95 protein-coding genes and 12 pseudogenes (2 of these 107 cut by a window edge) are annotated in these 115,343 nt (G+C 52.4%); 75 read left to right on the top strand and 32 right to left on the bottom strand.

Features of this window, described 5'->3' with window-relative positions; genetic code table 11:
- Both FOV68_RS09170 and ldcA read right to left on the bottom strand, forming a co-directional pair.
- Nucleotides 1–612, bottom strand: the 5' portion of a protein-coding gene (locus FOV68_RS09170) for an MBL fold metallo-hydrolase (RefSeq protein ID WP_010246210.1). The gene continues 51 nt to the left of window position 1, outside the view; 612 of the gene's 663 nt are visible here — the first part of the coding sequence; the start codon lies at nucleotides 610–612; its stop codon lies beyond the left edge, outside the window.
- A 22-nt stretch (nucleotides 613–634) separates the two neighbouring features.
- On the bottom strand, nucleotides 635–1,558 hold the full coding sequence (gene ldcA, locus FOV68_RS09175; protein WP_010669878.1) for a muramoyltetrapeptide carboxypeptidase: 924 nt from the start codon (nucleotides 1,556–1,558) through the stop codon (nucleotides 635–637).
- A 164-nt stretch (nucleotides 1,559–1,722) separates the two neighbouring features.
- Between ldcA and emtA the strand changes: the two genes are divergently transcribed.
- Nucleotides 1,723–2,352, top strand: coding sequence for a membrane-bound lytic murein transglycosylase EmtA (emtA, locus tag FOV68_RS09180; protein ID WP_010246204.1), 630 nt, complete (start codon nucleotides 1,723–1,725; stop codon nucleotides 2,350–2,352).
- A gap of 10 nt (nucleotides 2,353–2,362) precedes the next feature.
- Here the strand turns inward: emtA and FOV68_RS09185 are convergent, their stop codons facing one another.
- Complete coding sequence (locus FOV68_RS09185; protein WP_031594568.1) at nucleotides 2,363–3,319, bottom strand: sugar-binding transcriptional regulator; 957 nt, start codon at nucleotides 3,317–3,319, stop codon at nucleotides 2,363–2,365.
- A 182-nt stretch (nucleotides 3,320–3,501) separates the two neighbouring features.
- Between FOV68_RS09185 and FOV68_RS09190 the strand changes: the two genes are divergently transcribed.
- The 8 genes from FOV68_RS09190 to FOV68_RS09225 all read left to right on the top strand — a co-directional run bounded on the left by FOV68_RS09190 (nucleotide 3,502) and on the right by FOV68_RS09225 (nucleotide 12,563).
- On the top strand, nucleotides 3,502–4,443 hold the full coding sequence (locus tag FOV68_RS09190; protein WP_143990646.1) for a D-ribose ABC transporter substrate-binding protein: 942 nt from the start codon (nucleotides 3,502–3,504) through the stop codon (nucleotides 4,441–4,443).
- A 2-nt stretch (nucleotides 4,444–4,445) separates the two neighbouring features.
- The gene (locus tag FOV68_RS09195; protein WP_143990647.1) at nucleotides 4,446–5,045 is read left to right on the top strand and encodes a DUF2291 family protein; all 600 of its coding nucleotides are present in this window, start codon (nucleotides 4,446–4,448) and stop codon (nucleotides 5,043–5,045) included.
- Nucleotides 5,045–6,559, top strand: a complete 1,515-nt coding sequence (locus tag FOV68_RS09200) for a sugar ABC transporter ATP-binding protein (RefSeq protein ID WP_069026090.1) — start codon at nucleotides 5,045–5,047, stop codon at nucleotides 6,557–6,559. The genes FOV68_RS09195 and FOV68_RS09200 overlap by 1 nt, the downstream gene beginning before the upstream one ends.
- A gap of 2 nt (nucleotides 6,560–6,561) precedes the next feature.
- The gene (locus FOV68_RS09205; RefSeq protein ID WP_010246189.1) at nucleotides 6,562–7,668 is read left to right on the top strand and encodes an ABC transporter permease; all 1,107 of its coding nucleotides are present in this window, start codon (nucleotides 6,562–6,564) and stop codon (nucleotides 7,666–7,668) included.
- A gap of 198 nt (nucleotides 7,669–7,866) precedes the next feature.
- Nucleotides 7,867–8,697, top strand: a complete 831-nt coding sequence (locus FOV68_RS09210; RefSeq protein WP_033771478.1) for a transketolase — start codon at nucleotides 7,867–7,869, stop codon at nucleotides 8,695–8,697.
- Nucleotides 8,690–9,634 carry a transketolase family protein gene (locus tag FOV68_RS09215; protein ID WP_010669881.1) on the top strand — a complete coding sequence of 315 codons (945 nt, stop codon included), beginning with the start codon at nucleotides 8,690–8,692 and terminating at the stop codon, nucleotides 9,632–9,634. Before FOV68_RS09210 ends, FOV68_RS09215 begins: the two co-directional genes overlap by 8 nt.
- Nucleotides 9,635–9,636: 2 nt before the next feature.
- A complete protein-coding gene (locus FOV68_RS09220; RefSeq protein ID WP_143990648.1) occupies nucleotides 9,637–11,124 on the top strand; it encodes an FGGY family carbohydrate kinase in 1,488 nt (495 codons plus the stop codon).
- A 20-nt stretch (nucleotides 11,125–11,144) separates the two neighbouring features.
- Nucleotides 11,145–12,563 carry an L-fucose/L-arabinose isomerase family protein gene (locus FOV68_RS09225; RefSeq protein WP_132498442.1) on the top strand — a complete coding sequence of 473 codons (1,419 nt, stop codon included), beginning with the start codon at nucleotides 11,145–11,147 and terminating at the stop codon, nucleotides 12,561–12,563.
- 111 nt (nucleotides 12,564–12,674) lie between these two features.
- Here the strand turns inward: FOV68_RS09225 and FOV68_RS09230 are convergent, their stop codons facing one another.
- Nucleotides 12,675–13,805 carry a mechanosensitive ion channel family protein gene (locus FOV68_RS09230; protein ID WP_033771482.1) on the bottom strand — a complete coding sequence of 377 codons (1,131 nt, stop codon included), beginning with the start codon at nucleotides 13,803–13,805 and terminating at the stop codon, nucleotides 12,675–12,677.
- A 96-nt stretch (nucleotides 13,806–13,901) separates the two neighbouring features.
- Nucleotides 13,902–14,636: a flagellar brake protein gene (locus FOV68_RS09235; RefSeq protein WP_031592913.1), complete on the bottom strand. Its 735-nt coding sequence runs from the start codon at nucleotides 14,634–14,636 to the stop codon at nucleotides 13,902–13,904.
- 210 nt (nucleotides 14,637–14,846) lie between these two features.
- Between FOV68_RS09235 and FOV68_RS09240 the strand changes: the two genes are divergently transcribed.
- Entirely contained in the window at nucleotides 14,847–15,095 is a 249-nt protein-coding gene (locus FOV68_RS09240; protein ID WP_010246168.1) for a GlsB/YeaQ/YmgE family stress response membrane protein, read from the top strand.
- Between the two features lie 67 nt (nucleotides 15,096–15,162).
- On the opposite strand, the gene FOV68_RS09245 is transcribed toward FOV68_RS09240, so the two are convergent.
- Together FOV68_RS09245 and treA are read right to left on the bottom strand one after the other, a co-directional pair.
- Complete coding sequence (locus FOV68_RS09245) at nucleotides 15,163–17,262, bottom strand: TonB-dependent siderophore receptor (protein ID WP_069026093.1); 2,100 nt, start codon at nucleotides 17,260–17,262, stop codon at nucleotides 15,163–15,165.
- Nucleotides 17,263–17,453: 191 nt separating this feature from the next.
- Nucleotides 17,454–19,139, bottom strand: coding sequence for an alpha,alpha-trehalase TreA (gene treA, locus FOV68_RS09250; RefSeq protein WP_143990649.1), 1,686 nt, complete (start codon nucleotides 19,137–19,139; stop codon nucleotides 17,454–17,456).
- 209 nt (nucleotides 19,140–19,348) lie between these two features.
- On the opposite strand from treA, the gene ghrA reads away from it, so the two are divergent.
- The 3 genes from ghrA to FOV68_RS09265 all read left to right on the top strand — a co-directional run bounded on the left by ghrA (nucleotide 19,349) and on the right by FOV68_RS09265 (nucleotide 22,336).
- Complete coding sequence (gene ghrA, locus FOV68_RS09255; RefSeq protein ID WP_143990650.1) at nucleotides 19,349–20,290, top strand: glyoxylate/hydroxypyruvate reductase GhrA; 942 nt, start codon at nucleotides 19,349–19,351, stop codon at nucleotides 20,288–20,290.
- Nucleotides 20,291–20,329: 39 nt separating this feature from the next.
- Entirely contained in the window at nucleotides 20,330–21,067 is a 738-nt protein-coding gene (locus FOV68_RS09260) for a phosphatase (protein ID WP_039391669.1), read from the top strand.
- Between the two features lie 519 nt (nucleotides 21,068–21,586).
- On the top strand, nucleotides 21,587–22,336 hold the full coding sequence (locus FOV68_RS09265; protein WP_143990651.1) for an HNH endonuclease: 750 nt from the start codon (nucleotides 21,587–21,589) through the stop codon (nucleotides 22,334–22,336).
- An 89-nt stretch (nucleotides 22,337–22,425) separates the two neighbouring features.
- On the opposite strand, the gene FOV68_RS09270 is transcribed toward FOV68_RS09265, so the two are convergent.
- The 7 genes from FOV68_RS09270 to FOV68_RS09300 form a co-directional block, all read right to left on the bottom strand.
- On the bottom strand, nucleotides 22,426–23,181 hold the full coding sequence (locus FOV68_RS09270; RefSeq protein WP_143990652.1) for a hypothetical protein: 756 nt from the start codon (nucleotides 23,179–23,181) through the stop codon (nucleotides 22,426–22,428).
- 306 nt (nucleotides 23,182–23,487) lie between these two features.
- A complete protein-coding gene (locus tag FOV68_RS09275) occupies nucleotides 23,488–24,306 on the bottom strand; it encodes a chaperonin (protein WP_143990653.1) in 819 nt (272 codons plus the stop codon).
- Nucleotides 24,287–24,739 carry a hypothetical protein gene (locus FOV68_RS09280; RefSeq protein WP_186289726.1) on the bottom strand — a complete coding sequence of 151 codons (453 nt, stop codon included), beginning with the start codon at nucleotides 24,737–24,739 and terminating at the stop codon, nucleotides 24,287–24,289. Before FOV68_RS09280 ends, FOV68_RS09275 begins: the two co-directional genes overlap by 20 nt.
- Complete coding sequence (locus FOV68_RS09285; protein ID WP_143990655.1) at nucleotides 24,720–25,019, bottom strand: hypothetical protein; 300 nt, start codon at nucleotides 25,017–25,019, stop codon at nucleotides 24,720–24,722. The genes FOV68_RS09280 and FOV68_RS09285 overlap by 20 nt, the downstream gene beginning before the upstream one ends.
- 172 nt (nucleotides 25,020–25,191) lie before the next feature.
- On the bottom strand, nucleotides 25,192–25,782 hold the full coding sequence (locus FOV68_RS09290) for a DUF4326 domain-containing protein (protein ID WP_143990656.1): 591 nt from the start codon (nucleotides 25,780–25,782) through the stop codon (nucleotides 25,192–25,194).
- On the bottom strand, nucleotides 25,779–26,219 hold the full coding sequence (locus FOV68_RS09295; RefSeq protein WP_143990657.1) for a DUF488 family protein: 441 nt from the start codon (nucleotides 26,217–26,219) through the stop codon (nucleotides 25,779–25,781). Before FOV68_RS09295 ends, FOV68_RS09290 begins: the two co-directional genes overlap by 4 nt.
- Nucleotides 26,220–26,234: 15 nt before the next feature.
- Nucleotides 26,235–26,909 (bottom strand): hypothetical protein, encoded by a 675-nt coding sequence (locus FOV68_RS09300; protein ID WP_143990658.1) that lies wholly within the window; start codon nucleotides 26,907–26,909, stop codon nucleotides 26,235–26,237.
- A 207-nt stretch (nucleotides 26,910–27,116) separates the two neighbouring features.
- Between FOV68_RS09300 and FOV68_RS09305 the strand changes: the two genes are divergently transcribed.
- Nucleotides 27,117–27,308, top strand: coding sequence for a hypothetical protein (locus FOV68_RS09305; RefSeq protein ID WP_143990659.1), 192 nt, complete (start codon nucleotides 27,117–27,119; stop codon nucleotides 27,306–27,308).
- Nucleotides 27,309–27,352: 44 nt separating this feature from the next.
- Nucleotides 27,353–28,499 (top strand): annotated as a pseudogene (locus FOV68_RS09310) (IS3 family transposase).
- Nucleotides 28,500–28,828: 329 nt separating this feature from the next.
- Here FOV68_RS09310 and FOV68_RS09315 read toward each other — a convergent pair.
- Nucleotides 28,829–30,115, bottom strand: coding sequence for a P-loop NTPase fold protein (locus FOV68_RS09315; protein ID WP_143990660.1), 1,287 nt, complete (start codon nucleotides 30,113–30,115; stop codon nucleotides 28,829–28,831).
- A gap of 56 nt (nucleotides 30,116–30,171) precedes the next feature.
- Here FOV68_RS09315 and FOV68_RS09320 point away from each other — a divergent pair, with 56 nt between their 5' ends.
- Entirely contained in the window at nucleotides 30,172–30,747 is a 576-nt protein-coding gene (locus FOV68_RS09320) for a methyltransferase (protein ID WP_255473650.1), read from the top strand.
- A 165-nt stretch (nucleotides 30,748–30,912) separates the two neighbouring features.
- On the opposite strand, the gene FOV68_RS09325 is transcribed toward FOV68_RS09320, so the two are convergent.
- Nucleotides 30,913–31,119 (bottom strand): hypothetical protein, encoded by a 207-nt coding sequence (locus tag FOV68_RS09325; RefSeq protein WP_143990661.1) that lies wholly within the window; start codon nucleotides 31,117–31,119, stop codon nucleotides 30,913–30,915.
- 77 nt (nucleotides 31,120–31,196) lie between these two features.
- Here FOV68_RS09325 and FOV68_RS09330 point away from each other — a divergent pair.
- Nucleotides 31,197–31,547 (top strand): annotated as a pseudogene (locus FOV68_RS09330) (phosphatase); the annotation flags it as partial.
- A gap of 27 nt (nucleotides 31,548–31,574) precedes the next feature.
- Nucleotides 31,575–32,141 (top strand): molecular chaperone, encoded by a 567-nt coding sequence (locus FOV68_RS09335; protein WP_010246159.1) that lies wholly within the window; start codon nucleotides 31,575–31,577, stop codon nucleotides 32,139–32,141.
- Nucleotides 32,142–32,262: 121 nt separating this feature from the next.
- On the opposite strand, the gene FOV68_RS09340 is transcribed toward FOV68_RS09335, so the two are convergent.
- From FOV68_RS09340 to FOV68_RS09350, 3 genes are all read right to left on the bottom strand, one after another.
- Complete coding sequence (locus tag FOV68_RS09340; RefSeq protein ID WP_010246157.1) at nucleotides 32,263–32,628, bottom strand: helix-turn-helix domain-containing protein; 366 nt, start codon at nucleotides 32,626–32,628, stop codon at nucleotides 32,263–32,265.
- A 292-nt stretch (nucleotides 32,629–32,920) separates the two neighbouring features.
- Nucleotides 32,921–34,300, bottom strand: coding sequence for a CoA transferase (locus FOV68_RS09345; RefSeq protein ID WP_143990662.1), 1,380 nt, complete (start codon nucleotides 34,298–34,300; stop codon nucleotides 32,921–32,923).
- A gap of 46 nt (nucleotides 34,301–34,346) precedes the next feature.
- Entirely contained in the window at nucleotides 34,347–35,231 is an 885-nt protein-coding gene (locus FOV68_RS09350; protein WP_031592943.1) for a DMT family transporter, read from the bottom strand.
- 173 nt (nucleotides 35,232–35,404) lie between these two features.
- Here FOV68_RS09350 and FOV68_RS09355 point away from each other — a divergent pair, with 173 nt between their 5' ends.
- On the top strand, nucleotides 35,405–36,130 hold the full coding sequence (locus FOV68_RS09355; RefSeq protein WP_143990663.1) for a glutamine amidotransferase: 726 nt from the start codon (nucleotides 35,405–35,407) through the stop codon (nucleotides 36,128–36,130).
- Here FOV68_RS09355 and FOV68_RS09360 read toward each other — a convergent pair.
- On the bottom strand, nucleotides 36,118–36,681 hold the full coding sequence (locus FOV68_RS09360) for a class I SAM-dependent methyltransferase (protein WP_031592946.1): 564 nt from the start codon (nucleotides 36,679–36,681) through the stop codon (nucleotides 36,118–36,120). The two genes, FOV68_RS09355 and FOV68_RS09360, sit on opposite strands and share 13 nt — an antisense overlap.
- A 233-nt stretch (nucleotides 36,682–36,914) precedes the next feature.
- Between FOV68_RS09360 and FOV68_RS09365 the strand changes: the two genes are divergently transcribed.
- The 48 genes and pseudogenes from FOV68_RS09365 to FOV68_RS09600 all read left to right on the top strand — a co-directional run bounded on the left by FOV68_RS09365 (nucleotide 36,915) and on the right by FOV68_RS09600 (nucleotide 96,162).
- Nucleotides 36,915–38,435 (top strand): aldehyde dehydrogenase family protein, encoded by a 1,521-nt coding sequence (locus FOV68_RS09365; protein ID WP_031592949.1) that lies wholly within the window; start codon nucleotides 36,915–36,917, stop codon nucleotides 38,433–38,435.
- Between the two features lie 1,070 nt (nucleotides 38,436–39,505).
- The gene (locus FOV68_RS09370) at nucleotides 39,506–40,102 is read left to right on the top strand and encodes a hypothetical protein (protein ID WP_069026096.1); all 597 of its coding nucleotides are present in this window, start codon (nucleotides 39,506–39,508) and stop codon (nucleotides 40,100–40,102) included.
- Nucleotides 40,103–40,125: 23 nt separating this feature from the next.
- A complete protein-coding gene (gene tssJ / locus FOV68_RS09375) occupies nucleotides 40,126–40,620 on the top strand; it encodes a type VI secretion system lipoprotein TssJ (RefSeq protein WP_143990664.1) in 495 nt (164 codons plus the stop codon).
- Nucleotides 40,621–40,625: 5 nt separating this feature from the next.
- The gene (gene tssK / locus FOV68_RS09380) at nucleotides 40,626–41,969 is read left to right on the top strand and encodes a type VI secretion system baseplate subunit TssK (protein WP_115765159.1); all 1,344 of its coding nucleotides are present in this window, start codon (nucleotides 40,626–40,628) and stop codon (nucleotides 41,967–41,969) included.
- 14 nt (nucleotides 41,970–41,983) lie between these two features.
- Entirely contained in the window at nucleotides 41,984–43,222 is a 1,239-nt protein-coding gene (locus tag FOV68_RS09385) for a DotU family type VI secretion system protein (protein WP_010246128.1), read from the top strand.
- Nucleotides 43,223–43,225: 3 nt separating this feature from the next.
- Complete coding sequence (tssM, locus tag FOV68_RS09390) at nucleotides 43,226–46,855, top strand: type VI secretion system membrane subunit TssM (RefSeq protein WP_143990665.1); 3,630 nt, start codon at nucleotides 43,226–43,228, stop codon at nucleotides 46,853–46,855.
- A gap of 14 nt (nucleotides 46,856–46,869) precedes the next feature.
- A complete protein-coding gene (tagF, locus tag FOV68_RS09395) occupies nucleotides 46,870–47,586 on the top strand; it encodes a type VI secretion system-associated protein TagF (protein WP_010246121.1) in 717 nt (238 codons plus the stop codon).
- A 16-nt stretch (nucleotides 47,587–47,602) separates the two neighbouring features.
- Nucleotides 47,603–48,616, top strand: a complete 1,014-nt coding sequence (tssA, locus tag FOV68_RS09400; RefSeq protein ID WP_186289736.1) for a type VI secretion system protein TssA — start codon at nucleotides 47,603–47,605, stop codon at nucleotides 48,614–48,616.
- An 81-nt stretch (nucleotides 48,617–48,697) separates the two neighbouring features.
- A complete protein-coding gene (gene tssB / locus FOV68_RS09405; protein ID WP_010246114.1) occupies nucleotides 48,698–49,231 on the top strand; it encodes a type VI secretion system contractile sheath small subunit in 534 nt (177 codons plus the stop codon).
- A complete protein-coding gene (gene tssC / locus FOV68_RS09410) occupies nucleotides 49,228–50,727 on the top strand; it encodes a type VI secretion system contractile sheath large subunit (protein WP_010246111.1) in 1,500 nt (499 codons plus the stop codon). Before tssB ends, tssC begins: the two co-directional genes overlap by 4 nt.
- Nucleotides 50,728–50,865: 138 nt before the next feature.
- On the top strand, nucleotides 50,866–51,078 hold the full coding sequence (locus FOV68_RS09415; protein WP_143990667.1) for a hypothetical protein: 213 nt from the start codon (nucleotides 50,866–50,868) through the stop codon (nucleotides 51,076–51,078).
- Between the two features lie 239 nt (nucleotides 51,079–51,317).
- Nucleotides 51,318–51,800: a type VI secretion system tube protein Hcp gene (locus tag FOV68_RS09420; protein ID WP_143990668.1), complete on the top strand. Its 483-nt coding sequence runs from the start codon at nucleotides 51,318–51,320 to the stop codon at nucleotides 51,798–51,800.
- Nucleotides 51,801–51,881: 81 nt separating this feature from the next.
- Entirely contained in the window at nucleotides 51,882–52,727 is an 846-nt protein-coding gene (locus tag FOV68_RS09425) for an N-acetylmuramidase domain-containing protein (RefSeq protein ID WP_143990669.1), read from the top strand.
- Between the two features lie 8 nt (nucleotides 52,728–52,735).
- The gene (locus FOV68_RS09430) at nucleotides 52,736–53,290 is read left to right on the top strand and encodes a hypothetical protein (RefSeq protein ID WP_143990670.1); all 555 of its coding nucleotides are present in this window, start codon (nucleotides 52,736–52,738) and stop codon (nucleotides 53,288–53,290) included.
- 347 nt (nucleotides 53,291–53,637) lie between these two features.
- Nucleotides 53,638–53,761, top strand: a pseudogene (locus tag FOV68_RS24330) (hypothetical protein); the annotation flags it as partial.
- Nucleotides 53,758–54,117, top strand: a complete 360-nt coding sequence (locus FOV68_RS09435; protein ID WP_143990671.1) for a T6SS amidase immunity protein Tai4 family protein — start codon at nucleotides 53,758–53,760, stop codon at nucleotides 54,115–54,117. The pseudogene FOV68_RS24330 and the gene FOV68_RS09435, both read left to right, overlap by 4 nt.
- A gap of 149 nt (nucleotides 54,118–54,266) precedes the next feature.
- A complete protein-coding gene (locus tag FOV68_RS09440; RefSeq protein WP_143990672.1) occupies nucleotides 54,267–54,641 on the top strand; it encodes a hypothetical protein in 375 nt (124 codons plus the stop codon).
- Between the two features lie 79 nt (nucleotides 54,642–54,720).
- A complete protein-coding gene (locus FOV68_RS09445; RefSeq protein WP_143990673.1) occupies nucleotides 54,721–55,116 on the top strand; it encodes a lysozyme inhibitor LprI family protein in 396 nt (131 codons plus the stop codon).
- A gap of 396 nt (nucleotides 55,117–55,512) precedes the next feature.
- Nucleotides 55,513–57,384, top strand: coding sequence for a type VI secretion system-associated FHA domain protein TagH (tagH, locus tag FOV68_RS09450; RefSeq protein ID WP_137228657.1), 1,872 nt, complete (start codon nucleotides 55,513–55,515; stop codon nucleotides 57,382–57,384).
- Nucleotides 57,381–58,172 (top strand): PP2C family serine/threonine-protein phosphatase, encoded by a 792-nt coding sequence (locus FOV68_RS09455; RefSeq protein WP_143990674.1) that lies wholly within the window; start codon nucleotides 57,381–57,383, stop codon nucleotides 58,170–58,172. Before tagH ends, FOV68_RS09455 begins: the two co-directional genes overlap by 4 nt.
- 10 nt (nucleotides 58,173–58,182) lie before the next feature.
- Nucleotides 58,183–59,157 carry a hypothetical protein gene (locus tag FOV68_RS09460; RefSeq protein ID WP_022625811.1) on the top strand — a complete coding sequence of 325 codons (975 nt, stop codon included), beginning with the start codon at nucleotides 58,183–58,185 and terminating at the stop codon, nucleotides 59,155–59,157.
- 16 nt (nucleotides 59,158–59,173) lie between these two features.
- On the top strand, nucleotides 59,174–60,001 hold the full coding sequence (locus FOV68_RS09465; RefSeq protein WP_137228660.1) for a type VI secretion system accessory protein TagJ: 828 nt from the start codon (nucleotides 59,174–59,176) through the stop codon (nucleotides 59,999–60,001).
- The gene (gene tssE, locus FOV68_RS09470; RefSeq protein ID WP_010246069.1) at nucleotides 59,991–60,566 is read left to right on the top strand and encodes a type VI secretion system baseplate subunit TssE; all 576 of its coding nucleotides are present in this window, start codon (nucleotides 59,991–59,993) and stop codon (nucleotides 60,564–60,566) included. The genes FOV68_RS09465 and tssE overlap by 11 nt, the downstream gene beginning before the upstream one ends.
- Nucleotides 60,567–60,568: 2 nt before the next feature.
- Complete coding sequence (gene tssF / locus FOV68_RS09475) at nucleotides 60,569–62,440, top strand: type VI secretion system baseplate subunit TssF (protein WP_143990675.1); 1,872 nt, start codon at nucleotides 60,569–60,571, stop codon at nucleotides 62,438–62,440.
- Nucleotides 62,437–63,483 carry a type VI secretion system baseplate subunit TssG gene (gene tssG / locus FOV68_RS09480; RefSeq protein ID WP_033779360.1) on the top strand — a complete coding sequence of 349 codons (1,047 nt, stop codon included), beginning with the start codon at nucleotides 62,437–62,439 and terminating at the stop codon, nucleotides 63,481–63,483. The genes tssF and tssG overlap by 4 nt, the downstream gene beginning before the upstream one ends.
- A gap of 54 nt (nucleotides 63,484–63,537) precedes the next feature.
- Nucleotides 63,538–66,147: a type VI secretion system ATPase TssH gene (gene tssH / locus FOV68_RS09485; RefSeq protein ID WP_143990676.1), complete on the top strand. Its 2,610-nt coding sequence runs from the start codon at nucleotides 63,538–63,540 to the stop codon at nucleotides 66,145–66,147.
- Between the two features lie 27 nt (nucleotides 66,148–66,174).
- Nucleotides 66,175–67,680, top strand: a complete 1,506-nt coding sequence (locus FOV68_RS09490; RefSeq protein WP_143990677.1) for a serine/threonine-protein kinase — start codon at nucleotides 66,175–66,177, stop codon at nucleotides 67,678–67,680.
- Nucleotides 67,681–67,696: 16 nt separating this feature from the next.
- Nucleotides 67,697–69,227, top strand: a pseudogene (locus FOV68_RS09495) (type VI secretion system Vgr family protein); the annotation flags it as partial.
- A 463-nt stretch (nucleotides 69,228–69,690) separates the two neighbouring features.
- Nucleotides 69,691–70,758, top strand: coding sequence for a PAAR domain-containing protein (locus tag FOV68_RS09500; RefSeq protein WP_143990679.1), 1,068 nt, complete (start codon nucleotides 69,691–69,693; stop codon nucleotides 70,756–70,758).
- Between the two features lie 23 nt (nucleotides 70,759–70,781).
- Nucleotides 70,782–71,216: a hypothetical protein gene (locus FOV68_RS09505; RefSeq protein WP_137241530.1), complete on the top strand. Its 435-nt coding sequence runs from the start codon at nucleotides 70,782–70,784 to the stop codon at nucleotides 71,214–71,216.
- A gap of 22 nt (nucleotides 71,217–71,238) precedes the next feature.
- Nucleotides 71,239–72,306, top strand: a complete 1,068-nt coding sequence (locus tag FOV68_RS09510) for a hypothetical protein (RefSeq protein ID WP_137241529.1) — start codon at nucleotides 71,239–71,241, stop codon at nucleotides 72,304–72,306.
- A gap of 174 nt (nucleotides 72,307–72,480) precedes the next feature.
- The gene (locus FOV68_RS09515; protein WP_143990680.1) at nucleotides 72,481–75,066 is read left to right on the top strand and encodes a type VI secretion system Vgr family protein; all 2,586 of its coding nucleotides are present in this window, start codon (nucleotides 72,481–72,483) and stop codon (nucleotides 75,064–75,066) included.
- Between the two features lies 1 nt (nucleotide 75,067).
- On the top strand, nucleotides 75,068–75,847 hold the full coding sequence (locus FOV68_RS09520) for a hypothetical protein (RefSeq protein ID WP_083068291.1): 780 nt from the start codon (nucleotides 75,068–75,070) through the stop codon (nucleotides 75,845–75,847).
- A 427-nt stretch (nucleotides 75,848–76,274) separates the two neighbouring features.
- Complete coding sequence (locus FOV68_RS24335) at nucleotides 76,275–76,991, top strand: hypothetical protein (RefSeq protein WP_255473651.1); 717 nt, start codon at nucleotides 76,275–76,277, stop codon at nucleotides 76,989–76,991.
- A gap of 222 nt (nucleotides 76,992–77,213) precedes the next feature.
- A complete protein-coding gene (locus FOV68_RS09535) occupies nucleotides 77,214–78,059 on the top strand; it encodes a hypothetical protein (protein WP_255473652.1) in 846 nt (281 codons plus the stop codon).
- Between the two features lie 17 nt (nucleotides 78,060–78,076).
- Nucleotides 78,077–78,517 (top strand): DcrB-related protein, encoded by a 441-nt coding sequence (locus FOV68_RS09540; protein WP_143990682.1) that lies wholly within the window; start codon nucleotides 78,077–78,079, stop codon nucleotides 78,515–78,517.
- A gap of 3 nt (nucleotides 78,518–78,520) precedes the next feature.
- A complete protein-coding gene (locus FOV68_RS09545; RefSeq protein WP_255473653.1) occupies nucleotides 78,521–82,888 on the top strand; it encodes an RHS repeat-associated core domain-containing protein in 4,368 nt (1,455 codons plus the stop codon).
- Nucleotides 82,885–83,280, top strand: coding sequence for a hypothetical protein (locus tag FOV68_RS09550; protein WP_255473654.1), 396 nt, complete (start codon nucleotides 82,885–82,887; stop codon nucleotides 83,278–83,280). The genes FOV68_RS09545 and FOV68_RS09550 overlap by 4 nt, the downstream gene beginning before the upstream one ends.
- Before the next feature lie 362 nt (nucleotides 83,281–83,642).
- The gene (dgcN, locus tag FOV68_RS09555; RefSeq protein WP_143990683.1) at nucleotides 83,643–84,650 is read left to right on the top strand and encodes an N-acetyltransferase DgcN; all 1,008 of its coding nucleotides are present in this window, start codon (nucleotides 83,643–83,645) and stop codon (nucleotides 84,648–84,650) included.
- Between the two features lies 1 nt (nucleotide 84,651).
- Entirely contained in the window at nucleotides 84,652–85,617 is a 966-nt protein-coding gene (gene dgcA, locus FOV68_RS09560) for an N-acetyl-D-Glu racemase DgcA (protein WP_143990684.1), read from the top strand.
- Between the two features lie 15 nt (nucleotides 85,618–85,632).
- Nucleotides 85,633–87,498: an ABC transporter ATP-binding protein gene (locus tag FOV68_RS09565; RefSeq protein WP_143990685.1), complete on the top strand. Its 1,866-nt coding sequence runs from the start codon at nucleotides 85,633–85,635 to the stop codon at nucleotides 87,496–87,498.
- A gap of 22 nt (nucleotides 87,499–87,520) precedes the next feature.
- Nucleotides 87,521–89,061, top strand: a pseudogene (locus FOV68_RS09570) (glutathione ABC transporter substrate-binding protein).
- Nucleotides 89,062–89,144: 83 nt separating this feature from the next.
- Nucleotides 89,145–90,077, top strand: coding sequence for an ABC transporter permease (locus tag FOV68_RS09575; protein WP_060680040.1), 933 nt, complete (start codon nucleotides 89,145–89,147; stop codon nucleotides 90,075–90,077).
- Nucleotides 90,074–90,958, top strand: coding sequence for an ABC transporter permease subunit (locus FOV68_RS09580; RefSeq protein ID WP_010669958.1), 885 nt, complete (start codon nucleotides 90,074–90,076; stop codon nucleotides 90,956–90,958). The genes FOV68_RS09575 and FOV68_RS09580 overlap by 4 nt, the downstream gene beginning before the upstream one ends.
- 2 nt (nucleotides 90,959–90,960) lie before the next feature.
- Nucleotides 90,961–92,004, top strand: a complete 1,044-nt coding sequence (locus tag FOV68_RS09585; protein ID WP_143990686.1) for a P1 family peptidase — start codon at nucleotides 90,961–90,963, stop codon at nucleotides 92,002–92,004.
- Nucleotides 92,001–92,822 (top strand): M55 family metallopeptidase, encoded by an 822-nt coding sequence (locus FOV68_RS09590; protein WP_031593999.1) that lies wholly within the window; start codon nucleotides 92,001–92,003, stop codon nucleotides 92,820–92,822. The genes FOV68_RS09585 and FOV68_RS09590 overlap by 4 nt, the downstream gene beginning before the upstream one ends.
- A 400-nt stretch (nucleotides 92,823–93,222) precedes the next feature.
- Nucleotides 93,223–94,131: a LysR family transcriptional regulator gene (locus FOV68_RS09595; protein WP_143990687.1), complete on the top strand. Its 909-nt coding sequence runs from the start codon at nucleotides 93,223–93,225 to the stop codon at nucleotides 94,129–94,131.
- 1,053 nt (nucleotides 94,132–95,184) lie between these two features.
- Nucleotides 95,185–96,162 carry a hypothetical protein gene (locus FOV68_RS09600; RefSeq protein ID WP_143990688.1) on the top strand — a complete coding sequence of 326 codons (978 nt, stop codon included), beginning with the start codon at nucleotides 95,185–95,187 and terminating at the stop codon, nucleotides 96,160–96,162.
- A 275-nt stretch (nucleotides 96,163–96,437) separates the two neighbouring features.
- Here the strand turns inward: FOV68_RS09600 and FOV68_RS09605 are convergent, their stop codons facing one another.
- Nucleotides 96,438–96,857 carry a hypothetical protein gene (locus FOV68_RS09605; RefSeq protein ID WP_186289727.1) on the bottom strand — a complete coding sequence of 140 codons (420 nt, stop codon included), beginning with the start codon at nucleotides 96,855–96,857 and terminating at the stop codon, nucleotides 96,438–96,440.
- 21 nt (nucleotides 96,858–96,878) lie between these two features.
- Here FOV68_RS09605 and FOV68_RS09610 point away from each other — a divergent pair.
- A pseudogene (locus FOV68_RS09610) lies at nucleotides 96,879–98,001 on the top strand (IS3 family transposase).
- Nucleotides 98,002–98,241: 240 nt separating this feature from the next.
- Here FOV68_RS09610 and kwaB read toward each other — a convergent pair.
- The 3 genes and pseudogenes from kwaB to FOV68_RS09625 form a co-directional block, all read right to left on the bottom strand.
- On the bottom strand, nucleotides 98,242–99,204 hold the full coding sequence (kwaB, locus tag FOV68_RS09615; protein WP_143990690.1) for an anti-phage protein KwaB: 963 nt from the start codon (nucleotides 99,202–99,204) through the stop codon (nucleotides 98,242–98,244).
- On the bottom strand, nucleotides 99,201–99,791 hold the full coding sequence (gene kwaA / locus FOV68_RS24035) for an anti-phage protein KwaA (RefSeq protein ID WP_186289728.1): 591 nt from the start codon (nucleotides 99,789–99,791) through the stop codon (nucleotides 99,201–99,203). The genes kwaB and kwaA overlap by 4 nt, the downstream gene beginning before the upstream one ends.
- 198 nt (nucleotides 99,792–99,989) lie before the next feature.
- Nucleotides 99,990–101,194 (bottom strand): annotated as a pseudogene (locus tag FOV68_RS09625) (tyrosine-type recombinase/integrase).
- A 315-nt stretch (nucleotides 101,195–101,509) separates the two neighbouring features.
- Here FOV68_RS09625 and FOV68_RS09630 point away from each other — a divergent pair.
- The 3 genes and pseudogenes from FOV68_RS09630 (at nucleotide 101,510) to FOV68_RS09640 (ending at nucleotide 106,002) form a co-directional block, all read left to right on the top strand.
- A pseudogene (locus tag FOV68_RS09630) lies at nucleotides 101,510–102,690 on the top strand (tyrosine-type recombinase/integrase).
- The gene (locus tag FOV68_RS09635; RefSeq protein ID WP_143990691.1) at nucleotides 102,680–104,383 is read left to right on the top strand and encodes an ATP-dependent endonuclease; all 1,704 of its coding nucleotides are present in this window, start codon (nucleotides 102,680–102,682) and stop codon (nucleotides 104,381–104,383) included. The pseudogene FOV68_RS09630 and the gene FOV68_RS09635 overlap by 11 nt, the downstream one beginning before the upstream one ends.
- Entirely contained in the window at nucleotides 104,380–106,002 is a 1,623-nt protein-coding gene (locus FOV68_RS09640) for a UvrD-helicase domain-containing protein (RefSeq protein ID WP_143990692.1), read from the top strand. The genes FOV68_RS09635 and FOV68_RS09640 overlap by 4 nt, the downstream gene beginning before the upstream one ends.
- 268 nt (nucleotides 106,003–106,270) lie before the next feature.
- On the opposite strand, the pseudogene FOV68_RS09645 reads toward FOV68_RS09640, so the two are convergent.
- Nucleotides 106,271–106,396, bottom strand: a pseudogene (locus tag FOV68_RS09645) (transcriptional regulator); the annotation flags it as partial.
- Nucleotides 106,397–106,413: 17 nt separating this feature from the next.
- Nucleotides 106,414–106,551: pseudogene (locus tag FOV68_RS09650) on the bottom strand (integrase core domain-containing protein); the annotation flags it as partial.
- 3 nt (nucleotides 106,552–106,554) lie between these two features.
- Between FOV68_RS09650 and FOV68_RS09655 the strand changes: the two are divergent.
- A pseudogene (locus tag FOV68_RS09655) lies at nucleotides 106,555–107,123 on the top strand (IS3 family transposase); the annotation flags it as partial.
- A gap of 55 nt (nucleotides 107,124–107,178) precedes the next feature.
- Here the strand turns inward: FOV68_RS09655 and FOV68_RS09660 are convergent.
- The 3 genes and pseudogenes from FOV68_RS09660 to FOV68_RS24545 all read right to left on the bottom strand — a co-directional run bounded on the left by FOV68_RS09660 (nucleotide 107,179) and on the right by FOV68_RS24545 (nucleotide 108,450).
- Complete coding sequence (locus FOV68_RS09660) at nucleotides 107,179–107,514, bottom strand: hypothetical protein (RefSeq protein ID WP_143990693.1); 336 nt, start codon at nucleotides 107,512–107,514, stop codon at nucleotides 107,179–107,181.
- A 34-nt stretch (nucleotides 107,515–107,548) separates the two neighbouring features.
- Nucleotides 107,549–107,908 carry an acyl-CoA dehydrogenase gene (locus FOV68_RS09665; RefSeq protein WP_143990727.1) on the bottom strand — a complete coding sequence of 120 codons (360 nt, stop codon included), beginning with the start codon at nucleotides 107,906–107,908 and terminating at the stop codon, nucleotides 107,549–107,551.
- Nucleotides 107,909–107,922: 14 nt separating this feature from the next.
- Nucleotides 107,923–108,450, bottom strand: a pseudogene (locus FOV68_RS24545) (hypothetical protein).
- Between the two features lie 180 nt (nucleotides 108,451–108,630).
- Between FOV68_RS24545 and FOV68_RS09675 the strand changes: the two are divergent.
- The 3 genes from FOV68_RS09675 to FOV68_RS24345 all read left to right on the top strand — a co-directional run bounded on the left by FOV68_RS09675 (nucleotide 108,631) and on the right by FOV68_RS24345 (nucleotide 110,236).
- Complete coding sequence (locus FOV68_RS09675) at nucleotides 108,631–109,005, top strand: helix-turn-helix domain-containing protein (protein WP_143990728.1); 375 nt, start codon at nucleotides 108,631–108,633, stop codon at nucleotides 109,003–109,005.
- A 369-nt stretch (nucleotides 109,006–109,374) separates the two neighbouring features.
- Nucleotides 109,375–109,548 (top strand): DUF2787 family protein, encoded by a 174-nt coding sequence (locus FOV68_RS24550; protein ID WP_143990729.1) that lies wholly within the window; start codon nucleotides 109,375–109,377, stop codon nucleotides 109,546–109,548.
- Between the two features lie 634 nt (nucleotides 109,549–110,182).
- Entirely contained in the window at nucleotides 110,183–110,236 is a 54-nt protein-coding gene (locus FOV68_RS24345; RefSeq protein ID WP_255473658.1) for a hypothetical protein, read from the top strand.
- Nucleotides 110,237–110,313: 77 nt separating this feature from the next.
- Here FOV68_RS24345 and FOV68_RS09690 read toward each other — a convergent pair whose 3' ends face one another.
- The 3 genes in view from FOV68_RS09690 to FOV68_RS09700 are tightly spaced (at most 57 nt apart) and all read right to left on the bottom strand, a layout consistent with a single transcriptional unit that may run on beyond the window.
- Complete coding sequence (locus FOV68_RS09690; RefSeq protein WP_143990694.1) at nucleotides 110,314–111,561, bottom strand: MFS transporter; 1,248 nt, start codon at nucleotides 111,559–111,561, stop codon at nucleotides 110,314–110,316.
- Nucleotides 111,562–111,618: 57 nt separating this feature from the next.
- Entirely contained in the window at nucleotides 111,619–112,980 is a 1,362-nt protein-coding gene (locus FOV68_RS09695; protein ID WP_143990695.1) for a polyketide synthase, read from the bottom strand.
- On the bottom strand, nucleotides 112,977–115,343 hold the 3' portion of the coding sequence (locus FOV68_RS09700) for an AMP-binding protein (protein ID WP_143990696.1). 780 nt of this gene lie beyond the right edge of the window; only the last 2,367 of its 3,147 coding nucleotides appear in the window; the start codon falls outside the window, past its right edge; it ends in the stop codon at nucleotides 112,977–112,979. The genes FOV68_RS09695 and FOV68_RS09700 overlap by 4 nt, the downstream gene beginning before the upstream one ends.

Here is a 115,343-nt window from a genome sequence, read left to right on the forward strand (position 1 = left end):
AATGGCGGCCAGCCAGCTCTGCAGCGTGACTTTTTTCCAGGAGAGATGCCCGCGCGTGGTACTCATGAGCACCACGTCGGGACGCAGGGAGCGGTAAAACTCCAGCGTCTGACTCAGCTCAGCCGGATTACTGTCCGGCACCAGCACCGTGATCCAGCGGTCATGCGAACGCGTCACGGTATCGCCAACAAACAGATAGGTCAGCCCCAGCGGCGAGGTGTAGAGATAGCTGCAACTGCCCGGTGTGTGTCCTGGCGTTGGCAGCAGATGGAAATCCCCGAAGTGCGTTTCCTGCTGCGAAAAGGTGTCATCAGGCTCAGCAAAACGGCTGATGGGGCCCAGCGATCGGCTATGGCAGTAAAGTGCGCTGCTGAAGCGCTGCTGGATCAGCGCCGCACCGGGCGCGGATTCATGCCAGTGGGTAAGATAGTGGCGGATCACGCCGCCGGTATCGGCCATGACTTCATGATCGAGCGGATTTTCTACGCGGCCAATCAACAGATTGCCGCGCGGGTGACGCAGCATAAAGCCATGCATCATCAGGTCATTAACGGCATCTTCCACCGGAAATTCCGGGGTTGAGATCCACAAATCGTCATACAACGGCTTCAATGTCGATCTCCTGAAACAAACGCTATTCCCGCAGGACGGGATGCCCGGTCGCCTGCAAACGGGCGTGGCCCTGGCTGACCGCTAATCGTGCGCTGGCACCCAAAGGCAGTGTTACGGTGTCAGCGGCATGACCAAAATCTAATCCACAAATCAGCGGCAGACCGGTGGTGTCACGCAGTCGCTGCCAGACGGTGCTGAAGTCAAACCCGTTGTCATATTCTGTCAGGGCTGTACTGGTGAAGCTGCCGGTGACGATCGCCCGCTGTCGCGCCAGAATGCCGCTCTGCTGCAGCTGAATCAGCATGCGTTCAATGCGGAACGGATGCTCATTCACATCCTCAATCACCAGAATGCCGTTCTCAAACTGCGGCATCCACGGCGTACCAATCAGTGAGCAGATCATCGCCAGATTCCCGCCCCATAGCGTACCCTGCCATTCGCCCTCATCAGGCGTTTCGCTTTGCCATGTCACCTCTACTGTAGGTGAAGTCAGTGCCTGCCAGAAGTGGTGAAGGGTAAATTCAGATAAGGTCGCGGCGCCGAAGTTACCGGCCAGCATCGGTGCGCTGAAGGTAATCAGGCCGACCTGCGCCAGCAGCGCCAGCTGAATCGCGGTGAAGTCGCTGTGGCCGCACAGCGCCAGCGGCTGATTCAGCAGCCGGCGTTGCAGGCCGATGTAGTCGATGGACTCCAGTAACCGGCTGGCGCCATAACCGCCACGCACCGCCAGCACCACATCGGGCAGCGTGCTGAGGCTGGCAAGCTGGTTAATATCCGCCAGGCGCTCCGCGTCCGTACCGGCGAAGCGCTGAAAACGGCGGGTGATCACCTGCTCGTTCTCTACCTGATGGCCGGCCGCACGCAGTCGTGCAATGCCCTGCAGCGCCGCAGGCTGATTGTGACAGTAACCGGAGGGGGAGATAAGACGAACTGAACGTGAAATCATCATACTTTCCTGCTGTTAGCGCCTGACTGACGGCGATGATGGCGAAAAGCGCCGCTGAAGTCACGGTACGCGCCGCATTTTCATGCATTTAGGATAAACGGTAATTTTGCTCTCAGGCTGCCTGGGTATGATAGCATTCGCCACAACAGCTACGAGATGAAAAATTGCTGAAAATCCGACACCTTATACTCTCAGCGTTACTCCTGACCGGCTGTGCCAGCGAGCCACCGCACCATGCCGTTAAGCAGCGCAACACGCCGTTAACTCAGGCACCGCCGTCCAGCGTCAATGGCACCTGGGCGATGTTTACCGAAGATGCCGCCAGTCATTATGGCGTTGATGAGAAGTTGATCAGCGCCATTATCAGTGTCGAGTCGGGTGGAAATCCGGGCGTGGTGAGCCGTTCAAATGCGGTGGGGCTGATGCAGATTAAAGCTTCGACCGCCGGGCGCGAAGTCTATCGCACGCTGGGCCGTCGTGGTCAGCCATCGAATGCCGAGTTGCGCGATCCGGCCAAAAATATTGATATCGGCACCGCCTATATCCGCATTCTGCAGAACTCCGCGCTGTCGGGCATCCGCGATCCGCTGACCCTGCGCTATGCCACCATCGTCTCTTATGCCAACGGCGCAGGGGCGTTACTGCGGACCTTCTCCAGCGATCGCGATCGGGCCATTGCGATGATCAATGCCATGTCACCGGATGAGTTCTATCAGCATGTGCAGAACAAGCATCCGGCGGCGCAGGCCCCGCGCTATCTGTGGAAAGTCACCACGGCTTACCGCACTATCTGACCGATTGTGATTAGTCCTGCGGCGTGAGCAGTAGCCGCGCCGTGGGATAGTCGATGATCAGCACCTTGATATAGCCGCCCAGCAGCGCACCGCGAATCGCCTGCGCTTTCTCTCTTCCGCCTGCCAGCCCGACCACCTGTGGACACTGTTTTACCTGTGCCAGCTCCATACCAATCACCGGATCTTCTTCTGCTTTCAGTACCGGCTGTCCGCAGGCGTCGAAATAGTGCAGACAGATATCGCCTACCGCACCGCGCGCTGCCAGCGTTTGCAGCATCCTGCCATCGTAGTAGTTGCCCGAATTACGTAACAGTGCCGACGGCTCCAGATCGCCAATGCCGACAATCGCCAGATCGACCTGCTCAAATTTACTCAGTACCTCGGCGACCTCCGCGTTGGCAGAGAGCCGCTGGCGATCGCTGACCGAATGCTCAATCGACTGGGACGGCAGCAGCCAGGCGGGGCAGTTCAGCAGCGCCGCCAGATTTTGCGTCAGAATCGTGGCCTGCACATTGCCGTTAGCCCCGACGCCACCCAGCAGCTGGATCACCCCTTTGCAGGCGCTGTTGAGCGGATGCAGCGCATCCACCATCGCCCGGATTGTGCCGCTCCACGACGAAATACCAATCAGCTCATCGTTTCGCAGTCGGGTCTCCAGATAGTGAGCGGCCGCCGATCCAATCGCCTGCTTAATCTGCAGCGGCGACGCCTGATCCGGCACATCCACCACAATCGCCTGCGGCAGGTTATAGGTCTGCTCAATGGCCTTTTCCAGCTCAGGGTAGACGTTGGCTGGTGGCACCACGCTGATCTTGACCACACCTTCTTTCACGCTGCGATTAAGAATGCGTGAGACAAACGACTGCGATAGGGTCAGCGACTGCGCAATCTCTGACTGCTTCAACCCTTCGACATAGTAAAGGGTGGCAATCTTTACCATCAGTCGCTGTTCATCCTGTTTTGCCATCGGTTTTTCCCTCTCTGATTCTGCCCGGTATTGTTAACCAGGATGATCAAAATCACAACGCAGGCTAATTTGTGATCGTTTTCGCTTTTTGACGATCGCGCATTGGACGGCACGTCAGCGCGGGCGCATAGTCATTATGCATATAAAATCGCATGTGAATATATATTCAAGCGGAGAAAATAATGACTCGTCCTCTGATCAAACTGACCCTGCTCGCATCGATGCTCGCCTTTTCAGCGACCGCGCTGGCGGCAGAGCAAGGCCTGCTGGCGATTATCACCCCATCCCATGACAACCCGTTCTTTAAAGCCGAGGCGGAAGGGGCCTTAGCGAAAGCCAAAGAGCTGGGTTACGCCACGCTGGTGGCGTCGCACGATGATGACGTAAACAAGCAAAATCAGCTGATTGAGACCGCGATTGCGCGCAAAGCGAAAGCGATCATTCTTGATAACGCCGGGGCCGATGCCACCGTCGGGCCGGTGCAGAAAGCCAAAGATGCCGGGATCCCGACCTTCCTGATTGACCGGGAGATCAACAAAACCGGCATCGCGGTGGCGCAGATCGTCTCTAACAACTATCAGGGGGCGCAGCTGGGCGCGGAGAAATTTGCGAAATTGCTGGGCGGTAAAGGGGACTATGTTGAACTGCTCGGCAAAGAGTCTGACACCAACGCGGGCGTGCGGTCGCAGGGCTATCACGATGTGCTGGATGACTACAGCGACATGAAAATGGTGGCTCAGCAGAGCGCCAACTGGAGCCAGACCGAAGCCTTCAGCCGCATGGAAACCCTGCTGCAGAAACATCCCAACATCGTGGGCGTCATCTCCGGTAACGACACCATGGCGCTGGGTGCCGAAGCCGCGCTGAAAGCCGCCGGGAAAACATCGGTAATCGTGGTGGGCTTTGATGGCAGCGACTACACCCGCGATTCGATCCTCAACAAAGGCAATATTAAAGCGACAGTGCTGCAGCCGGGCTGGGATCAGGCGCAGATGGCGGTCACGCAGGCGGATTACTATCTGAAGAACGGCAAAGCGCAGAAACAGGAGAAGCAGCTGATGGACTGCGTGCTGATTGACGACAGCAACGCCGCTAAGCTGAAAAACTTCAACCTGGCGCAATAACCATGAAACGGATGCTGGCGGTATTGACCGGTATGGCGCTGCTCAGCGCCTGCACCGTGGTGGATCTGGATGCGGACGGTAAGCCGATCCTGCCGAAGGATCCACACGCGAAACCCAGCTATACCACCCAGACACCGCAGCAGATTGCGGAAGAGACCTGGCAGCCGCGCGTGATGACCACCGCGAACAGCCATGCGCTGAGCTGGGCCGACATGGAGGCGAAAAGTCAGACGGTCAAACCCGGCGGGCGCGAAAGCGTCTTCGTGCGAGCCGGGGGTACAGCCAGCGCCTTTGATGAGAGTAACCCGCGTGAACGCACGCTGACACTGATGATTAACGGCAAGCCGGTGGCGGTCAGTATCGGGCCGGTGCTGCGCAGTAACGCTATACGGGATGCCGCCGGATTCCGTTTCGAAGAGTTTACCAATCAGGTGCAGTACGCCCAGCTGACCCGGGCGCTGAACCGTCACGCGGTGAAGCAACTGCCACCGCTGGATGCCAGCTGGGTCAACCAGCCGGTGCAGGCGCTGCTGGCCGTAACCATCGGGCAGAACAGCGTTGATGATGTGGTAGCGGTTGAGCTGAAGCGGGGGACGCCCTGATGGACGATGAGATCATTCTGCGGACCGAACAGATATCGATGCTGTTTCCCGGCACGCTGGCGCTGGATCGCGTCGACTATCGGGTCTGGCGCGGCAAAGTTAACGTGATCATCGGTGAGAATGGGGCGGGCAAATCGACCCTGATGAAAATTCTGGCCGGGGTACAGCAGCCCACGGCCGGTTCGCTGTTCCTGAATGGCGAGCCGCTGACGCTGAGCAGCACCCGCGACGCCGCCCGGCACGGCATCGGCATGGTGCACCAGGAGCTGAATCTGTTTGAGAACCTGACGGTGGCTGAAAACCTGTTTCTGGGCCGGGAGATCCAGCGCGGCCTGGCCCCGATCAACGAGGCGGAGCAGGCTCGCCGCACCGCCGCGCTGATGGCGCGCCTCGATCAGCCGATTTCACCCCATGAGCGGGTCGGTAATCTCAAAGTGGGTCAGCAGCAGCTGGTCGAGATTGCCAAAGCGCTGGCGGAAGATGCGGACATCCTGATCCTTGACGAGCCGACCTCGGCGCTGAGCAAAACCGAAGTGGAGATCCTGTTCCGGGTGATCCGCGACCTGACGCAGCAGGGCGTTACCGTGATTTATATCTCCCACCGGCTGGAGGAGCTGATGGCGATTGGCGACGTGATCACCATTCTGCGCGACGGGCGCTTCCAGGCAGAAGCGCCGGTCAGCAGCATCGATGTGCCGTGGATCGTGCGTGAGATGCTGGGCAGTGAACCGGTTACCACCTTCCTGCCGGAAGCGCGTGAGTTTGGCGCGCCGGTGCTGGAGGCGCAGCACATCACCTGCGTCAGCCCTAATGGCAATACCCTGGTGGATGACGTCAGCTTTCAGGTGCGGGCCGGGGAAATTGTCGGGATTTACGGGCTGATGGGTGCGGGTCGCACCGAGCTGTTTGAGTGTCTGCTTGGCAGTCAGCGCCACTATCTGGGCAAGCTGTGGCTCGACAGCAAACCGCTGCCGACCCGTCTGCCCACCGCCGACCGTATCCGCATGGGTATGAGTCTGGTGCCGGAAGATCGCAAACGCGCCGGGATTTTCCCGGTGTCATCGGTCGCCAGTAATCTCACCATCGCCAGCCTGTGGCGGCGTCTGTCGCATCGCTTTGCCATTGCCCATCAGGCGGAGCAGCAGGCGGTAAGCCAGACGGTGGGTAACCTGGCGATCAAAATCTCCTCGCCGGACGTGGCCATTAGCGCACTGAGTGGTGGCAATCAGCAGAAAGTGGTGATTGGCCGCGCGCTGCTGACCAATCCGCGTCTGCTGCTGCTGGATGAGCCGAGTCGCGGCATTGATGTCGGCGCAAAAGCAGAGGTGTTTCGCATGATGGTGGCGCTGTCACAGCAGGGCATTGCGGTTCTGTTCTCCACTTCGGACCTGAAAGAGATTATGGCGGTAGCCGATCGCATCCTGGTGATGTCGGGCGGCAAACTTACGGCTGATCTTCCCCGCGACCAGGCGGAAGAGGCAGCGCTGGTGAAAGCAAGTGCGCAGGGGTTCTGAGCATGAAAAGCAATGACAGCGTCGCGCTGACCACACTTCCGGCTAAGGCGTTCAGTTCACGTGAAAGCATTCTGCTGCTGCTTCTGAAGCTGCGCACTTTTATTGCGCTGATTCTGATCGTCGGCTTCTTCGCCATCACCGTGCCGGACTTTCTCGCCACCGGCAGCCTGGTGATCATGGTGAAACACATCGCCATCAACGCCTTTCTGGCGCTGGGCATTACCTTTGTCATTATCACCGCGGGAATTGACCTGTCGATTGGGGCGACGCTGGGACTGTGCGGCATGATCGCTGGCTGGCTGATTACCAAAGGCATTGTGCTGCCGATGTTTGGCATCGCTATTTTTCCCAGCGTCTGGGTAATTGTGCCGGTGGTGCTGCTGATCGGCGCGCTGATTGGCGCGGGCAACGGCTGGATCATTACCCGCTACAACGTGGCACCCTTTATCTGCACCCTCGGTACCATGTACATCCTGCGCGGCGCGGCGATGCTCACCTCCGGCGGCGAGACCTTTCCTGGTCTGCAGGGGAACCCGCTGCTGGGCAACACCGGTTTCGATCGGATCGGTGCCGGAACCTTTCTCGGGCTGCCCTACGCCATCTGGATGATGGTGGTGCTGGCGCTGGTGATCGCCTATATCGCCCGTCGCCTGCCGTTTGGCCGTCAGGTCTATGCCATCGGGGACAATGAACGTGCCGCTGAACTGTCAGGTGTGAAAACCCGGCAGGTAAAAATTCTGGTCTACACCCTGTCGGGATTCTGCGCGGCGATTGCTGGCATCGTGGTCTCATCGCAACTGGTCGCCAGCCATCCGGCTAACGGCACCGCGTTTGAGATGAATGCCATTGCCGCCGTGGTGCTGGGTGGCACGTCGCTGGCGGGCGGACGCGGCACCATCCTCGGTACGCTGATTGGTGCGTTCGTCATCGGCTTTCTGGCGGATGGCCTGATTATGATGGGTGTCAGTGAATTCTGGCAGATGGTGATCAAAGGCATCGTGATTATCATCGCGGTAATTATCGATCAGACCCAGAGCCGGATGCAGCAGAAGGCGGCCGTGGTGGCTCAGAAAGCGTTAATCGAGGAGGGGACACCGGCAAAACCCTGACGGGGAAGTGCGTGGAACCAGACAGGGGGAGCCGCTGTGTGATTCCTGGCAGCGGACGGCCCGGACGGCCTGCCCGGTTTAGCGGGCAGAGTAGCGAACAAAGGGCGGTTCAGTTTATTAGCCCCTTTTTTCAGGCACAAAATTTTTTAACCAACGTGAATATATATTCATAATCGATTTAAAATTCAGAGGTAGTGTATGAATCCTTTCAATCTTCCGGTCGATGACCTTGAGCGCCGGGCGCGGGCAATCCGCCGCCGCATCATCCAGCTTAACGCGGGCAGCCCGGCAGGCGGTCATACCGGCGCTGACCTGTCACAGGTAGAGATCCTTACTGCGCTCTACTTCCGCATTCTGAACTGCGCCCCGGATCGCACAGACGACGATCAGCGTGACATCTATATCCAGTCCAAAGGGCACGCGGTGGGGGGCTATTACTGCGTACTGGCGGAAGCGGGCTACTTCCCGACCGACTGGCTGGCAACCTATCAGCATGCCGACTCGCATCTGCCTGGCCATCCGGTACGGCAGAAAACGCCGGGCGTTGAGCTGAACACCGGCGCGCTGGGTCACGGCCTGCCGGTGGCGGTGGGCATCGCTATCGCGGCGAAAAAAGATAACAGCCCGCGCCGCATCTTTGTGGTGACCGGCGATGGTGAGCTGGCTGAAGGCAGCAACTGGGAGGCGGCGCTGGTGGCGGCGCATTACGGCCTCGACAACCTGATCATCATCAATGACAAAAACAAGCTGCAACTGGCGGGCGCGACCCGCGACATCATGAACACCGATCCGCTGCCGGAAAAATGGCGCGCCTTCGGGCTGGAGGTCACCGAATGCAACGGCAATGAGATGGCGGCGGTGGTCGACACCATTGAAAACCTGCCGAAGAACGGCAAACCGCAGGTGATTGTGGCGCATACCGAGAAGGGATTTGGCGTCTCCTTTATCCAGAGCAAGGCGGAATGGCATCACCGGGTGCCGAAAGGCGAAGAGATCGCACTGGCACTGGAGGAACTGAAAGATGAGTAATGCACAACATTTAGCAAGCGTCATGGTCACGGCCTTTATCGACGCGGTGAATCGCGGTGTGGATCTGGTGCCGGTGGTAGCCGACTCCACGTCGACGGCCAAAATCGCCCCCTTTATCAAGGCCTTTCCCGACCGGCTGATTAACGTCGGCATCGCTGAGCAGACGCTGGTGGGCACGGCGGCCGGCCTGGCGCTGGGCGGCAAAGTCGCAGTGACCTGTAACGCTGCGCCGTTTCTGGTGTCACGCGCCAATGAGCAGGTAAAAGTCGACGTCTGCTACAACAACACCAACGTCAAACTGTTCGGGCTGAATGCCGGGACCAGCTATGGCCCGTTAGCCAGTACCCATCACAGCATTGATGACATCGCGGTGATGCGCGGTTTCGGCAACATCGAGATCTATGCGCCGTCCTGCCCGCTGGAGTGCCGTCAGATCATCGATTACGCCCTTGAGCATGTCGGGCCGGTCTATATCCGTCTGGATGGCAAAGATCTGCCGCAGCTGCACGAAGAAAGCTACCAGTTCAGGCCGGGCGCGATCGACCTGTTGCGTGAAGGCAGCGACATCGCACTGGTGGCGATGGGCTCAACGGTTCACGAGGTGGTTCACGCCGCTGAGCAACTGGCTGAGCAGGGCATTTCAGCCGGTGTGATCGCGGTTCCATCGATTCGACCTTGTGATACCCAACAGCTGCGCAACCTGTTAAATCACTACCCAGCGGTGATTACCGTAGAGGAGCATAACGTTAATGGCGGTGTCGGCAGCCTGGTGGCCGAAGTGCTGGCGGAAGGCGGCTGCGGCATCCCGCTGTTGCGGCTCGGCATTGCAGATGGGGAATATGCGATTGCCGGCGATCGCGCCTCTACCCGCGCCCATCATGGCATTGATGCCAGTAGCGTGGTGAATAGTGCAGCGCGCATCTGCGCAGGAGCATAAATATGGTGGGACCCCTGATTCTGGCGATCGACGAAGGCACTACCAATGCTAAAGCGATTGCGGTTGATCGCGATGGCCGCGTGGTGGCACGCGGCAGCCAGAGCTTAACCCTGCAACACCCGCAACCAGGACTGGCTGAGCAGGACCCTGTGGCGATCTGGCAGGCGGTAAAAGAGGCCATTACCCATTGCCTGGCAGCCTGTGGTGGCGCGCCTGTCGCGGCAGTTGCGATCAGTAATCAGCGCGAGTCGGTGCTGATCTGGCAGCGGCGTGACGGCAAGCCGCTGACGCCGCTGGTGAGCTGGCAGGATCGACGATCCGAGTCACTCTGTCGCGACCTGCGTCAGGCGGGCAAAGCGCCTCGCATCACCGGTTTGACCGGACTGGCCGTTGACCCGATGTTTCCGGCCGCCAAGCTGACCGGGATGCTGGCCGCCATTCCCGACGGCGCGGCGCGGGCGGCGGCGGGTGAGCTCTGTATCGGCACGGTCGACAGCTGGCTCAGCTGGCAGCTCAGCGCAGGCGAGGTATTTATTACCGATCATGCTAACGCCTCACGTACTCAACTCTACAGCCTGCATCTTAATGACTGGGACGACGAGCTGCTGACGCTGTTTCAGCTGCCGCGCGCCGCGCTGCCGCGCATCACCGCCTCAGCCAGTGAACAGGGCGTGGTCGCGGTGAGTGATATTCCCGGCTTAGCGCCAGGCACGCCGATTCTGGCGCGCATCGGCGACTCTCATGCTGCGCTGCAGGCGCAGCGGCGCGGCGAGTCTGAAGTGGTGAAAGCCACCTACGGCACCGGGTCTTCACTGATGATGTCCATGGCGACGCCGCTGCTGACGGAAAATGGCCTCAGCACCACCGTGGCCTGGCACGACGGCACGCTGCGTTATGCCTTTGAAGGCAACATCACCCACACCGGTTCCGGTGCCGCCTGGCTGGGCAGAATGCTTGGCGTGCAGGAGCCGCGCGAGCTCACCGCGATGGCGCAGCGCTGCGGCGATAATCAGGGTATCTATTTTGTCCCGGCGCTCTCTGGCCTGGGCGCGCCCTGGTGGGATCTGCAGGCGCGCGGCATGGTGTGCGGACTGACGGATGCCGCCACACCCGCTGTGCTGGCGCGGGTGGCGCTGGAATCCATCGTCTGGCAAATCGCCGACGTCTTTTTTGCCATGGAGCAGGCCAGCGGCCAGCAGCTTCCGGCGCTCTGTGTGGATGGCAGCGCCACTGAAAATAGCTGGCTGATGCAGTTACAGGCGGATGTGTTACAGCGGCCGTTGCAGCGGGTGCCTACCGCCGAGGTCTCCGCGCTGGGCGCGGCACTGCTGGCAGGCAAAGTACTGGGATGGTGGCAGCAGGGCAGTGATATGCAGGCGCTGCAGGGCGGCAGCGTCATCATGCCGCGTGAAGAGAACGCGCAGCATATGCAGGAAAACTATAAAGGCTGGATTGACGCCGTTGCACGCTGTCGTTATCAGCCACATTAATCCTTATCCGGAGCAGAGCCATGTCAACACTTCCTCAGCAGTTAACCTTCGGCGTCATTATTGGCAACCGGGGTTTTTTTCCCAGCTATCTGGTGGGCGAGGCGCGCCAGCAGGCGGTCGCGCTGTTTGAAAAGATGAACATTAATACGGTGATGCTGGATGAGACCCAGACCAATCTGGGCGGCGTCGAGACGCGTCAGGAGGCCAAAACCTGCGCCGCGCTGTTTCGCCAGCATCGCGAAGCGATTCACGGCATTGTGGTGCTGCTGCCTAACTTTGGTGATGAAAAAGCTATCGCGGAAGCGCTGCGTCTCGCCGGGCTGAACGTGCCGGTACTGGTGCAGGCCGAAGAGGACAATCTGGATAAAATGGGACTGGCGACCCGCCGCGACAGCTTCTGCGGCAAAATTTCACTCTGCAACAACCTGCGGCAATATGGCATCCCGTTTACGCTGACCCGCCAGCACGTCTGCGCCCTGAGCGGCGACGTGTTTATGCAGGATCTGCAGCGGTTCAGCCAGCTCTGTCGGGTGGTGAATGCTATGCGGCGGGTACGCGTCGGGGCGATTGGTGCCCGGCCCGCCGGATTCAACACCGTGCGCTACAGCGAAAAGCTGCTGGAGAAGATGGGTATCGCGGTGGAGACCCTGGATTTATCGGAGATCTTTACCCGCACCAACCGGCTGCGCGATGACGATATCCGTGTGGCAGAGAAGCGTGAAATCCTGGAGGCCAACGCCGATGCGCGGGGGATTCCGGGTGACAAACTGGTGACCATGGCCAAACTCTTTGTGGTGATCAGCGAGTGGATCAGCGACAACGATATCGATACCACCGCCATCCAGTGCTGGACGTCGTTGCAGGAGAACCTGGGCATTAACGTCTGCTCAATCATGAGCGTGATGTCGGGCCAGCTGATGCCCAGCGCCTGCGAAGTGGATGTGATGGGGGCGCTGTCGATGTACGCGCTCGCCAGCTGTTCGCTCAACCCCGCCTCGCTGGCAGACTGGAACAACAACTTTGGCGACGAGCGGGACAAATGTGTGCTGTTTCACTGCGGTAATTTCGCCAGCGCCAGCCTGGAGTCACCGACAATGGGCACGGCGGATATTATCGGCACCACCGTGGGCAAAGAGAACACCTGTGGCGCAGTGCATGGCCGGATGAAGCAGGGCGATCTGACCTATTTCCGCCTCTCTACCGACGACTTCAGCGGCGAAATCAAAGCCTATGTGGGAGAGGGAATGTCGGTCACCGATCCGCTGGACACGGTAGGTTGCCGTGCGGTGATCCAGGTGCCGCAGCTGGAGACACTACTGGCGTGGATCTGCCGTAACGGCTTTGAGCATCATGTGGCGATGAATCACTCTGCCACGGCTGGTGTGCTGCAGGAAGCGTTCAGTGAGTATCTCGGCGTGAGCTGCTACCGGCATCAGTAAGCGGTAAGGTGGAACTGCTGAATGCAAGGGGTGAAGCAGCCGATGCGGTCACGATTCCGCCCGCACCGGCCTGTATGCGCGCCACGCCTGAAAAGGAAGGCGGGCTCTGACTTAGCGCGCCATTCTGCGCACCTCGTCATCGTCATTCTGCACCGCAACCAGATCCACCGGCGGCAGATTGCCGCCGCTGAACTCCACCTGACGAATCGGGAAGGCGAAGCGGATATTCCGCTCTTCCAGTGCCGCCATCAGCTGCAGGTTAATCTCCTGCTGAATATCCATGTACTTGTTGTAATCCGCATCCAGCACAAAATAGACCACTTCAAAGGTCAGTTTTGAGTCCTCAAAGGCCAGGAAGTGGGCGCGGTCAAAACGGGTGGTCTCAACGCCCTGGATAATCTCTTTCACCAGCGGGCTGATCTCCCGGACCTGCTCTGACGGCGTGGCATAGCTGATACCAAACTTAAAGACGATGCGGCGCTGCTGCATGCGCTTATAGTTGTGGATCGTCTGCTGCAACAGAATGGTATTTGAGCAGACAATCTGCTCGCCACTCAGGCTGCGCAGTCGGGTGGTTTTCAGGCCGATATGCTCAATGGAACCGGCAATGTCACCAAAGACAATAAAATCGCCATGCTCAAACGGTTTATCAAAGCCTATCGCCAGTGAAGCAAATACATCGCTCAGTACGGTCTGAATCGCCAGCGCAATCGCGATGCCCCCGACCCCGAGACTGGCGACCAATGCGGTAATGTTGATGCCCATGTTCGACAGAATGGCCAGGAACATCATAATCCAGACCACTACCCGCAGCAGAATCCCGAGGATCACCGTAGTGACCGGGTTGCGCACGTGCAGCGGGTCACGCAGCAGGCTTTTCAGCCATAGCCGGATGCCACAGTCGAGCCACAGTGCGAGCTGCACAATCAGCGCCAGGAACCAGCCGTGCGCGATGGTTACACTCCACGACGCGGGCAGATCGACAAACTTCAGGGCAATCAGCAGCGAAAAGATCAGCAGCAGGGTCTGGCTGGTACTGCGCAATATCTCCACCAGAATCGCGGTGGCGCGAACATGCCGATGTTCGCTGTAAAGGGCAATCCGGTTGGAGATAAAGCGAATCAGGGTACGTAATACCCAGTAAATCACCAGCGTGGACACCACCACGATGGCGCTGTTTAGCCAGAGTTCCTGATTAAAAAAGAGGGAGTGAAAACGACGTGAAGAGAGCCAGTTTTCCATTGGGGAGGGTCTCCTTGCTGGGTTCCGGTTTAAAAGAAAACAAGCAAGAAGCATAGCCTGGATGTGGCCCACATGTGTGGCGCATCCGTAAAGCGGTTACTGGAATCGGGTCGATTTATCGCGAGCCAGGCGCTCAAGGGCAAAAATAATCTGCTGAAGCTGCCGCTCCTGCGCCGGGTTCAGCGTGGCAAAACGAAAGCTCAGTCGCGGTGTGATGCGGGTTTCATTTTTGCCGGTTACCACGCTACGCTCGCCAATGCTCAGCAGCTTTACCGGCACGTCAAAATGGCCATACTCGCCCAGCTCGACCCGGAACGGGTTGAAGCTGTCACCATCCTGCAACCCGTCCGGCAGCGCTTCATCGACCAGCACGCCGATACCGCCCAGCGACAGATCCTGCAGACGCAGGCGCGTTTTCCTGCCATCGGGCCACACGGTATGACACCAGAACTGCGGCTCCAGCGGGGCGCAGACCCGGAAAAACTCACGTCGCTGGATCTGCCACAGCAGGTCTGGCAGCGGCGCACTGAAAGCGGGTAACCCTTCAAACTCCACGATTTCCAGCGCGGCGAGGCTGAACTCCACCTTAGCGCCGTAGGTCTCCGCAGTGATACTGAGATCGTCGCTGGTCAGGGCATAATCGTTATCCAGATTATTACTGCCGAGGTCAAACAGCAGGCGATCTTCATCGGCAGCCAGCATCCGGCTGATAAACTGCCCACGCGGAAAGCGCACCAGTAATGGCGTCTGCAATCGCAGCAGATCTTTCATAACGCCAAGAACCGCCAGCGTGCCACGTTTTAGATATTGTTCCTGGTCGGCTTCTTTCACGTCCTGCTCCACAAGGGGGGTTACTTTATTGATGCTGTTTTTTTGCCTCGTCTCGGTTATCGGCGCGGCAAAAAAAAGCTTTAGCATGCTATTCATCAATAATAACTGTGAGCAGGCAGGCATTTTTTGAAAAGCTGGTTATACTTATCGCGGTAAACCGCTTGATTAATCAGGCGTTCACGATTTAATCAAAAAAGGAAGGAGCAACAGATGGGTATTATTTCCTGGGTCGTCTTTGGCTTAATCGCGGGTATTCTGGCGAAGTGGATTATGCCGGGTAAAGACGGTGGCGGTTTCATTCTGACTATCGTTCTGGGTATTATCGGTGCAGTAGTGGGTGGCTGGATCAGTACGCTGTTTGGCTTCGGCCGCGTCGATGGGTTTAACTTCGGAAGTTTCGTGGTCGCTGTTATCGGTGCCATCGTGGTGCTGTTCATCTACCGCAAAGTACGCAGTTGACCGTAAAGGTTTAAACGAAAAAGGGGACGAAGCGATTCGTCCCCTTTTTTTATCTCTTATTTTGCTATCAGAAGTCGTAACCGACTGTCGCCATTACGCTGCGCTCTGCGCCCCAGTAGCAGTAGCCGGTGCCATAACAGCCCGCCACATAGGTACGGTCGGTCAGGTTATTGGCGTTGACCTGCACCCATGCACCTTTCAGGCTGCTGTTCCAGACGCCGAGATCGGCCCGCACTGACGCATCAAACAGCGTCACAGACGGCACACGCGTAGTGTTTTCATTGTCCGCCCACTGTTTGCCGATGTAACGCACGCCCGCACCCGCGCTCAGACCGTAATCAAACTGATAGTGACCCCAGAGTGCAGCCATGCTGTTAGGTGTGACATATGGCGTATGTCCGTCGTTGCCATCCACCGACTCTTTAAAGCGCAGATGATTCAGCGTATAGCTCGCCACGGTGCTCAGACGCGGGGTTAACTGATTATGCGCTTCCAGCTCAATGCCCTGTGAATGCACTTTGCCCGATGGCGTATAGGTTCCATCCTTAACATTGCGGTTTGCCACATCTTTCTGCGTCAGGTCATAGACCGCCACGCTATAGAGATCGCGGGTGCCGACCGGCTGATATTTCACCCCGGCTTCATACTGCTCGGCGGTAGTCGGCTTCAGCAGGTTGTCGTTGGGATCGGTGAGCGCGGTCGGGGTAATCGCCTGGCTCCAGCTGACGTAAGGCGAGATACCGTTGTCGAAGGCATAGAGCAGTGCTGCGCGGCCGCTGATGTGATCATCCTGACGGCGGTCGCTGCCGCTGTTACTGGCGACAATGCGGTCATAACGACCGGAGAGATCCAGATGCCAGCGATCCAGCTTCATCTCATCCTGCAGATAGAGGCCGGTCTGATAGTAGCGACGGGTTTTATCGGCCCAGGTGTAATCAGGCATGTCGCCAACCTGTTCACCAGTCCGTGCATTAAGCTGGTTGGCCGAACCGGAAGCCTCACTGATCTCATTTTTATAACGATGATACTCAGCACCCAGGGTGACGCGGTGCTCCAGTTCTCCGGTGCCGAACTCTGCCTGTAAGCGGTTATCGGTGGACCAGGCCGAGAGCGAAGAGCGCTCGCCAGAGTAATATCGGTTCAGCAGATCGGGATTCACGCTGTCCCAGCCAATCTGATAGACCTGATCGAGATCGACATTCGAGTGGCTGTAGCTGCCGGTCGAGGAGAATGACCAGACGTCGTTAAAGCGATGGGCGAAATCGAAGCTGTAGATCTGCTCGCGACGCTTGAACTGATCGAGATCGCTGTTGCCCTCATAAAAGCCGTTGCTCAGCTTGTAGCCATTGTGTTCGGTGAGGCTGCCGTCACCCGGTACCGAACCGTGATAGCCGCCCGACGGATCCTTCTGCAGATAGGCTTTCAGGATCAGATGCGTATCTTCATCCGGCTGCCACATCAGCTGCGGCATCAGCGCATATTTCTCTTCGCGGGTGTGATCGTACTGGGTATCGCTGTTGCGGGTCACGCCGGTCAGGCGAAACGCCCACTGATCGTTGATGGCATTGGTGTAATCGAACATCGTGCCGGTGGTGGCGTTGCTGCCCGCCTGCAACTGGATGTGACCCTCTTCGCTGAACTGAGGACGCTTGGTGACCATGTTCACCAGTCCGCCCGGCACCGTCTGACCATAGAGCGCAGAAGAGGGGCCTTTGATCACGTCGATGCGCTCAAGGAAGGCGTTATCCACCTGCAGGCCGTTGAAACTGCCGCCGTCGCTCATCAGCCGCATGCCGTCGAGGAAGGTGTTATCGACATCGCCGCCATGGAAGCCACGCAGCGCAATGGTGTCGTAACGGGTAGCGGCGCCGCCGAAATTGGTGAAGACGCCGGAACTATAGCCCAGCGCCTGATTCAGGGTCAGCGCGCCCTGATCCTGCATCTGCTGGCGGGTAACTACGGAAATCGATTGCGGCGTGGTGATCAGAGGACGATCGCTTTTGGTTGCGCCCTGGCTGGTCGTCGCCAGATAACCCTGGGTCGGCGAGGTCGAATCTTCCTGCGGTTGCGCAGTCACCACCATATCGGCAGCAAAACTCAGAGCAGGCGCGGTCAGCGCCAGGGTGCAGAGGCGAACATAACCTTTCAGCGACAATGACAGTTTCATCAAAATTCCTTTCTTGGCAAAGGTTCAGGCAGGTGAATAAAAGCTTTGATAGGCAATCTCATTATCATAATGAGAATTATTACCTTTTGTAAATTGGCTGCAATTTTGCCTGTTGATGAAAGAAGGTCAAGTAAAATTCGCGGAAATGAAGTGGGGATACCCCCGGCAAGGCCAGAGGTATCCAGAAAGGATTAAGGTTGTGAGGCAGACGCCTGCAGAATATCGTGGGCGCTGTTACAGGTTTTATCTTTCGGGCAGTACTTATCCAGCAGTTTCAGCGTGACGCCGTTAGTCCAGCCGAAGCCATCCTGCAGCGGATATTCACCGCCACCACCGCCGCCGAGATTTTTGCCATCAACGACATATTTCTCCACCAGCTTATGCTCACGGTCATAGGTGTTCTGAACGTTTTGCAGGAAGCGTAATCCCACTTCTTTCGCCAGTTTTGGCTGGTTGTAGTGCTCCAGACCTTCCACAGCGACCCACTGCAGCGGTGCCCAGCCATTGGGTGCATCCCACTGCTGACCGTTGTTTACGGTGGTGGTCACCAGACCGCCAGGTTTCAGCAGCTGTTTTTCAACCGCGCTGGCGGTGCTTTCAGCCTGCTTATCGCTGGCGACCTGCAGATAGAGCGGGAACAGCGCGGCAGCAGTCAGCTGAGGATGGACCTGTTTTTTCTGCCAGTCATAATCGGCGTACCAGTTCTGCTTGCTGTCCCACAGATAGCGGTTGATCGCCGCCTGGCGTTTCTCCGCGCGATCGGCAAACTGCTTCGCCAGATCGCTCTGCTTGTTCATCTGATAGCCTTTCGACAGGGTCTGCTCCAGATGGAACAGCAGGCTGTTGAGGTCAACCGGGGCCAGCTGCGTGGTACGAATTGTCGACAGGTTATGCGCATCGGTAAACCAGCGCGAACTGAAATCCCAGCCCGAAGCCGCACCGGAACGCAGCTCACGGTAGAGTTCAGCTTTATTGCGCTGCGGCGCTTTCTGCGCGGTGGTAATGTCATCCATCCAGGATTCAGTGCGAGGCACGTCGCGCGCATCCCAGTAGCGGTTGAGCAGGCTACCGTCCGCCAGCTTAATCACGCGCTTGCTGGCTGCGCCCGCCGCGACTTTATCGCTGTCTGCCATCCAGTAGTCATACTCTTTCTGCAGCTGCGGGAGATAACGAGTATAGGCTTTGCCGTTATCGTGCGTGGCCAGCAGATCGACCATCAGGCTGAAGAACGGTGGCTGTGACCGGCTCAGGTAGTAGCTGCGGTTGCCGTTGGGAATATGGCCATAACGGTCGAGCAGGGAGGCGAAGTTATCCACCATATCCTGCACTTTATCCCAGTGCCCGCTCTCGGCCAGCCCCAGCATGGTGAAGTAGCTGTCCCAGTAATAGACTTCGCGGAAGCGCCCGCCGGGCACCACATAGGGTTTGGGCAACGGCAGCAGCGAGTCATACTGACCGGCGCTGCTGGTGGTGCGCGTCAGAACCGGCCACAGGCCATCAATGTGGTCACGCAGGTTTTGTCCGGCTGGCTGCACATATTTGTCACCGGCCGCGGGCAGGGTAAAGTTGGCATCCACAAAACGCTTAAGATCGAAATTGCGCTGTTTCTTCTGCATCTGCCAGTCGGCAAGAATTGAGGCGGGATCGAATTTCGGCACCGCATCAGCAAAGGTCTTTTGATCGGGATAGAACTTCGCCTGTTGCACGGCATTAAACAGCGGTCCTAAACGAACGTCAGGCGGCTGCGGCTGATTATTCAGCATGCGACTGTTGTCGTCGGCCTGGGCAGTGAAGGCGGGTACGCTCAGCAGCAACGTGAGCAGAAAGGGCGCATAACGCTGACGCCGTGGAGCGGCGTTTACCTCAATTTTTGTCATCGGTTTTTCTCCTTGTCCGAAATGCGGCCGCGCGTAACGCATTGACCACAGGACCAACTTTAGACCTTATCTGAACACTTCACCCTGAAGCGAGCCGGAAATGTGAAGCCACGGGAATTATTTTTATGGAAAAAACCGCTTTATTACGCTGGTTTTTTCTTGCTCTCACCTCGCTTTTCCCTGACGCTGAAAGAAAAAAGGAGAGCAGGATGGAGATCATCTGGTATCACCCGTCGCAGTCTGCAGCGGCCTGGATTAACGGTTTACAACAGCGTCTGCCTCAGGCGCGGGTGCGTGCCTGGCAGCCAGGCGATAACGGTCCGGCTGATTACGCGCTGGTCCGTTCGCCGCCTGCAGAGATGCTGCAAGGACGCGCCACCCTGCGCGGCGTCTTTGCGCTGGGGGCCGGCGTGGACGAGATTCTGAAACAGCTGCAGCAGAACCCTGAGATGCTGCCCGACAGCGTGCCACTGTACCGGCTGGAAGATACCGGCATGGCGCGGCAGATGCAGGAGTATGCGGTTCATAGCGTACTGAGCTGGTTCCGTCGTTTTGACGATTACCGTCTCCAGCAGCAGCAACAGTGCTGGCAGCCGCTCCCCGCTTACACGCGTGAAAAATTTACTATCGGCATCCTGGGGGCGGGCGTGCTGGGGCAGAGCGTGGCGGAAAGTCTTAAACCCTGGGGATTCCCTCTGCGCGTCTGGAGCCGTTCGCCCAAAGAAATTGATGGCGTGACCAGCTTTGCCGGTCGCGATGCATTGCCTGCCTTTCTGCAGGAGACGCGGGTAGTGATCAACCTGCTGCCGAGCACGCAAGAAACCATTAATCTTATCGACCACCACTTTTTACAGCAGCTGCCGCACGGCGCTTTCTTCCTCAACATCGCGCGCGGCGCGCAGGTGGTGGAAGAAGATCTGCTGGCCGCGCTCAATAGCGGACAACTGAAAGCGGCGGCGCTGGATGTCTTTCAGGTTGAACCGCTGCCCGAAGCGCATCCGCTCTGGTCACATCCGCGCGTCACAATCACGCCCCATAATGCGGCGGTAACCTTGATCGACGAAGCTATCGACTACATCGCCCGCGCCATCACCCAGGACCAGGCAGGCGAGCCGCCGCAGGGCAGGGTGGATCGTCAGCGCGGCTATTAATGAACCGGCCCCGTCAGGGGCAATCAGCAGGAGAAGAGGATGTATCCGGTAGATCTGCATATGCACACCATCGCCAGCACCCATGCTTACAGCACGCTGCACGACTACGTGACTCAGGCGAAGCAAACCGGCATGAAACTGTTTGCCATTACCGATCACGGCCCCGACATGGCCGACGCGCCGCACTACTGGCACTTCATTAATATGCGCGTCTGGCCGCGCGTGATCGATGGCGTGGGTATTCTGCGCGGTATCGAAGCCAATATTAAAAATCAGCAGGGCGAAATCGACTGTTCCGGCCCGATGCTCGATGCGCTGGATTTGATCGTCGCCGGTTTTCACGAGCCGGTTTATGCGCCGCGCGACCGGAAGCATCACACGGATGCGATGATCGCCGCGATGGCGGGCGGGCTGGTCCATATCATCAGTCATCCGGGCAACCCGAAATTCCCGGTCGATATCACGGCTATCGCCGAGGCAGCCGCGCACTATGATGTGGCGCTGGAGCTGAACAACTCCTCCTTTACCCATTCGCGTCCGGGCAGTGAACCGAACTGCCGGGCTATCGCCGCCGCCGTGCGCGATGCCGGTGGACGGCTGGCATTTGGCTCCGATTCTCACACGGCGTTTACGCTCGGAAATTTTGAACATTGCCTGCGCATCGCCCGCGAGGTGGATTTTCCTGAGGATCGGGTGTTAAATGTCACGCCGCGTCGCCTGCTCGACTTTCTGGAGCGGCGCAGCGGCAAACATATTGCTGAACTGGCTGACTTTTAATTTATTACGACGGGGACTTACATGCTGCCAGACTTCCTGCAACGGAACGGGTGTAAGCGGTGGGTCTGAATTATCTTTTTGGCGGCTGAGTTCCCGAGTTGAACCGACTGTTTTAGCTGTACAGACGATAGTGGTGATCGGTACATCAGAAAATCGCTTCTTAATGGAGATGTCCTCAGGGGGCTGAAAACATGATTAACACCGGGATGTTACTAATCCACGGGAAGCAGGTTCGTTTACTGTCCATCTACTACTAATCAGTACTTACTTTGCAAGTGATTTGGCCTGACGTCTCCGTGAGTAACTACGCGGCGTTGCCTTGTTTGTTCGTGTTGAACTCACAGAAACAGTACTTAACAACTATCAAGTACTTCAAAGAGATTGGGCAAGTATCGCCGCGTAGTAGAGCCGACGAAGTGAACACCCGCCTCATAAACATTTAAGTGTCATAACACCCGAAAAAACTGGATCGGTTAGGCCCTTTGTAGGTACAAAGAAATACTTCAAAGGGAGATGGGTATGAACAGAAAGCAATTTATCCAGTCAGAGGGGGCTACTTGTAGCAACTGGACTTGGAGTTGGTCATTTGTTAATCACGACAAAAAGATGGTGATCTTTGGTTCTTGGGATGTTGAGAGTGAACAGGAAAGGGCTGTAATCCTTCGAGAGAAGTGGGAGTTCAACTCAAATAACAAAAAACAACTCGGATATGCTCAGGCACTTGAACACATTCAACTGGTGCATGAAGGCTATGAACTGTACACATTTAAAATGGTGTTTTCAGAGCACCCGGATAATCCCGAAGTTGCGGTAATTAAAGATTTCGAAAGGAAGCTTGAAAAACGATTTCTGAGAAAAGAAGGTACGGTCTGGTATGCTGATTTCCTTCCAAATCCATTCCCCGATGAAATCCCCGCACCTGAGAACTACGCAGAAGGTGCAAAGAAGCAGGTAACTGTTAACGCTTACGAGCGTGATCCACGTGCTCGACAAGCTTGTATTGATCATCACGGTACTACCTGTAAATGTTGTAGCTTCGACTTCGAAAAAATCTTTGGCGAACACGGTAAAGGTTTCATCCACGTACACCACATCAAACCATTACACACCGTAGGAGAGGGCTATGTGGTAGATCCTATCGTTGACATGATCCCCTTATGTCCAAATTGCCATGCAATGATACATAGAGGGAGTGAAGTACTGTTAGTTGAAAACCTGAAAAGTATTATGTCTGACCAGAAAAGAAGCGAGAGATCCCATAAAATTTAAATATCTTTGCTAGCAACGATAAGAAAATGTGCATCGTGTTTCTAGGATGCACTAAATTACTCCAGTCAACTTCAATACGTGTGGTTGAGTTAGGTTAGCTCTAAAGCTTGAATGATTTTAGATACGTGTCTATCTCCGAGAGTCTTCCACGAATCAATGAACTCTTCAAATGAACCATTGTAGGGAACAGGCCAACGGTTTAAGTAAATACAAGCTTTCCAAGATGGCGGGCTTTTATAAAAGATGTTTTCACACAGATATATACTTACTACTCTATTAACATCTCTGAGCCACTTACGCTGCAGGCTGTTTGCCTCGAGATTAGCGAGATTAATATCGATGTGTTTGTTTATTTGTGTTCCTGAGAGACCTGTAGCAGTATTGTATTGTGAAAATAAAATTTCGATGTATTCTTTTATATAACTTTGATGACACCAAGTAGGAAGGCCATCTTTTACTTTTAGAAGATTCCAGTTTTTAGAAATGTTGTATAAGTTACTAAAGGATGCAGCGTCACAAATAACTTCTTCGAACCATTTTTGTCTGTGTTTTTGTGCATCGTTAAAGTTGCAATATGCGTGACAGATTTCATGTGAAAATTGAAAAATAATTTTGCACCAATCAAAGCCATCAGGGATGGTTAGATCAATTTTGTAAGGTTCTTTATTATTGGTGAAATGGTCTATTTGGGGTGTTGGGTATTTGTTGTTAGTTACAACGATGTCTTTTTTTAGATCTTTTCCAACCATCAAAGAAAAAGCGTTGTAAGTTACATTAAGTAAGTGAAGCAATTGTTTATCATCAATGCCTGCCCATTCATTAACATTAAAAAGTTCTATTTTCATTTGAGATCTCAAAGTTGAAAAATACAAAAGAATAAATTTATGATGATGAGTTAACAGTTACATGAGCTTGACTTGCATTCTTCAAGACTTTGGTAAATTATCATAAAATAACATGTTGTTACAATACTGAATGGCTGTTTAGGATCATGCTTTCTCCAAAGCAAAGGCTATTCTAAAAGGGCGGCTAGTATGGACATAACTGTATAGTTAAACTGAAAGTTCCTTTATGTAGGGCGGCGAATCTGACTGCTGGTGAACTTGCTTAATCGTTTTCTTAGTTGCGACACGTCAGTGAAAGAATCCTTTTTAGGAAGCTGGCGAAGGGTAGCTAACACAAGTATAGCCAGAATTAAAAAGTACCATGGTGTCGCCTTTCAACGGCACAAATGGGAATGAAACATAATCAGAGTTTCCCATTGAAACATCAAAATAGAGATTTCTATCTTTAAGTTCTAATCTCTTTGCTTGGGCAGGAAACGTACCTTCACCTTTAAATGTCACTATGAAGGATATTGGAAAGAAATGAATAGCACTGCATATGCAATTATGACCCTTATTATGAAATAGTACATGTCGAGCGGTAATCTGTGCTCTTTTAGGGTAGAACCAATAGTAAAGATCATGAGTACCTTCAAAAGTCTCTATTTCACCTAAAACGTACTTACGAAGAGGAGTGAAGAATGGCGTATCAACTAAGGGTTCTTTGCACTCGTCAACAGATGATGCCGCAATCAAATGTCCAAGCATTGCCTTAGTGAACTCAACTGAATTAAAGGGTACTGATAGATGGTTTGAAATAGAATTTGCATGAGCGATATACATATTCAGTCTATCAGTCAAGTTTTTAGTAACATCTGAGATGTACTGATCTTTTGAACCTAGAACGTGATTGTTGCAATGCTTACATATAGTTTTAAAGACTGTACCAGATACTGCATCAATTGGTTTGACAGAGTTATTACCCCACCATTCAGCAATGGTTTTTTGAAGCATGGGTGTTAGTGTTATAGCACTTTTTGGAGGAACATGATCCTTGCTTAGTTTGCCAAATTTACCGCATAGCAAACAATAACCCTCTTCAATTCTAACATGTCTTATTCTTTCGCTAATCGATGAAGAAGTCATTATTATCCTTTTTATTGCGAGTTGAATTGAAATAAGAATTGTAGGGGTTGCTATCCTCAAATGTAGTATGGAATTTTATGATGCTATTATTCGCTTTTTTAAATTCATTAACCAATTCAATATAATCAGTAGGTACGAATGGTGGCAGTGAGTTTTTAATAATCCCCCTCTTATCCTGATATTCATAATTTATCATGGGAGTTTTATTCAACCAGTGCTGAATTGTATTTAAGCTTGATAAAGCTTCTACTTCAATTTTATGATTGATTAAATGCCAATTTAATCTTTCAAGCTTCCTAAGATCACTTGTAACGTTTCTATGATTAATAAATAATTTATTTAGTTCGACTTTAATGAGTGCAATTGACTCATCTGAATTTTCCGGGAAAATTGAATAATACAATATTGATAGTTCATTTAGAGCAAGTTCCAAAATCTCTAAACTTGATTTTGCTAAAGGTATTTTTTTCTTCGATCAAAGGACTTGCTATCGAAAAAGCGGTTTCATCATATTTCTGCTGTAACCACTTGGGAGCTGATTTATACGCCATGTAAGCTACAACTAATGTTAAAAAAGTACTTATACTACTTATCCAATCAGATAGATTACCAATATCCTTTTTATAGGCTCCACCAATAACCAACCACAAGGAAAGTACTAACAGTACTCCAATCGCTATTTCCTTAACAACCTTCCAAGCTTTGCTAAACATGGTCTATTCCCTCAACCCAAAACATGATAAATACAATGAAATTCAAATGGTTAACACTATGAGAATCGATAAATTCACTATAGGCCGTGGAAGTACTCAGACCAATCATGAGTTCTTGAAAGCGGTGAACAGTACTATACACATTGCTGGTAGGGCTTAAAATGATGGTGAGTTATTCACCATCATCGAGTTCATTAAGATACTGTGCCAGTACATCGCCGTGACAAGCATAAGGTTTGCAATGACATCCTAAAGTATGGCCTCTTAATGCCTTAAGCTTTTCTTTAAACTCGATGCCACCTTTAAGATAATCGCGGTCAAAGTCATACTTGAACTTTCTTATTACTTCATCACGATCACCATCAGCACCTATAGCGTAGGGATTACCCCAGAGAGTACCTCTACCGCAGTATGTGTCGAAATGCTCACCTCTATCTTTGTTAGAAACGTAAGTGATTTTATCTTTGATATATCGAACTGGTATTTTTTCAGATAGAACTTCGCGAGGAACAATTAATTCAGGTTTTGATGCAGAATCAAAGATGACAGCATGAGTTAAGTCAACAGAGAAAGGGTCAGCTAATACTTCAAGAGCAAGTTTGTTCAACACATCAGCAGCAAAAAACTGACTGATCAGATTATGATGGTCTTCAAAATAAAATACTTGATAGTCATTCGACTTAGAAAAAATGCGAGAAACTTTACGTTCAAACTTTCCCCTTGATGCAAAGTCAGGATGATACATTATCAGTACTTTCATCATATCAAGTGCTTAACCTCAAAATCAGTATCCCATTGGCTGTTCAAGTACTCTATCACAAGACGGCGATGACAGTGATGGGGTTTGTGTTCGCTACATAGCAAGCAGCTATCTTCGATGACTGATTTTTCAATACGCTCAATGTTTCTTTTTGCCATCAAGTTCAGAAAGTTACCTTCATAAACTTCCCATAAAACATTGCCCTTTTTATAGGGGTCTAACATCTCCTTAGTTGGGGCAAGATCAGGTAAATGAACATAATCCACATTGCACAGTTCCTTTAAGAAGTACTTCAGGTCATTCTTCTTAGCGAAGCCAGCAAGCTGAGAGACATTATTAAGACGCACATCAACTAAAGTTTTCAGGTCAGGCTGAGCTTTTATGAGGTTAAAGAACTTTTCAGCAGGTTTTTCAGTGAAGCCAATTGAAAATACTTTCATATAATTACCCTTGGTTTACTTAATGATTGCTGTCAAAAATTTGTAGCAATAACCGTCCGTATGAGGTGCTGTACTCAAAGTAACATAACACCCGCCAACATCATAGGTACCTTCTTTCAACTGACCATATTCACTGTAAACGTTTGGGTCAGTAATAATAAAAGCGTAATCAACATTATTGTAAGAGAAAAATCCTCTAAATCTCTTTAAATCACTACCGAAGTCGATGCCTTCTTTCTTAACCCGTATTTGTAAGTTTGAAGTATATACAAAATACAATGACTGGATAGGGGAGGTGACTGATGAAACATGAAAGCGATCATTCACTCCATGATATGAAAAATAACCATTTCTCCATAGTGTCTGTGGATAATCTAAAAGATCATTGATTTTTTTCTTGTCGAAAACACCCACTTTCGCCCAATAAAAAGACGGATCAATTGAGTAATTTTCACGTTGTATCGGATGTGGTTCGCTCTTTAAAAAACTGAATGAAGTAATATGAAGCAGTTCAGGTTGTTTTTTTGAAGAGTACTCGATGTTGTTATAAGTCAGTGCATCACTGTCAATTAATGGGTTTATTGGTCGGACCCATTCTCCAATACTTCCCTTAAGGTAGATTTTACCTGCAACGCAGAACTTTTTATGTTTAACGGACTTAGCAAGAACGACAAAGACTTTAATTGGCATTATTAAGTTCCCTTTAAGTAAATGAGAGTAATCTTATAAGCCTGGGAATATAAAATGTCAATACAACCATAATGTTATGTTATAACGTTAGGTTCTTGTCCATGATTTGAAAATCGGGAGTTTTCGCAGTGAATTATTTTTTTTATATATGAGATTTAGGATCAGTCCCGACACATTTTGATAAATACCGAATAAAAGGAGAAGACAATGAAACTTACAATGAATCAACTTGCGAAAGAGTACGGATACGATGAATCCACAGTACGACAATCCTGGACCCAACGCGGTTTAGATATGTCACTACCAGAAGATGAGATTAGAGCATGGGTAGTACTGAATATTTTAAAACCATTACGAGAAACAGACCTACGCGATCAAATTGAATCGCCACGGGTTTAACAGACACCTCAGAGTCATTTAATATGGCTTAAAGAGAGGTGCCCATGAGCGGTAAGCGTTATCCCGAAGAGTTAAAAATTGAAGCAGTCAAACAGGTTGTTGATCGTGGTTATTCTGTTTCCAGCGTTGCAACACGTCTCGATATCACCACCCACAGCCTTTACGCTTGGATAAAGAAATACGATCCGGATTCTTCCAATAATAAAGAATAGTCAGATGCTCAGGCCGAGATTCGCCGTCTCCAGAAAGAGCTGAAGCGGGTTACCGACGAGCGGGACATATTAAAAAAAGCCGCGGCGTACTTCGCAAAGCTGTCCGACTGACGTACGCCTTTATCCGTGACAACACCTGTTGCTGGCCTGTTCGCCTGCTCTGTCGGTTGCTGGATGTTCATCCCAGTGGCTTTTACGCCTGGCTTCAGCAGCCGCATTCACAACGCCATCAGACAGACCTGAGACTGACAGGACAGCTTAAACAGTTCTGGCTGGAGTCGGGATGCGTCTATGGTTATCGCAAGAGCCATCTGGATCTGCGGGATACCGGGCAACAGTGCGGAGTCAACAGAGTCTGGCGACTGATGAAACGTGCCGGGATAAAAGCTCAGGTCGGATACCGGAGCCCGCGAGCACGTAAAGGCGAGGCCAGTATCGTGTCGCCCAACAGGCTCCAGCGACAGTTCAATCCGGATGCTCCGGATGAGCGTTGGGTAACGGACATCACCTACATCAGGACCCACGAAGGCTGGCTGTATCTTGCCGTGGTTGTTGATCTGTTCTCACGCAAAATTATCGGCTGGTCAATGCAATCCCGGATGACAAAGGACATTGTCCTAACGCATTGCTGATGGCTGTATGGCGGCGTAATCCCCAAAAACAGGTGCTGGTTCATTCGGATCAGGGTAGTCAGTACACAAGCCATGAGTGGCAGTCGTTCCTGAAATCACACGGCCTTGAGGGCAGCATGAGTCGTCGCGGTAACTGCCACGATAATGCGGTTGCAGAAAGCTTTTTCCAGTTGTTGAAACGCGAACGGATAAAGAAAAAGATCTACGGAACGCGGGAAGAAGCCCGCAGCGATATTTTTGATTACATCGAGATGTTTTATAACAGTAAGCGTCGGCATGGTTCTAGCGATCGGATGTCACCGACAGAATATGAAAACCAGTATTATCAACGGCTCGGAAGTGTCTAGATTATCAGTGGCGATTCAGAAGCAGCAAACGAAACCAATCGAGAAGAGATTAAAGCGGGTAAAGGTTGGCGTAGTTTTTTGGGTTATGTATGTGCTTTCATCATTGCCTATAACTACATTATAGTACCGATACTTGATTACTTTGGTTTGGTACTTTTTTCATTCCCACTATCGGATATTATTAGAATTATTATTCTATTAATTAGCGGTAATTATATGTTATATTTTTGTTCAATACATACTGTGCTCTCAAATCAGATGTTTTATATATTAGCTCTAATTAAATCTGCATCCCAAGTTTAAAATTGAGATGCAGGTTTATGAACATTTTAAACTATAACTGATTCAAAATATGGTAAAACCACACTCATGCCCTTGATTGGCTCTTGCCAGTCATCTCTAAGAACTCTTTCTTGATTTTCTTGGGCTTTAATTAAAGCCTCATCATCTAGCAAATCTGTTAATATTATAGCTTTTGAAAAGCTACCAGTCGTTTCATTTAATTTAGATATATTAATTGCATCAAATAATTGTTCAGGCTTAAGCTCGTTATTAACATAGGCTTTAAAGATTTGTGGTTTTTTAACTTTGATAAAAGCTAAAATTGCAATTGAGTACTGATATACTTGCTTTCTAGGAACCTCGCTTGCGATAATAAGCCTTATTAATGAATGGCACCTTTCACAGTCTCGTAAAGACGCATTGCTATGTTTTAGCAGTTGACTAATTATTGTTATTGTATCTCTGAACTCATTATCTATTTTTATGCTATTTGATAGGTGATTCATGAAAGCAGGTATTGTAGCTAATTCGTTAGTATATGGTTCTTTTATTTGAGGTAAAGAAAACCAGAAATGAACAAACTTGCTCAAGTAGGTTTCCGAATCTATGTTTCCATATCTTTTATTGATAATGTGTAGGAATTGATCTTTATTTACAGCCAGTACGAAAAATAGGTTTTTAGTGTTAAATACATGCTTCATCTTTTCGAGCAAGTCTAAAGAAAAGTCTGGTCTTGCACGATCTAATTCATCAATGATAAAAACAATTTTTTTATCTTTTGCAGATTCAGTAATGGTGCTCTTAAAGTGTTGTATTATTTCTTCCTCTTTTTCAGCACTTTTAAGCTTTTCTTCAATTAACTTCTCAATAGGCTCCTCAATTATTTCCTTAGTTGCATCTTCTATTCCTTCAAAGTCCGTATCTTTAACTATACCCAAGGTGGCTGCTCTTATACCAATTTTAGCACCCGCTCTAACTATAAACTTCCCAACATTTTTAGCAGCTTCTAAAAATTCCTGCCGATCATCTTCGTTTTCAATTTTTGGATAAATCGCCGATGACAGTGCTAAAAACGCATCTTGCTGATAATCATTTTTAAAAGCATCAAAGTAGATAACTTCTAGGGTGTCGTCAGTTATCAATTCATTTTCCCACATCTTTAAGAAAGTTGTTTTCCCACTTCCCCATTGGTCATCAATTGCCATAACTAAACTATCATCCTCAGAGTTTCTAATTATACTTTGAAGCTGTAAACCTAACTTTTGCCTATTAAATAAGTCATTTCCATTTCTAAAGCCGTTACCGTAATTCACTTCATCTAAGAGCAGTTTCATAGGGTTTTCCTTTTATCGTCATAAATAACCTATATAAATTATTATAGGTATATACTATGGCTCGTTTACCAAAGCAAGAAACTAAACTACATCAACAAACTTTGGATTTAGTTCATTCAGATAAAATCTTAACTTTCGATGAAAAAGAATTCATTCTTCAAAACTACCAGGGTGATGGAGTGGGAGGAACCGGTGCTTTCTTTACACCTGCCGATCTTGCATGGGACTTTACTAATGACTCTGGTAGAACTGGTAGGTGTTTAGAACTTTGTGCCGGAATAGGGCGGTTGTCATTTTGTCAGTATCATAGACACAATCCAGAACATATTACGTGTGTTGAGTTAAATCCAGAATATGTCTTGATCGGAAAGAGGGTATTACCAGAGGCTGAATGGGTTTGTGGTGATGCACTTCAGTACACAACCGATACACTCTATAACGTTGTATATGGCAATCCACCATTCGGGAGGATCAATACCTCAGACATTTCTACAGGCTCTTACAGAGGATCAGAATTCGAATATAAGGTGATCACACATGGAGGTACACTTGCACCATATGGCGTATGGCTTGTCCCACAGGGATCAGCAGGATTCGTTTATTCAGGTGCCAACTACTTTGATCGAAGATAGTACACAAAGTACAAGGCATTCACAGAGCAAACCGGGCTTAATTTTAAAGCTGGATGTGGAATTGATACCAGTCTCTTTCGCGATCAGTGGCATGGTACTAACGTTCTTTGTGAAGTAGTTACTGTTGAGTACTCATGAAGTTAGCCCACACTGTGGGCTATTTTTTTATTCCCAATACTGCGATGTAGCGAATCCCTTAACATTCATATGGTCTGTGTAGGTAGCTTCACGAACAGTTTCACCTGTAGCAATTTCTATAATGTCATATGAGTAGATTTCAGTCTGACCCATATGACCTTTTTCACGCCTTCCAGTTTGGACATATTTAAATTTTTCGCGGTGGTAAATCTCTTCAAATTCTTCAGTAGTCATCAGAGCTATCTCCTTGTTGTAAAATAATATTTTACATACTGTATGAGAAAATGATACTTTATTTTTGATGTGTAGAAAATCACTTTGGTAACCCGAAATTCCCGGTCAATATCCCGGCTATCGCCGAGGCAGCCGCGCACTATGATGTGGCGCTGGAGCTGAACAACTCCTCCTTTACCCATTCGCGTCCGGGCAGTGAACCGAACTGCCGGGCTATCGCCGCCGCCGTGCGCGATGCCGGTGGACGGCTGGCATTTGGCTCCGATTCTCACACGGCGTTTACGCTGGGTCACTTCGATCACTGCCTGCGCATCGTCCGCGAGGTGGATTTTCCTGAGGATCGGGTGTTAAATGTCACGCCGCGTCGCCTGCTCGACTTTCTGGAGCGGCGCAGCGGCAAACATATTGCTGAACTGGCTGACTTTTAATTTACTTGCCTCAAGGAAATCTGACTCATGAATGAGTTTTCCATTCTGTGCCGCGTGATCGGCTCACTGTTTAATCGTCAGCCGCAGGATCCGCTGCTGGTGCCGCTGTTCACGCTGCTGCGTGAAGGCAAACTGCAGTCGCAGTGGCCGCTGGAGCAGGATGAGCTGCTGACCCGTCTGCAACAGAACAGCGATCCCCAGGCACTGGCCGCCGATTACAACGCGCTGTTTGTTGGCAGCGATTGCAACGTGCCGCCGTACGCCTCACAGTGGCCGGAAGGCAAAACGGAGCCAGAAGTGCGTGCGTTTCTGACCTCACGCGGAATGCCGCTGAGCGATGCGCCTGCTGATCATTTTGGTGTGCTGATGCTGGCGGCGTCATGGCTGGAAGATCAGTCAGCGGAAGATGAGAGCGCAGCGCAGATGGCGCTGTTTGAAGAGTATCTGCTGCCGTGGTGCGGTGCTTTCCTGGGGAAAGTGGAAGCGCACGCGACCACGGCCTTTTATCGTACTCTTGCCATGCTGAGCCGCGAAGCGATCCAGGCGATGTACAACGAACTGCTGGATAGCAGCGAAGAGACGCCTGACGCCTGATTCACCACGTCGCCGGGTGCGTACCCGGCGCACAGTGCTGAATCATCTTTCTCAATGGGTTCTGGGGGATTCTCTGGATCCGGCGTGCTTTTTTTCGGGCACCTGAACCCTCTTAATCTGCTTACAGGATTAACTGCCCGGGCCGGCAGCCATACAGTTTTGCGAGACGTTCACGCGTCTTTTTCTGCGGCTTACTTTCAATACGCTCCAGTTGAGAGATCGCACTTTGCGTGGTTCCCAACTGCTGAGCCACATCATGCTGGCTGAGCCCCCGCCAGATGCGCCATGCCGCCTGAAGACTCACTTCCTGCTCAATCATGATCCCTGCAACGTCGTGCGGGATCGTCTCATCGTCGTGCTCGTCAGCCTCCACAGGAATCGTCTCCCATTCGCCATCGCTGGCCGAGAGCAGCCTTTCATATTCCGCCACCGGCAAGACCACAAACTGGGGTTTGCCTGCTTCATCATAGATGTACTGTTTTGACATAGTTTATCCGGGTAATTGTGTGTCGCAGCAGAGGTCGTGAGTGCGTAAGGCTATGCCGGAACTGCATAATATTGAGTAAGTGACCGGAGTTCATGAGTTATGGCGAATGATAAGGTTATTATCTAATGCTATCAAATGAGTTTTCTAATCATCTAATGATGCCAGTAAGCGAGGGGAAATGGTGATGCGGGTTTAGACAGACGTGCTAACAGCTTACATCCACGCCGTGATGCTCATCCCTGAGACATAAAATGTTCCGGTTCGGATTAAACAGACGCGAGCCGCATCCGCTTCACCACGTCGCCGGGTGGGTCCCCGGCGCGCAGCCTGGCGTCGCACAGAGCTGTGGGGTGCCGGGCAGCCAGGCGGCCGCTCGCAGCCTCACTCCAAACCCCCACGGCGTTAATTCGTAACAGGGCAGGTTATCCTTCACCTGCGGCGCAATGCCGGAGCCTGTGCGCTGATCGGTGGGATGCTGCTGCAACAGCCACGCGGTGCGCGCCAGCGACAGCCGGACCTGGCTGCCGTGGCCCTCAGTAATGCGTCGCCGTAATCCCTCCAGCACTGCCGCAGCCAGCAGATAGCCGCTGGCATGATCCAGCGCCTGTACCGGCAGCGGGACCGGTTTGTCGTTCTGCTGCCACTGCATGCCTCTTTCAGCAATGCCGCACCCCATCTGCACCAGACTGTCAAAACCCCGGCGATTGCGCCACGGACCCTGCCAGCCCCAGGCATTCAGGCCGGCATCGACCAGACCGGGTGAGAGTGACTGAAGGGTCTCCGCGTCAAACCCGAGCCGTTCCAGCGCATCTGCCCGATAGCCATGCACCAGCACGTCCGCTTCACGCAGCAGGTGGATAAACTGCTCGCGATCGGCGGGCTGAGTCAGATCCAGCACCGCTCGTCGCTTGCCGCAGCTCATCTCCTCATCCAGCGTCGGCTCCTGCCAGCCGGGCGGATCGATGCGCAGCACGCTGGCTCCCAGGCTGGCAAGAAAACGGGTAGCGACCGGCCCGGCAATAATCCGCGTCAGATCCAGGACTTTGATGCCCAGTAAAGGACGGGCTTCGGCCAGCGGCCATGCCGGCGCAGCTGCCTGTTGAGTGGACTGCCAGCTAAACAGCGGTTCGCGCTGTACGGCCTGGCCCTGCGGATGCTGCTGCCAGGCGGCGGCGCTGCGCATCACTGCGGCACAGCCACCCGCATCAATAACGGCCTGCTCCAGTTCGCTGGCCTGCCACTGTTGCACCTGCTGCGCCAGTGCTGCGCGATCGGCGTGTGCGCCCAGCACCCGCTCCATCGCCAGCCGGTGATGCACGGCGTTGGTGTGCAGACGGATCCAGCCATCCCGGCTGCGATAGTCACCGGCAAACGCATCCCACATCGCGGGCGCCGCGCGATTCAGCGGATGAAAGCTCTGCTGAAACCAGCGTGACGCCAGCCGGACGTTAACGGTGACGGGCGGAGAGGAGAATTCAGGGTGGGATGTGGCCATAAGCGCAGCAACAGCCTGCGTTGCCAGACCGATGCTGGTGGCCGCCAGCTCACTGACGGCAAAGGCAGAAGAGAAGGTGGCGCGATCGACGAAGGCGGGGAGAGGCCAGGCGGCGTCGCGACCTCGCAATCCCTGCTGCTTCTGCTGCCAGAGAGAGGCGGCAAGCGGTGAGTCCATGTTGTGCTTCCTGAGAGAAGTGATTTCTCAAGCATAGCACGCGGGATTAACGCCGCCGCAGGCGCGGGAAGCGGGCATGCATCCGCAGGCTACGCAGGTTGATTACGGCAATAGCGGTACCAAGGATTACCAGCGACGCACCGATAATCTTGAAGCTGTTAAGGCTGTCGCCCAGCACCACAATGCCCATCAGCACGGATAATACCGGCGTCAGCAGTGAGTAGGGCATGATCAGGTTGACGTTATATTTCTTCAGCAGCATATACCACAGCGTATAGGCGACAATCGACGAGGCGATAGCGCTGTAAAGAATGGCAAACCAGCCATGCCAGCCCGCATTTTGCAGGGCGTAGAGCTGATGTGATTCCATCAACAAGCTGGATACGCCGACGACAGGAATGGCCAGAAACGCAATCCAGCCGGTCATGGTGAGCGGTTTAATCGGCGGTGACTTTTTCACAATCAGGTTGCTGACAGCCCAGCCGGTGGCGCTGCACAACAACAGACAAAGCACCCACCACGACGGAATCGTCGGGCTGCCGGAGAGCACGACGACGCCGCTCAGCGAGATCATAATGCCCATCAGCTGCACCAGCTTCAGCTTCTCTTTCAGCACCACCATCGCCAGCAGCATGGCAATGGGTGTACCGAGCTGAACCACAATCGCGCCGGTGCCGGCATCGGTATAGCGCAGGCCGACAAACAGCAGCGAGAAGTGCATAAAACCGAACGTGAAAGCCAGCAGCAACAGCCAGGGTAGCTGCTGACGGTTAATCCGGCAAAACGGTACCAGTACAATGGCGACGACCACAAAGCGCATAAACGTCAGGAAAAGTGGCGGAAGCTCCAGCAGGCCCCATTTCACCGCAACGTTGTTGAAGGCCCAGATTGAAACCACCATCAGAATCAGAAAAAAATGCCGCACAGCCACGATAATATCCTTTCGATGTTTTTTTGCTTAGCCCGCTAATGATGGCACGAACTGCGGCATTGCAGCCAATCGCAGGGAGAAATTTTCTGCGATTGCGGCGCAGCCTGATGAGACTTTCGGGCGCGTTGCTGGCAGACTGATTTGAAACGACTTCTTAAAGGAACTGATTCGGTATGACCTACACGTCCGCCTTACCCCTTGCGTTAATTCAGCTTGAAGTCCCACCTGCTAACGTCGTCTCAGAGATTGGTGAACAGCCGCGCTGGTTCATCGACGCGTTAAACCTGCAACCCGATGAATACCTGATTGTACGGCCCCATCTGGGCGAGACGCTACCCGCTTTCGACCAGATTTCCGGGGCGATCCTCAGCGGTTCCTGGGCGATGGTCACCGATCATGCTGAATGGAGCGAACGTAGCGCCGTATGGATTCGGGCAGCGATGGATAACGGCTTGCCGTTGCTTGGGGTCTGCTACGGCCACCAGCTGATGGCCTATGCGCTGGGCGGCGAGGTGGCGGACAACCCCAATGGCTGGGAGCGTGGCCTGTTACCAATCAACTGCATGCCGGAGGCGCAGAGCGATCCGCTACTAAAGAAATTGCCACAAGACTTCAGCGTCTGGCTGTCACATCGCCAGTCGGTGATCAGCGCGCCACAGCAGGCGCAGGTGCTGGCCGCCTCTGCGCGCGATGGCTGTCAGATTGTCCGCTATTCGCCGCAGGCGCTGTCGGTGCAGTTTCATCCTGAATTTTCACGGCACATCATGAACGTTTGTATGCCCAGGGGCTGTACAGAAGATGGGGCAAACGAGATGGAGGGGAAAGACTGGGCGCGTGAGTTGCTGGTAGCGTTCTGGCAACAAACGCGCCCTGCATTGGCGCAAGCTCAGGGCGCGTAGTGACGCGTGCAGCGATAGACCCAGGCGGGTGGCACGTTTTTCAGCACCCGCTGGCGCTCCCAGGTGAAGTAGCGCGACAGGTCTGGCTGGGTCAGCGAGGTATACTGGAACTGCACAAAGACGCCGCTGGGCCCGAGGGCGTTATACACCGCGCGCAGAATCGCCTCACGTAATTCAGTAGGTAAGGAGAGCAGCGGCAGGCCGGAGAAGATCACGTCATATTCTCCGCTCAGGTACTCCGCTGAACAGGTGCGCACCGTCATGCGCGGATCGTCCAGCGCATTAAGTTTATCGGCCAGCGTGCTGCTGATCTCAAAGGCATCCAGCGTGGCATCGGGTGACATCTGCGCCAGTATCTGCCGAGTCAGCACACCGTCGCCCGCGCCGAGTTCGGCGATACGTAACTTTTCAGGCCATTCCACCGACGTAATCATGGTGCGGCACAGCGCCTCTGACGAGGGCGTAATGCTGCCCATCTTGCGCGGGTTGCGGATAAACTGATGCACGAAATTGGCTTTAGCGCGCATCAGGGTAAAAGCTGAAGCCAGCATGCTCATCTCCAGAATGAATTCATCCTCACGTTGACCCCTTTGTGCCGCACAAGTTTCTCTCTGACCAGCCTTTTGGGTAAAAGTCGGAATTATCTAAAGACGAAGCGTAAACACCCCATTCCTTCGGGGCGGTCACAGTTTCCGGTTAACAGAACTGACAGGCTCTTGATGATGCTTCATGTTAATAATAAGTTTCATCATTGTTACATCAGTCACCTGTCAGGAGAATGATCATGCGTTATGCCGCCCCCGGAGAACAGGGTTCTCTGATTACTCTACAAAAGAATTATGGCAACTTCATTAATGGTGAATTCGTCGCGCCGGTGAACGGCAACTACTTCACGAATACCTCCCCGGTGAACGGCTCTGCGGCCGGTGAGTTTCCGCGCTCAGACGTTGCCGATGTTGATAACGCTGTGGCTGCTGCTGCTGCGGCGGCGGAAGCCTGGGGCAAGACCTCGCCGCAGCAACGCTCGCTGCTGTTACTGAAAATCGCCGATCGGCTGGAACAGCACCTGGAGACGATGGCGGTCTATGAAACCTGGGATAACGGTAAACCGGTACGCGAAACCCTGGCGGCCGATATGCCGCTGGCCGTCGATCACTTCCGCTATTTTGCCGGTTGTGTCCGGGCGCAGGAGGGCAGTGCCGCCGAGATTGATGAGTTCACCGCCGCCTATCATTTCCATGAGCCGCTGGGCGTGGTTGCGCAGATCATTCCATGGAACTTTCCGCTATTAATGGCGGCGTGGAAACTGGCCCCGGCACTGGGCGCGGGTAACTGTGTGGTGCTGAAACCGGCTGAGCAGACCCCGTTGTCGATCACCGTTTTTGTCGATCTGATTAAAGATCTGCTGCCGCCGGGCGTGCTGAATGTGGTGCATGGGTTCGGCAAAGAGGCGGGTGAAGCCCTCGCCTCCCATTCCGGCATCGCCAAGGTAGCCTTCACCGGCTCTACCGCAACCGGCGGTCATATTCTGGAGCTGGCAGCAAAAAGCCTGATCCCCTCGACCGTTGAGCTGGGCGGTAAATCACCTAACATCTTCTTTGAAGACATCATGCAGGCGGAGGAGAGCTTTATAGAGAAAGCCGCCGAAGGCGTGGTGCTGGGCTTCCTGAATCAGGGCGAAGTCTGTACCTGTCCGTCGCGTGCGCTGGTACAGGAGTCGATCTACGAACCCTTTATGGCGGCCGTGATGAAGCGGGTAAAAACCATCAAACGTGGCGATCCGCTGGATACCGAAACCATGGTGGGCGCGCAGGCGTCGCAGCAGCAGTTTGATAAAATTCTCTCTTATCTTGAGGTTGCCCGACAGGAGGGCGCTGAAGTGCTGGTGGGCGGTGGCGTAGAGAAGCTGGATGAGTCACTTAACAGCGGCTACTACATTCAGCCGACACTGCTGAAAGGCAACAACAGCATGCGCGTTTTCCAGGAGGAGATCTTTGGTCCGGTCATCGGCATCACCACCTTTAAAGATGAGGCAGAAGCAATCAGTATCGCCAACGACTCCATCTATGGGTTAGGTGCTGGCGTCTGGACCCGCGATATCAACCGTGCTTACCGTGTGGGCAGGGCGATTAAAGCCGGGCGCGTCTGGACCAACTGTTATCACCTCTATCCGGCGCACGCCGCCTTTGGTGGCTATAAGAAGTCGGGTATCGGGCGTGAGACCCACAAAATGATGCTGGATCACTATCAGCAGACTAAAAACCTGCTGGTCAGCTACAGTATCGAGCCGCTGGGCTTCTTCTAGTTCTGGCCCGCAACCTGCCAGGATAACCCTGCACTCTTCCCTCAGAACCACGCTACGGCGTGGTTTTTTTTTGCTCCACGTAGCCGGGCATGCTGAAAAGCATCAGAAGCGTAGCGATGGATGCAATGCCGATAAAGAACAATTAATCAGTCCTTTCTTAAAGCGACACAGGGCCGTTTTGCGCTTCGCTTACCTCGCTTCAAGACCATCTCCTCCTCAGCCCTTTATGAAGCGTCTCATAATGGATCAACTTACTGATGTGTAAGCATTATCCCACTGTTTTTTTTGCTAAAAACTGCCACGTATTACGGTCACCCCGCCGTTAACCTTTATTCCGGCCTGGTGAATCAGATCCATTATTTACATGAGTTTTTTTAATGCTGACTACAGAGGAATCTGGTTTCTGTGTAAGAATACTTCATAGTTACTCATATTGTTAAGAATAATCCTAAGCGAGTGATTAAAAGTAACACATATTTGCACTAAGTAAATTACTTAAACTTTACTTAAGTAAAATCTTCTGAAAGTGGCCCGTTGAAATTTTGTCAATCTTCTGTAAACTCGCAGCTTATGTTTACAAAGGAATTGTGATTTCATACCCACGGGCAGGATATACCTGGCTCGTGCGGTAGCTATGAGCTTATACACATCTTGTAACTTACTGAATGTGATCGTGAAAACAGGAAAATCAGCCTGTGCGCTGAGGTTTTTCCTTTTGTCAGCGAATAGCGTCACAACTGTAAATCTGAGTCAATATGTCAGTTTTTCGGCCAGGGATGGCATAAGTAAAGCTTGGGTTTTGCCTTCCTCATCCAATCTGACGGAAAAAAATAGATCATGTTTATGATCATTTATTGCCAGCTCAGATTTCTCCCTGCGCCCGTCCCGGTCGCCAGAGTTGCTTTTTAATAGTTAAAGTTAGTTGATCTGTTAAAGTGCCACGCCATGGCACTTTAACGCTATTTGCTTAAGATTTTTCTTTTAGGCTGGCACTAAGTGGCGCTCTTTCAGCACCACATCCCCGATTTTCATTACTGACAACCGGCCTCTGGCCACTCTCCAGGATATGAATGGAACACAACATGAAAAAAATGGTGAAGCTCCGTATTGCGTTAGGCCTGATGTTTGTTTTTTCTGTCGCGGGTTGTAAAACGCCGCCAAAAATGACGGATGACACGCTGGTCACCAGCACCGTGGATGGCGTGGTGATCAGTCACCGTTATGCGGTTAAACCGCCTGCGCAGTTCAGCCCGGTCAATGAAACCTACCGTGCGCTCTATCCCGCTTCGGTGATGAGCCATCCGAGTTTTGGCGGCAAGGTGGTGGAGACGCTGAAAACCGGCGAAAGCTACACCGTAATTGGTCAGGTAGAGAACAACTGGCTGGCGCTGGGTGAACCCGCTCAGGCGTCAGCAGAACCTGAACCGGGTAAAGCCAGCAGTGCCGTTAAAGAGACAGCACCCTCCGCAGCGCCGCAGGCAACCGTTCAGCTGACCGGCTATGTGCCGTTTCGCGCCGTGGTGAAAAGCGAGCTTTACGATCAGACGATTAAGGCTGACCAGCCGAAGCGCCGGGTGCGCAGCAGCAAGAAGAAAACCTGTGTTGCGGTAAACGGTGACAGCACCGCCTGCCAGAACAGCACTAACGGAACCTGGATTATTAACTAATCGCACTAAGCAGGGAGGGCGGGATGATGACAACAACGCAATGGCGTGGGGCGCTGATAGTGCTGCTGACGTGGCTGATGACCGCGTGCAGCAGCACTCCACAGCCCGTTGCCTGGTACAACCTGGACGTTCAGGCGCAAAACCAGGTTAACGGCGGTGCGCCGCTGAAAGTCCGGGTGGTATTACTGACCTCCGATGCGGAGTTTATGTCGGCTGACTTCTACTCCCTGCAAAACCCGTCCGCTAATGCGCTGGGTAATGCGCAACTCAATACGCAACAGTTCTTCATGACTTCCACTCAGCCCCATAAAACGCTGCGGATTAAGAGTCTGCCCGAGGCGCGCTTCATCGGCATCATGGCGGAATATCAGGCGCTGGATGGCAAGGTCTGGCGACTGTCGCTGCCGGTTCCCGAAGGCGAATCACCCTCATTCTGGGCGTTCTGGAAGCGTGACGATGGCGAGCTGAATGCGCGCATCGTGGCGGGGATTAACGGCCTTCGCGTGGAAAAACAGTGATGCCTATGAACAGAGCCGAAAAGGTGGTCTGGACCGAGGGGATGTTTCTGCGTCCTCACCATTTCCAGCAGTCAGAAAATTATCTTCTCAGCACCCTGCGTGAGTGGGGCCAGTCGCAGCGCGCCTATACTTGGGGTTTTTACGATCTGGAGTTCGATGAAGCGCTGCTGCGCCAGGGGAAACTGGCGCTGAGCGCCGCCAGCGGCTGTCTGCCTGACGGCACGTTTTTTGCTTTCAGCCAGCCACAGCACGGTCCGGCCCCGCTTGATCTGCCTGCCTCCGTTGACCGCAGCAAAGTGGTGCTGGCCATTCCGGCACGCCGCAATGGCCGAGAAGCGGTGGCCTTTCAGGAGTCGCAGGATTCTCTGGCGCGCTACCTGGCCTGGGAAGCGGAAGTGGAAGATGACAATGCCCAGGCCGTGGGTAGCGCCACGGTGCAGTTCGGCAAACTGCGTCTGCGGCTGATGCTGGAACAGGATCTGACCGCCGAGTGGACCGCCATGGGCGTGGCTCAGGTGATTGAAAAACGCAGCGACAACCACATCCGGCTCGACAGCGACTACATCCCGCCGATGCTGACGCTTAACAGCAGCCGTCCGCTGCAAAACATGTTTAACGATCTGCACGGGCTGATCCAGCAACGTAGCCAGCAGCTGAGTCAGCGCGCGCCGGGCACCGGTCGTTTTAACAGCGCGGATATGGTCGATTTTATGCTGCTGGCGCTGCTCAATCGTCAGCTTGGCCTGCACACTCATCTGCAACATCTGCCGCTGCTGCATCCTGAAACGCTCTACAGCCACTGGCTGCAACTGGCGGCGGAGCTCAGTACCTGGACGCCAGCCCGCGCGCCCGATGGTCTGCCGCTCTACGATCATGACGATCTGCACAGCTGTTTTACCCGCCTGTCACTGCTGCTGCGTCAGGGGCTGTCCCAGGTGATGGAAGAGAGCGCGATTCAGCTGCCGCTGATTCAGCGCTCGCACGGTCTTAACGTCGCGACCGTGCCGGAGAGCAGTATGGTGCATGAGTTTGGCTTTGTGCTGGCGGTGAAAGCCAGCGTGCCAGCCGACACCCTCAAAACCCATTTCCCGGCGCAGATGAAAGTCGCCCCGGTCAGCAAAATCCGCGATCTGGTGCAGTTGCAGTTGCCCGGTCTGGCACTTCGGGCCATGCCCGGCGCGCCGCCGCAGATCCCGTGGCATGCCGGATACAGCTATTTCGAACTGGATAAGAACAGCGAGCTATGGAAAGAGATGGAGCGCTCGGGCGCTTTTGCGCTGCATCTTGCCGGTGAGTTTCCAGGTCTGAACATGGAGTTCTGGGCCATTCGTAGTCAGTCAGAATCATAAACTGAGCACGCAGCATGATGCAGGAACAACAAAAATCACACAGCGATCTTGCGCCGGAGGCCAGCCATCAGAATGTGCTGGTCGCGGCGGCCAACCCCCTGATTAACGCCATTCCTCAGATCCGTCACTCGGTATCACATGAAGATCCGGCACAGTTGCGTCAGCAGCTGATCGATCAGATTCGGCGCTTCGAGCTGAGCTGCCAGCAGTCAGGCCTGGGCTATGAAGTGATCATCGGCGCGCGATACTGTCTCTGTACCGCGCTGGATGAGGCGGCGGCACTGACGCCGTGGGGCAGCCGCGGCGTCTGGACCAGCAATGGTCTGCTGGTCACCTTTCACAATGAAACCTGGGGCGGCGAAAAGTTTTTTCAGCTGCTGGCTAAGCTGTCGCAGAACCCCAGACGCCACATTCTGATGCTGGAGTTGATCTACTTCTGCCTGCTGCTGGGGTTCGAAGGACGCTACCGGGTGCTGGACAACGGCCGCTCGCAGCTGGAGACCATCAAACAGCGCCTGCTACAGATGATCAAAAGCGTGCGTGGCAATTATGCAGCAGCGCTGTCTCCGCATCCCACCGATCAGCCGGTCCTGCGCAAATTGTGGCGACCAATGATCCCGCTGTGGGCCTGTGCGGCGGTGGCGGGGCTGGCGGCCTGTCTGTTCTACATCGTGCTCAACTGGCGTCTCGGCGATTACACCTCGCCGGTACTGGCCCGTATCTATCAGACGGCGCTGCCGGAAGTGAAGATCGGCAACCCTGCGCCACCACCGCCCGCCACGCTGAACCTGCGCGCTTTCCTGAAACCGGAAATTGATGCCGGGCTGGTAGCGGTGCGTGACGAAGCGGACCGCAGCGTGGTGACGCTGAAAGGGGACGGACTGTTTGCCTCGGCGGCCACCGAGGTGCGCGGACGTTACACCGACGTAATCCAGCGCATCGCTGCCGCCATGAACAATGTCAGCGGCCAGATTCAGGTGATTGGCTACAGCGATAACGTGCCGATCCGCAGTGCCCGCTTCGCCTCCAACTTTGAGCTTTCGCTGGCGCGCGCCCGGTCAGTACAGACCCTGTTGCAACAGCAGCTGGCGCAGCCGTCACGGGTGAAAGCGGAAGGACGCGGTGAAAGCAATCCGCTGGTGCCTAATAACAGCGCAGAAAATCGTGCACGTAACCGTCGTGTTGAAATTACCCTGCTGGTGGCGCCGGATGCGACGCATGCCGAACTCAACGGCCTGGCGAGAGGGAACTGATCCATGCTGAATATTCTGTTTGCGGTGCTGACCAGCCGCCTCGCGTGGGGCTTTGTCGGCATTACCGCGCTCTCTTTTATCATCTGGGTGATTGGCCCGGTGTTCTCAATCGTCGATTCGCGCCCGCTTGAGCCGGAGCAGAACCGCATTATCAGTATCGCGCTGCTCTATCTGGTGTGGGGCCTGGGCCAGGCGATTCCGCGGATCTACAACATCTGGCTCAATCGCAAGCTGATGTCGAGCCTTGAAACCGGCAAAAGCGATACGCCGGAAGCCGAACGTCAGCGCCTGACCAGTGAAGAGCAGGTGCTGGCAGGGCGTTTCTCCGAAGCCACTGACATGCTGAAAAAGGCGCACTTCCAGCGCCACAGCAGCAAGGGCACGCCGTTCTGGGCACAGCGTTTTGGCCGTCAGTATCTCTATCAGCTGCCGTGGTACATGATCATCGGCGCGCCCGGTGCCGGTAAAACCACCGCGCTGGTCAACTCGGGCCTGCAGTTTCCGCTGGCAGATAAGTTCGGCAAGTCGGCGCTGCGTGGCATTGGCGGCACCCGCAACTGCGACTGGTGGTTCACCAATGACGCGGTGCTGCTCGATACCGCCGGGCGCTACAGCACCCAGGAGAGTCAGCAGGAGCGTGATGCCAGCGAATGGCATCATTTTCTCGACCTGCTGCGTAAATATCGCGGACGTCAGCCGATCAACGGCGTGATCGTCACGCTGAGCGTTTCCGACCTGCTGTCGCAGTCGCCTGAGGCGCTGCGTAATCAGGCGCTTGCCCTGCGTCAGCGGCTGATGGAGCTGCACGATCGTCTCGGCATCCGTTTCCCGGTCTATGTGCTGGTCACCAAAGCGGACTTGCTCAAAGGGTTCCGCAGCTACTTTGCCTCGCTGGATAAAGCGCAGCGTGAACAAATCTGGGGATTCACCTTTCCCTGGGCGAAGGCGTCAGCCGCCGATTTTGAGCTTAACAACCAGTTCCAGCAGGAGTATTCCCTGCTGCAACAGCGTCTGGATGCCGGACTGGCCGATCGGCTGCTGACGGAAAGCGATGCGCAGGCGCGGGCTGAGAGCTATCTCTTCCCGCAGGAGTTTGCGGCGCTGCGGCCGTTGCTGGCAGACGCGCTCGACACACTGTTTGCCCGCTCCGATTTTGAAACCCAGTTCGCGCCGCGCGGTATCTACTTTGCCAGCGGCACCCAGGAGGGACTGCCGTTTGACCGGGTGATGGGCGAGCTGAACCGCGCGCTGAATCTGCCGGGGCAGCAGGCTGGCGAGTCAGGAAGCTGGGATAAGGTCGATAAAGAGTCGCCTATCCCGCAGAACAAAGGGCAGAGCTTCTTCCTGAAAGGGGTACTGGAAAATGTGATTTTCCAGGAGTCCGGTCTGGCGGGCAGCAACCGCTGGTGGGAGCTGCGCAACCGCGCCGGACTCTGGTCGGGCTATCTGGCGCTGCTGCTGATATTGCTGGTGGCCGGGGCGCTGTGGCTCACCAGCTACAGTAAAAACAAAGCCTATCTGCAGGAGATGGCCGCCAAAGCGCCGCAGGTTGAACAACTGGGCGATCAGCTTCAGCAGCAGGTCAATGGCGATCTCTTTGCGCTGGTGCCTTATCTCAACACCCTGTTGCACCTGCCGGAGAGCGCCGACTTCTCTCTGGAAGCACCGCCGCTGACGCGCCGCATGGGGCTTTATCGCGGCACCGAGGTCAGCGATGCCACCCGTGCGCTCTACGACAAGGCACTGAAACAGCTGCTGTTGCCACAGGTGGCGCAGAACATCACCCGCTGGTTACGCAATGACAACGGCAGTGATGCTGACTACAGCTACGAAGCGCTGAAGGCGTATCAGATGCTCTATCAGCCAAAGCACTACGATGGCAAATTCCTGCAGGCATGGCTGATGCTCAACCTGTCACGCGAACTGCCGCAGAACGTCACTCAGCAGCAGGTGAAACAGCTGGCGTGGCACCTGCAACAGTTGCTGGAGACGCAGATTCACTCGTCGCCGTATGCGAAGGATGAAGCGCTGGTAAAGCGCGAGCAGGCGCTGATTAATCAGATGCCGCTGTCACAGCGCGTCTATGGACGGCTGAAGCGCCTGCTGCAACGTGATGACAGCCTGCAGCCGGTGACGCTGGCGGCGCTGGGTGGCCCCCAGAGCGAGCTGGTTTTTTCCCGCAAAAGCGGTAAATCGGTCAATGACGGTGTGGCGGGTCTCTATACGCCGGATGGCTACTGGCAGCACGTGGATAAGCAGATTGCCCCTGTGACCCAGGCGTTATATCAGGACGATCTCTGGGTGCTGGGCGGCGCGGCGCCGCAGCAGAAAAGTGAGCAGACGGATCTTGCGGTGCGCCAGCTCTACGTGCAGGACTATATCCGGCAGTGGGAGCAGTTCCTCAGCGACATTCAGCTCAACAGCAGCGCCGATCTGTCGCAACGCATCAACACTGCCCGTTTGCTGTCGGGCAACCATTCGCCGCTGCGCCAGCTGGTGATCAACCTCGGTGGTCTGCTGACGCTGAACCGGGCGCAGCCGGATGAGAAAACCGCGCAGGCAGCAAAGCCGTCGGATAACAGCGCTACCCGCACCCTTGAAGCGCTGTTTACCTCTCCCGAGGCCAGTGCCGCGCGCGGACAGGCTGCCACCCAGGCATCACCGGAGCAGGCCGTCGCGCTGCACTTTGCGCCGGTTCTGGAGCTGGCCCAGCCGCTGCAGCAGGGCAGCAAGGTGCTGGCGGTGGATGACTTCCTGCATCAGATTGATGATCTCTATCGCTACCTTACCGCCGTGCAGGATGCGGCGAACAGCGGGATGCCGCCACCGGCCAGCGATGCCATCAGTCGTCTGCAGGCCAGTGCCGGCCGTCTGCCGGGTTCATTGCAGAACATGGTTTCCAGCATGGCGGTGGGTGCCAGCAGCGACGCACAGCGCCGCGATATGGATAACGTCCGCAAACGCATCACCATGGAAGTGGGCAGTTTCTGCCGCCAGGCGATCGCCGGTCGCTATCCGCTGGTTCGCTCTGCGCGCAGTGAGGTCACACCAGACGATCTGGCGCGGATGTTTGCACCCGGCAGCGGCATGATGGACAGCTTCTTCCGCGACAACCTGGCCAGCAAAGTCGACACCACCAACGCGGCGTGGCGCTTTACGCCGGGCATTGACGGTAAAACCCTGCCGGGTGGCGAAGCCCTGCTGCGGCCCTTCCAGCAGGCGCAGTCAATTCGCGATGCCTTCTTTGCCAATGGTGCGACCACGCCTGGCTTTCGCGTCACGCTGCGCACGGTAAAAATGGATAACGACATTCTTAACCTGACGCTGGATGTGGATGGGCAGATTTTACGCTACAGCCACGGACCGCAGGCGGTGCAGTTGGTCAGCTGGCCCGGTCCCGGCGGCACCAGCCAGGTGCGGATGCAGCTGGGTCTGACCAACGGCACCACCTCCACGCTGGTCACCAGCGGTCCCTGGGCGCTCAATCGCTTCTTTGACCGCGCCCGGCTGACTGCGGCAGGCGGTCTGACCCGCGAAGCGAGTTTCAGCGTGGACGGTCATCAGGTCACGCTGTCGTTCACCCCTGGCAGCATTCGTAACCCGTTCCAGCTTCCCGGCTTTAGCTGCCCCTGAAACAGGACCCGACAATGACTCATTACGCTGCACCCTGCTGGTACGGCAAAGTGCCCAGCGCGGGCGACTTTGTGAAGCGCCGCTTCCCGGACGTGCTCTATCGCCAATGGTCCAGCTGGTTTCAGGTGGGCCTGCATCACTGGCAGAGCAGTCAGGAGAGTGATAACGCCCCGTCGCGCCCGTTCCTCAACGCGCCGGTCTGGAATTTTGTGGTGCCGCCGATGCTGGGCAGTCAGCTGATTCAGATGGGCTGCCTGATTGCCGCGCGTGACAGCGTGGGCCGCAACTACCCGCTCTGCGCGCTGCGCCACTTCACGCCCGCCGAGTGGTCGCCAGCCCTGCTGGCGCGCTCCGGCGAGTGGTATCAGCAGGTCGGCAATACGCTGCTGCGGGTGGTGCAGGGCGGCGGGTCACCGGAGCAGCTGGATCAGGCGCTGATCAGCATTCCTCAGCCGCAACCGCCGCAGGAGTCGGACGAGACGTCAGACATTCTCAACGTCATCGGGCATGGCGATACCCCTTCGACGCTGAACTGGACACTGCCGGGCGAGAACTTCGACCCGCAGTTCTACACCAGTTTCTGGTGGACCAATCAAAGCGACGGTTTCCCGCTTTATACCCAGGTCCACAGCGGTAATTTTACCGCCCAGCTCTTTTCGTTGCTGTTTGATCCGGCCGGTGGGGCAAAGCCGGGACGAAACGGACTTTATCCCCCGATGTTTGAATCCTGAGGCGACACGCATGACGATGAATACAGAGGCTCTGCTGGCTCCGGTCAGCGAGGACAATCCCGGCGGCGATAACCTGGAGTATCACGCCGATTTTCAGGCGATGGAGCAGGCCAGCGCCGGTAAAGCGGAGCAGCAGTTCGGCAATACCATCATTCCGGCAGAACCGGCCGACTGGAACAGAGTTGAGAAGCTGGCGATAGCGCTGCTGGCGCGCAGCAAAGATTTACGGGTAATGCTGGCGCTGACCCACGCCTGGACCGAACTGAAAGGGCTGCCGGGCTATGCCCAGGGGCTGAAGCTGATTGAACAGGCGTTGTTGCTCTACTGGGAGCCGCTGTGGCCCCGGCTGGAGGAGTTCGGCGAGCAGGATCCTTTCTACCGCATTAATGCGCTGGCGTTGCTGGGTGACAAAACCGATCTGAGCGTCGCGGTGCGTCAGTGCTGGCTGCTGCGCTATCCCTCTGACGGCATCACGCTGCGCGATGCGGCCGCCCTGTGCGACGGCAGTAAAACCGAAGTCGCGGACTATCCTGGCGGCCTGCCGCGTCTGATCGACGAACTGGCGTGCGGCGATCAGCCCGGTATTGAGGCGGTGCTGCAGATTCATGAGCGGCTGCAGACCATCTGCGAAACCGTGACCGAACGGCTGGGGGAAGCCGCGGTGCCGGAACTCACACAGCTGCGCAGACAGATTGCGCTGATCGCTGAACGTTGCCAGGCCACCGATCTCAATGCGCTGATCCCCACAGCCGCCGTGGAACAGCCCGCAGAAACCGCGGCATCGCCTGCACCGGCCAGCCCGCGCGCTGCCGCTGACTGGCGCACGGTGCAGATCAGTTCCCGCGCCGACGCGCAGCTGATGCTGGAGAAAGTGAAGCTCTACTTCACCCAGCATGAGCCGAGTCATCCGGCCCCGCTGATGATCGACCGTGTACAGCGCTTAATCGAGCGCGACTTTCTGGAGATCATCCGCGAACTGGCACCCGACGGCGTACATCAGTTGGAAACCATTTTCGGACGTCGCGATTAAGCAGGCGTGACGCACACACACTCAGCGGGACCTGCGCGCCTGCTGTGACACTTTATCCGCGCATCATGTATGGAGAAAACCATGGCAACAAGCAAATCCAGTGGGCAGAAGTTCATTGCCCGCAATCGCGCGCCTCGCGTTCAGATTGAGTATGACGTGGAAATTTATGGCGCGGAACGCAAAATCCAGCTCCCGTTTGTAATGGGCGTGCTGGCGGATCTGGTGGGTAAACCGCTGGAGCCACAGCCAGGCATTGATGATCGTAAATTCATGGAAATCGACATCGACAACTTCGATGAGCGCATGAAAGCACTGAAGCCGCGCGCCGCGTTCCAGGTAGACAATACCCTGAATGGCGAAGGCAAGCTGAACATCGATCTGACCTTTGACAGCATGGATGACTTTTCGCCGGACGCGGTGGCCCGCAACGTGGAGCCGCTGAGCAAGCTGCTGGAAGCGCGTACCCAGCTGGCAAACCTGCTGACCTATATGGATGGCAAAAACGGCGCGGAAGAGCTGATTGGTAAGGTGCTGCAGGATCCTACGCTGCTGCAGGCCCTGACCCATCTGCCAAAGCAGGATGAGGCCACTGAAGGTAAGGAGCCGCAGGCATGACCCAGACTTCACAACAACCGCAGTCGCAGGGCGCAGCCAGTTTCAGTCAGGATGAGTTCAGCGCGCTGCTGAATAAAGAGTTCCGGCCAAAAAGCGATCAGGCGCGTGCCGCGGTCGAAAGCGCGGTGAAAACCCTGGCGCAGCAGGCGCTGGAGAACACTGTTACCGTCTCCAGCGATGCCTATCGCACCATTCAGGCGCTGATCGCGGAGATCGACGAAAAGCTGTCGCAGCAGGTGAACCAGATTATTCACCATCCGGAGTTTCAGTCGCTGGAGAGCGCCTGGCGCGGCCTGAGCTATCTGGTGAACAACACCGAAACTGACGAGATGCTCAAAATCCGCTTTATGAGCATCTCCAAGCAGGAGCTGGGTCGCACCCTGAAGCGTTACAAGGGTGCTGGCTGGGATCAGAGTCCGCTGTTCAAGAAAATTTATGAGCAGGAGTATGGTCAGTTCGGTGGCGAGCCGTTTGGCTGCCTGGTGGGCGACTACTACTTCGACCACAGCCCGCAGGATGTTGAGCTGCTGGGTGAGATGGCGCGTATCGGCTCAGCCGCACACTGTCCATTTATCACCGGCACCGCGCCCGAAGTGATGCAGATGGAGTCCTGGCAGGAGCTGGCGAATCCACGCGATCTGACCAAAATCTTCCAGAACACCGAATATGCTGCCTGGCGCAGCCTGCGTGAGTCGGAAGATGCACGCTATCTGGGCCTGGTGATGCCGCGCTTCCTGGCGCGTCTGCCTTACGGCATCCGTACTAATCCGGTTGACAGCTTTGACTTTGAAGAGCAGACCGATGGTTCCGATCATGGCAACTATACGTGGAGCAATGCGGCTTACGCGATGGCCGCCAACATCAACCGCTCCTTCAAAGAGTATGGCTGGTGCACCGCAATCCGCGGCGTGGAGTCGGGCGGGGCAGTGGAAAATCTGCCGTGCCACACCTTCCCGAGCGATGACGGCGGCGTGGATATGAAGTGCCCGACCGAAATCGCCATCAGCGATCGTCGTGAAGCCGAACTGGCGAAAAATGGCTTTATGCCGCTGGTACATCGCAAAAACTCTGACTTCGCTGCCTTTATTGGTGCGCAGTCACTGCAGAAGCCGATGGAGTATCACGACGCCGATGCCACCGCCAATGCCCGTCTGGCCGCGCGTCTTCCTTACCTGTTCGCCTGCTGCCGTTTCGCGCACTACCTGAAGTGCATTGTGCGCGACAAAATCGGCTCCTTCCGTGAGCGTGATGAAATGGAACGCTGGCTGAACGACTGGGTGATGAACTATGTCGATGGCGATCCGGCTAACTCCTCGCAGGAGACCAAGTCACGCAAGCCGCTTGCGGCTGCCGAGGTGAATGTGGAAGAGCAGGAGGATAATCCTGGCTATTACTCCGCGAAATTCTTCCTGCGTCCGCACTACCAGCTGGAAGGGCTGACGGTTTCTCTGCGTCTGGTCTCTAAGCTGCCGTCGCTGAAAAATGACAATGCGTAAGGGCTGAAAGGGAGTCATGATGCCGGGGATGACCTGGCATCACGTATCCTCTGAATTACAGGTTTATCAGGCGCGAAAGGTTTTCGCGCCTGATGGCTGACAGAAAGGTTGCTGAGATAAATGTCAGGGAGGAACAGGATGCTTAAAAAATCAGCTTTGCGCTTGTTGCATTATGTGCTGGTTTTTATTTCTTCTCTTATTTTAATCACCGGTGCAGGTTATTACCTTTTCTTCTGTGACTGGAATGTCACGATGATGGGGAAAATAATTAATAGCATCGTGATTACTATTTCAGTTACTGCATCGTTCGGTTTTTACTGGGCGGCGGATAAGCTAAGAGAAATTTATTAAGTGCTTATCTGCTTCCTGAATGCCTGTCAGAACCTCGATTTCTCATCATGAGAAAGGAATAAATACATTGCCCGGTCTGGTGCCCGGCAACGCAGTATCTGAAATATTGTTTATGACGATATTTCAGAAGCAAGGCAAAGGTAAAATATGGACTGTTTTATTCAGCCCCATGCTTTTCTTTTTGCCATATCCTTGCTTTTTTGAAAGCAATAATCTTAACCAATAAAGAGTGAAAGATAATGGCTATTGATATGTTTATGAAGGTTGACGGAGTCACCGGCGAGTCTAAAGACTCAAACCACACTGGCTGGACTGATATCACCTCTTTCTCATGGGGTGCTTCTCAGCCAGGCAACATGTCTGTTGGCGGCGGCGGCGGTGCGGGTAAAGTTAATTTTGAGGACTTGCACGTTGAGGCTCTGATTGATAAGTCAGTAACGGCATTATTGAAAAACTGCGCAAGCGGAAAACACCTGGCTAAAGTCGAATTATCAATCTGTAAGGCTGGTGGTACTCAGGTTGAGTATGCTCGCATCACACTTGAAGATGTTCTGGTAACGACTGTCAAATATAACGGCGCAGATAATGGTGACCTGGTAGGCATGTCCTATTCTTTCCAGTCTTCCAAAGTCAAACAGCAGTATTGGGAACAGAGCTCTTCCGGCGGAAAAGGCGCAGAGAGCAGTGCTGGCTGGAATATCAAAGAAAACAGAGAAGCATAATTGTAAGAGCCTCCTGCTGGCAGGAGGCTCATCTTTTACGCTCAATATGTACCGGGATGTATCAGTAATTGAGGTGAAGGTATGGCAAAAATTAGTTCGCCTGTGGGTATCGGACAGAAAAATAATTACGCGGATGTTTTTACCGTTCAGGTATTGTTAAATAAAAATAAAAAAATAACTACACCGTCGAATAAATTAGGCGAGGATGGGGTTTTTGGTCCTGCCACTGCCGAAAGAATTAAGAAGTTTCAGCAGGATGTTGTTAATTTAAAAAATCCTGACGGGATCATTTCTCCAACCGGCATCACCATGCGCAATTTAGTTGTGCATTCATCATTCCATACATCAACCAACAGAGCGCCACGGGCAATTGTTTTCAGCCAGGAACAACTGGTTGAGGCGGCAAAGAGTCTTGGGTGCGAAGTCGCAGCGATCAAAGCGGTTGTACTGACTGAGACGCCCCGTGGGGCTTTTGGTGATGACGGGAAACCTACTATTCTCTATGAGCGTCATTATTTCCATCGGTTGACCAATGGGAAATATGATAGCGATCCTGTCCTCTCCAATAAAGATGCCGGGGGGTATGGAAAGTACAGTGCCCAATATGGTAAGTTGAATAAAGCTATTGCTCTTGATAGAAATGCCGCTTTGCAATCAGCTTCATGGGGGGCTTTTCAGATTATGGGAGAGAATTACAAAGCAGCAGGTTTTGCATCTGTCGAAGATTTTGTGAAAGGTATGGAAACAGTGCAGGGGCAATTAAATGCGTTTGTCAGTTTTATAAAAAATACGCCTCCGCTGCAAAGTGCTCTGCAAAATAAACACTGGGTTACTTTTGCAAGAACTTATAACGGAAAAAACTTTAAAAAGAACGACTATGATAATAAGCTCTCCAATAACTATCAGGCAGCTTTAAGAAATTCTTGAGAGGAAATATGCGCTTATCTTTTTTAATTCCAGTTTTGTTTTTCCCGGTTGCTGCGTTTGCTCAGACATCATTACATGCTGTGAGTGATAGGGCATTTCAGAAAGATCTCTTCCAGAAAGCGACAGAAAAGTCTGTTCAGGGTGGAACGCCTGTTGATGGACAGACTTTCACGCTCACTAATAAAGGAAAAGTGTTGGGAACTTTTATCGCAGGTAAAGGTTTCAATGCACATGATGACAACGTTTGCTTTGTCGGCTGGTCTGAAAAAAAACCTGCAGTTAAGACGGTTATCCCAACAATAGGATTTGATGACTGGGAATCTGAGGTTTGTAATGATACTAAATCTGTGGGTATTGTTTCCCCGGATAATGATCCTGAAACCAAGATTGCCGTTATCTATGAGGCAGCATCACCAAACTCCACGGCTGATGAAGCGATCATTTTCTCTATAGATAATTCCAGTAATGACATTGAAATTGATAAGGCATTAACCCAGAAAGTGGGTGCTGCCGGAGCAAAAACGATTAAAGAGTTAAAAAAGAAGTTGAGTGAAAAGAGCTAACTTAATTTAATAAATTGAGGTTATCAACAGGTTGATAGCCTCAATGTCCGGTTCAAAGATACTAGGTTAGTTCCTTTTTTAGCCCATCGTTCCATACTGTAAAAATTTCCTGGTTTGCACTCTTATATAAAGGTGTAAAACTTCAGCGTAGAGGTAACGAAAGCGTTAGTCAGGAAACTTATGATTTTATTCAATCGTTACCTGAAAAAGAAATTGGCTGGCTAATACGCCTTCATACTTTAAATATGGTGACTGCGGTAATGATGATTGGCGGAGGCTTAGGTTTTATTATCTGGCGTCATTTTTATAAGTAATATGTGCTTAACTATGATCATGAAAATAGCTGCAGCAATATCCGTGGGCACGTGACACTCTGGAATATCAATATCTGCTCTGATACCTGTCACTTCCAGGGGCGCAGAAAATGGTGGTTTTGTTCCTGATGTTGCCTCCCTGTGGATACTGAAATGAAAAAATTCCTGATGTTATTTGCTCTGACTTTATCTCCTGCGGCGCTGGCGATAACGCCACCGGCGCCAGACTCCTTTAAGCAACCGGAGATTTTCAGCAACTGGCTTCTGAACCGTTGTGCAGGAAAAGCTGCGACTGACAAGGCTTTCACCGATGATGCATTTAAAAGTGCGTCAGCCTGGTTAGAGGTAAGCCATCTCCCTGTCGAAGCATTCAGTGATGGTGATAAGTTAATCAATGTGTATCTGAAGATGAACCTGACTGGCTCGGTCACAGGAAACTTCAATATGATGAAATGCACGTTGCTTTCGCAAAGTCAGGATGCCGAGGCGCTCTACAATAAGTATAAGAAATAGCGTTTATTTTTAGGAGAATTAAAAGTCGATGCAGCGCTAAACATCAGCAGCGAATTTTCAAAAGAGAATATGTTTAGTTAAATGAAGCCGATAATTAAACCTGTAGTTGAGCAGTATAATGTAAATTACTCTTATACGGAACTTGCCACATGATGAAGAAAGTAAGTCATTTGATTATGATAGTGCTTTTAGTTTCACCTTCATTTGTTTTGGCGAAGTCAGTTTCACACTTTGAAGGAAAAATATTCAAAGCGGATATTGAATATGGTTGTGATGAAGGAAACGTCACCTGTGATGATGTTTCGCTTAAGTCAACCAGAGTAAAAGACAATTCATCGATATCTCTTAAAGGTGAAACGATAAATTCAAATTGTCCTGACGTCTGCGACTTCCGGGGTTATCGCTTTACCAACGGCCAGTATGATTATTCTTTTTATCCAAGCCAGAAGGGCAACGGCCTCTGGGATTATATCGGTACCTTTAAAAGTAAAGTTATTGCTCGGGATCTTGGGGTGATTAAATAACATCGTTTATAAAAATTATTGCATATTGATTCTGCACTTGTTCTCAGACATAGGTGTGTTATTACAGGTGAGGTTTTTAATGAGAACTTATTTTTCTTTGTTGCTGTGTGTCACAGTTTTTTATGTTTCCCCCGTCCACGCGATGAGTGATTGTTCAAAAGGAAATAACGTTCAGGAAGTTAATGAATGTGCAGAAAAAAATAAAACAGAGTCAGAGCTGAATTTAAATAAAGAGTACAAGGCTGCGAAGGCCCGAATTGAGAAAATTTATAAGGGCCATGGTGAGGAGTCAAGCCAGTATAGAAGCGCTTTTGTTGATACTCAGCGTAACTGGCTTAAATACCGTGATAGTCAGTGCGGTCTTGAAGCCTATGCCGCTGAACAAGGCAGCGATGCTTATGTGAGTGCCATAAATTTCTGTATTGACCGTCTCGATCAGGAACGCACCGCGATTCTGAAGCAGTTGCCTTATTGATTATGCCTCTGGCTCATTTCTTTCCCGGCCTGACACACTCTTCATAGTGGATGGTGAATGTTGTGGTGCATTGTCAGGCCAAAGCCTTATTGCCACCAGATAATCTTGTTTAAATGAAATTCATACAGGCCAATCATTTTTTATTTATATAAAATCAATGCCTATTCTTTTCCGTATTAACGTTATGCCATTTTAATTCGAAAATTTATAAGCTGTGATGTAATGCATTTAATTTATTAAACAGTTGCTCTGTTAATTTAATTAATAAATTTATCGCCACTATTATTTAAGATAAAAACAACTCTCAAAATTAAAACCTCCCGCTTTCTATACCCCGCGCCTTTCCCCGAGAGGTGCGCGGTATAGATGCCGAACCGCTAACCGCAGGAATCCGTTATGCGCTTTACGATAATAACGACTAAACCCGGCCAACAGCCGCCGCAAACTCATTGTGATTTCTTTCCGCCCGGCGGCACCATTGGTCGCGGCGTGGATAACAATCTGGTGCTGCCGGATGACGATCGCACACTCTCCCGCCTGCAGGCGATTGTGCACATCACGGCAAATGGCGAATGTCGCCTGACCAACCGTGGCAATGTGACGCGCGTGTTACTCAACGATATTCCGCTGGAACGCGGACGTCAGGTTGAGCTGCAGGATGGAGACATCCTGGGTATTGATGATTACCAATTGCTGGTCAGCGATCTCAACAGTGTGCAGCAGCCGCAGAGTGAAAGAGCCGTTCCGCGTCCTGAGCCGGTGCAGCCCGTAGCACCCGTCCGCGAACCGTCAGCGGAAAAAGCCAGCACCACCGCCGCCATTCCCAGCGAAATCTGGGACAGCCTGGCGAAAGAGTTTTCGATTTCGGACGATCTCTCTAAACGCAAAGCTGCGCCAGAGATGCCCGAGGCCCATCCGCTGACCGCGCCCGCTCGTCCTGACCGAAATCCGGAAGATCCGCTGGCTCAGCTGATTAACGACGCGCCGCTGGATTATGGGCAGCAGCCAAAAAACAGCAGCCTGTTTGATGAAGGCGATGCGCTGTTCGGACAGCAGAGTATTTTTGACGACCGGACGCCAAGCACGCTGTCTGCTCAGCAGAACACGGCGCCACCGCAGGCTGAAACGCCTGCCGCTGAACTTGATCCGCTGAGCCTGTTTGACGGTGAGAGCAGCGTGGATGCGCGCAACCATGATGATCCGCTGGGTCTGATGATGGGCAACGCGGTGCCGCTGGCCCAGCCGGAGCTGACGACGCCGAAACCAGCCACGTTGCATGCGCCACCTCAACCGGTGGCAAAAAATGAGCCGATGGCCGCACGTCCACCGGAGCAGGCTCCCGCCAGCCTGACCGACATGGATCACTCACCGCTGTTCAGCTTCGACGAATCACAGCATGAGACTCACAGCCAGCCTCACCCTGAGGCACAGCAGCAGTCGCCGCTGATTGACGAGGAATTGCCCGGCCAGTCTGACGCGGTAAATCCACAGATCGACTACGGCGGAATTACGCTGCCCACGCCGCAGGCGGTACAGCGTGCGCCATCACCTACGCCGAAAGGGCGGTTGCGCATCGATCCCGTTGCTTCCGGTCGCCACCATGCCGCCGCTGCGCACCCGACGACACCCAGCGAAAGCAGCGGTGATGCCCTAAAGGGCGAACTACTGGATGCGTTGCTGGAGGGAATGGGTCTGCGCGACCTGCAGCCGACGCCGCAATTTGACCGTGAGCAGATGCTGCAATTCGGGCAGATGCTGAGCATGTTTTCGCAGGGCACGGTGGCGCTACTCTCATCGCGTTCGATCCTCAAGCGCGGGGTGAAGGCAGACATGACGGTGATCCTCGACGACGCCAACAACCCGTTCAAGCTACTGCCTTCGGGCAAAACCGTCTTAATGCAGATGTTTGGCAGCCGGATGCCGGGCTTTATGCCGCCGCGTCAGGCAGTGCGTGATGCGCTGATCGATCTGCAGGCGCACCAGCTGGGCATGATCGCCGGTATCCGCGCCATCATCGCCTCAATGCTGCAATCCTTTAATCCGGAGCAGCTGGAGGAGGAAGCGCGTCAGGCGGGATCGGTGTCACGTATCGGCCTGCCGGGCAGCCGTAAAGCGGCGCTTTGGGAGCATTTTGTTGAGCGCTACGGCGAGACGGCGGGCGAGATTGAAGATGATTTCCATACCCTGTTTGGCGAAGCGTTCCTGCACGCCTATGACCTGGAAGTTAATCAGTACAAAGACTCACAAACCCACACGGATGACGCATGAATATCACTATTGCCTCGACGTCGAATCAGGGCGATCGCGCCAGTAACCAGGATCAGATCGGTAATGTCATCGGTAAGCGCTCGGCCTGCTTTGTGGTCTGCGACGGTGTAGCCGGGTTTCCCGGCGGGGACATCGCGGCATCGATTGCCCGCAGCAGCCTGCTGCAGTCTTTTGATGGCGATGCGCATCTCAATGCGCAGTCGATTCGTAACTACGTCAATCAGGCGAATCACGCCATACGCCAGCAGCAGAAAGCCAGCAGCGAACACAGCCGGATGGGCACCACGCTGGTCAGCCTGTTTATTGACCGCGACTACCATCTGGCCTGCTGGGCCCATGCAGGCGACAGCCGCCTCTATCTGTTCCGTCGCGGCTATCTCTATCTGGTCACCACCGACCACAGCCTGGTGCAGCAGATGAAAGATGCCGGACATCGCACCGAAGGCATTAACAGCAATCTGCTCTATTTTGCGCTGGGGATGGGCGATGAGCAGCGCGACGCCAGCTACAGCGAGGTGGTCGGGATTGAAGATGGCGACGCCTTTTTACTCTGCACCGATGGTTTCTGGCACGGCGTGACGCTGGAACAGATGCAGCAGTCGCTGCACATGGTGAATACGCCGGAAGAGTGGCTGACGCTGATGCAGCAAATCATCAGGAACGATCAGCCGGATCAGGGGCAGCAGGATAATTTCAGCGCGCTGGCCGTCTGGATTGGATCACCTCAGGACACCACCTTGCTGCACTCGCTCTCTGAAGCGGCGCAGTTCTTCCCTCTGCGAGATTGAGAACGCCAACATGAAATATGGATTATTGGGTCTGGCTGCGCTGCTGCTCAGCACGCACGCTTATGCTGAAAACTATCGCATCGTACAGTCCCCGGCACAGAAACTGGATGTCTGGATTGATGACGTAAAAAACAATCAGCTGTCGAGCTGGTGTAACAGCACCATTAACCTGCGCATCGTCACCCTGGGCGAAAAAAACGCCGCGGTGCTGAAAGATTTTCTGCCCCGCGTTGCCGGACTGATGGCGTCACAGTGTAAACCGCTGCAACAGTTGCACTGGCAACTGACCGATGCGCAGGGGAGTGAAATTGCTACTGGCAGCGCCGCCCGTGCGCAGCAGTGGAAAACCGTGGTGACGCCACCCGCGACTCAGCCGGTCCAGCCGACGGCTACGGCGGTCCCCGCAGACGCACTACGCAACGCCGCTCAGGCCGACACGTCGCCGTGGCTGCAATTCAGTCTGCTGGACGGCTGCCATTTCCGCACCTGGTGGCAGCACCCGGCACAGGGCAGCGCACTGTTTGTTCCGGCAAATCAGGGGCTGATCTGTGGTTCGGATGGCTGGCTCAGCGGACACAGCCGCCTGACGCAACAGGGTAACGGCGCACCTGCGGCAGTCGGCGTGACTTTCCTGCAGGGTTTTCCGGTGATGGGGCTGAGCAATCAGTCGCCCACTGCCGAACTGCACATCACTACGGTCAACAGTGAACGCATGGTGCTGAGCAATGAAAAATCCCCGGATAGCTGGCTGATTCTGCCGTTCAGCAACCGCTTTAACGGCTGGCAGGCAACGCGTCAGGTGGTGGTGCAGATGCCCGTCAGCGAAGCCGTCGATCAGAGTGCGCTGCAGGCGCGTCTGCAGGAAGTCCGTAAAGTCTGGTCGCCGTGGATCAGCGGCGATGCCGCGCTGAGCGTGCAGCTGGTGGAAAAACTGCATCCTGAACTGAAAGATCCCGCCGCTGCGGTCTACCGCACCCTTAACTGACGCAAAAGGAGTTTGCATGGAATCCTTACAACACCGTCTGGCCAGCGCCACCCTCGGCGAGACGCTCGCTGACGTGACCCGCCAGATTCAGGCAAATCCGGCGAATGCTGACCTGCGGGCCGCCTTTGTGCAACTGCTCTGTCTTTCCGGCAACTGGGCGCGCGCGCAGACGCAGTTGCAATCCTGGCTGGCGTTAAGCCCGCAGGCGCAACCGACGGTTAATTTGCTGCAACAGGCGATCGCCGGTGAGCTGCAGCGTGACGCGGTGCTGCGTGGCGAGGCCGGGCCGGTGCTGCCGGGCAGCGCATGGCACTGGTGCGACACGCTGCTGGCCGCCTTGCAGGCCGAGGTAGCGGGTGATGTCGCGCGCGGCAGCACGCTGCGGGCTGAAGCGCTTGAGCTCGCGGCTGCCAATCCTGGCACCGCGACGCAGCAGGATCAGCCCACCGCATTCAGCTGGCTGATGGATGGCGACAGCCGTTTCGGGCCGGTGTGTGAAGTCATCAGTCAGGGCCGTTATTACTGGATCCCGTTTGCCGCTATTCGTGAGATGCAGTTTCAGGCACCCGCCAGCGTCACCGATCTGGTGTGGCGTCACACGCGTGTGCAGCTGGTTGATGGCAGCGAGCAGGTGTGCCAGATTCCGGCGCGCTATCCGCTGCTGGCGGCATCTGACGAACGTTTTCTGCGCGCCAGCGTCACCGAATGGCAGCCGCTGGGCGACGATCCGGACCAGTTCATCGGCCAGGGGCAAAAAATGTGGCTCAGTGACAGCGCGGAATTTTCGCTGCTGAGCCTGCAGCAGGTCGCGTTTGACAGCGTTGAGTCCGCCGATGAGCCATGATTCAGGCGCGCAAAACGACGGCTATGCCCAGCTGCATGGCGGCTTTCGCGCGCGTAAGAAACGTGATGCGTTAACCGCCCGCGACAAGCTGCAATCCTCGTTGCTGGATCGCCTGACCGACAACGCGCCGGATAAACAGCAGGAGGCGGACAACAGCATGCTGATCACTCACAGCACCCTGCGCCGCCACGTACTGCGCGATCTGCAGTGGCTGTTCAACACCATCAACAACGAAGCCCAGCAGGATCTCAGCGGCTTTGATCAGGTGCAGCGCTCTGTCTGGAACTTCGGTGTGGCACCGCTGGCCGGGCAGAACGTCTCCGATATCGAATGGCAGGATATGCAGCGCAAAATGACCAACGCCATTCTGCACTTCGAGCCGCGCATCCTGCCGCAGGGTTTACAGGTGCGCTGCGTCAGCGATCTCGGCTCGCTCAGCCTGCACAACGTGCTGTCGATTGAGATTAAAGGGCGGCTCTGGTGCGTGCCTTATCCGCTGGCGTTTCTGTTCCGCACTCAGGTTGATCTGGAGAGCGGCCATTTCGAACTACAGGATGCAGGGTAATCATGGACAGCAATCTGCTCGACTATTACAACCGTGAACTCGCCTACCTGCGTGAGATGGGGGCCGAGTTCGCTGCGCGCTACCCTAAAGTGGCAGGACGTCTTGGCATGCGCGGCATTGACGTGGCGGACCCCTATGTCGAGCGGCTGATGGAAGGTTTTGCCTTCCTGACGTCGCGCGTGCAGCTGAAGATGGATGCGGAGTTTCCGCGTTTCTCGCAGCGTCTGCTGGAGATGATTGCGCCATCCTATCTCTCGCCAACGCCGTCAATGGCGATCGCTCAGCTGACGCCGGACAGCCGCAAGGGTGACATCACCCAGGGCTTTCGCGTACCGCGCGGCACCATGATGGAGAGCCAGAACCTGAAAAAAACCGGGGTGACCTGCAGCTACACCACCGCACACGATGTGGTGCTGCATCCGCTGCGCATCAGCGAAGCCAGTCTCGGCGGCGTGCCCGGCGATCTGCCCTCTGGCGAGCTGAAACTCGGCGGTCTGGGCGCGGTCAGTGCGCTGCGTATCCGCATCAGCTGTGAAGGGATCTCCTCGCTCAGTCAGCTCAGCGTGGACGATCTGATGCTGTTTCTCAGCGGCCCGGATATCCAGGCGCTGAAACTGCTGGAATTGCTGATGCAGCACCGGGTGGGCATCGTGCTGCAGTCGGTAGAGAAGCGGCCACAGCGTCAGGTGCTGCCGGACGACGCATTGCAGCAGCAGGGCTTTGCGCCCGAACAGGCGCTGCTGCCGGACGATCTGCGCAACTTTGACGGCTATCGTCTGTTGCAGGAGTATTTCGCCTTTCCGGCGCGCTTCCAGTTCATCAGCCTGAGCCAGCTGGCCCCGTTTCTGCGCCGCTGCGACAACGCCATGGCGTTCGACATCATCATTCTGCTCGATAAAGCGGACAGCGCGCTGGAAAGCGTGGTCGATCACAGCCATCTGGCGCTGCACTGCACGCCTGTCATCAATCTGTTTCCGAAAACCGCCGAGCGCCTGAAGGTCAGCGACAGCCAGCATGAATATCATCTGGTGGTGGATAACATTCGTCCGCTGGATTATGAGGTGCACTCGGTGCAGCGGCTCTTCGCTATGGTAGAGGGCAAGCGCGAAGAACAGGTTTTCCGTCCGTTCTGGAGCACCTTCAGCGGTGACCATGGCGATTACGGTGCCTATTTTTCACTGCGCCGCGAACAGCGCACGCTGTCAGAGCAGGCGCAGCGCTACGGCACGCGCACCGGCTATATCGGTTCAGAAGTCTTTCTGTCGCTGGTGGATGAGCATCACGCGCCGTGGCACGACGAGGTGCGCTATCTCTCCGCTGACGTGATGTGCACCAGCCGCGATCTGCCGCTGATGCTGCAGCAGGATCAGGGCAACTTCGTGATGCCGGACTCCATTCCGGTGTCGGAACTGAAGCTCTGCAAAGGGCCGACGCCTCCGCGTCCGGCGCTGGCCGAGGGACTTTCCGCGTGGCGGCTGATCAGCCATCTGCAGATGAACTACCTCAGCCTGATGGACAGCAGCGACGGAGAAGGCGCGGCGGCGCTGCGCCAGTTGCTGAGCCTCTACGCCAACCTGGCGGAGGCGCCGGTCGCCCGTCAGATTGACGGCATCCGCCACTGTACGCTCAGCGCGGTCAACCGCCGCGTGCCGGAGCCGGGTCCGGTGGTGTTTGCGCGCGGCGTCAGCATCACGCTGGAAGTGGATGAGCAGGCGTTTTCGGGTGCCAGCCCGTGGCTGTTCGGCAGCGTACTGGAGCGGGTCTGTGGCCGCCTCGTGGCGCTCAACAGCTTCACGGAGTTCACCCTGAACAGCCAGCAGCGCGGAGAAGTGGGCTACTGGCCGCCGCGCATGGGCCGGAAAGCGCTGATATGAGTGGCGAAAAGGTGATTTCGCTGCCCCGACTCACCCGTCTGCCGGATGATTTCTGGCAGCGGGTGATGGCCGCGCCGTGGCGTTACGATCTGTTCCAGCTGCTGCGGCGGCTGGATGCGCAGGGCGGTCAGCGCTATCCGCTGGGCCGTGCGCCGCTGCCGAAGTTCGAATCGGTGCGCATCGGTCAGACACCGTCACTGGCGTTTGCGCCCGCCACCGTCGCCAGCGCCACGCCGCGTGACGAAGCGGGACGTCATGAGCTCTCCATCTACAGCTTCGGCCTGTTTGGCCCCAACGGCCCGTTGCCGACCCATCTGACCGAATATGTGCATGAACGTATCGTGCATCATCAGGATCACAGCCTGTCGGCGTTTGCTGACCTGTTTCACCATCGCGCTACGCTGCTTTTTTATCGTGCCTGGGCCGATGCGCAACCGACCGTGTCGCTGGATCGCCCCGACGACAGTCGCTTTCTGAACTATCTCGCCTGCCTGGCGGGCATCGGCTTACCGGCCCAGCAGCAGGCCAGCTCGCTCAGCCTCCATGCCCGACTGATGCTGGTGGGTCACCTCAGCCGTCACGGCCACGATGCCGAAGGGCTGGTGCGCATTCTGCGCCACTACTTTGGCGTGCCGGTCCGGCTGACACAGAACCTGCCGCACTGGCTGACGCTGGACAGCCGCGATCAGGCCCGACTGGGCGCGGGACGCCATATGCCCCGGCTGGGCGCTTCTGCATTTCTCGGCGTGGCGGTGCGCGATGTGCAGCACCGTTTTCGCCTGCACCTAGGACCGCTAAGCGCCGCGCAATATGCCCGTTTTCTGCCGGATGCCCCCGGCGCGCGTGAAGTACGCGACTGGGTGCGTCACTACCTCGGCATCGAAATGCAGTGGGATCTCAGCCTGATCCTGGCCGCTGACGAGGTGCAGGGTGTGGCGCTGGGTGGAGGTGCCCGACTCGGCTATACCAGCTGGCTGGGGCATGCGCCGCAGCCGCAAGATCGTGAAGATTTTATGTTTGAGGTTGAGGCTGCTTCGCGCTAGCCCAGCCGCTTTTCCTGTTACACAGCCTGCGTCTTTCATTGAAGAGAGCCCCCTATGTCAGAAATCAGCCGTGCCGTGCTATTCGGCAAACTGGATACGCTGTTATTTACCTCGCTGGAAAGCGCCACCGCCTTTTGCAAACTGCGCGGCAATCCCTATGTCGAACTGGTGCACTGGCTGCATCAGCTGATGCAGCAGCAGGATGGCGACTTACAGCAGGTCATCACACATTTTTCACTGGATGAAAAGGCCCTGACTCAGGACATCGTTGCCGCGCTGGATCGCCTGCCGCGCGGTGCCAGTGCGGTCTCCGACCTCTCCGAGCATATCGACAGCGCCGTTGAACGGGCGTGGGTTTACGCCTCGCTGAAATATGGCGCGACCCGCATTCGCGGCGGCCATCTGCTGATCGGCATGCTGAAAACCTTCAACCTGGCCAGCGTGCTGAAAGGCATCTCCGGTCAGTTCAGCCGCGTCAACGCCGATGCGCTGCTGGCGGAGTTCGACACGCTGCTCAGTAACAGCAAAGAAGCGCAGCAGGCGCTGAGCGCACCGGCGGATGCTGGCGGCGCACCGCCCGCCGCCAGTGGCAGTACGCTGGCACAATATGCGCAGGACCTGACGGCGCGTGCCCGTGAAGGCCGTATCGATCCGGTGACCGGACGTGACGATGAGATCCGCCAGATGGTCGATATCCTGATGCGTCGTCGCCAGAACAACCCGTTGCTGACCGGCGAAGCGGGCGTCGGCAAAACCGCGGTGGTCGAAGGCCTTGCGCTGCGTATCGCGGCGGGCGATGTGCCTGCGCCGCTGCGCGATGTGCAGCTCTGGCTGCTGGACATCGGCATGCTGCAGGCGGGTGCCGGCATGAAAGGGGAGTTTGAAGCACGACTGCAGGCGCTGATCAATGAGGTGCAGTCCAGCCCGACGCCGATTGTGCTGTTTGTTGATGAGATCCACACCCTGGTCGGGGCAGGCGGTCAGCAGGGAACCGGTGATGCCGCCAACCTGCTGAAACCGGCGCTGGCGCGCGGACAGTTGCGCACCATCGGCGCGACCACCTGGGCTGAATACAAAAAGTACATTGAGAAAGATCCGGCGCTGACCCGTCGCTTCCAGACCGTGCAGGTGCAGGAGCCGGATGAAGCCAGAGCGATTCTGATGCTGCGCAGCACCGTCAGCGCCCTGGAAAAACATCATCGGGTGCTGCTGCTGGATGATGCGGTCAGTGCGGCTGTGAAACTTTCGCATCGCTACATTCCGGCGCGCCAGCTGCCTGACAAAGCGGTGGCGCTACTGGATACCGCCTGCGCCCGCGTAGCGGTCAGCCAGGGTGCGCAGCCCGCGGCGCTGGAAGATTGTCTTCATCGTCTGGCGGCGCTGGAGATTGAAGCGGAGATCATCGAACGTGAAATCCGGGTGGGCCTTGGCGACGCCACCCGCCAGCAGGCGATTGCAGCGCAGCGCACTGCGCTGGAAGCCGAGCGGGATGCGCTGCAACAGCGCTGGCTGCAGGAGCGCGAACTGGTCGAGACGCTGATTGCGTTGCGCGCCCGCTGTGTGACAGAAGAGGATGCGGCGCTGCGTGAACAGCGCGATGCGACGCAGCAGCAGCTTACTGCGCTGCAGGGCGACACGCCGCTGCTGTTTGCCGCCGTCGATGCAGGCGTGGTGGCTGCCGTGGTCTCGGACTGGACCGGCATTCCGCTGGGCCGGATGGTGAAGAATGAGATCGACGCGGTGCTGAATCTGGCCGATACACTGAACCAGCGAGTCATCGGCCAGCGTCACGGTCTGGATCTGATCGCCAGACGGGTACGCACCTCGCGCGCGCGTCTTGATAATCCCAACAAGCCGGTCGGCGTGTTTATGCTGTGCGGCCCTTCCGGCGTCGGTAAAACCGAGACCGCGCTGGCGCTGGCCGAGTCGCTGTACGGCGGCGAGCAGAACATCATCACCATCAATATGAGTGAGTTTCAGGAGGCGCACACCGTTTCGACGCTGAAAGGCGCACCGCCGGGCTACGTCGGCTACGGCGAAGGCGGCGTGCTGACCGAAGCCGTTCGCCGTCGCCCCTACAGCGTGGTGCTGCTGGATGAGATTGAGAAAGCCCATCCGGATGTGCATGAACTCTTCTTCCAGGTGTTTGATAAAGGCTGGATGGAGGATGGCGAAGGCCGGCACATCGATTTCCGCAACACCATCATCATTCTGACCTCCAATGTCGGCACGCAGTTAATCAGCGCGATGTGTGCCGATCCTGAACTGATGCCCGATCCCGATGCCCTGAGCACCGCGCTGCGTAAGCCGCTGCTGGAGGTGTTCCCGCTTGCGCTGCTGGGCCGTCTGCTGGTGGTGCCGTATTACCCGCTCAGCGACGCGATGCTGGCGGAGATTGTGCGGCTGCAGCTGGCGCGCATTGTGCGTCGTCTGGATGATAGCCACGGCATTGAAGCGCAGATCGACGAGTCGGTGGTGAGCCAGATCGTTCAGCGCTGCACCGAAGTCGAGTCGGGCGGTCGCATGGTGGATGCCATCCTTACCAACACGCTGTTGCCACAGATGAGCCAGATCCTGTTGAGCGCCCACGCCCGCGATGAACGCTATCGCCGCGTCGATGTGCGTTGTGAGCAGGGTGAATTTGTCTGCCAGTTCGCGGTTTAAAGCCTGGCTATCAGAGAGTAATTGAATATGTCGGAACATGATCAACCCCTGAATGTCCCCAACGCCTTGCCGCTGGGTTACCGCTTCAATGAGTTTGAAATCAAAGAGGTCATCGGTGGTGGTGGCTTTGGCATCGTCTATCGCGCCTGGGATCACCAGCTGGAACGTGATATCGCCATCAAAGAGTTTATGCCCGCCTCGCTGGCAGTGCGCAGCGATGACCTGAATCTGGTGCTGCGCAGCGAGCGGTTCAGCAAAACCTTTCACGCCGGACTGAACAGCTTTATTCAGGAGGCGCGGCTGCTGGCACGCTTTAACCATCCCAACCTGCTGCACGTGCTGCGTTTCTGGGTGCAGAACGACACCGCCTACATGGGCACGGTGTTTTACAGCGGCACCACACTCTCGAACTTCAGCGAACGCAATCCGCAGTCGGTGAATGAGACCTGGATCCGTCGTATGCTGCCGCCGCTGCTGGGGGCGATCAAAACCATCCATGAAGCGGGCTATCTGCACCGCGATATCTCGCTGGATAACGTCCAGATCCAGAGCAGCGGCGAGCCGATCCTGCTGGACTTCGGGTCGGCGCGTAAAACTATCGGCAATCTGTCGGATGAGAGCGAGACGATGCTGCGTCCCGGCTATGCGCCGATTGAGCAGTACAGCGACAACGACGAGAGCGAGCAGGGCGCGTGGACCGATATCTACGCGCTGGGCGCGGTGCTGCATACCCTGATCACCGGTGCGCCGCCGCCGGTCAGCGTGGTGCGCAGCATCGAAGATAATTACCAGCCGCTGGTGCAGCGTCGTCTGGCAGGCTACTCGTCTGCGCTGCTGAGCGCCGTCGATCGCGCGCTGGCGCTGAAACCGGAAGATCGTCCGCAGAGCATTGATGACTTTGCTGCGCTGATGGCGTTGCCGGAACGTGAACCGGAACCGCTGCTTAGCGCAAAAATCAGCGGACCGGGCACCATGCTGGTGCCGATTGAAGAAGAAGAGGAGGTGATCAAACCCGCCTCGAAACTGAAAACGCTGCTGGGGCACCGTTTTGCACTGCCGGGCCTGGTTGCCGCTGGCGTGCTGGTCGGCCTGGGCGCCGGTATGCTGATGTCACGCGGTAACGAACAGACACCGCCGGCTGAGACCGCGCAAAACGACGCGCCTGCCGTCACCGTCGCGCCGGTTAACCAGCCGGTTGCCGCGCCACCAACCCAGGTTGACGCCTCACCGGATACGGTTGCCAGCACTCCGGCTCAGACGTCTGAGCCCACGCAGACCGCCGCGCGTGAACCCGATCCACAACCGGCACCACCGCCCGCTCCGGTCGCCCAGGTCTATATCCGTCTGCAGCAGGGTGAACGCGTTCAGGTGAACGGTCAGCCGCAGGCGCTGGTGCCGGCGGTGAATGGCTTCGCCACGCTGCAACTGGCACCGGGCAACTACACCTTTGCCATCAGCGGCCAGAGTGGCACCCGCGAACAAACGCTGAACATCAGTGAAGAAGGTGTCTGGTTGCTCGATCCACACAGTTAATAGTCAGGGATTACTTATGTTCTCACGCATTACTGCACAGCTGCCGGCGGACGGCCTGCTGTTCCATACGCTTAAGGGGACCGAGACGCTGTCCCGTCCGTTTGTGCTCACCGCTGAACTGCTGGCCACCGACGCGCGCATCGACCGCCACGCCCTGCTGGGCAAGCCGGTGACGTTTACGCTGCCGACCGACGGGCTGATGAACGCGCTGAGCCCGCGCTACCTTAACGGCAAAATCACCCGGGTGGCGGTGCGCAGCCAGGAGCTGAGCGGCACCCGCTACGCGGTCTATGCGCTGACGGTCGAGCCGGACCTGTGGCCGATGAAGCGCGACCGCAACCTGCGCATCTTCCAGAGCCAGACGGTGCCGCAGATTGTGCAGACGCTGCTGAAGGAGTACGGGGTCAACGTGGAGACGCGCCTGGCGGGCAGCTACCGGGTGTGGGAGTACTGCGTGCAGTATCAGGAGAGCAGCCTGGACTTTATCAGCCGCCTGATGGAGCTGGAGGGGATTTACTATTTCTTCCGCCACGAGGCGGACAGGCATACGCTGGTGCTGTGCGACGCGCCGGACCAGCATCAGGCATTTCCGGGCTATGAAACCATCGCCTATCACGTCACCCCGTCGGGCGGCGTGGTCACCGAAGAGGGCATCAGCCAGTGGTCGCTGGCGGAGAGCGTGACGCCGGGCATCTACAGCACCGACGACTACGACTTCCGCAAGCCGAACGCCTGGATGCTGCAGGCGCGGCAGAACCCGGCGTCGCCGGTGCCGGGCTCGGTGGACGTTTACGACTGGCCGGGTCACTTTGTCGACCACAGCCACGGCGAGTCCTACGCGCGCATCCGTCAGGAGGTGTGGCAGGCTGAGCACCACAGCGTCAGCGGGTCGGGCACGGCAACCGGCATCGCGCCGGGCTTTACCTTCTCAATCATCAACGCGCCGCACTTCAGCGACAACGGCGAGTATCTGGTGACCTCGGCGACCTATGACTTTGCCGAAAACAGTTACGCCAGCGGCGACACCGGCGACAGCCGTCACAACATCCACTTCACGGTGCTGCCGTCGTCGGTGACCTACCGCACGCCGCCGGAAACGGCGTGGCCGAAAACGCACGGCCCGCAGACGGCGAAGGTGGTGGGACCCAAAGGCGAGTCGATCTGGACTGACCGCTATGGACGGGTGAAGGTGAAGTTTCACTGGGACCGGCTGGCGAAGGGCGACGACACCAGCTCCTGCTGGGTACGCGTATCCAGCGCCTGGGCCGGTCAGGGATTTGGCGGGGTGCAGATCCCGCGAGTTAACGACGAAGTGGTGGTGGACTTCATCAACGGCGATCCGGATCGTCCGCTGATCATCGGGCGGGTTTACAACGAGGCGAGCATGCCGCCGTGGGCGCTGCCGGCGGCGGCGACGCAGATGGGCTTTTTGAGCCGGTCGAAGGATGGCAACAGCGATACTGCTAATGCGTTGCGTTTTGAAGACAAAGCAGGGCATGAGCAGATTTGGATCCACGCCGAAAAAAATATGGATACGGAAGTGGAAAGCTGTGAGACGCACCATGTTGGTGTGGATCGGCAGAAAAGCATAGGCCGTGACGAAAAAGTCACGATAAAGCGCAATCGTCAGGCCGACGTGGGTGAACATGCGGTGAGCAATACGGGCATCCAGCACGTTATTAATGTTGGCGAAGGCGAAACGGTGCTGACCATGGATAAAGAGGGCAATGCGTTGCTTGAAGCTAACACCAGCATCAAATTAAAGGTGAACGATAACTATATTTTGATATCTCCCGATGGGATTCAGATTCAGGTTAACGCAGGAAATATCCAGGCAGAAAGTGTTGAAACTGCCATGCTGACGGGCAAAAAAATGACAATGTTGGGGGGCGGTGTAAATGCGCAACTCAAGGCTAGTGACAGTGTTGAGATCTCCGGGACGAACATCACGGACATCAGAAGTGCTGTAGTCAAAATTAACAGCTGATATTGTTAAAAAGGAGAAGATGCATGGGAATGCCAGCTGCCAGAGCTCTGATAGATAAAGCAGCGCACAGTGGCCCAATCCAGTCTGGTAGCCCAGATGTGATTATCGGCGGTTTCCCCGCTGCAAGGAAAAGCGATCGTATCGTCTGTTCAGAGCATGGTAACGGTATTATCGTCGGCGGAACGGTCAGCGTTTATGTTAACGGATTGCCATTGGCGCGAAAGGGTGACAAAACGCAATGTAGTGTATCTGGCGCAACCAAAGAAGATAAACCACAGGCAAAGCCTCCCCAGTATTGGGGAGGAAGCCTTGCTAAAAAAGCAAGTGAAGATGGCACAATACACGGTGATCATTTTGATGCAACCATACTGAGTGCCATCTCCAGTTTGCAGGATAAAAATGCTGACGGCAGTTTTGATACGGCCTCATCAGGGTTTGCTCTTGAAGACCTAACCATAGGTAATATGAAGAGTAATGATCTTACAAGAGGCGAATTGCGCAATAAAATCGCGGTAGCCAATGTGACAGGGACCTGGTACGGTTACAGTGGTGACAGCGATATTACGGGATTTAACAACAGCGCTACTGCATTGGGGATGCAGTATGGTGCAAGCGGTGCTTTGGGCAAGGAGGGAACACTTTACGGCAGCGGTACCGGAGATGTGACATTGGGAACCGCTGAAGCTAAGGCAGTTTCGGAGATTTACAAAGGTAATAATGGGCGCTACGGGTTTAGCGCGGAAGCGGGTGCAGAAGCAGCAGCGATCAAAGGAGAGGCCTCAGGCAACTTTGATTTATATGGTATTATTGTGACTAATGCAAAAATTAGCGGAACTGCAGTCGCAGTTGGACTTTCTGGAGGAATAACGGGATATATTGATACTAACGACGACTCACTTAATATAAAGCTTTCAGGTGAAGTTATGATGGCTCTGGGGTTAGGGTTTGACATTGATACGAAAATTTCCATCAAAAGAATTTTAGAATGGGGATATGAAGATGATGATAGTGAAAATAAAAAAATTAAAAAAACTGGCAGTGGTGAAGGATTTATTATCACCGGTTGTAGCAGTGTTATAGTTGGTGACTGATTTTCATTACAGAGGAGTTTATAGTGAATTACATTTTTTTTGTCATTTTTCTTATCCTGACACTTATTTATTTATGGAATGGTCAGGATTTTTTTAATAAAAAAGAATGGTTTATGCTTATTTTGAAAGTGGTTGGAGTTTTGATTTTTACCGCTTTACTTGGGCGGCTTATGCATGATTTGATTGTGTCATGGGAAATAATGCCTATGGCATTAGCTAGACATTTTACTACAGCTTTAGGTCTCTCTCTTTTGACTGTTTTGGGTATGAAATTCATGGTGGTAATGCTATGTGCCATCTTTAAAAAGATTATGGTCTTCCATAAAAAATACAACTATGAAAACTATAATCAATTATCGTCTGTTTCGAGTGGCTTTTCTTTTTCTCTTCTTGTTCTCGCGAAATGTGTTATTTCCTGTGGAAGCGTATTGATGTTCTATGGTATTTGGCTAGCCTGAGTATTTGGTAAAAAGGAGTTTTATGAACGTTGAAATGATTTATGATTTTCCGGTTATATCAGCTTTTACAGGGCAGGAAACACAGCAGCGATTCTGGAAATGCCTATACACATCGGCACCTAAAGAAATGCTCAATTATTGGGTTGTTCTTCCACAAGGATTGAAGCCTGCAGAGGTTAACCCGGTTGATTTTCCTGCAGTGGGTTTAACCAACATTGGACGCTATCTAACAACAGACACTTCACCTTATCTTGAGGTTTGGATGGGTTATGAACATTGCCAGTGGGAGATGAATGCCGCCGACTGGTTATTCAAAAAACTGTCCATAATGGGGGAGACAGTGTTGCACCGCCGTTTTGTTGGCAAAGCATCTGAAAACGGTATGTTTGCAGATGTGCTCACTATCAGAAAACATGAATCTGGCGATGAGGTAATTTCTCGTTATACGGTTCAGAAAGATTATAACCCGCAGGAAAGCGGCGGTAACTATTTTTTGTTAAAAGTATCCTGTGCTAGTCATGATTATGCAACTCTGCTAAACGATATTTATGTGACGTCTGTTAACTGGGATCTTTTACATCGCAGCAATTTAGGAATGGCGGAATTATTAGTTACGGTTGATTTGGGAAGCAGTGGTTCGTTCAAGGTTCCTGGTTCGTGGCGTGCAAAAACAATTGCGACCAACCGAATGGTTATTGAACACACTGTTGATCATGTCAACTATGGCGTAATTAATCTTTATTTTTATCCTGTTAAGGACTTCCCCTCAGCTGACAGTGTTTTTGAGAAGGCTACGGAAAGATTCCATCAGACTTTAGATAACATCTCACTTGTTACTAATGAACCCGAATCGCTACAGAATGAAATTAATGATGCGTCCGATTCTGTTTTTCAAACGTGCAGCGGTCTAGTATCTAGTGAAAAAGATAAAATGCGAGCTTTTTATCAGATGTATATTTTCCGGCAATCAAGTCTATGGTGCTATGCCGAGTTAGTAGGCAGACAAAGGAATCCACATGATTACCATTTTGAAATCAACAAAAGATGTATGGAAATCATTCTTTCCACAATAAAAATAGAAAATATCTGATAGATAAAGAAATTCTTGAATCATAATGTTTTATTTAATCGCCTGCCATTAAGTATCAGCTTTTGATAATCAATTATAAATTACAAAACCCTCCTTGGGCTGAATCCGCAACATTTCTTTCTACACTTTCGGTCAGGTAACACCCTGCCGTTCAAGTCAGTCAGGTAAATCACCATGTTCTCACGCATTACCGCACAGCTGCCGGCGGACGGCCTGCTGTTCCATACGCTTAAGGGGACCGAGACGCTGTCCCGTCCGTTTGTGCTCACCGCTGAACTGCTGGCCACCGACGCGCGCATCGACCGCCACGCCCTGCTGGGCAAGCCGGTGACGTTTACGCTGCCGACCGACGGGCTGATGAACGCGCTGAGCCCGCGCTACCTCAACGGCAAAATCACCCGGGTGGCGGTGCGCAGCCAGGAGCTGAGCGGCACCCGCTACGCGGTCTACGCGCTGACGGTGGAGCCGGACCTGTGGCCGATGAAGCGCGACCGCAACCTGCGCATCTTCCAGAGCCAGACGGTGCCGCAGATTGTGCAGACGCTGCTGAAGGAGTACGGGGTCAACGTGGAGACGCGCCTGGCGGGCAGCTACCGGGTGTGGGAGTACTGCGTACAGTATCAGGAGAGCAGCCTGGACTTTATCAGCCGCCTGATGGAGCTGGAGGGAATTTACTACTTCTTCCGGCACGAGGCGGACAGACACACGCTGGTGCTGTGCGACGCGCCGGACCAGCATCAGGCGTTTCCGGGCTATGAGACCATTGCCTATCACGTCACTCCGTCGGGCGGCGTGGTCACTGAAGAGGGCATCAGCCAGTGGTCGCTGGCGGAAAGCGTGACGCCGGGCATCTACAGCACCGACGACTACGACTTCCGCAAGCCGAACGCCTGGATGCTGCAGGCGCGGCAGAACCCGGCGTCGCCGGTACCGGGCTCGGTGGACGTCTACGACTGGCCGGGTCACTTTGTCGACCACAGCCACGGTGAGTCCTACGCGCGCATCCGTCAGGAGGTGTGGCAGGCCGAGCACCACAGCGTGAGCGGGTCGGGCACCGCCACCGGCATCGCGCCGGGCTTTACCTTCTCCATCATCAACGCGCCGCACTTCAGCGACAACGGCGAGTATCTGGTGACCTCGGCGACCTATGACTTCGCCGAGAACGCCTACGCCAGCGGTGACACCGGCGACAGCCGTCACAACATCCACTTCACGGTGCTGCCGTCGTCAGTGACCTACCGCACGCCGCCCGAAACGGCGTGGCCGAAAACGCACGGCCCGCAGACCGCGAAGGTGGTGGGGCCCAAAGGCGAGTCGATCTGGACCGACCGCTACGGGCGGGTGAAGGTGAAGTTTCACTGGGACCGGCTGGCGAAGGGCGACGACACCAGCTCCTGCTGGGTGCGCGTCTCCAGCGCCTGGGCCGGTCAGGGATTTGGCGGGGTGCAGATCCCGCGAGTGAACGACGAAGTGGTGGTGGACTTCATCAACGGCGATCCGGATCGTCCGCTGATCATCGGCCGGGTTTACAACGAGGCAAGCATGCCGCCGTGGGCGCTGCCGGCAGCGGCGACGCAGATGGGGTTTCTGAGCCGGTCGAAGGATGGCACGGCGGACACCGCGAACGCGTTAAGGTTTGAGGATAAGTCGGGTGAGGAACATCTGTGGATTCAGGCGCAGAAGAACATGGATACCCATGTTAAAAATGACGCCAGCCATTCAGTCGCCAACAATCACAGCCACTACGCGGGCGGCAATGAGCTCTACCGTGTCGAAACCAACCGTGTCCACGGTGTAAAAGGGGGCGAAGAGCGGCTGACCGGTAAAGGCAAACTCGATGCGGTGGTCGATACCTATGTAGTGGGTTCGGGGACTAAACTTCGCCTTGAATGCGGAGAGAGTGCTATCGAACTGAATGCGAATGGCCAGATTAATATTGTGGGCAAGGGCTTCAATATTTTTGTGCAGGGTGATGGTCATATCACCACCTCTGGCGGCAAACTGAACCTGAACACGGATGGCGCGAAGCCGGGCACAAGTGCACCGGGCTCCAGTCATAAACAGAATATCAGCCAGGCCGTAGAGAATCTGTTCCCGCCGAAGCAGAAAGGACAGGCGGCTCCGGCTGCGCCAAAAGCTGCGGCGGCACCGGCGAAAGGGGCGGCTGCACCGTTAAAACAAACCGCTAATTCGGATGACGCTAAGAAACTTGATGACAGTGTTGTTCGATCAATTATGAAGTCAGAAGGAGCGGGTGGTGAACAGGGCGGTGTTCCGGAAATGTACGGTTTCAGAAAAGGATTTGGGCCTGCATATAACGATATCGCAACCGCCAGGAAGAAGTATGGTCAGGGGAGTGATGAAGAATTTGAGGTGGTGTCAAAATATATGAACCAGACAGCCCAAAAAGCCGGGGCGCTTAATTTTAGTGATCCAGGAAAACAAGCAGCCGTTATGTCATTAGCACACATGAGAGGAGTGGGAGGTGCTCAGGCTATACTCAATTCTATGAGTGGTGATGATATCGTCAAATCTTCACAACTCACTGAAAAATCTATTGACTATGTTGAAAAAATGGGTTCTTCTGAATTCCAAAATGATCTTGTCAGCGCCAGATTGAATTATGACAAGGCTATATATGGTTCAACCACTACGGTGAAAAATGGTGTTTCATATAACTGGTGGGATCATTATTCAACCGGTTTGACTAAGCGCTATACCAATGAAGCTGCTGAATTTTTGAAGTTTTCAGGTGAATGAAATGAATCTATTTATTAAGTTATTTTTTCTGGTTGTTTTTACAGGTGGCTCAATAGGTGTTGCAACAGCATCGGATACTCAGACGGCTTATTCTCAGTATAATAACCTGAATAATGTTTCAGCTATTTTTAATGACCAGAAAGTCGTTTCCAGTTTAAAATCTGTTTTAGGCAGCGAGTACAGTGACTTTAGCCAGAATTTTGATGTATTTGGCGAGCCTCACAAAACAGCTAAGGGGGGTATATTTGTCGAGGGCTGGTTAAAAGATCTTTATCTTGAGCAGGCTTCAGCATTTGTTATACAGCCTGACGGTAAAGTGTATGCTGCATGGATGCTGCCTGAAGATAATAAAATACATTATGTAAGCAATGATCGTGCAAATAATAAAATGCAGGAAGATATTGCGAGTTGGGCAAAGCGTTTTGATAAAGAACAGTCAGTTACTCCTGCTAAAAACCAAAAAGAAATGCAAAGCAATAGCGAGAAAGTTTTCGAGACGGAAAAATTCAAAATCAAAATAACGTCGCTTTGCCCTGTGGGTTCGGAGTGTAATGACGTTAGTTATGAGGGTGTAAGGAAATCAGATGGGGCAGTTGTAAGATTAAAAGGCAAAGCCATGAAAAGTGATTGTGGTCAAGCATCCTGCCCGGTGTTGAGTTATAAATTCCGTAATCATGATGCAACCTATATTATCAATAATGTAATTAGTAACCTTACTGTTGTTGTTAATAATAAAATCGTACTATCTGAAGACGGAAAGTGGAAGAGTGATTCCGAGTAATTAAATTCCTGTGTGATGGTGTGCTAATTTTACGCACTATCACACACGATTTTTGCACATCATATATAAATGGATTTTTAAAGTGGCAGATCTTAAATATAATTTATTTTTCGATTAGGTGTGCTGCTGTCTGTTATTTTTTTATGCTCATTGTGTAATGGCGGATTATTTCAGTACTGAACTAAATGCCTCTGACTTTCGTGTAATTATTAATCATCATTGTTTTGCTTTAGGTGAAGATTGTAGCAGTTAAACTCAGAAGCAGGCGGGCACGCAGATAAGTGAAAACTTTGACTATGACAATAACCTAATCTGTGAAAAGCGTGATGACAACTCGCTCAGCCAGGCGCTGTAACTCTAAATTTACCTAATCTTAACGGCTGGATTAATAGGGTTAATGATTGTCTGGATTTTAAAGGTTAATCAAATGAATAAAGTTGGATTTAGCTTAGCGGTTTTGTTGTCAATCTCTTCATTATCCTTGTTTGCTTCTGATAATTTTACTGGTCAGTGGAGTGGGCAAGAGAAAAATGATAATGGATCATTATATTCCACTCTAACATTAATGTTAAAACAGAGTAATAATAACATAACGGGTAGTTATTGTTATGTGACAAGGGGCGGAAATAAAATAGATTGCCCTGATGATAATGACAGCAATCTCAAAGGTACTGCAAACGGTAAAAATGCTTTGATTGAATTTGATTCTTCATTTGGCGGAGTGAAGGGTAAAGCAAATTTAGAACTTAAAGATAATAAAGTTTTATGGAAGTTAATCAAAGACCCTGAGAATGGGGATTTTTATGCGCCAAAAACTTATAATCTTGACAAAGATGTTAGTGAAGGAGATTTAAAATCAGATATGAAGGTTTTGTCTACATCTGATTTCACGATTACTTTATTGAATAGTTGTGGGGGTTTTTATACTGTGTGTGATAAGGTTAAATACATAGGCCTCAGAAATAAAGATGGAAAACAAATTACTCTTGAAGGTAAAACTACACAGCCTGTAAACTCAAATAAAGCTGAAGGGATGCTTTTCAATAATAGCGGTGTAGATTATGTTGTGAGCTTTAATCCGCTTGAATTGAAGGTGGAACAGGGTAATAAAACGCTTGTTAAGCAAGGTGGCAGGTGGGAATGATAATTTTCATTATCACTCAAGTGAGATTTTTACTGTATTTCAAGTAATAAGAATGACATTATAATAATGTTATGGGTTTTATTAGGGTGGTGATATGTACTCTCCACCCCACATAATGTTGAAGTGTGAGTAATTTCTTTAATTTAAAAGATTTTAATTACGTTACTCTTAGTGATTAAATACCCTTCTTGTTTTCTATTGTCAACCCCCGATAAAAACACAATGATTGTAAACCGTTATTTCGCCAGCATTATATTTGTGCCTGTCCTCATGGTTTTATCCTGCATTGTCAGGGCTGAATCCAGCACGGAATTGACCGTTCCTGCCCTTAACGAGGGCGATTTTTCCGTTCTGCTAAACGACTATGCTTTCACTCCCGGAGACACATGGAGCAATGAAAGCTTCGTACGGGCTGGTAAGGCTCTGAGTTCAGTTCTGGCCGGAGAAGTGGCTATCAATAACCAGCAGTACAACTACTTCCAGCATAGCTATGACGGCTTTGAGTTGTTCAGCGCGGCGGCGGTTGGAGATGCCAGCCACACGGTTCTGGCTGAGATCCTTCTGGAAAATGCCAATGTGCCGACGTCCCGAAATATAAAGGTAGGCGATAGCCTGGAACAGGTTCAGCAAGCCTATGGACCCGGAAAAGAAGATAACAGTGATAATCAGCACTGGCTTGTCTACCCGTCTGGCGGGAAACAGTTGATGTTCCAGATTGACCAGGGAAAGGTCAGCTGCATCATGTTGAAAACAGACATGGGTGTAGAGCAAAGCGAAATCAGCGCTGACCAGGCTATCAGCGCTGCAACCGAAGCAATTCATACCTGGCACCTGACCACCCTCAATGAGAAATGCCTGCGATACGATCTCGACGACAGCAGTGATGAAAGTTTCTTTATTATTACGGTTCGTGAAGATAATCACGACGCCAGTTGCGGTGGCGATCCTGATATTACGCATCGACTTTTCGACATTAAAGTTGCGCGTGATAATACACAGATACTCACTAATGCCGATAACGTTGATGGCGAATACCATAGCCTGATTCCACCCGCCACAAACAATTAATAAAACGGATACCCAATATGCATTACCAATTCAATGAGGGCGCCTTTGCGCTTTTTCCTGCTGCCTGGCAGGACACCACCATGAATATTCTCCGCGATGAAGTCAGTGGGCTGGCATGGGTTGTGAGCCGTGGCGTTATTTCTGAGGACAGTGATGCGGAAAAAGAGTTTCAGCGTCAGTGGGACACATTGCGGAGTCAGATGGGCCATATCCAGCAGACTGAATTTGTACGTTTGATGGCAGGTGTGGATAACACATTACACGCGGTAGAAGTTGAAACCGTATTTGACCGTAACGGGCAGGCAGTGTGGCAGAAACAGCTGGCTACACAGGTGCCTGACTCGAACATCTTAATGATTTTTACGCTCTCAGCCATGCGTCCATTCAATGAAGAGGATGGACAGCGCTGGAGTGCATTTAAACAAAGCCTGAGTCTGAACAATCCACGGAAAGCATAACCTATGGATAACCCTGCTGCCCGCGTGGGCGACGAGATCATTCACTCCAGCATTTTCGCTGATATCACAAGCATTGTGGCTGAAGGTGCGGCCTATGCCGTCATTGGTGCCGCAGTGGGTGCTGCTATCGTCTCGGCAGCGCCCCTGCTGGGTACTGGGGCGGCAGCGGCGAGTGTAGCAGCCGTGGGTAACAGTTGCCTGCTCAGCGGTATTCTGGGTGGTGTACTGGCCAATGCCGTTGGTCTGTCACAAGAGATCAGCAAAGCTGCCGATGAGCTGGGAAACATGATATTCCCGCCGTCACCTGCCGGAGTAATCGCCAGTGGATCAGTGAATGTCTACGTTAATGGTCTTTTAGCCGCACGCGCGGCCGGGATGCTCACGCCCGGCGAGACACCGCCACCGGAACCACAATCGCCGCAGAGCTTCGCCGACTATGGCGGCATGTTGCTCTCTGCGGTCGGCCAGTTTGGCAGTGCAATGTGGCAGCCCACGGTAGCCTCCGCTGATGCGGGCACCTCTCCGCTGGAGCAGGACAAAGTGGCTTGTGAAAAACACAGTGCACCGCAATATCTGGCTCAGGGATCGAAAAGCGTCTTTATCAATGGCCAGCCTGCGGTGCGCGCAAAGGATAAAACCACCTGTGACGCCACCGTGAGCGACGATGTTTCCCCCAATGTCATCATTGGTGGTGAAACCGTCACGGTCAGAGAGATCAAAAGCGGCAAGGTGCCAGGCCTGGCCGTGATGATGATCGGCCTTTCCCTCATCCGTGGTCGCCCCAGTCAGATCCTGAAAAACATGCCCTGCGCGCTGGCCGGTGCCGTGGGTGGTATGGCAGCGGACATGGCTATTAACGCGGCCTTTTCGTCGCTGTTTCCGGTACACGCGGCGACCGGCGTCAAAGTCCTTAATGATGATGCCGAGCGCGATTTTTCCCTTCCCGGACGTTTCCCGCTCAGTTTTCAGCGCAGCTATAACAGCCTGACCCAGCGCGCTGGGCTGTTTGGTCAGGGCTGGGCCACGGTGTTTGACAGCTACCTGACGCTGGAAGGGAATCGGGCAACCTGGTTTGATGACAACGGGCGCGAGCTGAGCTTTGACGTTCCCGGTGACAAAGAGGTGCTCTACAGCATCAGCGAAGGGCTGATGGTGCGGCGCAACGCGTCTGGCGATATCGCCATTGCCGATGACGACGGTGCGGTATGGCGTCTTTACAGGTGCACGGCCGCTGATCCGCAGGTGCTGCGCCTGGCTTCACTGAGCGACGAGTACGGTAATGCGCTGGAGATGGGCTGGGATGAACAGGCCCGCCTGGTGCGTATCCATGACGCGCCGCTGGCAATTGACGTCACGCTGCACTACGACGACAAACAGCATACGCGGCGCCCGACATCAGCCAGCCATGTTGATGGCGATCAGCACTGGCCACTGACGCGCTGGACCTACAATGATCGGGGCCAGCTTGCCAGCGTCACCGATGCCGCAGGCGTTGTCTCACGACGCTTCCGTTACAACGATGACGGGTTAATGGTCTGGCATCAGCTGCCGGGCGGGCTGGAGAGTGAATATCGCTGGCAGAAGCTGGATCACTGGCGCGTTATAGAAAACCGCACCAACAGCGGTGATGGCTGCCACATGCATTACGATCTTGAGGCGGGCATCACGCGCGTGTCGACCTATGACGGTCAGCAGCGCGAACATCACTGGAATGCCGCGGGGCTCATCACCTGTTTTATCGACGAGCGCGGCGAGAAGTGGCGCTACGAGTGGGATGAAAACGAACTCCTGACGCGTCGCATCGATCCGCTGGGCAACGCGGTGAGCTTCACCTATGACGATCTGGGCAACCGTGTTGAAGAGAAGGATGCTGACGGTGGTGTGCAGGCGGTGCAATGGCTGTCACACCGTTCGCTGCCCACGGTTGTTGCCGGAGCAGACGGTTCCACAACGAAATACTATTACGATCCCCATCACGGCCTTGAACGCGTTGTTGATGCGCTCGGGCAAAGCACGCTGTATAAGCGGGATGAGTTCGGACTGGTTGTCGAGGAGACTGACGCAGCAGGTAACAGCTACCGCCGTGAGTTTAACGATGCCGGCCAGGTTATCCGTGAAACCGACTGTTCAGGGCTGACCACGCGCTACCGTTATCATCCCCTGGGCTGGCTCAGCTGTGTCATCGCGCCGGATGGTGAAGAAACCCGTTATCACTATGATGCAGCAGGCCGTCCTCTTCAGCTGGAACGCGCAGAAGGATGGGAAGAGCGGTTGCACTGGAGTGAAAACGGACTGCCGCTGGCCTATGAATCGGCTGATGGCAAGCGCAGTGAATTCCGTTACGACAATGTCGGGCGCTTGATCGCCAACCGTAATGCACAGGGTGAGACGGTTCAGCGAAGCTGGGACAGCCGTGGCCGGTTGACGGCGCTACAAAACGAGAACGGCGAGCAGTATCAGTTCGAGTGGGGCGCAGATTCTCTGTTGCTGGCCCAGGTCGGGCTGGATGGCGTTGCCACACGATATGACTATGATGCGGCGGGCCGCACGGTATCACGCACCTTTGCTGCCGGACATCCTCAGTCCATTACCCATCGCTATCACTGGAGCCGTGCGGGGCAACTGCTGGCGCGGACCACGCCGGAAGGCCAGACGCGCTATCACTACAGCGGTGGGGGGCAACTGGGCAAAGTGTCGCAGCATCTGCCGCTGTCTGACACCGAGTGGAGCCAGCAGGCCGAGCAGGAGATTAACTTTAAGTACGATGCGCTGGGCCGCATCGTTGCTGAGCAGGGGGAGCAGGGCGAACTGGCGTGGGAGTATGACGCGCTGGGCAACTGCACAGACTTAACCTTGCCGGATGGCCGCAACCTGAAGCAGCTTTATTATGGTAGCGGCCATCTGCTGAGCATTGCATTAGACAACCTGCCGGTCACGGAATTTACCCGTGACACACTGCATCGGGAACTCAGCCGGACGCAGGGCGGCCTCACCATGCGCAGTGAGTACGATCGGTTAGGCAGACTGCGTCGCCGTGACGTGTTTAAGGGTGACTCACAGCGTCCTGCACCGCGCGTCTGGTCCCGGCGTCGCGACTTCGATTACGGCAACAACCTGATCCGTGAAGAGCGCGACGATAATCCGTTCAGCCAGACATTATGGAACTACGATAACGCCGGCCGGCTGTTGTCTCAGGACGGTGCGCAGCCGGGTAATGAACAGTGGCGCTGGGATGGCGCAGGCAACCCGCTGGATCGCCATAGTGCCGCTCATGTCATGAATAACCGCGTCACCGAACTGAACGGTATCCGCTGGCAATATGACATTCATGGCCGTACCACTGAGAAAGATGACGGGCATACCCGCTGGCGATATCGCTACGATGGTGAGCATCGCCTGACGGACGTCATCAGCGAGCCACGGGACCGTAATAAGCCGCGCACTAAGGTGAGTTTCCGTTACGATCCGCTGGGACGCCGCATCAGTAAAACCAGCCAGCAGCTGTTGCAGGGAAGACCGTCTGGCGACGCCGTCACGACGCGCTTTGTGTGGGAAGGCTACCGCCTGCTGCAGGAAATCCACGACGGCACTCCGCTGACCTACGTTTACAGCGACAGCCAGAGCTATGAGCCGCTGGCGCGTATTGATGGTGTGGAAAGCCCGGAGATTTACTGGTTCCATAATGCGGCCAACGGAATGCCGGAGCTGCTGACTGACGGTGAAGGGCAAAAAGCCTGGGAAGGTATCAACAGCCCGTGGGGCAAGCTGCTGCGCGAGTCCAGCCAGCGGATGCCAGTTGTTCAGCAGAACCTGCGTATGCAGGGCCAGTACCTGGACCGGGAAACCGGACTGCACTACAATCTGTTTCGTTATTATGATCCGGACAGCGGACGGTTTACCCAGCAGGACCCGATAGGGCTGGCGGGCGGGATCAACCTTTACCAGTATGCGCCGAATGCGCTGGGATGGGTGGATCCGTGGGGCTTGACAGCATGTGGTGATAAACCAACAAAGCGGTTACCCGAGGCTGAGCAAGGGCAATATAATTACAGAGGGATACATAAAGGTCATCCTGAATGGGATAATGCTTTGAAAGGTAAGGTTGTACCGGGTAATGTAAATTCTAAAATATCTCCTGAAGAGCATAACTTCGGCGGTGTGTCTGGAGATAGTCCATTTACTTCATGGACTGATGATCCTGCTGTTGCGCGAGGGTTCGCTGGTGCAGAGGGTGTTGTGCTCAGAGTTAAAACGGGAGCACCTAAACCAGGTGATGCCTGGTCGTGGGAATATTCCTTTGATGAATGGATGGAGCGAGAGATATTAATGAAAGGAGTTCGGTTTGGTGATGTGGAGGTATTTCTGCCGTGATTGACTTAAAAGCATCCAAGCTTATAGATGAGCATTTTCCTGAGATTTACAAGGGCTTATTGAACAATAATGGCAATAATAAAATTGCTGCCTTTGAATGCAATAAACAAAATGAATTGCGCTTGATGAAAGTTCATTATGAGAATGCTAAACGCTCAGGATTAAATGCGATAGGCTTAGAAAAGCTAATAACCGAACTGGAGAAAAACCATGAGGATACAGTGTTCCTTATTAACATAAGGAATGAGGGGTATTTTTTTAAATTGTATCTTGGCCAAAATTTACATGAGTTATTAGGATATGTCATTTTAGAGTTAAGGAAGAAAACTGAAGAAGAACTACGCTGGGGGCGTGAAGTTTTGGGTATTAAGAATAAAAATTCTGATTTTTAAAAGATTATTTCCGTTTTGGGATTTTCTGTTGCGCTGATATAAGCCGGCCGGGTCGCTGGCATTCGTCATGAGTGTCTCGCCAGCGGCCCGGCGTTAAATATTCTATAAGCCATTTTACCTTCTCCTGCTCCGGTCCATAGCCCATCCTTTCTGCCTGCATAAACATCTCCTTTTCCTATGGTTCGCCCCATATTTTAATCCATACCCTGTCCCAATCCTCCTGAAAAACCCACCCATCATCACTATTACCTCTGGCTATAACCTGCCGTTATACCCTCCTGCTAAACAAGCATTCGTCACCTTTCAGAACGCATGAAATAGTGGTTTCAGAACCTGATCTTTTGGCTGAAACGAGAGACAACATGCTAATCCCACAACCCTATTTACTCTTTCTTGGTGATGTTACCGATCCCCTTGCGGCAAAAACGGCGCGCGGTATTCATATCTGGCGGCCGGAGCAGTGCGTTGGCGAAATTAAACTGCCGGGCTGCACGGTCAGTCTGGGTCTGGATGAACTGGATATTCCCGGCGCCAAAGCGCGCGGAGCGAAAACGCTGGTGCTTGGCACTGCCAATGCCGGGGGCTATCTGCCAGGGCACTGGCTGGAAACGATCAAAAGTGCCATTAAAGCAGGCATGAATGTGGCCAGTGGTCTGCACCACCGACTGGTAGACGAACCGGAGCTGGTGACGCTTGCACAGGCTTCGGGTGTTGAGCTTTTTGATTTGCGTCATATGCGTCCAGCGCTCAGTGTTGGCAGCGGCAGGAAGCGTTCAGGTAAGCGGATACTGACGGTGGGAACGGACTGCTCAGTGGGCAAGATGTACACCTCACTGGCGCTGGAAGCGGCGATGCGTGCGCGTGGCCTGAAAGCCGATTTTCGTGCCACGGGGCAGACCGGGATTCTGGTCGCAGGGGAGGGCATTGCTGTGGATGCGGTCATCGCTGATTTTATTGCCGGTGCAGCAGAAGCACTGTCACCGGCGAATGACGAGGACCACTGGGATATCGTTGAAGGTCAGGGCTCACTGTTCCATCCCTCCTATGCGGGCGTGAGTATGGGGCTGATGCACGGTGCACAACCACACTGGCTGGTTATGTGCCATGAAATGGGACGACCTCACATGCGTCATTTGCCACACCAGGCCATGGTCAGCCTGCAGGCGTGCGTTGAAGCCAATCTGCGTGCCGCACAGGTGACCAGTGAGTCCGTTCAGCTGGCTGGCTTTGCTATCAACACCTCCAATTACAGTGAAGAAGAGGCGCTCGCTTATTGCGCCGAAATCAGCGCTGAATTCGGCTTACCGGCCACAGATCCGGTGCGTTTTGGTATTGATGAGATCGCCGCACTGCTTCAGGAGCGTGGCTGAAATGAGAAAGTTGCAGATTGATGTGGTGGAGCTGCCGCTGGCGCGACCCTTTGCTATCGCACGCGGTACCCGCACCGCCGTGACGGTCATCCGTGTCACGCTGGAGCAGGAGGGGTTCATCGGGCAGGGCGAATGCACCCCGACGGCCCGCTACGATGAGACGCCGGATAGCGTTCAGGCCATGCTCGAAGCGGTACGCACTGACATTGAGTCGGGCCTCAGCCATCATGATCTGCAACACCGCTTACCCGCCGGTTCAGCGCGCAACGTGCTGGACTGTGCGCTATGGCGACTTGATGCCGCACGGACTAATCACACGCTGTGGCAAAAGAGCACCTGCTCTCAGCCAGAGTCGGTTGTTACGGCAGAAACCCTTAGCCTGGATACGCAGGAATGTATGGCTCTGGCGGCGGCGGATGCCGTATCACGTGGCGCCCTCCTGCTCAAAATTAAGCTCGACCGTAATGCGATCCTGGAAAAAGTAGCAGCGATTCGCGCGGCGGCACCGCATGCCACGCTCATTATCGATGCCAATGAAGCATGGTCGGGTCTGGAACTGGAAAGCCTGCTGGTGGCACTGAAGGCATTCAACATCGCGATGGTGGAGCAACCCCTTCCCGCCGGACAGGACCATGACCTGTTACGTTTCAAACATCCCATACCGGTCTGTGCCGATGAGAGCTGCCATACGCGGGCGGATATTGCCGGATTACGCGATCGCTACGAGATGATCAACATCAAGCTGGATAAGTGCGGTGGCCTGACAGAAGCGCTGGCGATGGTGGATGAAGCGCGGATGCTCAATATGCGCATTATGGTCGGTTGCATGCTGGGCTCGTCACTGGCCATGGAGGCCGCATTGCCCGTCGCGGTTAACGCTGAGTTCGTCGATCTGGATGGCCCCATCTGGCTTGCCGCCGACAGTTCTCCTTTCCTGAGCTACTCCCAAGGCCGTATCTGGCTATAACTCTGTGAGGCGACGATGACGGACACACAACGTACTTCCCCTGCAACCCGCGCTGCCTCTGCCTCTCCCGTGCTGGCGATTCAGGATCTCAGCGTCTCGTTTCATGGACGCAGCGGTGAAAATCAGGCACTCAAAGGCATCAGTTTTGCCATTCATCCAGGTGAAATCGTCGCCGTCGTGGGTGAAAGCGGCTCAGGCAAATCTGTCACGTCGCTGGCTGTGATGGGCTTGCTGGCAAATAACGGCCGTGTCGATGGCGGCAGCATGCAGTTCCGCGACCGCAGCGGAAAAGTGCATGCGTTAGAAACGCTGGATGATGCTCAGCGCCGCACGTTGCGTGGCCGTGAAATGGCGATGATCTTTCAGGAGCCCATGACCTCGCTGAATCCGGTGCTGCGCATTGATGATCAACTTACCGAGGCATTACGCGATCATCACCAGTGCGACAGAAAGCAGGCCCATGCGCGGGTGCGTGAATTGCTGCGACAGGTGCGTATCGCCGATGTGGACCGCGTCATGAAAAGCTATCCTCACTCGCTGTCAGGCGGCATGCGGCAGCGTGTGATGATTGCGCAGGCCCTTGCCTGCGATCCGCAACTCCTGATTGCCGACGAGCCTACCACAGCGCTGGATGTCACCGTACAGGCGCGCATTCTCCATATTCTGCGTGAGCTGCAACGTGAGAAACAAATGGCGGTGCTGTTTATTACTCATGATATGGGCGTGGTAGCGGAAATCGCCGATCGCGTAGTGGTCATGCTGCGTGGCGAAGTGGTAGAGCAGGGAACCGTGTCTGAGATTTTTGCCGCCCCGCAGCATGCGTATACCAAAGCGTTACTGGCGGCAGTACCAAAACTCGGCGATATGCGGGAACACACGTGGCCGCAACGCTTTCCTCTGCCCGGTGCCCGCGAGGCTGTGCAAGGCGAACAGCATACCGCTCGCTATGACGTGGCGCCGCTGCTGGATGTGCGCGGATTAAAAGTCTATTACCCGATTCGCAGCGGCATCTTATCGAGCCTGACGCATCACGTGCATGCGGTTGAGCAGATTGATTTCAGTCTGTGGCCAGGTGAAACCCTGGCCATCGTGGGTGAAAGCGGCTGCGGCAAATCGACAACCGGACGGGCGCTGATGCGCCTTATCAACAGTGAAGCTGAAAGTATTCACTTTGAAGGAAAGGAAATCTCTGACCTGAAAGAGGCAGAATTCCAGCCGCTCCGCCGTGAAATTCAGATGGTGTTTCAGGATCCCTATGCGTCACTGAATCCCCGCCTGACGGTGGGTTTCACCATTGCCGAGCCGTTGCTGTTACATGGCATAGTCTCTTCGCTTGAGCAGGCTTCCCCACAGATAGACGCGCTGCTGAAGAGCGTCGGTCTCCTGCCAGAGCACGCGCGTCGTTATCCGCACGAATTTTCTGGCGGTCAGCGTCAGCGTATTGCCATTGCCCGCGCCATGGCGCTGAAACCGAAAGTGATTATTGCGGATGAAGCGGTATCGGCCCTTGATGTCTCGATTCAGGCGCAGGTGGTCAATCTGATGATGGATCTGCAGCAGCAAACGGGCGTGGCGTGGATTTTCATCTTTCATGATATGGCGGTAGTCGAGCGTATTGCTAATCGCGTAGCGGTGATGTACCTCGGTCAGATTGTGGAGCTTGGACCGCGTCAGTCGGTATTTAATCAGCCGCAACATCCCTATACCCAACGTCTGCTGGCCTCCGTGCCGGTAGCGGATCCCGAAAATCGCCAGCCCCGTATTTTCGATGACAGCGAAATCCCCTCGCCGTTACGTAAGGTGGGCGAAACGGTCACTAAAACCCGATATCGGCAGGTTGCCCCCCAGCACTGGGTAGCTGACGGCATTGCATTGCAATAATCCTTAACGACCAGGAGAATTTATGAAAACGCTGTTTCGCCGTACTTCGCTCGCCCTCGCATTGACGACGACGCTGGTCATGACTGCGCAGGCACAGGATCTGCGCATTTCAATGTATGCTGATATCACGGGGCTGGATCCGCACGACACCTCGGATAATGTCAGCTACTCGGTTCAGAGCGGCATCTTTGAGCGCCTGTTCCAGTTTGATTCCCGGATGAAGCTGCAACCCTGGCTGGCGACCGGTTATACCTCAATGACAGTGCCACCGAATTTACGCTGACGCTGCGTAAAGGCGTTACCTTCCAGGACGGTACCCCTTTTGATGCAGACGCCGTCAAAGCGAACCTTGATCGTCTGGCAGATCAGAAAAAAGGGCTGAAGCGTAACAGCCTCTACAAAATGATTGATAAGGTCACGGTGCTGGCACCCGACCAGGTAAAAATCGATCTGAATCAGTCGTTCGGGGCCTTTATCAACACCCTGGCGCATCCTTCCGCGGTGATGTGGAGCCCGTCAATTCTTAAGCAATATCCGGACGAAGCGCAGTTGCGACTGCATCCGGTGGGAACCGGTCCGTTTACCTTTGTCGACTGGAAACCGGGTAAAGCCGTTACGCTGGCCAGATATGCAGGTTACTGGCAGCAGGGATGGCCTAAAGTCGACCATGTCATCTTCTCTCCGAGTCCCGAAGATGCGACACGGGTGGCAGCGTTGAAATCGGGGCAGGTGGATGCCATCTGGCCATTGCCTTCAGACCTCATCGCAGCCGTTCAGCAGGACAGCCACCTCTCCATTCAGCGCGATCCGAGCATTTATCTTTATTACATGGCGATCAACACGCAGCACAAGCCGCTGGCCGATGTTCGGGTGCGTCAGGCAATCAACTATGCGATTGACCGTAATCTGTGGCTGAAAGTGGCCTTCGCCGGTCTGGGCAAACCTGCCACATCCGCGATCCCGGAAGGCGTACAGTTCTATCAGAAACAGGACGATCCTGATTACGGCTATGCGCCGGATAAGGCCAAAGCCTTGCTGAAAGCGGCGGGTTATCCGGAGGGACTGGATCTTAAGCTCTGGGTGACCAACGCCACGGCCAGCGTCCGTGCCGCTCAGGTGCTGAAAGCGCAACTGGCCACGGCAAGCATTCGTGCCACGGTAACACCGATGGATTCCGGCACGCGCAACGCTAAGTTGTGGGGCGTTCAGGACCCGAAAAAGGCGGAGTTTGACCTCTATTATGGCGGCTGGTCGACCTCTACGGGGGATGCCGACTGGGCGCTGCGTCCGCTGTTTGCCACCGAGTCCTGGGTTCCGACCTCGTATAACGTCTCCTATTTCAGTAACCCTGATGCAGATAAAGCGATTGCTGCCGGGCTGGCGACGGCCGATCCGGCAAAGCGTGGCATCGCCTATGCGCAAGCGCAAAAGGTGTTGTGGAAAGAAGCACCGGTGGCGTTCCTTGGCACGCCAGACAATCTGGTGGGCAAGCGCAACACGCTGAGCGGCGTTTCGATGCTGCCTGATGGTAATTTACTGTTCACTCAGGCGTCCTTTAAATAAGACGGTCTCTTCTTCCTCGTCACCCTGTCCGGAACGGATGAGGGACGTAAGGAGGCCAGTCGCACCTCATTTCAGGGAATGGCATGTTTGCATACATCATTCGCCGATTGCTGGAGATGATCCCGGTTTTGCTGGTGGTCTCGTTGCTGGTTTTCGGTTTTATCAAGCTCATGCCGGGCGACCCGGCGCGTATTTATGCCGGACCGGATGCGCCTGTTGAGGCGATCGAAGCGGCGCGTCAGCACCTCGGGCTTAACGATCCGCTGCCGCAGCAGTATCTCCACTGGATCGGCAGCCTGTTGCAGGGCGATCTGGGCACCACGTATCGCACCCAGCAACCGGTGCTGGAGGTGATCAAAGAGGGCTTCATGCCGACACTGTGGCTCGCCTTAGCGGGTTTTACCTGGTCCGTCATTCTCGGTTTGTTATTCGGCGTTATGGCTGCACTGAAACGTGGAAGATGGCAGGACTGGACGCTGATGAGCGTGGCGGTCGGTGGCATTTCGATGCCAGCCTTCTGGCTGGGGCTGTTGCTCATCCAGTTCGTCGCGATGCCTTTTGGGCTGTTCTCGGTCAGCGGCTTTAACAGGGCCAGCGATATAGTCCTGCCCGCCATCACGCTGGGTTCGTCGGTTGCGGCGGTAATGGCGCGCTTTACCCGTTCGGCGTTTCTTGAGGTGGCGCAGGAAGATTACGTGCGTACCGCCAAAGCTAAAGGGCTGCGTAACCGCCTGGTGACGTGGAAACATGTGATGCGTAATGCGCTCATCCCGGTAATTACCATGCTGGGCTTGCAGTTCGGTTTTCTGCTGGGCGGATCCATCGTGGTGGAGAGTGTTTTCAACTGGCCAGGGTTAGGCTGGTTATTGATTGAGTCGATCAAAGCGCAGGATCAGCCGGTGATTCAGGCACTGGTGATGCTGTTCGTGTTTGAATTTATTGTGATTAATCTGCTGGTCGATCTGCTTTATGCGGTGGTCAATCCGGCCATTCGTCTGCGACAGGAGCCAAAATGAGTATTCAATCGCTGACTGAAAATCCGCCTCAGATTATTCGTTCGCCGTGGCGCGATTTCCTGCATGCCCTTGTGCGGAACCCTCTGGCGCTGGTCTCAGGCGGGTTTGTGCTGCTGTTGATTGTAGTGGCGATTTTTGCGCCCTGGCTGGCGCCCTGGGATCCCATGGCTCCGGACTGGATGGCGTTATCGTCGCCACCAACGGCGGCACACTGGATGGGGACCGACGAACTGGGGCGCGACCTGCTCAGCCGCATTATCTATGGCGCGCGGATCTCGCTCTATATCGGCGTGCTGTCGGTGACGATCGGCATGCTGGTCGGGGTCATGCTGGGCTTACTGGCGGGCTATTACGGCGGTTGGGTCGATATGCTGATCATGCGCGGTGCCGACGTATTATTCGCGTTTCCCGGTATGCTGCTGGCCATTGCGGTGGTGGCGCTGCTGGGGACGGGCCTGAACAATGTCATTATCGCCGTCGCGGTATTCAGCGTACCGGTATTTGCCCGCATCGTGCGGGCGTCGACGCTCTCTCTGAAGCAGGCTGCCTATGTTGAAGCCGTGCGCTGTGCCGGTGCACCAGACAGAGTCATTATCCTGCGGCATATTCTGCCCGGCACGCTTTCCAGCGTGATTGTCTATTTCACTATGCGCATTGGCACCAGTATTCTGACAGCCGCGGGCCTGAGTTTTATTGGACTGGGTCCGGAGCCTGACGTGCCTGAATGGGGCAATATTCTGGCGATGAGCCGAAGCATGATGATGGCCGGATCGTGGCACATGAGCGTATTTCCGGGGCTGGCGATCTTTATTACCGTTCTGGCATTCAATCTGCTTGGGGATGCGCTGCGCGACACGCTCGATCCAAAACTCAAGGGCTGACTATGGATTTCCAACAATTGCAGCGTGAACTGCTGCTGAAACACTGGCGTGACCTGCGTCAGCTTGGGCAGCCGCGAAGCGCCTGCGGACCCACTAATCGAATCAGCGATGTTGCGGGCGTGCGTGTCGGACATTACACGCTGAATGAAGGCGAAAAGCAGACTGGCGTAACCGCTATCGTACCGCCGGGCGGCAATCTGTTTCTCACGCCGCTGCCGTGTGGGGTTGAGGTGCTTAACGGTTTTGCGAAACCTATCGGACTGGTTCAGATAGAGGAGCTTGGCGTGCTTCAGACGCCGATTCTGCTCAGTAACACGCTGGCGGTCGGCACGCTGTTTACCACGCTGGTGCGGGATGCCATCAGTCGTAACCCGGAACTGGGACGAACACTGCCCACGGTCAATCCGCTGGTGCTGGAGTGCAACGATGGCTGGCTGAATGATATCCAGGCGCTGGCCATCACTGAAGCGATGGCGCAGGAGGCATTGCAGACGGCCTCAGCAGACTTCGCGCGCGGCAGCGTCGGCGCAGGGCGCGGGATGAGCTGTTTCAGCCTGAAAGGGGGAATCGGAACCGCCTCGCGGGTGATTCCCTCGCTCAACGCAACGCTTGGCGTGCTGGTGCTGGCCAATTTCGGCGCACTGGAGGCATTAACGCTCGATGGCGTTCGTGCTGGCGAGATGATTGCGCCGCTGCTGGCCGGGGAGACGCCGCAGCTGGATGCCGGTTCGGTCATCATCATCATGGCGACGGATGCACCGCTGGACGCACGTCAGTTAAAGCGCATCGCGAAACGAGCCGGTGCCGGCCTGGGACGGCTGGGCAGTTACTGGGGCCACGGATCGGGCGATATTGCGGTGGCGTTTTCAACGCAACCTCTGCCGCAACCGCCACAGGACGACACGCTGGAGCCGCTGCTTGCTGCAGCGGCAGATGCAACTGAACAGGCTGTACTGGATGCTTTGCTGAGCGCTGAGGCTGTTACCGGCTTTCGCGGTCATCATCGCCCCTCACTGACGCAGATTCTGGATAGATTAACGACATGAAAATTTTTATCTCGGCCGACATTGAAGGCATCGCGGGTGTCATGCGCCCGGAGCAATGTACACCCGGCCACCCGGAACATCAGCTGGCCCGTGGTCTGATGGAGCAGGAAGTGAATGCCGCAATTGAGGGGGCTTTTGCCGGCGGGGCAACGGAAGTGGTGGTGGCAGACAGTCATGCGCAGATGACCAATTTGCGTGCGGAAAATATCGATCCCCGCGCCCGGCTGGTGCAGGGAAAACCCCGTGTCCTGTCGATGGTGGAAGGGATAGAGCAGCAGACGTTCGACGGGCTGTTTCTGGTGGGATTTCACAGCGCAGCAGGTGAACCCGGCGTACTGGCGCATACCATCAACGGCCGGGCATTCTGGCGTATCCATATCAATGGTCTGGTGATGGGAGAAACCGATATTTATGCGGCCGCCGCTGCTGAGCACGGCACGCCATTGCTGCTGGTCACCGGCGACGATCAGTTACAAAGCTGGATTGCGGAACACTACTCAGCAGTCAATTACGTCTGTGTAAAACGCGCCATTTCTCATACCTGCGCGGAATCAATCAGCCCACAAGCGGCACAGCGTGCGATCGCTGCCGCAGCAAGCGCCGCACTGCAACATCCCCCTCAGATGAGCACGAGCCGCCTGACGGCACCTTACGCGATGCGCCTTCAGGCCACGAAACCGGTGCTGGCCGATCTGTTCAGCCTGATCCCCGGCGTCACGCGTCTGGATGCCGTTACCGTGGCGTATCAGGCCGAGAATATGGAGACGTTAATCAGTTTACTCAGTGCATTCTCTTATCTGGCGAGCACACAGTCATAGAGAAATTATCCCGGGCTGCATGCAACGGCAGCCCGGTAAGCCCGCCTTTACTGTTCTCCTGAAACCGCGCTGCCAGGCACACCGCCTGTATTGCGGACTGTGCATGCGCATCTTCCCTCTGACGAGCCAGGATCGCTGCTGGCTTAAATCCGCGCAACCCACGCTGCTGACCAGCGCTCCTTTAACTGCACCACGGCAGCACGAACCCCGCTCCCTGCAAAGGCTTCAGTCAGGACTGCCGGGTACGGATGGGGCGAGACAGGCAGCTGAGCCTGCAACGGTTTTGCGGTACAGTTTTTGCAACAGGATAATGATTGCTCTCTCACCCTCCGCCCGGACCTGATCGTACAGCCTGTCGGAGAGGCCTTCGTTTTCGGTATTCCATCCAGGGTAAATAGTCATGCGGCTCCGCCATATAGAGGTCTTTCAGGCCATCGTACAGACCGGCAGCATCAGCGCTGCGGCGCGCTTACTCAATGTCTCGCAGCCCAATATCAGCCGTGTGCTGAATCATGCTGAACAGCAATTGGGGTTTGCGCTGTTTGAGCGACGTACACAGGGAATGAGTGTGACGGCAGAAGGGCGACGTCTCCTGCCTGAAATAGACGATCTCTGCCAGCGCCTGCAATCTATCACCCAGCTCACCGAACAGCTGCGGCGGGGCGAAGGGCAGTTAGTTCGCGTCGGAGCGGCTCACGCTTTTGGTCAGATGGTTTTGGCGCCCGCATTGGTCACCTGGCGGCAACAGATGGCCTCGGTCAGTGTCGAACTGGTCACCGAGCACTTTAATACCTTATGCCAGATGATTCTGGATAATCAGCTCGATTTCGCGCTGGTTTTTGGTCAGCAGGTCGATGCGGATCTTCTGGCTGAACCTCTGTTTCAGTCTTCGATGGTCGCGCTGTTACCGCTCAATCACCCCCGTAATGAACCCGTTACGCTTGCGTGGTTATGCAACAATAATTTACTGATGATGCAGGCTCAGGATCCGCTTGGACGCGTACTTCACCGAGCGCTGCGCGATAAAAAACTGAATCCCGCCGTATCGTTGTCGATTAAAACCTATTCGGTCATTGCGGATATGGTGCTGGCAGGCGGCGGCACGGGCGTCGTGGATCTCTTCACCGCCTGTCGCTATGCCGAACAGCTAAAGCTGCTACCCATAGCACAGCCTCTGCCGTTTGAAGTGATGCTGATCAGCCGCCGTGACCAGCCACAGTCGCAGTCCACTCTGCAGCTTAAGCAGGTGATCCGTAACAGACTGTGGGAGATCGCCCGGCAGTGCGAAGCGCAGTTTATGGCTGGCTGAATAAGCGCCGCTTTCAGGTGAAGAGCAGGGGAAGATGGGTGTGCTCAGGCAGCATCAGATTCGTTCGCTGACTTTTGCACCAGAAATCGTGGAGCCCGAACAGTGAATCTTTTTTAAGGTAATGATTCCGGCATTGTTGAAATGTGCTGACAGAGACTATTGAAACGGCGTTGAAATAAAAAATCCACGCAAATGCGTGGATTTAATTGTTTTCTGTGATGGTCATGAGATTCAGTAAAACCCCATGAGACAACAATTTTTAATCAGACGTTGAGTCGGGATTTATGTTACATGTTATTGATATTTAATTGTTTATTTAACGTCATATCTTTCATGTACTCATGCTTGTACTCATTTGGGAGTCGGCTCGCATTCGTAATGCGAAGGTCGCAGGTTCGACTCCTGTTTTCGGTATCACTCTGACAAAATCCTTTAAAATCATAAAGTTATACGAGTTTATCTGGTCTGTTTTGACTACGTTTTATCAGGGGTTTTCTGACCAAATGTTGCCGTCATGGTTAACAGTGGCAATTGGGATGTTAGCATGTGACGGCTTGTAGTTACCAGGCTCAAACAAGCACTATCAACTTGAAGCCAGAAGACTCTGCCCACGTCTTTAAACACTCCCTAAAACTTTCATTCGTTCCACACTTAGCGCGGTGTTCCGTAATGCCATGTCGTGAGATAGCACAGGGAATAAACAGGCGATAGATGGGAATCCTAACCAGATCGGGAAAGTATCTGGCTCTGCCACGGTTTCAGCCACCGGACTATAACGGCTACCTGATAAGAGAATGAGTGAAAGTACAACACAGATGACGCCTACGGCGCTGATTGGTTAATACCCCATCACGGCGCTTATTGGCTTCTATTGCTTTTTACCTTTTAGGCGGTATAGTGAGCTTAGGCACCCGCCTAAGCTTTGGACAGCTTAAAACAGGTAGCAGTACCTCAAATCACTTTTAAACCTTCTTCATAGTGTCGGATCTGGCAAATGGTGAGGGTAACAAAATGTCCAATACCAAACCTTAAATGATTGCCAAGAGATCTGATATGTCGGAGTGGTTTATCATGAACGCAGCTATCCAAACTATCTGCTACAACATCTCCAAACGTCCTGAAGTCAAAAAAACATCCCTGAAGCGGTCGCAGCTTCATGAGGTTATTGCTGCATTATTAGGTTATGCCAGCCATGCAGCATTGGTTGTTGAAAGCAAACCTGATGACCAGGACTACGACTTTTTCGATGCTGAATTTATCGTTTTAAATGTTCCTTATGGGAAAAAACGAGCACTAAAATTCACCATGTCTGACGATGTTTTCAATATCTGTATTAGTGAAGTTAAAGCCGGATTAGGAATCGCGGTTTATGATTCGATTGAGAATTTTTATGACGATCATCTGCGAGAGCTACTTGCGAAATTGATTTACGAAGATGCAGAAGAATCTGGGGTTATGGCTGATAGTAATGCTTCTTACCCAGAATACCCTTACATGGATGATAATTTAATCACCAGTGGCGATCTGTGGACCTCGATTAATGAATGGAAAATTGAGGATACAGGAACACTTGAAGGGGAATACGATCCAGAAGGGGATCGAATGTATAACGGCCATAGGCTGGATGTTAGAGGGGTCTTAACTTTTTCAAAAGCGGGTAGAGCCGGACTAATTCTATTGATAGACGATTGCGATTTTTTTGTTTCATCTGACGATTCTTGGAGAGATTACGATGACTACTTGGATTCAGAAGATCAAATGAAAGCAGTCGATTATAGCTACTACATTTCTGAAGATTTAAAAACGGGTAGTTTTACATTAGATGAGGGCTTAGGTTCGTCAATCGATGAGTCGATACTGATTCACTTAGCAGATAGCATTGGAGCAGACCTTGCTCATTTGCAGTCTGATTTCAGTGCAACAGAGTTAGCTAAATTAGCAGCACATGGATTGATGAATAAAGATGTAAACAACATTATGAGTGCTGGTTTAGGGCTTCGCATTAACTTGCAGGATTACATCAATAGGTAAGTTTGACTCCCTCGTTTCAAACGTCTTTGTATGGTGGCAGGGCGCAGACTTTGCCACCTTCACTCCGCTATGCATTCTCATACATACAAAACTTCCCATTTGGCACTTCCATTTCCTCAGAGAGTATTAACGTAATCTGCACAGTTGGCACCTTAGCAGCCAGACGCAATAGGAGGGCAGTGGTGAGTATACCTAAAGGAGCTTTACGGATGCTAATATATTTAAAATTGTTAAGAAAGGACAAGCGCGAGAGAAAGCTCGCGCTATTAGAATTGCTATGGCAGGAATTTTACTATTTCGGCTTGCCATGATTTTTTATGTATAACTCTGCCTTTATGCAAATTAGCATCCAATATCTCAGCTTTACTAAGTTGGGATAGGTATTCCCAGTTGCTATCAAAAATATAGGTAGCATTATTGCATTGAGAACTTTCCAAAATAAAAACATTGCTTTTTGTAAAGCCAAATACAACGTAGCCTTGAAATCCCGCATTGCCATACGCTACGATATCAGGTTTTCTTCCATTGATGAGTTCGAGCCTGCCTTCAACTACAGCTGCGTTAGACTTGCTCCGGATGTTTATAGCTGAAAGAATTTGAGTACCAATTTTATCCCAAGGGTACTGCCCCTTTAGTAAAAGGTTCCAGTTCAGCTTGACCTGCTTAATACACCGCGATGTTAGTAATGTCTTCATAAGCCACATGAGGACATCCCCATGAAGAAGCGTTTTTCCGACGAACAGATCATCAGTATTCTCCGCGAGGCTGAAGCCGGCGTTTCTGCCCGGGAACTCTGCCGTAAGCACGCCATTTCCGACGCCACGTTTTATACCTGGCGTAAGAAGTATGGCGGCATGGAGGTGCCTGAGGTTAAGCGCCTGAAGTCACTTGAGGAAGAGAACGCCAGACTCAGGAAGCTGCTCGACGAGGCCATGCTGGATAAGGAGGCGCTCCAGGTGGCTCTTGGGCGAAAGTACTGACGACAGACCAGAAGCGCGAAGTCGTGGTGTTGATGTGTGATGCGACCGGTCTGTCGCAACGTCGTGCCTGCAGACTCACAGGTTTGTCCCTGTCGACCTGCCGCTATGACGCTCAGCGTCCGGCGGCTGATGCCCATTTATCAGGGCGCATTACTGAACTGGCACTGGAGCGCAGGCGTTTTGGCTACCGCCGCATATGGCAGTTGCTGCGCCGTGAAGGGCTTCTGGTTAATCACAAGCGCGTGTACCGCTTTTATCATCTGAACGGGCTGGGCGTTAAACGCAGACGTCGTCGTAAAGGGCTGGCAACAGAGCGTCTGCCACTGCTCCGCCCGGCGGCGCCCAACATAACCTGGTCGATGGATTTCGTCATGGATGCGCTGGCTACTGGTCGCAGGATCAAGTGCCTTACCTGCGTCGATGACTTCACAAAGGAATGCCTGACCGTCACTGTTGCCTTCGGGATTTCAGGCGTGCAGGTCACGCGTATTCTGGACAGCATTGCGCTGTTTCGTGGATATCCTGCGACGATAAGAACCGAGATCAGGGCCCGGAGTTTACCTGCCGCGCGCTCGATCAGTGGGCCTTTGAGCATGGAGTGGAGCTGCGACTTATCCAGTCCGGCAAGCCGACACAGAACGGATTTATTGAGAGTTATAACGGACGCTTTCGCGATGAATGCCTGAATGAGCACTGGTTCAGCGACGTCAGTCATGCCAGGAAAACCATCAGCGAATGGCGTCAGGATTATAACGAATGTCGTCCGCACTCCACGCTGAATTATCAGACGCCGTCTGAATTTGCAGCGAGCTGGAGAAAGGGTAATTCTGAGAGTGAAGGATCCGACATTACTAACTGAGTTTTGTATTTAATCCTGGGGGCAGGTCAGTAGAGATAGAGTGTTCTGAAGATGACATTTTTCAGTTCCTAGATATGACAGCCCTCGCACGCGAACATTGCTTATCAAAGCAAGTTCTTTGTAACCGCTTGGCCCGTAGATGGCCGATCACGGTAGCGCTAAAAACATCGCCGCGACAATATGTTAAAAAGTGAGTATTAAGTTTAAATGCCCTGCTTTCTAAAAGAAGGGCATTTTGAATTAAGAATCTGTTATAATCTTATCTTTCGCAAGAGAATCATAAAGTATTTTCGTTAAAGGCGACTCTAAGTAATCATCACTCATTAATTTAATGAAGTGTTTTTGGGAGACTTTTGTCTTGACTATTAGATGATTACCATCTTCACTAATTAACATGACTTTTGAAAGGTATGTATGTTGCTTTACATAATCGATGATTAATGGTGCGTCAATTACTCCTAGAACAGGCGAGTGTTTCGAAATTTTGGCCAGCTTTCTAGAAACTGTCAGTTCCCGAGAGTTTTTTTCAAGGTGTGAAATGTCATGGATAAGCGATGATGCTTTTAATGCTTCTAAGGCTACAAGTGCTTGAGCTTCTATGATTTTATGAAAATTCATAGTCTTTTCAAGAGTGTTTTGGTTTTTGATTAAGAATTTACCATCAATTAACATTAAATCATATTTGAAATCCAGACGAAAGACTTGTTCAGGTAATTCTTTCAGATACCCATTAGGATCGGGTATTAAATTACACATTTTCCGGCTTTGCTCGAAAACAGTAAGAGGAGTTTTATTTTTATAAAGAGATAGACATTTGTCATTACCTCTTAATTGAATGATTATCCCTTTGATATCCTTGAATTTTCCATCAAAATCATAATAATCTTGTGATGTTGGCGGGATCCTTATGGCATCTCTGATAAAGCCAAACTCTTTTGGCTCTTGCTCATAATCAAATAGAAATATAGCATTTTTTCTATCATCGTAATCTGAAAGCAGTGGGACTGTAATGTCCTCATTATTAATGATGTCATCATTTAGACTATTTTTAAATCCCTGTGTGATGTTAGGGAGGGATTCGGCTGCGATTTTAGAAATCTTTAATTTGTAATTTTCTTCGTCCTTAACAATGAATACTATTCTTATGCCTGTGAAGTTTTCAAAAATATCGTTAATTTCTTTCTTTAAATTGTCAGGATTCATGTTTTTTTCCTTGCTATGAAAACGTAATCATCAAAGAAGCTATAAAAGACTTGATCGCCAACTTTTAAAATGTCAGTAGAAATTGCAATGACGTTTTTTGTCTCTCCACTACCGACATGTGAGATGTCTACTTTATATAACTTATATCCAAATATTGCTAAGGTTGGGTTAGCATAATATTTGTCAGTTCGGATAAATATTAATCCTATAACTATTATCAACAGGAAGTAAGCTATATTTTTTTGTGTGTCATCAAAGCTAAATCCCATAAACGGTACTATATAAGTAGCTAGGAACGTTAAACTCTCATAGTTTTCACTTTGACAAGCTGTAATTCGTACTGAGTCTGAACTATTGATTTTTACTATTGAACGGAAACGCCGAAAGAAATAATAAGCTAACCCTATAAAAAATAGACACGTTAAGGGTACAAGATTAGTTGAGAATAATTTTTTAAATCCAATGAATTCACAACCGGAACCCCAGCACATCGGTATTTTTGCGCTTAAAACGATGATGAAAACGAAAAGCATCATCAAAGACAGTATGTAGAGGCCTATCTTATCAAATGTGCCTTTATGTTTCATTGCTCCCCCTGTCTAAGCATAATAAATAAAAAACGCTTATATTCGCAAGGAAATTATACACCTAAATACTGGTTATTTATACAGTTGCAGGGCTTTGTTATCACACTTTGTATTAACCATAAGTCAAACTGGTAGTGACCTATTCAACTCATTGATTAAAATGAATTTTATAAGGTGGTACTTAACCACCTTAACCTTTCAATTGAAATCAGGGTAAGTGATCAGCTCAACATAACTTGCTAACTCTTCCATGCCTGCGCCTTGGCTATAAGTTTTGAACGATTCTGTTTGCCCTCTTTCATGACCAACAATCAGGGCGATCCTATCTTCTGGAACTTTGGCACGGTCAAGCTGACTGATGAACATTCCACGGAGGCTGTGAAACACCTTCATTTCAGTACCTTTTTCGCCTAATGCTTTTCGTTTCGCTTTAGTCCAGCGTTGCGTATGGTACGTTGAGCGCTTTCCGTCTGCGCGTTCAGTGATTGATGCACGATAGAACAGAAACCCGTTGTGATGCTTTTCTATCAGCTTTTTAATGAGTGGTTGGAGCTTGCTGTGGGCTGGACAAAACGAACGCTTGAACGTGTTTTACCTTCTCGGACTTCCATACATATCACGCCTTCAACATTGGCGATTCTATCAACCGTCAGTGAGCAGATTTCATTAAGCCTCATACCGCTATACAATCCAATAAGAGCCACAGCTTTCATCTCTTCATCAAGCAAAGGAAACACCTTAGTTAACTCCTCGTTGGTATAAGGCGAATAGCTCTCTCTTTCTCGTCTGACTTCCAGTCTATGTCCTTTGAAAGGATTTGCTTTTGATGCATCGTGATAGCGATTCTTCGCGAACTCTACCAACTGAGACAGGCACGCGAGGTAGTTAGCTAGCGTCTGGGAAGCCTTATCGCCTTTCTCATAATCAAGCCAAGCAGTAACCATCGTGCGGTTTATCTCGTAAAGCTTGAAATCCTTCTTTTCAAAGTGAGCAGTAAACACGTCCACAGATTTTATGTACTTGCTCAAGGTTGATAGCTTGCGCTTCTCTGTAAACTGCTTAAGGAACTCATCACGCAGATGCGCTAGGGAAGGGCAAGCCTTCGCAGGCTCAGCATTAAAGCTGCTGTCCGAAACGTGTCTGTTAATTTGCTTTAGTTCATTTTTGACCTGTTCAATCTTAGTTCCTTGTTTCTTTGGGCGCATCCGTTCACGGATTTCAAAGAATTCAGCAACGATTTTGTCTCTGTAAACCCTCGCTTCCCGCAAATCACTTGTGCCAGTGCTTCTCATGAAGCATGTGCGATTGCCGAACAAGGATTTCATGTATTCGGGCAACGTTATCTTCACGCTGTAGATGGTTGAGTTTTCTCTGACTAAATACGAATTAGGCTTGTATTTCATGTGTTATCCTGGCTAATATTCAGGGGCAACATTGATCAGTCTTGTCAGTAATTGCCTTTCAGGAGCAGCGCATTCGTTTGTAAAATCAGTAAGTTATTTACTTGCTGGAATGCCGAACGGTCCAACAGGTTCGACTCCTATTGTCGGTACCATCTCAACTTACCCAAACGTCCGTATTCATCCATAAATAACCTGATTTATAAAGGTTTTATTGCCTTTTAGTCCGTTGGTTTCCATAACCATCCAGTAGAGTCCGGTACTGAATGTGTATAGGATTGTGTATATGTTCCTGTTCGGTCTTGGATTCCTATACACATGCCTTTAAACGATATGCAGATTCGCCGCGCTAAGCCTGAAACTAAAGCCTATACAATGGGAGATGGCTTGGGGCTGTCATTGCTTATTGAACCAAATGGAAGTAAGAGCTGGCGGTTCCGCTATCGCTATGCCGGTAAACCCAAAATGATTTCGCTTGGCGTGTATCCGACAATCACACTTGCAGATGCCCGTTCCCGTCGTGATGAAGCTCGGAAACTGGCCGCGGAAGGAAAGAGCCCTAGTGAGGTTCGAAAAGAGCATAAGCTCGCATTGCAAACCGAATCTGAGAATGCTTTCGAAAAGATTGCCAGAGAGTGGCATCAAATGAAGTCAGCCAAATGGTCGGCAGGATATGCCTCGGACATCATGGAAGCTTTTCAGAACGATATTTTCCGTATGTAGGTGCAAGACCAGTCGGTGAGATTAAGCGCTTAGAGCTGCTTAATGTGCTGCGTAAAATTGAAAAGCGTGGGGCGTTAGAAAAGATGCGTAAGGTACGACAGCGCTGTTCTGAGGTTTTCCGCTATGCCATTGCTACAGGTCGAGCCGAGTTTAACCCTGCGGCAGATCTCTCAAGCGCCCTCGAAGTACACCAATCAAATCACTTTCCATTCCTAAAAGCTGATGAGGTACCAGATTTTCTACGTGCCTTAGACGGTTACACTGGAAGCCGATTAGTCCTAATTGCCACGAAATTGCTCATGATTACTGGTGTTAGAACCATAGAGTTACGTGCAGCCGTATGGTCAGAATTTGATCAAGATAAAGCTATTTGGGAAATTCCTGCCGAAAGGATAAAAATGCGAAGGTCACATCTTGTGCCATTATCAACTGAAGCGTTAGATTTACTCAATGAACTCAAGATAATGACAGGGAACTATCGTTATGTTTTTCCGGGACGGAATGATCCGCACTAACCTATGAGTGAAGCAAGTATAAATCAGGTTATCAAAAGAATTGGTTACGGTGGAAAACTTACCGGTCACGGATTTAGACATATGATGTCTACACTGTTGCATGAACAAGGGTTTGACTCATCCTGGATAGAGATGCAGTTAGCCCATGCAGATAAAAATAATATCCGCGGAACTTATAACCATGCGCAATATTTAGAAAAACGAAGAGATATGCTTCAGTGGTATTCTTCTTTCATGACGGAGCACAGAAATGTATATTGACAATGTTTATCTGAAAGGTTTTAGGAACTACTCCGATAGTTTTATAAAATTAAATCATTCAACATTAATAATAGGAAGCAATGATGTTGGGAAAACTAACCTCTTGTATTCATTGCGTATCCTGTTGGATAAAAGTTTTTCTGATTTGGATATAGAACCTAAAAACAGCGATTTTCATATTGATGAAAAAGGGAATCAATGTGATGTCCTAGAGATAATAATAAATTTTCGAGAGATAAAAGAGGATGCTGTTCTTTCTAAGTTAGCGGGGTATGTAAGTGAAGATTCACAAACATTCATAAAATACAAAGCGCAAAGAACTTCATTAGATTATAATTTTTTTATAGGTCACACCCAGTTTGACATGGCTGAGATTAGCAGTAGGTTTTATCTTAAGTATTTAAATCTACGTTATGTAAACTCCCAAAGAGACCTTGCTAAATATATATCTACAGAGAAAAAACATTTGCTTCGGCTTGCACAGGAAATGAGAAATGATGAGCAAGTTAAAAAGGATGAATATACTTTAAATTCATTAAGCGATTTACTGAATAGTGTTAACGATAAAGTAAAAGAAATTAGTTATGTTTCGAGTGCAACCAAAGAATTAAACGATGAGTTAAAGAAATTATCATATAATAATGAGAAGGTTTCTGTAATGCTGGATTCAGGTGCAATCGGGGTTGACCAGTTTATTGAAAAATTAGAGTTAAGTTCAAACACAAATGGCAAAAAGCTAATGCTTGGTGGTGATGGATTCAATAACCAAATTTTACTTGCATTATGGAAAGCTAAAAGCGTACGCGAGCATGATATTGAAAATGAAGTAGTAATATATTGTGTTGAAGAACCAGAGTCACATCTCTACCCACATCAACAAAGAAAATTATCTGAGTATTTGATTAATAAGTTACCAGGGCAATCTCTTGTTACCACTCATTCTCCGCAGATTGCTGTAAACTACTCTCCAGATTCGATAATAAAAATATGCTCTTCTGAAGGAGAGTCTTACGCAGCAAGCGAGGGGTGTTCTAATTGCATCAGTGAGGCTTGGCAGGGAATGGGATATAGAATAAGTATACTGCCAGCTGAAGCATTTTTCGCTAATGTTGTTTTTTTAGTTGAAGGTCCTTCAGAGATGCTCTTTTATCAAGCTCTTGCTAAAGAATGCAAAATCGATCTGGATTACTTTAATATAAGTATTTTATCAGTTGACGGTGTTCAATTTGAAGTTTACAGAAAAATACTTGATGCATTCGAGATTAAATGGGTTGCTCGGACAGACAATGATTCATCAAAAGTGCCTAGAAAAAATGAGTGGCAATACTCGGGACTTAACAGAGCTTTAGTTCTTTGCGGGATGAATCCTCTCGAAAAAGAATTAATCGAAATCTCACAAGAACAAAGAGTCAAAAAGTATTATCATTATAAGGACGCATTAAAGAAAAGTAATGTTTTTGTTTCAGTTAATGATTTGGAAGGTGATATTAGTATTGAACTAAGCGAACAACTAAAAGAATATGTGGGTGTAGATGATGAAGAAAAGGCTGCTGAATATTTAAGGGGAAAGAAAGCAATCCGTATGCAAGAATTCTTAAAGGAGTATTCCCATACGCTAAAAACTATTTCTACAGGTGAATTAATTGCACCTCTTTTGGCTGCTGTAATGCTAGCTACGGAGGAGATGAAATGATTGAGTTTACCCATGAGCAAAGACTAGCTATAGATTATCCATCCAGTATGGTACTAACAGCGTGTCCTGGTAGTGGTAAAACAGCTGTAATAGTAGAGAAGATCGTTCTCGATTTGGCTAGTTGTAAGGAATTTCAGGGTGTTGTTGCCATATCATACACTAACAAAGCAAGTGATGAACTTAAAAGAAGATGTTCAAAAACATTGCCAGATTCAAAGTCAAGTTTTTTTGGAACGATTGATAAATTTTATTTAACTGAGATGATCTATCAATTTATTAATCACCTGTGGGGAAGTGTAAATAATTTACAGGTAGTTAAATTTAATGATTTAGATTCTGTTGCCAAAGATAGTCTTTCTATTTTTTATAATGATGTATATGTTTGTGAAAAAATCGATACATTTGATTTTAAAGAAATAAAGCATTTATATGCTAAAGGTTTTTTAGTTTTGGAATTTGTTCCATTGCTTGCATACTATATATTGTGTAAGTCTTTGGCTTGTCGTAGATATCTTTGCAAGAAATATACCTCGATGTATATAGATGAATATCAAGATGCTGGATTTATTCAACATCTTATATTTTTGAAGATATTTGGATTTGGAGTAAAAGCTGTTGCCGTGGGTGATATTGACCAATCAATATTCTTATACGCAGGAAAAAGCTCTAAATATTTAATGTCATTATTAGGCGAGGATAGTGGATTCAAACCATTTGAAATAACGATCAATCATAGATCTCATTCTTCGATAGTAAACTATGCCTCAAGAATGTTGAGTGAAAACTGTGAGCTGTTAGTTACCGATGATATTCAGGTATACAGAACAACAATTGATGGTTCCCAGCAAGAGGTCGCTAAATGGATTGATGATAATATTAACAATGTCAAACAAACTTTTGGGATTTCTGAAGAAAGAGAAATAGCATTACTTGCGGCAACAAATAGCTCTGTTTTATTGATGTCTAGCCTCGTTCGAACAAAATTAAGAGCATATATTGATGACGATCTGTCTAAACTTGGAGGGAACGTGTCTCTTCTAATAAAGGAATTGTTGAGTTATCGGTTTAATGTTCTTGTTTCAGCTCAGGAGATTATTGATGATTTAAGTATCAAAGTGGTTAAACGAAATGCATTGAGAGAAATGCGGAATGCCATTAAATATGTTAGAAAAGCCGATGATTTAAATTTTATTCCAGCATTGCGTCAGGCTGTAAAGTTATTAATTAATAAAGATCTTTCGGCTCGGCATATTGATGCTGTCAACGCTGTATTACAAAATAAAATGATGTTGAATAATTACTTACCAGTTGGTAATGATGAATTACAACTTATGACTCTTCATAAATCTAAAGGGTTGGAATTCGACTTTGTTTTTCATTTAGATCTTTATGATTGGATACTTCCGCGTCGAGAGTTTATCGAGGGAAGTTTTGATGTGGTTTTTTCAAACTATGAACAATGTCTTAATCTGCATTATGTTGGAGTTACTAGGGCAAAAAAAGCGGTGGTGCTAATTAACTCTACAGAACGTTTAAATTATCAGCATGAATTAAAACGCGCGAAGCCTTCTCAATTCTTGTCGCTAAGAGGTGTTGAAGGGCTATACAGAAATATTTAATTATACATCTCAGCGCGCAGTGCTTTCTCCGCCTCGCCTGCCCGCTTTACAGGGCAATTTAAATGCAGATGCATGACCTAGTTCAGGCCCCGCCAGATCTGGCGCGGGCGGGATTCTGGCAGTCAGAGAATTAAATGCAATTAAATGCACCTGATGCATGCAGGTTTTTTTTCGAAAAAATAATGGGATTTTTGGGCTTTTTTGGGGGACTGAGGGCGCAGCCGGTAACGAGTACCAGCGCACATAAATCGGGACATTTTCGGGGAGGTTATTGCTGATGAATATCTGCCTGCAAAATCGGATTTTCCGGCATCGCCGGTTTGCGTATCACGCCGTCGAGTGTCTCGGTGGTGCGGAACGTAGCCGAGCATTCAATACTGATGCACTGGTGGTAGTGTAAGCACACCCGTTTTAGTTCCACGCACTTTTTGAGAGTTCCGGTTTTTCAGCCATCAGCCGGTATTCCTCCGGCGTCAGGTTATTCAGGGATTCATGGGGACGCTCGCTGTTGTATTCATTCAGCCAGCTTTCCGTGATTTCCCGTGCTTCAGTGTTGGCTCAAATCGCGTGCAGCGACAGTTTACTGTAACCCTGGCCAATCAGGTCTGGGTCACCGATTACTTATATCTGCACTTGGCAGGGATGGTTGTATCTGGCGGTGGTTATCGATCTCTTCGCCCGTAACGTGGTCGACTGGTCGATGAAACCCACTCTCTCACGCGAACTGGCGCTCGACGCGCTTGTGATGGCCGTCTGGCAGCGAAAACCGGACGGCGAGGTCATCGAGCACTCAGACTAGGGCAGTCAGTATGGCAACGACGACTAGCAACGGTTCTGTCGGGCAATAATCTGGCACCCAGTATGAGCCGGTGCGGCAACTGCTGGGATAATGCGGTGGTCGAATCGTTCTTCAGTTTGCTGAAAAAAAACGGTTCAGAAAACGCATATATAAAACCCGGGATCTGGCCCGGCCGGATATCTTCGATTACATTGAAGTCTTCAATAATCGGGCCAGTTGCCACAGTCATCTCGGCGGCGTCAGTCCGGGGCCTTCGAATAGGCCTCGTCGTGAGGACAGAATTTGTCTACGGTTGTGGGGTCACTCCAATCATGTTAGATAGGTAAATGCCAAGATAACTCTCTCCACGCTACTTGGTATCCTTTGCCGTTTAACTATCATAAGCCATATACGTTTATATAAAACTGCCCTTTGCCATCCTCCGTTTTCTGTACCCGGTACGTAATAGGCAATGAATCTTTCATATTTGGTTTGGCGAAAGTCAAATCAGCGGCGCACTGGTAAATATCAAGACCCGACTCATGACTTACCGTCCTGACGTTCTCGACAGAAATACGTACGTCCTTATCCAGCGTCATTCCTTTCTCTATCGTTTTCCGCGCTATATCAACGACCAGATTCTTGGCGTCATCGCTATTGCATTTTGGTGTCTTATCGCCGCAGCCTACTATTAAACCCGCTGCAATCAGTACCAAAAGTATATTTATTTTCATTTGTTGTTTCCCTTCAAATCAAAGTGCCGTTTTATTATTTTTTGCCGTATTGACCATCCATAGCGCCTGCTGCCGAAGCCCCGCAGTATCCTTCGTAACCACGAGTCATTACGCTGGTTTTCTCATTTTTCATTTCACTGAGCACGACAACACACTGACTGGAATTATCGTTCCAGACCCAACGGCGTTTCTGATTCTCACCAGCAGCTACTTGTTGTGCAGTACCTTCCATGTTGCAGGTCCCTGAGCCATCTTTGGCTGATGCGTTGATGCTGAACTCCGCATTACCGTTCCCAGGCTTTAGCGTTAAAACTGCACCTGGCTTACCGTATTGAGCTGCGATTGCCGGGAGGACTAAGGCTGTCAGTACTAATGCAGTAACTGTTCTTTCCATCATTAAATATCCTGTTAGCTGATACGAATGTTTTTGGTGATTTTCCCCAGTGCCAGCGGCCTGCGTTTTTCCACAAAGAAATACACAATGTTGAAAGCTGATTTACGGTGATTCCCCCGACCCAGGGAGGGCCACTTACGGAATGATTCGATCTGTTCTTCTGAATAGGGCGTGTCAGAGAAGTCAAACAGTACAAGCAGGGCTTTGCCGTCGTGCTTCATTAGCTTCTTCACTTCCGTGCTGTTTACGGTTGCGGAGACATTGGCACGAGCTGCTGTTGGCTTACGGACTGCAAACTCAACAGCCACATCGTCAATCACAAAGTCAATAAAACCATGCCCGGATACCGTTCCAGGTAGCCTGCTTTTAATTTCTGGCGAGACGTTATCCGCAAACCAACCCAGTAAATAGCAACGTACTAATGGCAGTAATTCCCGCTCGCTGCATTCATTCAGACGCAGTGTTTTGACAAATTCACGCCGGTAAAGGGAGCTGAAAAAGTACTCAAATCAATCCGTTATCTCAGTAATGGTGGTTGCCACAATGTTCCCCTTTCTGTCCCCCTTTGTTCTAAGGCTCATCTGCTGGTCACTCAGCTCTTAAGTCTTAGTTTTGTTTGGTCTATAAGTGAGTATTTATTGGATTTTAAGGTCATTAGAGGCGTTCATGCAAGAGTAAAAAAGACCCAAACTTCCTCTTATGGACGGACGGGAGAATAAATGATGGTTAAACTGGTGGCAGATTCAGCTGATAAGCTGGTAGGACAGCGTATTCAGAGCAGACGTAAAGAAGCCGGGTTAACCGCAGCTGACCTTGCAGAAATTATCGATATATCTCAGCAACAACTTTCCCGCTATGAACGAGGAACGAATAAGATAAATGTTGCGCATCTAGTTAAAATTGCAGTGTCTCTAAAGACACCAATAAGTTGGTTCTTTATTGATTGCATGGATGATCTGAATGTTTCTAATATCCCATCTGACTATCTATCTGGGCTTGATAAAGAATTAAAACAACGCCTCGATCAAGTCTGGAATAAATTGGATTTCGGAAAAAAGAAAAGCCTTCTCCTGTTTTTAGATGAATTCATAAAATAAATTTAGAATTAGTTTCTATGTGAATTTATTTATAGGTGTATTCTTGGTGAAATGTCGTTACTGAATATTGTACTATTATTCAGGGGTCGGCACATAAACTAATTGCCAACTTAATTAATGTTTACTTTTATATCCCTTCTGGCGGGAGGGCGTCCATCGTCTGAAAATTCAGTGCGGGTTAGGTTTAATTATTTTTTTTATCATAAATACAAACGCATAATAACCAGAATAAATATAATGAATATTATCCGTCAGGAAGGGCTGCCCATGCCCGTAAGTCAGGGGTTCATTAATATTATGCTGGCTGATCTCAGTAAAAATACGCCAGTTAAACCGAATATTCGTGCTCTTACATTGCTTTTCTAATATATCAATTACAGCGCTAAAAATGGTGGGTTTTATCAGGTTGAAATAAGGCTTTTTTCTCGAAACGATGAATGGTGTTTAGATTGCATCACTAACCTCATATATATGGTAACAGACCCGGAATTGGAAAAGGAAATCGATATCAGCTGGAGCCAGCGCTATACATTTGGCTTTTAAGCGAATTCACGCGGGGTGAATGATGCGGTTATACTTGCACCTGCATTTATCGTTCGCAAGAGAGAATGGGCTTTATGCCGCAATTGCAGTTTGGCAAGTAGCGGCAACCCGAGATGTAGTTATGAATAGTAGTGACATTGAACAACTGACAGACGAACGTATCGGAGTGGCAGTATAGTCGCTCCTGAAAGATAACTCTCTCGTCAGTACCAGGGCGCTTGTGACAAGGTTCAAGTCGATGGAGGCAAACAAGCCAGACACTCAGCGGCGTAAGTTGCTGGGGCAGGTTATTGCTGAAATTAGCAATATTAACCTGGCCTCTTTACGGCGCGAAGCAGGGAGCATTCGCAGTGAATGAGATGAAGAGGGTGGCCATAACGTCTATCAGCTATTTGGCAAACATCGGCCAGACAATACACATAAACACTGATACACACAGCAATTATAAATTTTAAACAGGGTAAATGATGAGTCAGGCAATGCTCGAACCAACAGCCGAATACTAAAATCTGCCGGATATTACGCTTGCTGAGTATTTCCGCAGCGTCTCTCCGTGTTCTTGCTAGGGGTGAGCATGTAACCTACAAGGCGTTGATTCTTGAACTGACTCACAGATAATGAGGTGCAAAGCGATGTGAGCCACCACACGCTGGAAATTGTTGTGCATCATACCACTGACGATATTTAATGGTTTGCCTGCTGAGATAAAATCCACGCCCAGGCGTAGATTTTATCTGACAAGAAATAGCGTATTCGTTTTACCGTCTATGTTACTACCTGCTTTTCTCTTTTTCTCAGGCAGATGTCACTGGTAAAAAAGATAACCATCACTATGCCCGCCCCGGTTGCCAGCGAAACCCAAAATCGCGTGTAGTCGCTTTTCTCATCAATCAACGATAACAACCAGCCAAAAAGATTATTGCCCAGTACCGCGCCAATCATAGCGGCAAAAGAAGACAGGCCAAAGAACTTACCCAGTAACCGGTGAGGTAATCTTTTCACCAGCAGGACATCCACAAACAGCATAATAAACACCTCAGCGAGGCTGAAGATAAATATGGCTAATAAAAAATAAAACGCGGAAAGGGTTCCGCTACTGCTGCTAGATAATGCGGTCACTAGGAAGCTTAGCGCCATCAACATCAGTCCGGGACCGGCGAAGGGAATATTTCTTTTTATCAGCGCAGCCGCCGGAAGCTGTAAACAGACCGCCGTTATGGCATTGACGAAAAAGATGCCGCCGACCACCGAAGCGCTGAAATAATCCTTAGCGTACAGAGGAAAGGCGAGTTCCAGCGTCGTATAAAAGAAATGAAAGCTTGCCTGAAGGGTTAAAATCATCAAAACGGCAGGAGTCAGTAAATAGCGATAAAACTCAGACGAGGGCGCTGCCTCTGCGTCAGCCTGAGTTATGGCAACGTGGGTAGGCAATTTTATATAAAGCGTGATCAGAATAAGCGCGAATACACCTGCAACAGAATAGCAAATAACAGGGAATGACAAATGGAGCAGCAAGTAACCTACCGCAGGGCCTAAAATCACGCCGAGATTCAACGCCATCGTCCGTGTCGCCAGTAATGACGTCACATTATCAGCATCGCTTAGCAATAGCGTTTTGCCGGCGGTCTGCGCCATTGCCACACCCAGACCGCTTAATAACGTGGCGATAAGCAGGGCATCAAAAGTCTGGGCGATAGCGAGCAAAATAAATGAGACAATCCTCAACATAATTCCGGAGAGCATCATAAGCCTGCTGCCAAACTTATCGATGCAGATCCCTGCGAGTAGCGCAAGGCCTCGTTGTGAGAGCACATTTGCTGAAAGAAGAATACCGACCTCGATACTGGTTATCCCTAATGTTTTGGTCATATAAAAAATATAAAAAGGGATAATTGCATAGGAGCCGAGGGCCATAAAAAATATTGCCACAATCAGTAAGGCATGGATGGGCTGTTCCAGAATGACGCTACGAAAAACCATTATTTGATTATGTAAGGCATTAAAGATCTTCATTTGACACTCGCTGGAGTTTGATATCGCTTAGAAACAGGCCCAAAGGCCTGTTATGTATCAGGGCAGAAACAGCTTAGGCTGGCGTTCTTTAAAGGGGCCGATACCTGCCAGGCTTTCCGGGCCAGCGGAACCTTCTTCTATGATAATATGCGCGTTACTGCCGCCGAGGCCAAAGGAACTGACTCCGCCGATACGCGGTTTTTCACTCGTCCACGGCTGAAGCTGGCGGGCGACACTAAAAGCGTGCGCGTGCGGCGCACATTCCGCTGAAAAATGCCCGAAAGTGTTCATGGGATATACCACTTTATGCGTTAGCGCCAGCACCATTTTAATTAATCCAGCCACCCCGGCTGCGGCATCAAGGTGCCCGATATTGGCCTTCACGCTGCCTAACCAGAGGGAACTTTCAGGGCGCGCGGAAAAAATAGTGGCCAGGGAGGATAACTCAATAGCATCGCCTACTTGCGTGCCCGTACCATGCGCTTCAAGGTTCGTCACCTCTCCAGGCTCGATACCCGCTCGCAAAATCGCCTTTTGAATAACTTTTATTTGCCCCTGGGCGCTGGGAGTAGTGAACCCCATACGTTTCCCGCCGTCATTATTGATTGCTGACCCTCGCACAATGCCATGTAGCGCGCCGCTAATTCGCCCTTCGATATAATCGGCTAGACGACATAATACAACAGCGCCGCCTCCTTCACCGCGCACAGTCCCACAGGCTGACTGGCTAAATGGGCTGCACTCGCCGTTTGCTGACATGATGCTGCCCGGCACGTAAAGATACCCCCGGTGTTGCGGCCAGCCGACAGAGACGCCGCCTGCAACCGCGACCTCACAGTCTCCCGCCAGCAGTGACTGGCAAGCAAGATGGACAGCAACAAGCGAGCCGGAACAGGCGGTTTGCAGCGTGACCGCTGGTCCTTCACAACCCAGACGATAAGCGACATTAGAGGCCAGATGCGATGCCCCGTTGAAAATGTCGAGGCTAAAGCGTTTAATGGATTCTTCGTCAAGATCGGCAAATGCGCCTGCGTAATCGTTCTGGCTCTGGGTGGCAAATACCCCCACGGAAGGGGTCGTTTTGCAGTCAATACCGGCATGTTCCAGCGCCAGATGCGCCATTTCGAGAAACTGACGATGTTGAGGATCGGTCAGGCGTGCTTCGGCCGGCGGGATCCGATAGAGGCTATTATCAAACATCGCTGCATTATCCAGCACTGCGCGAAAAGGCCGGTAGTCCGGATGCTGGCGCATCGAAGCCGATACGCCTGCGGCATCAAGCTCCTCTTCGCTTAATTTTCGGATGGTTGAAGCGCCTGTGCGCAAAATGTGATGAAAGGCCTGGGGAGAGTCCGCCCCCGCGACGCGGCACCAGTAACCGATAATGGCGATTGCATTATCATAGCGATGAATGGTCATGACAGCTGTTCTCCTGAGCCGGACAGCGCTCTGTTTGCGGGAAGAATATTGTTTAGCAACGCTTCCTGATCGGCGATCGTCGGGTAATTAAATAAGTCCACAACGCTAAGATGAGTATTGAAATGACCGTTCAGCGCCTTCTGCAGATCGAGAAGAAGCAGAGAGTGACCGCCTGCGTCAAAAAAGTTCATTTCTGCATCAAGAGGCTCATCTGTTTCGAGAATACGGCGCCATATTTGTTCTACGGGCCGTATATTCTCGCTTGCCTGCGTGCTTAACTTCTGGCGCTGGTGCTGATGGAACAAAGCATTAAGAGCTTTATTGTCTATTTTCCCGGATAGGGCCAGCGGAAACGCACCGACAACAATCATCTGTTCCGGTACGGCAAAAGCGGGCAACGCGTTACGTAATGCGCGGGTTAATGCCGCGGTATCAAACGTATCGGGCGAGAAGGGCTTGATAAACGCGACCAGCGTATCTTTGCCGTTCTCCTGCGTGGCAATAAGGGCGTGGCTTGCCGATACACCCGCGAATTCATCTATTTGCGCTTCTATGGCAGAGAGTTCGAGGCGTACGCCTCGCAGCTTAACCTGCCGGTCCTGGCGGGCGATAAACTCCAGCTGACCTTCTTCATTCCATCTGACCCAATCCCCGGTTTTGTAAGCGGCGCCGCTAAGCTCAGCAGAGAGTTGCAGCGTAATAAACCCTTTTTGATCCTCGGTACCTAAATAGCCAAGCCCGACGCAGTCGCCCATCAGGATAAGTTCGCCTGGCGCGCCGGCCGGTACCGGGCGCTGCTGTTTATCGACCACCGCAACATAAACGTTGGGGATGGGGTTGCCGATGGGAACATTTCGCGCCAGCGGTAATTCAATGGTTTGGTAGACACAACCGATAGACGCCTCGGTAGGGCCGTACGCGTTAATGATTTTGGCATCAGGCAGCAGCGCTTTGACTCTTTTTGCCGTTGCGATTGGCAAACTCTCTGCACCGATAATAACCCAGCGCAAAGAGCGCAGTTTCCGGCGTAAAGAGGAAGAGTTTTCCAGGGCCGGAAGCAGGGCGCTAAGTACCGAAGGAACAAAATCGATGACGGTTACCTGTTCTTTTTCAATCAGCCCGGCCAACGCGACGGGATCGAAGAGTTCATTGCGGGAAGGAAGAACAGAGCGCCCGCCTGACGTCAGCGGCCAGAGAAGTTGCCAGACTGAACTGTCATAGATCCAAGGTGTGGTTTTAAGCGTGACCGGTGTGCCTTCGCCATACATCTGGCTCATCCAGGCAAAGCGATTCGCAATACCGCGCCAGGGTATCGCCGCCACTTTGGGTTCGCCTGTCGTTCCAGAGGTCGATATCGCGTACACGGGCGATAAAGGTTGCGGCGTTAAAACGGTTACCCGTTCACTCATCTCAGCCGATTTTTGAAGATGCCGGACATTCTCCAGCGCAAGAGACGCGCCAAGGTAAAAGCGGGCCGCTGTTTTGGCCGCGACTTGGGCGATTTGTCGTTGCGGCCAGTGACGATTAACCGGAACCCATGCCGCGCCGCTGAGAATTATTCCGAGGATCTCACTGACCGGGTGGCCATCGTCCTCTATACCCACCAGCACAAACTCGCCATATTTCACCCCCGCGCCGTGAAGTGCATGAGCGAAACGGGAGGCCTCTTCCATCAGCGCAGCATAGGTCAGTTCAACCTGGCCGGAAATGGCTACGCTCTCCGGCGATGCGCTGATACTCTCCAGGATAGCAGGAAGTACGGCGGGAGTGGGTTGGCGCCGATCAATGCCTGAACGCCTCTTCAGCAGCAACGCTTGCTGCTTTGGAGGCAGCAACGATAGCGTATCGAGCCGCTCACGCGGTAGGCTGACGAGTTGCTCAGTCGCCCATGCAACGTGCTGCGCTAGGCGTTCAATAAAAGCGGCTTTGAAAAGTCGGCTATCGCCATCAATAAATATCTCCAGCGTATCGTTACTCAGCTCGCCTGTTAAGGAGAGTTCGCAACTCAACGATCCCGACCAGCTTTCTTCCTGCCGGCAGTTTTTCAGTGTCACCAGTCCCGCTTCACGTAAATCATGAAACGAGTAGGTCGTCTGAAACAGGGGATGACGCCCCGCCAGTTTTTCCTGTGAGGCGACACGCACGATCTCCTCAAAAGGTATGGCGGAAAAATCCAGCGCTGACAGGAAACGCTGATGGAGAGCCTGACACAGCGAGTTAAACGTAACCCCGGCGGAAAGTTCGCAGCGCAGAGGCAGAATATTCAGAAAAGGCCCCACCGCCGTCTGAGCTTGCGCAACCGGGCGCAACGAAACCGGTAAACCCAGCACGACTTCATTATCGTGACTGTAGAGCGACAATAC

Origin of the sequence: Pantoea sp. paga, assembly GCF_007558755.1 — a bacterium.
In the GTDB taxonomy this organism is placed as follows: Bacteria; Pseudomonadota; Gammaproteobacteria; order Enterobacterales; family Enterobacteriaceae; genus Pantoea; species Pantoea agglomerans.

Excerpts from the sequence above, each read along its gene's own strand:
- ldcA (WP_010669878.1), bottom strand. The coding sequence starts at position 1,558 with ATGATTTCACGTTCAGTTCGTCTTATCTCCCCCTCCGGTTACTGTCAC.
- FOV68_RS09185 (WP_031594568.1), bottom strand. The coding sequence starts at position 3,319 with ATGGCAAAACAGGATGAACAGCGACTGATGGTAAAGATTGCCACCCTT.
- FOV68_RS09190 (WP_143990646.1), top strand. The coding sequence starts at position 3,502 with ATGACTCGTCCTCTGATCAAACTGACCCTGCTCGCATCGATGCTCGCC.
- FOV68_RS09195 (WP_143990647.1), top strand. The coding sequence starts at position 4,446 with ATGAAACGGATGCTGGCGGTATTGACCGGTATGGCGCTGCTCAGCGCC.
- FOV68_RS09200 (WP_069026090.1), top strand. The coding sequence starts at position 5,045 with ATGGACGATGAGATCATTCTGCGGACCGAACAGATATCGATGCTGTTT.
- FOV68_RS09205 (WP_010246189.1), top strand. The coding sequence starts at position 6,562 with ATGAAAAGCAATGACAGCGTCGCGCTGACCACACTTCCGGCTAAGGCG.
- FOV68_RS09210 (WP_033771478.1), top strand. The coding sequence starts at position 7,867 with ATGAATCCTTTCAATCTTCCGGTCGATGACCTTGAGCGCCGGGCGCGG.
- FOV68_RS09215 (WP_010669881.1), top strand. The coding sequence starts at position 8,690 with ATGAGTAATGCACAACATTTAGCAAGCGTCATGGTCACGGCCTTTATC.
- FOV68_RS09220 (WP_143990648.1), top strand. The coding sequence starts at position 9,637 with ATGGTGGGACCCCTGATTCTGGCGATCGACGAAGGCACTACCAATGCT.
- FOV68_RS09225 (WP_132498442.1), top strand. The coding sequence starts at position 11,145 with ATGTCAACACTTCCTCAGCAGTTAACCTTCGGCGTCATTATTGGCAAC.
- FOV68_RS09230 (WP_033771482.1), bottom strand. The coding sequence starts at position 13,805 with ATGGAAAACTGGCTCTCTTCACGTCGTTTTCACTCCCTCTTTTTTAAT.
- FOV68_RS09240 (WP_010246168.1), top strand. The coding sequence starts at position 14,847 with ATGGGTATTATTTCCTGGGTCGTCTTTGGCTTAATCGCGGGTATTCTG.
- FOV68_RS09245 (WP_069026093.1), bottom strand. The coding sequence starts at position 17,262 with ATGAAACTGTCATTGTCGCTGAAAGGTTATGTTCGCCTCTGCACCCTG.
- treA (WP_143990649.1), bottom strand. The coding sequence starts at position 19,139 with ATGACAAAAATTGAGGTAAACGCCGCTCCACGGCGTCAGCGTTATGCG.
- ghrA (WP_143990650.1), top strand. The coding sequence starts at position 19,349 with ATGGAGATCATCTGGTATCACCCGTCGCAGTCTGCAGCGGCCTGGATT.
- FOV68_RS09260 (WP_039391669.1), top strand. The coding sequence starts at position 20,330 with ATGTATCCGGTAGATCTGCATATGCACACCATCGCCAGCACCCATGCT.
- FOV68_RS09265 (WP_143990651.1), top strand. The coding sequence starts at position 21,587 with ATGAACAGAAAGCAATTTATCCAGTCAGAGGGGGCTACTTGTAGCAAC.
- FOV68_RS09270 (WP_143990652.1), bottom strand. The coding sequence starts at position 23,181 with ATGAAAATAGAACTTTTTAATGTTAATGAATGGGCAGGCATTGATGAT.
- FOV68_RS09275 (WP_143990653.1), bottom strand. The coding sequence starts at position 24,306 with ATGACTTCTTCATCGATTAGCGAAAGAATAAGACATGTTAGAATTGAA.
- FOV68_RS09285 (WP_143990655.1), bottom strand. The coding sequence starts at position 25,019 with ATGTTTAGCAAAGCTTGGAAGGTTGTTAAGGAAATAGCGATTGGAGTA.
- FOV68_RS09290 (WP_143990656.1), bottom strand. The coding sequence starts at position 25,782 with ATGATGAAAGTACTGATAATGTATCATCCTGACTTTGCATCAAGGGGA.
- FOV68_RS09295 (WP_143990657.1), bottom strand. The coding sequence starts at position 26,219 with ATGAAAGTATTTTCAATTGGCTTCACTGAAAAACCTGCTGAAAAGTTC.
- FOV68_RS09300 (WP_143990658.1), bottom strand. The coding sequence starts at position 26,909 with ATGCCAATTAAAGTCTTTGTCGTTCTTGCTAAGTCCGTTAAACATAAA.
- FOV68_RS09305 (WP_143990659.1), top strand. The coding sequence starts at position 27,117 with ATGAAACTTACAATGAATCAACTTGCGAAAGAGTACGGATACGATGAA.
- FOV68_RS09315 (WP_143990660.1), bottom strand. The coding sequence starts at position 30,115 with ATGAAACTGCTCTTAGATGAAGTGAATTACGGTAACGGCTTTAGAAAT.
- FOV68_RS09320 (WP_255473650.1), top strand. The coding sequence starts at position 30,172 with ATGGCTCGTTTACCAAAGCAAGAAACTAAACTACATCAACAAACTTTG.
- FOV68_RS09325 (WP_143990661.1), bottom strand. The coding sequence starts at position 31,119 with ATGACTACTGAAGAATTTGAAGAGATTTACCACCGCGAAAAATTTAAA.
- FOV68_RS09335 (WP_010246159.1), top strand. The coding sequence starts at position 31,575 with ATGAATGAGTTTTCCATTCTGTGCCGCGTGATCGGCTCACTGTTTAAT.
- FOV68_RS09340 (WP_010246157.1), bottom strand. The coding sequence starts at position 32,628 with ATGTCAAAACAGTACATCTATGATGAAGCAGGCAAACCCCAGTTTGTG.
- FOV68_RS09345 (WP_143990662.1), bottom strand. The coding sequence starts at position 34,300 with ATGGACTCACCGCTTGCCGCCTCTCTCTGGCAGCAGAAGCAGCAGGGA.
- FOV68_RS09355 (WP_143990663.1), top strand. The coding sequence starts at position 35,405 with ATGACCTACACGTCCGCCTTACCCCTTGCGTTAATTCAGCTTGAAGTC.
- FOV68_RS09360 (WP_031592946.1), bottom strand. The coding sequence starts at position 36,681 with ATGCTGGCTTCAGCTTTTACCCTGATGCGCGCTAAAGCCAATTTCGTG.
- FOV68_RS09365 (WP_031592949.1), top strand. The coding sequence starts at position 36,915 with ATGCGTTATGCCGCCCCCGGAGAACAGGGTTCTCTGATTACTCTACAA.
- FOV68_RS09370 (WP_069026096.1), top strand. The coding sequence starts at position 39,506 with ATGGAACACAACATGAAAAAAATGGTGAAGCTCCGTATTGCGTTAGGC.
- tssJ (WP_143990664.1), top strand. The coding sequence starts at position 40,126 with ATGATGACAACAACGCAATGGCGTGGGGCGCTGATAGTGCTGCTGACG.
- tssK (WP_115765159.1), top strand. The coding sequence starts at position 40,626 with ATGAACAGAGCCGAAAAGGTGGTCTGGACCGAGGGGATGTTTCTGCGT.
- FOV68_RS09385 (WP_010246128.1), top strand. The coding sequence starts at position 41,984 with ATGATGCAGGAACAACAAAAATCACACAGCGATCTTGCGCCGGAGGCC.
- tssM (WP_143990665.1), top strand. The coding sequence starts at position 43,226 with ATGCTGAATATTCTGTTTGCGGTGCTGACCAGCCGCCTCGCGTGGGGC.
- tagF (WP_010246121.1), top strand. The coding sequence starts at position 46,870 with ATGACTCATTACGCTGCACCCTGCTGGTACGGCAAAGTGCCCAGCGCG.
- tssA (WP_186289736.1), top strand. The coding sequence starts at position 47,603 with ATGAATACAGAGGCTCTGCTGGCTCCGGTCAGCGAGGACAATCCCGGC.
- tssB (WP_010246114.1), top strand. The coding sequence starts at position 48,698 with ATGGCAACAAGCAAATCCAGTGGGCAGAAGTTCATTGCCCGCAATCGC.
- tssC (WP_010246111.1), top strand. The coding sequence starts at position 49,228 with ATGACCCAGACTTCACAACAACCGCAGTCGCAGGGCGCAGCCAGTTTC.
- FOV68_RS09415 (WP_143990667.1), top strand. The coding sequence starts at position 50,866 with ATGCTTAAAAAATCAGCTTTGCGCTTGTTGCATTATGTGCTGGTTTTT.
- FOV68_RS09420 (WP_143990668.1), top strand. The coding sequence starts at position 51,318 with ATGGCTATTGATATGTTTATGAAGGTTGACGGAGTCACCGGCGAGTCT.
- FOV68_RS09425 (WP_143990669.1), top strand. The coding sequence starts at position 51,882 with ATGGCAAAAATTAGTTCGCCTGTGGGTATCGGACAGAAAAATAATTAC.
- FOV68_RS09430 (WP_143990670.1), top strand. The coding sequence starts at position 52,736 with ATGCGCTTATCTTTTTTAATTCCAGTTTTGTTTTTCCCGGTTGCTGCG.
- FOV68_RS09435 (WP_143990671.1), top strand. The coding sequence starts at position 53,758 with ATGAAAAAATTCCTGATGTTATTTGCTCTGACTTTATCTCCTGCGGCG.
- FOV68_RS09440 (WP_143990672.1), top strand. The coding sequence starts at position 54,267 with ATGATGAAGAAAGTAAGTCATTTGATTATGATAGTGCTTTTAGTTTCA.
- FOV68_RS09445 (WP_143990673.1), top strand. The coding sequence starts at position 54,721 with ATGAGAACTTATTTTTCTTTGTTGCTGTGTGTCACAGTTTTTTATGTT.
- tagH (WP_137228657.1), top strand. The coding sequence starts at position 55,513 with ATGCGCTTTACGATAATAACGACTAAACCCGGCCAACAGCCGCCGCAA.
- FOV68_RS09455 (WP_143990674.1), top strand. The coding sequence starts at position 57,381 with ATGAATATCACTATTGCCTCGACGTCGAATCAGGGCGATCGCGCCAGT.
- FOV68_RS09460 (WP_022625811.1), top strand. The coding sequence starts at position 58,183 with ATGAAATATGGATTATTGGGTCTGGCTGCGCTGCTGCTCAGCACGCAC.
- FOV68_RS09465 (WP_137228660.1), top strand. The coding sequence starts at position 59,174 with ATGGAATCCTTACAACACCGTCTGGCCAGCGCCACCCTCGGCGAGACG.
- tssE (WP_010246069.1), top strand. The coding sequence starts at position 59,991 with ATGAGCCATGATTCAGGCGCGCAAAACGACGGCTATGCCCAGCTGCAT.
- tssF (WP_143990675.1), top strand. The coding sequence starts at position 60,569 with ATGGACAGCAATCTGCTCGACTATTACAACCGTGAACTCGCCTACCTG.
- tssG (WP_033779360.1), top strand. The coding sequence starts at position 62,437 with ATGAGTGGCGAAAAGGTGATTTCGCTGCCCCGACTCACCCGTCTGCCG.
- tssH (WP_143990676.1), top strand. The coding sequence starts at position 63,538 with ATGTCAGAAATCAGCCGTGCCGTGCTATTCGGCAAACTGGATACGCTG.
- FOV68_RS09490 (WP_143990677.1), top strand. The coding sequence starts at position 66,175 with ATGTCGGAACATGATCAACCCCTGAATGTCCCCAACGCCTTGCCGCTG.
- FOV68_RS09500 (WP_143990679.1), top strand. The coding sequence starts at position 69,691 with ATGGGAATGCCAGCTGCCAGAGCTCTGATAGATAAAGCAGCGCACAGT.
- FOV68_RS09510 (WP_137241529.1), top strand. The coding sequence starts at position 71,239 with ATGAACGTTGAAATGATTTATGATTTTCCGGTTATATCAGCTTTTACA.
- FOV68_RS09515 (WP_143990680.1), top strand. The coding sequence starts at position 72,481 with ATGTTCTCACGCATTACCGCACAGCTGCCGGCGGACGGCCTGCTGTTC.
- FOV68_RS09520 (WP_083068291.1), top strand. The coding sequence starts at position 75,068 with ATGAATCTATTTATTAAGTTATTTTTTCTGGTTGTTTTTACAGGTGGC.
- FOV68_RS24335 (WP_255473651.1), top strand. The coding sequence starts at position 76,275 with ATGAATAAAGTTGGATTTAGCTTAGCGGTTTTGTTGTCAATCTCTTCA.
- FOV68_RS09535 (WP_255473652.1), top strand. The coding sequence starts at position 77,214 with ATGATTGTAAACCGTTATTTCGCCAGCATTATATTTGTGCCTGTCCTC.
- FOV68_RS09540 (WP_143990682.1), top strand. The coding sequence starts at position 78,077 with ATGCATTACCAATTCAATGAGGGCGCCTTTGCGCTTTTTCCTGCTGCC.
- FOV68_RS09545 (WP_255473653.1), top strand. The coding sequence starts at position 78,521 with ATGGATAACCCTGCTGCCCGCGTGGGCGACGAGATCATTCACTCCAGC.
- dgcN (WP_143990683.1), top strand. The coding sequence starts at position 83,643 with ATGCTAATCCCACAACCCTATTTACTCTTTCTTGGTGATGTTACCGAT.
- dgcA (WP_143990684.1), top strand. The coding sequence starts at position 84,652 with ATGAGAAAGTTGCAGATTGATGTGGTGGAGCTGCCGCTGGCGCGACCC.
- FOV68_RS09565 (WP_143990685.1), top strand. The coding sequence starts at position 85,633 with ATGACGGACACACAACGTACTTCCCCTGCAACCCGCGCTGCCTCTGCC.
- FOV68_RS09575 (WP_060680040.1), top strand. The coding sequence starts at position 89,145 with ATGTTTGCATACATCATTCGCCGATTGCTGGAGATGATCCCGGTTTTG.
- FOV68_RS09580 (WP_010669958.1), top strand. The coding sequence starts at position 90,074 with ATGAGTATTCAATCGCTGACTGAAAATCCGCCTCAGATTATTCGTTCG.
- FOV68_RS09585 (WP_143990686.1), top strand. The coding sequence starts at position 90,961 with ATGGATTTCCAACAATTGCAGCGTGAACTGCTGCTGAAACACTGGCGT.
- FOV68_RS09590 (WP_031593999.1), top strand. The coding sequence starts at position 92,001 with ATGAAAATTTTTATCTCGGCCGACATTGAAGGCATCGCGGGTGTCATG.
- FOV68_RS09595 (WP_143990687.1), top strand. The coding sequence starts at position 93,223 with ATGCGGCTCCGCCATATAGAGGTCTTTCAGGCCATCGTACAGACCGGC.
- FOV68_RS09600 (WP_143990688.1), top strand. The coding sequence starts at position 95,185 with ATGTCGGAGTGGTTTATCATGAACGCAGCTATCCAAACTATCTGCTAC.
- FOV68_RS09605 (WP_186289727.1), bottom strand. The coding sequence starts at position 96,857 with ATGAAGACATTACTAACATCGCGGTGTATTAAGCAGGTCAAGCTGAAC.
- kwaB (WP_143990690.1), bottom strand. The coding sequence starts at position 99,204 with ATGAATCCTGACAATTTAAAGAAAGAAATTAACGATATTTTTGAAAAC.
- kwaA (WP_186289728.1), bottom strand. The coding sequence starts at position 99,791 with ATGAAACATAAAGGCACATTTGATAAGATAGGCCTCTACATACTGTCT.
- FOV68_RS09635 (WP_143990691.1), top strand. The coding sequence starts at position 102,680 with ATGTATATTGACAATGTTTATCTGAAAGGTTTTAGGAACTACTCCGAT.
- FOV68_RS09640 (WP_143990692.1), top strand. The coding sequence starts at position 104,380 with ATGATTGAGTTTACCCATGAGCAAAGACTAGCTATAGATTATCCATCC.
- FOV68_RS09660 (WP_143990693.1), bottom strand. The coding sequence starts at position 107,514 with ATGAAAATAAATATACTTTTGGTACTGATTGCAGCGGGTTTAATAGTA.
- FOV68_RS09665 (WP_143990727.1), bottom strand. The coding sequence starts at position 107,908 with ATGGAAAGAACAGTTACTGCATTAGTACTGACAGCCTTAGTCCTCCCG.
- FOV68_RS09675 (WP_143990728.1), top strand. The coding sequence starts at position 108,631 with ATGGTTAAACTGGTGGCAGATTCAGCTGATAAGCTGGTAGGACAGCGT.
- FOV68_RS09690 (WP_143990694.1), bottom strand. The coding sequence starts at position 111,561 with ATGAAGATCTTTAATGCCTTACATAATCAAATAATGGTTTTTCGTAGC.
- FOV68_RS09695 (WP_143990695.1), bottom strand. The coding sequence starts at position 112,980 with ATGACCATTCATCGCTATGATAATGCAATCGCCATTATCGGTTACTGG.